Below are 110,278 nucleotides of genomic sequence, written 5' to 3' on the forward strand. Positions count from 1 at the left end.
AGGCCTATGCGGCGCTGGTACGGCTTCTGGACAGCGACCGAGGTTGGGTCAAGCTTTCGGCGCCTTACCTGCGTTCGAAAACCGGCGCGCCGCAGTTCAAAGATGTCGGGCGCGTCGCCAGTGCTCTGATCAGTCACCGCCCGGATCGCATGCTGTGGGGGAGTGACTGGCCGCACCCGACGCTTGCTCAAGACCAGAAGCCCGACGACGGGCTAATCCTTGACTTGCTGATGGACTGGGCGCCGCAGGCGCGCGTGCAGGCTTTGATCCTGCGCGACAACCCGGTGCAGCTCTACGGCTTCTGATCGCCTGGGGGTAAGCTTCGATGCCCCTGATGCCGACGAAAGTGGCTGGGCGCCATGCCTTCGTGCTTGCGAAAGCACCGGGCGAAATAGCTTTCGTCGGAAAATCCGCAGACCGCAGCCACCTGGCCTACAGGCTGGGTGCTACCCAGCAGCAGCGTACGCGCCAACTGCAGGCGCTGCTCGGTCAGGTACAGTGAAAACGACTTGCCGGTCTCCTTGCGCAGCAGTGCCGTGCACGGCGCCGACTGGTCGAAGCCCTTGGCCCAGTCCCATGGGCGGCCAAACTTCTTGGCCGTGGCCTGCAGGTCGCGGCGAGTCAGGTCCAGGCCGACGGCATAGCCGCATACGTGGTCCAGGGCGTCGACAGGGTCGATGTCAACGCCGCCCTTGCCGATAGCTACCACCAGTTCCACTTCATGGTGCAGGTCGAACGTGAGGGATGGGTAAGCAATTGCGGTTGCATCCGCCACCACCGCGTCAGCGGGCTTCATGAAGAAGAAGATGGTGCAGAGCGGTTTGGGCGTCTCGCTGGTCCCCATGGTCGGGCTGTGGCTCGAACAGCAGCACAGCGTGCGGGTAATCGAGTTGGGCGAGTTGCAGTTCCACAGAGAACTGGTGCTGATCGAGCGTCACTCCGTGCGCCAGCGCCCGTTACAGCAGCTGTTTCGCCACTGCCTTATCCGGTAAGGAGGCCTGAAGTTGCAGGCCTCATTCAGCCACGCCGGGCTCAGGAAAGGCTGATCAGGCAATTCACGATGACGCTTTATTCATCGGTATCGCACTGCATGCCCGAGCGCAACACGCCGTAGCGCAATGGCGCGTAGTCGTTAGTCTTAGATCAATGACGGTGCGCTTAGAAATTCCAGTACATACTGGTCTGCCACAAGAAAGCATCACCGCGTTTTGGCACGAGCGTAGGATTGTCCTGGTAAGTAAGGCCGTTGATCCAGTAGATCCCTTTGGTGACACGGAAGGCATGAGAAAGTGATACTGCCGTGATGGTGTCGGCCGGTTCCAATCCCTGTTCGCCCAGCACTTCGCGAAAGTCTTTGCTTATGAACGAACGGGTAAAGCCGAGCGAAGTCATGTCACGTGGTCGCCCAGGGAACAGGCCAATGTCGAACAGCGTCGCCTGGATATCACCGTGGTAGGCGTTGCGGTCCTCCGGCGCCCAGCTCGCCTTGGTGTCCAGGTACAGCCCTTGCGGGGTGCCCGGGGTAGGCGTAGTCAACTGCACGGTGTTGGCCACATAGGCGCCATAGTTACTGTCGGTCGGCTGCTGGCTCTTGAAGTAGGTGTAGTGGGAAGTGTTGTAGATCACACCCGCGCGGAACCACTGCGAGCGGCTGTTTTCACTGGGCTCGACCTTGTAACCGAACTCGTTGACGAAGATCGGGTTGGCGCCATCCACTCGCAACTTCAAACCGGATGGGTTCTTCTGCACATCGGCCAGGAAGCCTTCCGGGGTCATGCTGCGGCTAATGGATGAATGGTTGTACCAGCGCTTGCTGCTGTCGCGGAAGGTGACGTCGAATGCCGGCGTCGGCGCATTCAGGCTGAGGCCTACCTGCACCGGGATTACACTGGTCGGGCCCAGGGCCGCGGATGCCGAGTTGCCGCCCAGGATCATGCCGTAGAACTGCCGAATCAGCGGATAGAAGCCGTATTGCAATTCCAGCTTGCCGTCATTCAACGGCTGGTTCACGGCGAGGATCGCCACGTTGTTCAGGCGCGGGTAACCGTCCTCGTAGTTGGACGTCTGCCATTGCGGGGTGAACGTCAATTGCGCGCCTTTACTGAAACCGATGCGCTCCAGGTCATACGTTATGTTCAGGGCCAGGCTCTGGCTCCAGGTGAAGTTCTGCCCGCCGTATTCTTGCGGGTTGCGGTTCTGGCCCTTGAGGTCGTACATGGCCATCGGGTTCCAGCTCAACTGCATGCCAATACCCTGATCGGCAAGATCGGAACGCAGCCCATCGACATCTCCCAGCATTGACTCGCAGACCGAAGGCGCACGAATGACCGCGGTGGCCCGCGAGCTGAACTGGTCGAAATACTCGCAACTGTTACGTGGCGGGGCCTCGGCGGCCTGGACCGTCGTCTCTGCTTCTTCGCTCGAAACCGCGAAAACAGCACTAGCAAACAGCGATGAACCTAACAGTACGGCAAAGGATGGCAGGCATCTGCCCATTGGACTTTTAAGCACGTCATGACTCCCGAAGTTCTTGTAGTTTTTACGGAGACCTCCGCAACTTGCGGACTTGCGGCACCAGTAGTCCACAGCCTCCGGCAACTTAGAAATCGTTTATGACGAGCACCCGTTATCTTGATTGTTTATGCCTCGCACGCGTCCATCATGTTGATGGATAAGCCGTTATCGATATTTATCATGCCACCCCAGCGCTATTGGCCGCACATACTTCCAGGCTGTTAGCCACTCGCGGAGAATTCCAATAATGCGTAACGCGATGATTGATGTAGATGTGCTGATAGTGGGGAGCGGGCCGGTCGGTGCTACCTGTGCGCGCCTGCTTGTCGATGATGGGCAGTTGAACGTGCTGATGGTCGATGCCGGCCCACTGCTCACCCAGCGCGCCGGCCAGCATGTGCGCAACCTGGCCGAACAGCCGCGCCTCGAGGCCCAGGTCGCCGCCCAAGGTCCAACTGCTTTCCGCTACAGCGTGCCCAGCATGCCCGAACGCGCCAACGCCGCCGTTTCGGGTGACTATCGCCTTGAACACCTGGTGCGGCCCGGCACCCACCTGCCCAACGGCGAACGCTGGGGTGACCTGCCGGCGGCCGCCTGCTCGACCAACGTCGGCGGCATGGGCGCTCACTGGACCTGCGCCTGCCCGCCGCCGGCCGAGGGCGAAGCCATCAGCTTCATTCCCGCTGCCCAGATGCAGGCCGCCCTGGCCAAGGCCAGGGAGCTGCTGCAGGTCACCGCTGCTGCCTATCCGGATACCCCGGTCAGCCAGCGCCTGCGCGAACGCCTGGGCAGCGCCTTTGCCGATGTCACCACGGCCACCCGCGCCGTGCAGCGCATGCCCCTGGCCTGCAGCAGCGACAACACGCAACGCCGCTGGAGCGGCAGCGATACGATTCTCGGCACGCTGGCGGAGCCGTCGGGCCGTCCTGAGCGATTCGAGATCCGCCACGACACGGCCTGCCTCCAGTTGCGCGTGAAGCACGACCGCATCGTCGGCGCGGACCTGCTGGATCGCGCCAGCGGCACCCGCTACCAGGTCGACGCGAAGACCGTGATCGTCGCTGCCGATGCACTGCGCACTCCACAACTGTTGTGGGCCTCGGGCATCCGCCCCGAAGCACTGGGCCGCTACCTCAACGACCAGCCCCAAGTGGTGCATGCCGTGCGCCTGGATGCCGACGAATGTGGCATCAGCCAGTCAGGCGCCGACCCGACCGTGGGCGTGTATTGGGTCCCCTACGACCGCCAGCACCACCCGTTCCACGGCCAGGTGATGCAGATGGAAGCCTGCCCGGTGGCCCTGGCCGACGAGGCCCAGGCGGATGTCGAACACATCGTGGCCATGGGCTGGTTCTGTTGCAAGCAGGACATCCGCGCACAAGACCGCGTGCACTTCAGCGAAACCGAAAAGGACTTCCTCGGCCTGCCGGCCATGACCCTCGACTACAGCCTCACTGACCGCGACCTGGAACAGGTCGGCAAGGCCCGTGACCTGCTGCAACGCGCCGGCAAGGCGTTGGGCACGCCGCTAGGAGAGGCGCCGCTGATGCTGCCACCCGGCAGTTCCCTGCACTATCAGGGCACCACGCGCATGGGTGAAGCGGACGATGGCACCAGCGTTTGCGACGACCATGGCCAGGTGTGGCGTTTCCACAACCTCTACGTCGCCGGTAACGGCGTGATCCCCACGCCGACTGCCTGCAACCCGACGCTGACCAGCGTCGCCCTCGCCGTGCGTACCTGCGAGCGTATCCTCCAGGAGCGGCGTCCATGATCACCCTCAAAGGCCCTTCGCTGTTCGTCGCCCAGTTCATGGGTGACAGCGCCCCTTTCGACACCTTGGACCACCTGGCGGAGTGGGCCGCCGGGCTGGGCTACAAGGCATTGCAGCTGCCGTGTGATCCGCGCCTCTTCGACCTGCAGCAGCTGGCGAGCAGCCAGGCCTACGCCGACGACATTGGTGGTCGCCTGGACCGCCATGGCCTGGTGATCAGTGAGCTGTCCACCCATTTGCAAGGCCAGCTAATCGCCGTGCACCCGGCCTATGACACCCTGTTCGATGCCTTCGCCCCGCGCGCCTTGCGCGGCGACCCCGGCGCCCGTCGCCAATGGGCCACCGAACAGGTGGCCCTGGCGGCGCGTGCGTCCGGCCGCCTGGGGTTGTCGGCCCATGCGACCTTCTCCGGGTCGCTGGCCTGGCCTTATCTGTATCCCTGGCCGCAGCGCCCGCAAGGGCTGGTGGAACTTGCCTTCGAGGAACTGGGCAAGCGCTGGCGCCCGCTGCTCGACGCCTTCGACCGCCACGGCGTGGACGTGTGCTTCGAGCTGCACCCGGGCGAAGACCTGCATGACGGGATCAGCTTCGAGCGTTTTCTCGACGTGGTCGACCAGCACCCGCGGGCAAAACTGCTGTACGACCCGAGCCACCTGCACCTACAGCAGATCGACTACCTGGTCTTCATCGACCATTACCACGCCCGCATCGGTGCCTTCCACGTCAAGGATGCCGAATTCCGCCCCGATGGCCGCCAGGGTGTCTATGGCGGCTACGGCGACTGGATCTCCCGCGCCGGCCGCTTTCGCTCGCTGGGCGACGGGCAGATCGACTTCAAGGCGATTTTCTCGCGCCTGGCCGCCAACGACTATGCCGGCTGGGCCACGCTGGAATGGGAATGCTGCCTCAAGCACCCCGAGGCGGGTGCCCGTGAAGGCGCGCGCTTCATCGATGAGCACATCATCCATGTGGCGCAGCACGCCTTCGACGACTTTGCCCGCAGCGCCGTCGACCAGGCGCAGCTATCACAGATACTGGGCCTTGGAGGTGAGCGATGAGTGCACTGGCACGGCGCCTGCGCCTGGGCATGGTCGGCGGCGGTGACGGGGCCTTCATCGGCGCCGTGCACCGCATGGCCGCCAGGCTCGACGACCGCTTCGAATGGGTAGCGGGCGCCTTCAGCAGAAACCCTGAGCGTGCCGACGCCAGCGCACGGGCGCTGTTCATCCCGCCGCAGCGCAGCTACCACGACTGGCAGGCGATGGCCCGGGCCGAGGCGGCGCGCGGGGATGGCATCGATGCCGTGGTGATCGTCACGCCCAATCACTTGCACATCCCCGTCGCGTCGGCGTTCATCGCCCAGGGCATCGATGTGATCTGCGAGAAGCCGCTTGCCGGTACCTATGCCGAAGCCCTTGCGTTGGCTGAAAGTGTGTCCACGAGCGATCGTATATTCGCCGTGACCCACCCCTACAGCGGCTACCCCATGGTGCGGGAAGCACGTCGGCTAGTGGCGGCCGGCGCCATTGGCGAGGTGCGCGTGGTACAGGTCGAGTACGCCCAGCAATGGCTCACCGAACCGGTGCACAGCCCCCAGGCGAGCTGGCGCGACGACCCTGCCCAGGCCGGACCGGCCGGGGCCTTGGGCGACATCGGCAGCCATGCCTTGCACCTGGTGGAATTCGTCAGTGGTGTGGCGCTGAGCGAGGTCTGCACGGACCTGGCGTCGATGGTGCCGGGCCGGCGCCTGGATGATCAGGTGCAGGCCTTGCTACGCTTCGACAACGGTGCGCGCGGTGGTTTGTGGGCCTGCCAGGTGGCGCCCGGCCAGGACAACGGCCTGCGTCTACGGCTGTTCGGCAGCAAGGGTTCGCTGGTCTTCGATCAGCAGCAACCCGAGACGCTGCTGGTCGCGGAAATCGGCCAGCCAACGCGCGTCCTCACACGTGGGGCGGGCGCGCATGGCCAGCCGCGCGATGCGTTGCTGCGCCTGCCGGCAGGCCATCCGGAGGGGTTCATCGAGGCCTTCGCCCAGCTTTACTGGGACTACGCCGAACGCTGGCTGGCGCGTGCAACAGGGCGCCCTGCCCCGCACGCCAGCACGCTACTGCCGGGCTTCGAGGCTGGCCTGCGCGGGCTCGCCGCCATCGAGGCCATGCTGCGTAGCCACGCCCTGGGCGGGCAGTGGGTGAAGCTGGAACACTGACTGGCCGTCGCCGACCGGCGCCTGCACCAGCTGTGCCACACAGGCGAGCAACTGCTCGCGCAGCCAGGCATGGGCAGGTTCCTGGTCGCGCTGCCGGGGCCATTGCAGCACCTGCCGGCAACGCGGCGCGTGCTGCGCGGCATTGAGCATGCGCAGGTTGGGGTAGCGCTGGCAGAAATGCCGTGCGACGAATTCCGGCAGCCGCACCCGCAGGTTGCTCGCCCCCAGCAGTGCCGGCAGCGCCAGCAGATGGTCGGTGCGCCAGCCTTCGCTGCCTTTGGCTTCAAGGTCCGAGACGATCACCTCGCAGCCATCGTCCGGGTCGACCAGAAAGCTCGGCTCGACCGGGCGCTGGCAGACCAGCGTTGCCAACGGTACGTCGAGCAATACCTGGCTGGCGTAGGCCGGGTCATGATCATCCAGGGGGACGATCAGCAGGTCGGCGCCATGGCGCAGGAAGGCATCCTGCACCGCGCCTTCGCCCAGTTGAGCGATCGACAACACTTCAAGGCGTGCACCAGGCGCCAGCTTGATCAGGCGCTGGTACAGCAGCGGGAGGAGAAACCCGGCATCGAGGTCCGAGCACATCACCTTGAACGACTGCCGGGTACGCGCGGCATCGAAGGCCTGGTTGCCGCGGGCGATTTCGGCGGCCTGGCGCACGGCCTGGCGAACCTTGTCCTGCATCTCCAGCGCGAGCGGCGTGGGGCGCATGCGGCGGCCATCCAATTCCAGCAGCGGGTCTTCGAAATGCTGGCGCAGCCGCGCCAGGCCGGCACTGATCGCCGGCTGGCTCACATACAACTGCTCGGCCGCACGGCTGACGCTGCAGTGCTCCAGCAGCGCATCCAGCACTACCAGCAGGTTGAGGTCTAGAGCCCGATAACGCATGGCAGCGCTCCTGTATGCGGCACCTTCACGCAACTGCGAATCAATTGGCGCAACCAGTCGTGCAGGGGCTCCTGGATGACGCCAACGCGCCAGGACAAACGCTGCACCAGCCTGGCCGCCTCGAAGGGCAGCGGCCAGACCTGCAGCGGTTTTTCCGTGCGGTAGGCGCGGCTCAGGGACGCCGGCACGCAGGCGATCGAGTCACCGCCTTCCAAATAAGTGTCCAAGGCCAGATACCCCGGCACCTGCGCACTGATCTCACGCGCCTCATCGCCCACGAAGCGCTGCCCCGCCACGCGCAGGTGCGACAGGCGGTTGAAGGTTTCCAGGTTCAGGCCGGCCTGCAAGGCCGGGTGATCGGCGCGGGCGATGCAGTGCCACTGTTCCTCGAAAAGCGCCTCGCTGTGGCTGCCGGCATCGCTGGCGATCATGAAATCGACTTGCTGGCGGGCCATCCAGGCATCGAGGTTTTCCGTGCTAGCCCGTGGGGCGGCCAACAGTTGCACATGCAAAGCCGGTGCTTGCCGGCTGATCGCCTGGATGACCTGCGGCAGCAACTGCTGGGCCTGATCGTCGGTACAGGCGATTCGCACGGTAGCGCGACACTGGCCGGGCACGAAGGCCGCGGGCAGTGCCAGCAACCCGCTCACGGCCTGCAGCCACTGCCGGACGATAGGCTTGAGCTCCTGGCTGAGCGCCGTCGGCAGCATGCTGTGGTTACCCTTCACCAGCAGTTCGTCGCTGAAATGTTCGCGCAGGCGGGCCAGCGAGGAGCTCACCGTGGACTGCCCCAGGCCCAGGCGTTGCGCGGCCCGGGACACATTGCATTCCTGCAGCAGGATATCCAGTACCAGCAGCAGATTCAGATCCAGTCCCTTCAATCGCATGGGCAACCCTCTATCGCTTCGCGCTTTTCTTGTTGTAGGTGGCAAGCTGCACGGCTTGCAAATAGAACCATAATTCTGGTTCTATGCCTCATAGTTATTTGCCTTTTCATGCCCGTCAAGTTTTTCCTTGCGGGCCACCGGAAAAAACTCCAAGCTTGCCGCCATGACCACACCAAACGTACGCCCGCCCCTACAAGACCGAAGCCGCCAGTCACTGGAAAAAGTGCTCACAGCCGCGCGCCAGCTGCTGTGCGAGAGCGTGAGCGCGGACCTCACGCTGATCGAGGTGAGCAAGGCCGCCGGCGTGTCGATCGGCTCGATCTACGGCCGCTTCAAGGGCAAGGAAGACTTGCTGCAGGTTGTATTCGAGGATGCCCTGGAGCAGATGGACCTCGAGTGGCAAAGCCTGATGAGCGACCTGGGCGCCCGTCCACTGACCCTGCCCGAGCGGCTGCCGCTGCTGGTCGATACCCTGGCCGAATTCCTTGCCCGGCATGCCGCAATCCTCAAGCCGTTCATGAACCGCGCCGGCAATGCCGACATCGCCCGTTCCGGCAAGCAATCCCATGGCCGCATGGCCGCGAGCTTCATCGCGCAGATCAGCGCCCATCAGGGCGAAATCCGCCATCCGGACCCTGAACGCGCCATCAACTCCTGCTTCCGTATCACCTACTCGTCCCTGGCGCGCTTCCTCGGCCTGGGCTCGGCCGCCGACGCTGCCGGCGAAGGTGACTGGAACCACCTGAAGCAGGACCTGGGCACCATGAGCGTGCTGTTCCTCACCCACTGACACGCCCCCCCTCACCTCGATAATTGAATCGGGGTTGGCGCTTCTCGAATATTAGAATTAGAATTCTTGTTTCACCCAAGATTGGGAGGTTGGCCCATTGAAGGCAATAAACCCGCACGCACGCGCCTTTCTGGTACTGATGGCCGCCGTCAGCGCCCTGGGCGCGCTCGGCATCGACATGGCGCTGCCGGCCAACGGCAGCACCGCCTTGGCCCTGGGGGTCGCGCCGGAAGCCATGGCCTGGTCACTCAGCGTTTTCCTCGCAGGCTTCGCCGCCGCTCCGCTGCTGGCCGGCCCGCTGTGCGACCGTCATGGCCGCAAACCGGTGCTACTGGCCTCGCTGGTGCTGTTCAGCGTGGCCAGCATTGGCTGCGCCCTGTCGAACAACCTGGGCACACTGCTGGCCTGGCGGCTGGTCCAGGGCATCGGCGGCGGCGCTGGCCGGCCGGTGATCCTGGCGATCATGCGCGACTGCTTCCAGGGCAGCGAGGCGCGCAGCAAGCTGTCGTTCATGGCGGCGCTGGGCATGTTGGCCCCGCTGCTGGCGCCGAGCCTGGGCTCGGTGCTGATCGCCTTTGCCAACTGGCAGATACTGTATGTATTCCTGGGCGTCTATGGCGTCGTGATCGGGTTGCTGTTAACCCGGGGGTTCCGGGAAACCCTAGCCACGCCCCTGCCCCAGCTCAGCCCAAGGAGTCTGGTCAGCGGCTATGCGATGACGCTCAAGAAGCCGCTGTTCCTCGCCGGCACCTTGGTCACCTCCGCCTCGTTCGCTTCGATCTTCGCCTATGTCAGTGCCGCCCCCAGCCTGTTCATCGGTGACCTGGGGCTGAGCCCGCAGCAGTTCGGCCTGATCTTCGGCGCCTGCTCGGCCGGCTTGATCGTCGGCGCGATCAGCAATGGGCGCCTGAGCGCCAGGCATGTGGATGCGCACAAGCTGCTGCTTGCCGGCGCCGGCCTGGCCGTTGCAGGCTGTGCGGGGCTGGCCGTTTGCGCAGCAGTCGGCGCCACATCGATCTGGCCCTGGCTGGCCTGCATCCTGCCGCTGACCATGTCCGGCGGGCTGGTCAGCGGCAATGCCACGCAACTGGCGCTGCAGCCGTTCCGCCAGCACGCAGGCACTGCCAGCGCACTGATGAGCAGCCTGCAGATGGCCGGCGCATCGCTGGCCGGCGCGCTGGTCGCAGGTTTGGCGTCATTCGGCAGCGGGCCGTCGATGGTGATCGCCTGCGCCGCCTGCCAGACGCTCATGGTCGGCGGCATCATCTGGCTGCGTGCGCAGGCGCTTTGCCGGCAAACGGCGGGTGTCCCGGCAGAGTCCCGGCACTAGCAACGAAAAAAGGGCCTCCTGAACAGGAGGCCCTTTCGTTTACTGCGTCGCTAACGCTTCACGCCGGGATCTTGCGCAACGCATGCCCATGGCCCGACAGGGTATAGGCAAAAATCGCCGCCCCCAGCACCAGCGCCACGCACCCCAGTACCGAGAACGGCACCATGATGCTACCGTCCGCCTGCACCCGCAGCAGGTTGACGAACAGCGGGCTGACGAACATCCCGGCGAAGAACGCGCTGGACCACGCCCCCATCGCCCGCCCGCGGTGCGCAGGCCCCACCAGTGACGCCACCCAGAAGATCATCGAGCTGACCGCCATGCCGGCACCGACCTGTTGCACCACCGCGCCCACGCCCATGGCCAGGGTACTCTGGGCCAGGCCAATGAGCACCATGCCTACGCCGATCAGTGCCAGCGTGACGGTCAGCACCCGCTCCGGGGTGATGCGGCTGGAGACAAAGCCGAACACCACCGCGCCCAGGGGCACCGCCAGCGAAGCCAGCGACATCATTAACCCGATCCGCTGCGGCGAGGCGCCGTCCAGGGCGTGGAATGCCGTGCCGGCGTTGATGGTGTAGACGTAGTACACGACGGCGATGACGAAGGTGATCGAACAGATCGTCGCGATACGCAGCCAGGGGAACACGGTGTCATCGATCAGCGGCTCGTCATCGTGGCGCTTTTCGGCGTCCGGCTCGAACATCCACACCTTCATCGCCAGGCACAGCGGGAAGGCGATGGCGTAGATCCAGAACGCGCCATTCCAGGCCATGGCCGTCAGGTAGCCGGAACTGGCGATGACGACAGCGGCCAGCGACGGCCCGATGAAGCCCTGCAAGGCCAGCCAGAAGCGCCGACGACGGACGTTGAAATAGTTGATCAGCATGGTGTTGGCCAGGGTCAGCACCACCGCCTCGGCCAGGCCGACGCCCAGGCGGCTGGCGAAGATCACGGCCAGCGACTCGCACCACAGGGGCATGGTGCCGCACAGGCCAAACAGCAAGGTTGAGCCGATCAGCAATCGACGACGCCCCAGCCGGTCCGCCAGCAAGCCGGCAAAGGGTGCTGCGAAGGCGATCATCAGGCCCGGTGCGGTGATCATCGTCGGGATCAGCACCTGCGCGTACGGCACATCGGCGAAGTGCTCGATCAGGGTTGGCACCGCCGGCGCCAGCGAGACAATGGCAAGGATGGGCAAAAAGCCCGTCAGCACCATGATGAGGCCCTGCGCCACACCGGCGCGCTGAGCGGTTTCTGTAGCAGTAAGGGTATTTCCCACGATCTTCTCCTTCGTTGTTCTTGTGGAGATGAAACAGGCTGGGCACGCGGCAAGGCGAATCGGGTCGGCCCGACTCGCCTGCTTTCATTGGCTTATCGAGATCACCGGGTCAGCGCGACATCCGCCTCGCAGGTGGTGGTGGGCACGAACGGCAGGTAGGAAATCCGCAGCTTCTCGGCCAGCTTCAGGCGGTGCGTGCCCGCGGCCAGGCCGCCGGCTTTGAGCACGATCAGCTCAGCCTTTTCGCCGAAGTTCCAGCGGTCGTCGTAGACGCTTTCCAACTCGTCCAGGCTCCAGCTGCGCCCACGCACACTGAAGCGGATGTCGCTGCGCGCGACCGCCTCGCCGTCGACGCTGATGGCGATGTCCTCGATCATCGACAGGCCCAGGCCGCGGTAATACGGCAGGCGCGCGAGGAAGCGGAAGCCGGTGACCTGGCCGCCTTCGACGACGTTGGTGAAGCCTTCCTGGCAAATCATGTGTTTATCGAACATCGGGGCAATCCTCAGGCAGCCAGCGCGGCGGGCAGGTCTTCGTTGAGCAGTTTGCAGAACATGCGGTGTTGCAGGCGAACCTGGTGCAGGCTGTCGACTTCGAAGGCATCTTCGACCCAGCGGTTGCCTTCGTACTCGGAGCAGACGTAGCCGTCATAGCCACCCTTTTGCAGCACACGGAAGATCTCGTCGTACGGGATCGACCACTCTTCCAGCGCCTCGGTCATCTCGTAGAACTTGGCGTGGATGTTGTGGATGCGCGGCATGAAATCAAGCATGCGCTTGGGCTCGAACGCAGCGTTGTGGCGCAGCGTTTCAGCCATGGCGAGCTGCGGGCCCGGGCCCCACTTTTCCATCACATCGAGGATCACGTATTCGCTGAGACGACGGTCTTCATAGCTCTTTTCGATGAACTCAGCGGCGGCGACCGGGCAGCCATTGCGGATGAAGCGCTCTTTCCAGACACGGGGGAAGCGGAACAGAAACATGCCCATGTCCGGCAGGAAGCCCAAGGCCTGGCTGCCGGAACGCTCGTAGGCTTCGGCGTGGCGGATGATCCAGGGGTGGTCGAAGTGCAGCGGCGCGTGCACTTCCAGTAGGATCTTCAGCCCCAGCTCCTCGGCGTAGGGTGCCGCGGCCACCAGCACTTCAGGTTCGACCGAGACCAGCGAACGGATGTACTTCATGCCCAGACGCGAGGCGAATTGAAGGTCGTTGCGCACACTGCGCACCTGCTCGTCAAACGGCATCGGGCGGCCTTTGTAGCGTTTGTAGTCGAGCATGAAGTCGTGACTGACCGGCACCGTACCGTGCTTTTTCATCAGGTGATGCCAGTGCTCGATGGCCGTGTCGGCCACGCCCTGCTCCGGCCAGCCGGCGAAGCTCTGCTCGCCGATGATCTCGATGCCCAGCGCCCCCATGTCGGCGCAGTGGCGGATGCAGTCGGCGAGGTCCATCTTGCCGAGGAAGGTTTCGTTCTGGAAGCTGTACAGGCTGACGCCGCGTTTGATCTTGTTGTTCATGACGGTTTCCTGAGGGGCGGTTACAGGCCGGTGGCGAGGCGCGCGCTGGCCAGCGATTGCAGGGATGGCAAGGTGGGCTTGTATTCGAGGCCGATGGCTTGCCGGTAACCCAGCGCCTTGAGCCGTTGCAGCAGGTCGCTCCAGTCGAGCTGGCCGGTGCCGGGTTCGTTGCGGCCCGGCAGGTCGGCGATCTGCACGTGGCGCACCAGGTGCATGCGCCCGTGCAGCACGTCTTCGAGCGATTCGTCCATCACGCTGGAGTGGTACACATCGAACAGCAGCTTGAGGTTCGGGCTGCCGACCTCCTCGATGATGTCCAGGGTTTCGCGGGTGTCGTGGAGAAACATGCCGGGGTGGTCGATGCGGGTGTTGAGCGGCTCGACCAACAGCTCCACCCCGGCGGCCTCGGCCAGGCCCGCGGCCTCGGCCAACGCCTTCACTGCCGCGGCGCGCTGTTCGACACGGGAGACGCCCTCGCGGGTGAAGCCGGAAGCAACGATCAGCGGCGGCGAGCCAACCTGCTGGCTGGCCGCCAGGCTGTCGCGCACGGCCTCGATGAACTCGGCGTGCTGCGCCGGGTCGACCAGGCTGCGGCGCGGGTCGACGCAGAAGCTGGTGAGGGTCACACCGGTTTCACGCAGGGCTTGCGCCACCTGGTCCATGGGCTTGTCACGCCACAGGTGGAACTCGACATGGCTGAGGCCCGCGGCCTTCGCCGCGCGAATGCGGTCGGCGAACGCCGGGCAGTCATCCTGGAAGAGCCATTCGATACAGGCTGATGGGTACACGTCTTACCTCCTTGTGCGGCGGCCATGCTCCGCCATTATTATTCTGAACAAGTATTCGCGTTCTAATTATTTAGCAGTGAGCCACAGCTTTCGCGCCCCTGCACAATCATTTATTTCGCGCTCGACGTATCGCCGGTGGCGATGCCTTCGGCGAACAGCGAATGCCAGGCGCCCGCCTCGACCCGGCCCCTTTCATCGACGTGGAGCGCCAGTTGAAACCAGCTCTCGCTGCTGGAGGCACCCAGCGTCAGGCGATAAAGCCCAGGGCGCAGGCGCCAGCGCTGTGCCTGGCAATCCCAGCGGGAGAAACTGCGCGCTTCGAGCACCAGGTTGGCCACCGCCCTGCCCGCTGCCGGCACCTCCACGGCCAGGAAGGCTTCCAGGCAATAGCGCGCTTGCTCGCCCTCCTCGGCGGGCGCCTGCAGGTAAAGTTGCGGAACGGCTTTACCTGGGCGCGTCGAGCTGTTGAGCAGCGACAGGCTCACGCTCAGCTGGTCGACCTGCTCGCCGAACAGCTGCGCCACTTCTGGCTCGATCAAGGCATAGCCCAGGCCGTGGCCGAACGGGAATGCCGGTTTCAGCGCGTTCGCGGCGAAGTGGCGATAGCCCACCCACCATTGCTCGCGGTAATGCAGGTTTGCGTTGGCGTCCGGTGCCAGTGACCAGGCCGGGTAGTCCTGCTCTTGCGCGGCAAAGGTCACAGGCAAGCGCCCGCCCGGCTCGCGGTCGCCTGCCAGCACCGAGGCCAGTGCCGGGCCGAAGCCTTGCCCCGGGTACCAGGCGACGATGACCGCGGCGGCTCGTTCGAGGCAGGCGGTGTCGACCGGGTGAGCCACGTTGAGCACCACCACCGTGCGCGGGTTGACCTCGCAGACCGAACGGATCAGCGCCTGCTGCGCGGCACTTAGCTGGGTGGTGTCGCGGTCGACGCTTTCCAGGCCGGCGTCGGCGGTTTCCCCCACCATCAGGACCACGCTGTCCACGTCCCTGGCCAGGGCCACGGCTTGTTCAAGCAGCTCGCCTTGCTCGGGAGCTCGGCAGCCGAACCACAGGCCATGGGCCAGGCTGCAGCGGAGATTCATCGAGAATTCGAGCGAGACCTGCTGGCCCGCCTCCAGCGCGACATCCACCGTGGTGTGCGGGCTCTGCATCAGTTTGCCCATGATGTCGCCAGACAAGGTGACACCATCGAACCTGGCCTGCTCCAGCCCGTCGATGAACAGGCTGACCTCGCCTGTGCCGCCGACGAAGAAGCGATGCACGCCACTGCGCTGCGCCTGCATGACCGTGCACGCGGTGACATTGGCGGTGCCTTCGAGCGCCAGCAGGTCACCCACGCCGGGCATGTGTTTGAACCAGATCAGCGACGAGGCGTGGCGCGCTTCCTGATGCACCTGGCGCCCTTCGCCATCGCGGAAGGTCACGTTCAGGTTCAGCGGCTCCCGGGATGCGCCGCGGCTCAAGGTCAGCGGTGGAATTCGATACTCGGCGACCACGCCCTCGGCATACTGCACGTCGGCAAAGCGCGCTGCGATCGAGGTGACCGGCATCTGCGTCGCAGGGTCGAGGGCCACCTTGGCGAAGGTGCCGCCCTGGAAACAGGGCTGGACCGCGTTGGGCCCGATCACCGCGATGCGCTTGTGCTTGCCTGGCTGCAACGGCAGCAAACCGTCGTTGCGAAGCAGCACCATCCCAGCAGCCGCCGCTTCTTCGAGCACGTGCTTGCGCTCCGACTCGGCAGTGGCGCTGGCATCGTATGGCGCGGGGTTGGCCACCCGCTCGGCCAGCCGTTGCAGGCGCTGAGCAGCATCGACCACGTATTTGCCGATCGCGGCAGCGTCGGGCAGCGCTTCGCCCATATGGCGCGCCGGGCCTGGCATTTCCAGGTCGAGTCCGGCTTTCAGGCTGGCGACGCCATTGTGGGTGCCGAACCAGTCAGACATGATCAGGCCATCCCAGCCCATACCTTGTTTGAGCCAGCCGATTGCCTGGCCCAGCTCGGCGCAGCGCACACCATTGACGCTGTTGTAAGCCGTCAGCATGCCCCAGGCCCCGCGGCTGGCGGTGTACTCGAACGGACGAAAATACACTTCGCGCAGGGTTTGCTCGTCCACCGCCACATTCATGTTGCGCCGGTCGGTTTCCGAGTCGTTGCACACCAGGTGCTTGATCACCGAGGCCACGCCCCGGGACTGCACGCCTGCAGCCCATGCCCCGCCCAAGTGCGAGATCAGCAACGGGTCTTCGCCGAACAGCTCGAAGGCCCGGCCCGCCAGGGGGCTGCGCATCAGGTTGAGGTTGGGCGCAAGAATACCCTGGATGCCCAGGCGCAATGCCTCGTCACCCACTACCTGGCCAACCTTGCGCACCTGCGCCGTATCCCAGCTCGCCGCCAGAGCGAGACCGCAGGGCGTGAGCAGAGCCAGGTCGCGCTCATCCACCCGCCCGCCGGTGATGCCCATGGGGCCATCGGAAAAGCGCATGGACTTGAGCCCGATGGCCGCCAGCGGGTGGGTCGACCACATGTCCTGCCCCGCCGTGAGGTGCGCCACCTGGCGCCAGTCGAACGCTGGGCTACCCATGGCTCACCCTCTGCCCCGAACCCTGGCGCTGTGGCGCCAGCACCAAGGTCTGCTCGGCCAGCATGGCCAGCGACGCGGCTACCTGGGGTTCGGTGCAATGCCCTTGCGCGTCGAACAGCGAGGCGCCGGCGGTATTGAGCGTCACGCCCAGCGGCGTCGGCCATCCACGCAGTGCATGGACGATGGAGCGCAAGGCGCCCAGGGTGGTGTTGCAACCCTGCCAGCCGGCCGCGGTAACGATGCAGCCCACCGCACGGCCATCCAGATAGACGCGGCTGTCCTGGCGCAAATCTTCCAGCAGATCGATGGCGTTTTTCACCAGGCCCGAGACACCGCCGTGGTAGCCGGGCGTGGCGAAAATCACCCCATCTGCGGCACGCACGGCCTCGATCAACGCCACCTCGGCGGGCGTACGCTCAGCCACCTGCGGGTCGAAGCTCGGCAAGGCAGACAGCTCTGCGCCGCCAAACAGCAGGGTGCGCGCGCCCAGCTGTCGCGCACGCTCCAGGGCGCAACGCAACGCTTTCTCGGTACTCGACCCAGGCCGAGTAGTGCCACCGATGCCCACGATCAGCGGTCGGTCGGCATCATGCAAAGCAATGGTACGGTTCATGATTCAAGCCTCCCTCAACGAAATTGCGGCATGACCTGGCGCGAGAACAGGTCCAGCGACTGGTTGGCGAAGCCGATGCGTTGCTCGGTCAGCGGCCCGTTGATGAAACCCATCAGCACGTTGCCGATGCCCAGCTGCTGGTGCTTGTGCAACTCCTCGGCGACCTGCTCCGGCGTGCCGTGCAGGCACCAGGTGTTGATCCATTCCTTGCTGAAGCAATCCGGGTGCGGGTGCAGCGACACGCCGCTGAGCACTTCGGCACGCTTGTTGTAGTGGTACTCGCGGTCAATGGCTTGCTTGTAGGCCTTGAGGATCTGCATCAACTCCTCCTCGGCCTGATCCGCGCTTGGCGCCAGGTGCACGCACTGGTAGGTGTGGGTGGTCCAGGACAGGCAGTGCTCGATCACCTGCGGCGCATGCCCCGCCTCGTGCAGCGCATCGCGGTAGCGGTTGAAGTATTTGGTCAGCTCGGCGAACGGGTCGGCACTGGCCACCACCGGCGGCGTGAACGCCGGGATGAACGCCGGCCAGCCCGAATCCGCAGCGCGCTGCATGCTGGTTTCGCGCAGGGCGACCGGCATGATGCGGTTGAATTTCTTCTGGTAGGCGGTCGGCACGATGCGCTGTACAACGGCGCCTTTGTAATGCGCGGTTTCGAAGGTGATCGGATCATCCTCGATCTCCTTGTCCCAGAGGCGCTGCACCAGGTCGAGGTTCTCTTGCAGCAGGGCCGAGGCATGCTTGTAGTTGACGCCGAAGCCGATCATCTCCTCCGGGGTGGTACCACTGCCCACGCCTACCAGCAGGCGCCCATCGGTCAGCTGATCGAGCAAGTTCACCCGCTCGGCGAAGCGCACCGGGTGGTGCAACGGCACGGTGGTGACCGACATGCCGAAATGCACGCGCTTGAGCTGCGCCGCCAGGTACGCCGCGAACATGAACGGGTCGCTGGACATGGGGGCGTAGCCGGTGAAGTGGTGATCCGGCATGAACACCGCGTCGAAGCCCAGGCGCTCGGCGGCGCGGGCGTGATCGACCAAGGCATCCATGACGAAACGGTCTTGCTCGGGGGCAGTCGAACGACCGACCAGGAAGGCGGAGAAGCGCATCATGTGTGTCCTCTTATTGTCATGATGATTTCCCTGGACGAGGTCTGAGCAGCCTTTGCACGTGCATGCAAGGTGATTGCTAGAATTAGAATTCTCGTTCCAGTTTGTTGAGAATAGGCAGCTATGACCGAGGTCGTCAACATCCCATTCGTGATTTTCAGAGAAGCTCGGTAAGGTGTTTTATCTGCCGGACGGTATTGCCGACGGCGTATGCTCAACCGGCAAAACCACGTCCCAGCGTGAGCCCGGCAACAGGAAACGCTTACTCCAGGATTGCGACGGCTCGGACAAATCCGGCCGAGGCATGGCGGATCTTGTATGGAAAACAACTCACCATGAAGCCGAAATCCGGTAACTGCTCCAGGTTGGCCAGCTTTTCCATCTGCCCATAACCGATATCCCGCCCGGCCTTGTGCCCTTCCCAGATGATCGAGGCATCCCCCGTTTCACTGAAGCGCTCACGGGTGTACTTGAACGGCGCGTCCCAACTCCAGGCATCGGTGCCGACCACCCGCACCCCACGCTCCAGCAGATACAACGTCGCCTCCCGGCCCATCCCCACGCCGGCTTCGAGGTAGCCAGGCTGGCCGAACAGCCTCCCCGCACGGGTGTTCACCAGCACGATGTCCAGTGGCTGCAGTGCATGGCCGATACGCGCAAGTTCGCCCTCGACCTCTGCCGCCGTGACCACGTGGCCATCAGGCAAATGACGAAAATCCAGCTTCACCCCCGGCTGCAGGCACCACTCCAGCGGCAGCTCGTCGATGCCAAACGCCGGCTTGCCGCCGTCGGTGGTGGATGCATAGTGCCAGGGCGCGTCCATGTGCGTGCCGCTGTGGGTGGTGATCTGCAGACGCTCCGCCGCCCAGGACTCATCGCCCGGCAGGTCTTCCTTGCGCAGCCCGGGAAACATCGCGGCCATCTCCGGCCAGCCCTGCTGGTGGTCCATGTAATCGATCTTCGGCAGCAAGGGCGGCGGATCGGTGTAGGGGTTGTTGTCCAAGGTGACGGACAAGTCAAGCAGGCGGCGTTTGCTCAAGCTCATGGGAGGATTCCTTTGCAAGTGGCCTGGCCAGCCCCCTGGACCACGCGCTGGTCGAGGGCACCGAACAGCACCTCGTCACCGGGCCCGCGTGCCTCCATGCGCACCCGGTCGCCAAAGCGCATGAAGGCCGTGCGCGGCGCACCGAATGCAAGGGTTTCGATGGCGCGGCGCTCGGCAATGCATGCCGAGCCTACGCTGCGATCGGCGTTGGAAACGGTGCCGGAGCCAACCAGCGTGCCGGCACTCAAGCGCCGGGTCAGCGCCGCATGGGCGATCAGTTGGTGAAAACCGAAGTGCATGGCGCCGCCATGGGGATGGCCGAACCACTCGCCATTCCACTGCACCTGCAGCGGCAGGTGCACCCGGCCGTCGCGCCAGGCCTCGCCGAGTTCATCGGGAGTGACCGCCACCGGCGCGAAGCTGCTGGCCGGCTTGGCCTGGAGAAAGCCGAAACCGGTCTTCATCTCCCGCGGGGCCAAGGCGCGCAGGCTGACGTCGTTGAGTTGCACCACCAGGCGCACATGCTGCAAGGCCTGCTCCGCTGGGCAGCCCATGGGCACATCATCGAGCAGCACGGCGAATTCGCCCTCGAAATCGATGCCGTGAGCCTCGCTAGGCAAGGGGATGTCCGCATGTGGCCCGAGGAAATCGTCACTGGCGCCCTGGTAGATCAGAGGGGTGTGCTCAACGCCTTCGATCGGGTCCAGGTTGAAGGCCTTCTGCATCAACTCGCCATGGCTGAGGAAGCAGGAACCGTCCAGCCACTGGCTGGCGCGTGGCAAGGGCGCGGCCAGTCGCGCCGGGTCGAGCTCGAAGGCACCTGCGGCCGCGTGGTCATTGAGCCGCTGGTACAACGCCTGCAAGCGGGCTTCGACCTGGGGCCAGTGCTCCAGTGCGACCTGCAAGCTGGGCGCGATGTCGCTGGCATCGACTGCACGCCCAAGGTCACGGGCCACCACCAGCAGGCGGCCATCGCGGCTGCCGTCGTCGAACGTGGCGAGTTTCATGGCTGCAGCTCCTCCCGGTCACAGGCATCGTGGCCAGTGACCACAGGTTTGAATGCAGGAAGCGATTGCATGTTGTCTCCTCGGATAGGGGGAATCAGATCGGCTGCGCGGTGACTTCCAGCATCCGCTTGACCAGGCCAATGCGGTCGAACGAAGGGTCGCACTGGACCTCCTTCTCGCCGGCCAGCAACGACATCGTGCTGATGAGCTTGCAGCGCTCGAATCGCCGGCCCATGAAGTGCTGCAATTGCGCCTCCAGGCTGCCGTCGGTGCTGAGCGCCTCGGCCAGCACCACGGCATCCTCGATGGCCATGCCGGCGCCCTGCCCCAGGTGCGGGGTGGTGGCATGGGCGGCGTCGCCGATCAGCAACACACGGCCGCAGTACCAGGGCTCGTCGACGAACACGGCTTCCAGCGGTTTGTAGACGACCTCGGTGCTGTCATCGATGAGCTCGCGCAACTCGCCGATCAGCCCGCCAAAACCCGCCAGCCGCTGGCGCAGGCCGTCAGCCAGGGTGGCGGGTTCCATCCGGGGGTTGCCGGGCTCGTGCGAGGTGGTGAACAGGTACATCAGGTCGTCGGCCAGCGGCACCAGGCCCGCGCTGCCCGCTGACCCCTGGTAGTTGGCCAGGTGGTCGATACCGGCGGCCCGCGCAAAGTTGCAGCGCCACACCGACTGGCCGGTGAAGCGCGGAAGGTACTGATCGCCGAACAACAAGCCGCGCACCTTCGAGTACAAGCCGTCGGCGCCGACCACCAGCCCGTAGCGGCCATGGCTGGCGTCGCTGAACAGCACGTCGATGCCGCTGGCATCCTGCTCGAAGCTTTGCACCGAGGTGCCCAGGCGCACCTGGGTGCCGAGTTCGATGGCGGTTTCGCTCAGCACCTTGTGCAGGGCGCGGCGCGAGATACCGACGTTGGCCGGGTACTGCGGGCCGGCCAGGCGCTGGCCGGGGATGCGCGCCAGTTGCTGGCCTTCGGTGGTGTAGATGGCCACGTCCTCGAAGGCGTAGGCCGCATCGAGGTAGGCCTCGAGCAGGCCCAGGTGGTGCATCTCGCGCACCACGTTGCTCTGCTGGATGATGCCGACGCCGTAGACGCTCCACTCGCTCTTCAGCTCGACCAGATCGACGGCAATGCCCTTGCGGCGCAAGGCAATGGCCGCGCACAGGCCACCAATCCCGCCACCTACGATGAGTACGTCAGTCACAGTGTTCATTGCATGTCTCGCGTGGCCCATGGCTCAACCCTGCTTCGCCGGTGGGCCGCCCGGTGCCCATTTTTCCCGCGAGCTGAAGAGGAATAGTTGCGAGTTGTCGGCCGACATCGGCGCCTGGCGCGCCGCCCACGCGTCATCGTGTTTGTCCATGTCGGCGTCGTACTCGATGTGGCAGCCCAGCGGGCTGTTGAAGTACCAGAACCAGTTGGAGCCCAGCAGGTGCCGGCCTGGTCCCCAGAAGCTGGCCCAGCCCTTTTGCTGGAAGCGCGTGCCCGCCAGCAGCACTTCGGTGCCGCTCCCCATGTGGAAGGTGAAGTGCTCACAGCCCTGCATATGCGGCGGGGTCTGGATCATGAACAGGCAGTGGTGGTCGTCCATGCCGGCTGTGCGCATGAACGGGCCGACGCCAATGAAGCTGTCGGTGGTGACGAAGCCCAGGCGGTCGCGGTAGAACGCTTCGCCCTTGGCCGCGTCGGGCACGAAATACACCACATGGGACAAGGTGCGTGGCAAGGCCGGCATGTCCGGGGAGATGCCCAGCTGGTTGAGCGAGCGCTGCGGCGCGCTGCCAGGAGCGTTGGTGAGGTCGGCCGGTGCCTCGAAGGCGCGCCGGCAGGTCACCTGGAAGGCGATGGCAAAACCCAGGTCATCGACGGTATGCAGCGCGCCGTCGGCGTCGCGATGCACCGCGCGGTCACGGCCCAGCTCGTCGGCGATCGCCTCCAGGTCCGCCGCAGCGGCCACGCCATAGACGGTTTCGCGCAGCGACGGCGTAGCACCCAGCGCTGGCGGCAAGCGGCTGTCGGCGCCGCGGCGGATGATGACCGCGGTGCCGTCCAGCGCTTCGAAGCGGCCACCGTCGGCGTCCAGTTGCACGGCAGTCAGGCCATAGTCACGCAAACAATCGGCACAGGCCTGGATATCGTCGACGCCGAACACCAGCGCATCGAGACCAAGAATGTTCATGGCTACCACTCCATTGAAATTGTTATTCGGCGATGCAGGCTCACCGGTAGTGGGTCGCGCCGGCCCGCTGGCCGCTCGACTGGAGCGCAGACTGCTCGGTGCTGTGCGGGGTGACCAATCGCGTGTCAGGATGCGAGGCATCGGCAATCGCGATACTTGTGCGTCAGCCCACGGCGCTTGGCGTTGGCCCGCTGGCAGGGCCCGGAGCTCTTGACGTATCGGCAATCCAGCGGGAAGGTATCGCGAAAATAACTACAAGAGCCGAGAGCTATCACATGCGCTTTCACCACCTGGACCTGAATCTGCTGGTTGCCCTGGACATCCTGCTCGAAGAGCAGAACATCACCCGCGCCGCCGAACGCCTGCACATGACCCAATCGGCCACCAGCGGTGTGCTCGGCCGCTTGCGGACCTTCTTCGAGGATGAGCTGCTGGTGCAGGTCGGCCGCAAGATGCAGCCCACGCCCTATGCGTTGGAGCTGGCCAAGCCGGTGCGCGAGGTGCTACTGACCATCCGCTCCTCGATCACCGCCAAACCGGTGTTCGAGCCGGCGAGCAGCAAGCGCCACTTCCGCCTGGTGACCTCGGACTACCTGGTCAGCGTGCTGTTTGCCCAGGTCATCCAGAACATCCACCAGCAGGCGCCGCACATCACCTTCGAGATCATCAGCCCCGGCGACAGCAGTGCCGAGCTGCTGCTGCGTGGCGAGGTCGACATGATGATCGTGCCCGAGCGCTACCGGCTAGACGGCCACCCGGCACAACTGCTGTTCGAAGAGGAGCATGTCTGCGTGGTCTGGCGCGACAACCCCGAGGTCGGCGAGCGATTGCCCCTGGAGCAGTACATGCAGATGGGCCACATCTCGGTGGGTTTCGGCCGCAACCGGCACCTGAGCATCGAGGACTGGTTCATGAGCCAGTACGGCTTCAAACGGCGCCTGGAGGTGATCACCAATGACTTCAACACGTTGCCGCAGTTGCTGGTAGGGACCCCACGGGTCGCCACCATGCACCGTCGCCTGGCCGAGTTGTACGCCGGCTACCTGCCGCTGCGTATCCTGCCGCCTCCGGTCCAGATCCCGGTCATGCGCGAATTCATGCTCTGGCACCGCAGCATGGATGGCGACCCCATGCACCGATGGTTACGCGATCGCATCAGCGAATTCATCCAGCACGCCGGCCAACCACTGCAGGTCGTGCGCGCCAGCGCCTGAGCCGCCACCATCGCCCCGGCCAACGCTTGGCTGCCGGGGCATCGCGTTTGGCGATACCTCGCATCCCCGTTCACGATTGGCCTCGCCCAGTTCCACCTGCGTACCTTGCCTTCAAACAGCGCCCTGCGTGCCTGCCGCAATCCTGGGCGCCGGATTCAACGACCGCAGAAGGACAACACCCATGTTCCGTTACTTCCCCACCAATTACGTCTGGAACCTCTCGGTGGACCTGGCTATCGAGATGGGCGCCCGCATGGGCGAAATCGAGGAAATGTGCGCCCCGCTGCAGGATGCCGCCAAACAACCCGACGCGGCAGGAACCCAGGCCTTCCGAGAAACCTGGTCGTCCATGGCCGACAAGCTCTGTGCCCTGGCCGAGGAAGACCAAGCGGCTGGCCGACGCCTTTCCGCCGGCGAGAAATACAACCGCGCCGCCACCTACTACCTCACCTGCGAACGCCTGCAGGCCCACGATGCGCCAGGCCGTGTGGCACTGTACCAGCGCTTCCTGGCAACGTTCGCCAGGGGCATCGACCTGGCCAGGGAAAACTGCGAGCGGGTGGAGATCCCCTATGAGGGCAAGCACCTCTCGGGGTTGCTGGTACGCGCGCAAGGCGTCAGCGGCCCGGCGCCGCTGCTGGTACAGGTCAACGGCCTGGACTCTACCAAGGAAATGAAATACCGCGTCGGCCTGCCCGTATGGCTGGCCAGGCGCGGCGTGTCATCGCTGATCATCGACCAGCCCGGCACCGGCGAGGCGCTGCGCCTGCACGGCCTGACCGCGCGCTACGACAGCGAGCACTGGGCCAGCCGCGTGGTCGACTGGCTGGAAACCCGTGCCGACGTCGATCCCAAGCGCATCGGTCTGGAGGGCGTCTCCCTGGGCGGCTACTACTGCCCGCGTGCGGTGGCCTTCGAGCCGCGCTTCGCCTGCGGCGTGGTGTGGGGCGCAAACCATGACTGGCGCGACGTGCAGAAGCGCCGCCTGGAGAAAGAAGGCAACTTCCCGGTGCCGCACTACTGGGCGCACGTACGCTGGGTGTGGGGCGCCAAGGACATGGACGAGTTCATGCGCATTGCCGAACAGGTTCACCTGGACGGTGTGCTCGATCGCATTCGCGTGCCCTTCCTGGTCACCCATGGCGAGAAGGACTCGCAGATCCCCCTCAAATGGGCGCATCGCACCTACGAACAACTGGTCAACAGCCCAAAACGCGAGCTGAAGATCTTCACCGACCGCGAAGGTGGCGTGCAGCACTCAAGCTTCGACAACAGCATCAATGCCGGACACTACATTGCTGACTGGGTTGCCGAAACGCTTGGCGGATACACCGCCTGACGCCCTTGCTGCCGGCCATAGCCCCGACGGCGCCGACTGAAGCACGGTGTGCGCCACCTCGGCCGCCGCCATAAATCGCCATTCCCGCTCACGCATCCTGCTGGAGGTATCGAGGGTATTTGGGGGGGTACATCACCGAGGTATCATCCAGCCTCACCCGGCCCGATTGGACTCCCCCCCATGCCCGCATCGCATACCCGCCCCGTCCCCGCGCCCCTGCTACAGCCCGGTGAAACCGTGGTGTTGTTCGATGGTGTGTGCCTGTTGCCGACGCCGGACCATGAACAGCGCTTTTTGAAGGGGTCATCATGAACGCCTTGATACGTATCAACTGGATCGCTCGCGGTGGTCTGGCGTTCATGTTTGCGTACCATGGGCTCGTACCGAAGTTGCTGTGGCTGAGCACGGGCGAGCAGATGATGATCCAGGCCCATGGCATCGATCAGGTGCAACTGTTCGCCACCCTGGCGGGATTTGGGGAGATGGCCCTGGCGCTGTGGATACTGCTTGCACCGCGCAATCCCTGGCCGATCGCAGTGGCTGCGGCAGCGCTGCTGGGGCTACTGGTGGATGTGGCGGTGTTCAGCCCGGGGTTGCTCAAGGAAGCATTCAATCCGGTGTCGCTGAATATGGCGGGATTGGCCTTGTGTGCGGTGGCCTGGAGTGCCAGGCGCTAAACCCTCCAGGCGTCTGCCATTGCCCCAATCAACTGCCACGGGGGCATTTTCGTGACCATGATGAGCACGATCACAAACATCCCCAGAAAGCCGAGTACGCCCATCCAGAACCATTTTCGGTACACCTCGCGGTAACCCTCCTCCAGTGCTGTGTCGGCCTGTGCCGCCGTCGCCGCCATCTGCTGCAGGCGCTTTTGCAGCACCAGCACCGGTAGCCAGAGCGAGCCCACGCACAGGAAGATAACCAGCGAAGTCAGCACCCAGTGCGTGGTCACGCCGAGCCCGGAGAGATTGACCAGCAACAGGCCGGTGATGATCTGGATGACGCCCGCCGGCGTGGTGATCCAGGTATCGAACTGCACCACCATGCGCGCCACATGGGCAATCACGTGCGGGTTGGCCGAGCGGCTCGCGGCGATCAGGTAGAGGTACGACCCCATGCCGAAGCCGAACAGGAAAACTGCCGCGATCACGTGCAGGTATTTCAGACCCAGGTAGAGCATGGGTCAGCCCTGCCCGTCAGAGAAATACACAGCCAGGTTCAGGTTGACCGGGTCGTTGATGGCTGCCATGTATTCATCGACGCTGATTTCGCCGACACACGGGCGGGCACCAGAATCAGGCACGTAGCCCTGGGCCATTTTTGTCGCCAAGGCGACGGCTGCACAGCTGGGAATTTCCGGGCCCTTGTCGTTCAAGGCGGTCAGTTGCACGGCCAGGGACAATGGCTGCCCATCTATGCCAAGGCCATGCACGTCGATGTACATCGCACTTTTGCCATCACCAAAGCGTTCAAACCAGGTGCCCAGGCGATGCAGGCGAGCGGCCCACACGGCGTGATTGCGCACGAGCCCAACGCGCAGCGCCTGAGCCAGCAGGCCATTGGCAACGCCGCCAAGCTTGAGCCCGGCACCCGCCTTGAAACGCAGGGTATGGGCGCCATAACGGCCGGCAAAGATGTCCATGTCGGGCACGTCAACGTTGGCCAGCACCCGCGTGCCAAGCTGGGGCAGCTTGCGCAGCGTGAGGTCCTGCCAGCCCAGCACCGGGTGTACCCTGCCATTTCTGAGTTGCTGGATCGGTTTGCCTGCGTAGGCGAGCACCCCCTCGACGGTCGACAGCCCCGGCATTTTCGCCGAGGAGGAAATGCCATGCTCGATCGTGTCAATGCGCATGAAACGATGGCGGTACTGGTCTATAAGGGCAGACGACAGCGTCGGCACCGAGCTGCAGCCACTCAGAATAGCCACGCCCGCCTGCCTGGCGCTGGCATCCAGCACGCCCACGCCGTTGACGAAGGTTCGGCAGTCAGCCAGGTCACAATAATTCACCGCCGCCTCGATACAGGCTTGGGCGACGGCATAGGATTGCCCCTGAAACGGGCCGCCGGTATGGATCACCAATTCGATGTTCATCGCCTGCAACACACTCGCGAAGCCGGCGCCCATGGCATCGCCACACCAACCTTCGCACGCAATGCCCGACGAGGTGTTCAACTCGTCCACCTTGCCTTGCACCTTATCCGGGTCGCGGCCGGAGACCACCAGCGCAATGTTCGGCGCACCCGCCAAGTGCCGGCAAACGATACTGCCGAAGTTGCCGTAGCCACCGATCACCATCACCTTGAGTGCCATTTCGTTCGTGTCCCTAAACCGTCGATCGTGCGCCGCGCCTGGAGCAGCCTGGCGACTGAGGCGGCTAAAGATACTCGATTTCGCTAGCGGCCTGATGAGTGATCAGCCGGGACTTCAGCTGGTTGGTATCAGATGCCCAGCGAAGCAATCCCCCGGTCCACTGCATCGATGGCGCCCGCCAGGTAGCCTGGGAATTGAAGCGACCATTCGCTACCGACGCCGGTCAGCTGGCCCGCCCAAGGCCCCGATGTTGCAGCCCGTGGCGGAGCAGCAGCATGCTGGGCAGTACCCACCCCGTCAGCCTCGACCGCCGTGAACGGATCCGCAGCCCAGTCCTTGATGAGTTCTGCGGTTGGCAAAGCGGCCATCGGGCCAAACAGGCGCGCCAACTGGGCACGGCACAGGGCGAGCAGCTCCCGCTCGCCTAGCGCCCTGCGCGCAGTCGCCGGAACGCCTATGAACCCGAACAGTGCCGCCTGGCCGTTGGGAATGGATGCGTCGTGGATCTCCGCCATCGGGCCCACCGCGCTGCGCCCGGCACCAGACAAGCCTTGGTCACGCCAGAATGCAGTTTCGTAGGTCGCGAAATACTTGGCGTGGGGCGCCATCCAGGTGGCGGATTGCTGCCAGCTTCGCGACAGCCCGTCCGGCAATGGCGGGGAGAAATCAATCGTGGCCTGGGCCAGCCGAGGTGGCAGTGCCAGCAGCACATGGGTAGCCTGCCATGTCGTTTCGCCGCTTTGATCACCGTACGTGTCGACCTCGACACCCGCCTGCGTGCGGCGCAAACGGCGAACAATCTGCCCGGTCAGTATTCGCTCGCGATCAAGCCTGCGTTGCAGCGCCTCGATCAACGCGCCCATGCCACCGCTGATACGCATGGAGGCTGGCGCACTTCTATAACCGGGCATCCTCATGACCGGCCCCTGATTCGAGCGCTCGACAAGCATATCGCCCGTTTCATGCTGCTCGTAGTAATCGAGCCCAAGCGTTTCGACCAGCTGCCCCAGCTGCTCCTGATACTCCGGCCAGAACCAGGAGGGGCCGAAATCGAAAACGTCAGCCGTGGCAACGTTGCCAGGTTTCAGCGCTGTCATCTGCGCGGATGACAGCGTCAGAACCCGCCCACCGGGTGATGGCCGGGCTTCGAAAATCCGGTAATCGGCAATGCCGATCTGTTCAAGCCTGTAGGCTGCATAAAGGCCGCTCAACCCGGCCCCCACGATGGCTATTTTTGCAGTTCTCATGGTTTGCTGTGCTCAAGCGTGCTGGGCAAGTGCCCGGTTTTGATGAACAGCGTCGCGCCCTCGGCACCACTGGTGATGACCGGGCGCAAGCCTGCGGGAAAACGCATCCAGCTGCCCTGGCTCAGTGATCGGTCGGGAGTGTCTATCTGGCCATCGATTACCAGCAACTCAACGGCGGCATCTGTGTTGCTGAACACGGGCTGCCCCGCCGGCAGGCGTTCGAGCCACACCTGTTCATGGTGGTTTTCAAACAACGGGCAAACAGCTCGTCCATGTTCATACCGCCATGCGTCGGCATTTCGGGTATCGACCCTCACCGACTCTGACTCGTGCGCTTGCATCTGCCATAGCTTGACGAAAATGACTGCGCCCTCATGGCTGGAAGGCTGATGGCTGGAACCCGGCGGATTACGCAGGTAGAACCCGGCCGGATAGTGATTGCCGTCTTCGGAAAAGGTCCCCGAAAGCACGAAAATTTCCTCGCCACCGGGGTGAAGGTGACGCGGAAAACTGGAACGCGGTGCATAGCGCACAATGCTCGTCGCCCTGGCTTTTTCGCCACCGAGCCGATCCAGCATCACCCGTTCCACCCCACTCTGCGGCGAAGCCACCCAGTGGTAGTTGTCGCCGGCAACGGTGGCTGGCTGAGAGAAGTCTGCATTGACGAGCATGGGGCGATCTCCAGGGAAGATGAAATGGGGCCGTGGCGGCCCCATCGGTGTCAGGCTACGGGAAGCTGGGCGTGGGCCTCGAGGACGCGCGCCGAGTACACCAGCGCCGCGCCAGCATTCAAGGCGATGGCAACGCCGAGCGCTTCACTGATCTCTTCCTTCGAAGCGCCCAGTTCGACAGCCTTCTTGGTGTGTACGGTGATGCAACCATCGCAGCGGGTGGTGACCGCCACGGCCAGGGCAATCAGCTCGTGAATCTTCGGTTCCAGGTGGCCTGTCTTTGCCGCAGCACCATCAATGAGGCCCAGGCCCCGGGTAATGTCCGGGCTTTGCCTGGCCAGATCGCCCACACGCTCGAGCAGGTCGGTGCGATAACCATTCCAGTCTTTCATCATTTTCAACTACCTCAAGTGTTTGGCCAATTGCATCGGTGTGGGTCTGGTCAGTTGCGCCCGGCCATCACGCCGCCGTCGACATCCCAGATCGCCCCTGTCACCCAGCTGGATTTACCCGACAGCAGGAAGGCGACGACATCGGCGACTTCTTCGGGCGTGCCAACACGGCCGATGGGGTGGAAGCTGTTGAAACCCTGCAGGGCACCATGAACTTCGGCCTTCGGAATGAACCCCTCATAGATCGGGGTTTGCACGACAGCTGGCGAAACGGCATTGACGCGAATGCCATGCGGCGCCAGCTCCATCGCCAGGTGCTGGGTCAGCGAGTGCAGAGCCGCCTTGGCCATGGAGTACGCCGAAGAAGGTGTTGCGGCGATAGCCTGCTTTGCCCACATGGAGCCGATGTTGACGATGGCGCCGGGACGCTTGCCGGCCACCATGTTTGCAGCCACTTTCTGGGTGATGAAGAAAAACGCCCTGTTGAGCTTCATGTACTGGTCGAAGTCCGCGCCCTGATGTTCGAGAAAGGGCTTGGGGAAAAATACGCCGGCGGCGTTCACCAGAAGGTCGATATCCGCATGTTCCCTGCCGATGGTTTCGATCAGTTGATCCACGCCTTGCGCCTGGGAGAGGTCGGCGATCAGCACGGTCACTGAGCCGAGTTCTGACAGCGCCTGACGGGCCGCTTCTGCTTTTTCCGGGCGGTTACCTACAATGACGGCACTCCCGCCACCGGCCAGCACTTGACGTGCGGCCTCCAGGCCCATTCCGCTGGTGCCACCGACGACCAGCAATTTTTTACCGTTGAACGTGTTGCTCATAGCGCACCTCTTCGCACCTGACAGTTGCAGGTGATGATGGAAAGTTTTTCAATCTACCCAGGCGTGTTGTCCAGCTATTCAACGCTATGCTGTACCTGCCTTGACGCCGATTATTCGCGGCACGCGATGAAGCGACAAACGATATAAAATGTTCACGCGAGAAAGAAAAAGTTTATCGATATGAAGACGCCCATCTACCTCAACGCGCTGCGAGCCTTCGAGGCCAGCGCCCGTCACCAGAGCTTTTCGGCGGCTGCCGCTGAACTCAATGTCACACCGGCAGCCGTGGGCCAACTGGTCAGGTCGCTTGAGGACTGGCTTGGCATTGCGTTGTTTCACAGGGCCAATACCGGTCGCGTCAGACTGGTTGCGACCGAAGCGGCCGAGCGGGCGCTACCGGACATACGGGCAGGGTTCGATCGCCTGACCCTGGGTTTCGAGCGGCTCAAGGAAGGCACCACTGCCGGTGCGCTTACCGTGACAGTGAGCCCGGCGTTCGCCGCGAAGTGGTTGCTGCCACGCATCGAGAGCTTCCATGCCCAGTGGCCAGATATGGACGTACGCCTGGACACCAACTTGCGGGTAGTGGACTTCGTGGCGCAGCGGATCGATATCGGTGTGCGTTACGGCGCCGGTATATGGCAGGGCCTGGTGGCGCAGAAGCTGATGGATGAAGAGGTCTACCCTGTCTGCTCGCCGAGCTTTCTACGCGACGCCTCCCGCCTGCAAACGCCGGAAGACCTCGGCCGCGAGATGCTGATCCACGACCAGTCGATGGATGACCGCTCTGATTTCCCAACCTGGACGGCCTGGGTGCAAAAGGCGGAAATCGGCTGTGTCGCCACTGCCCGGGCGCTGAAAATCAACAACTCCGCCGCGGTCCTGCAAGCGGCCATCGATGGCCAGGGCGTTGCACTGGCGCGTAGCGTCATGGCCCACGATGATGTGGCGGCGGGCAGATTGGTCCGGTTGTTCCCGCACATCAGGTTCCATTCAGCGTTGGCGTACTACGTGGTATACCGCCCCGAGTGTGCAAGCCTGCCGAAAGTCACGGCATTTCGTGACTGGCTTCTGGAGGCGGGTAAGAAGTGACTGCCATGCACCGGTAAGAAGGCTTTGCTCAGCCGGGAAACCTTAACTTTGACGGGCACGAAGAATAACTGGTTTGTTCCGCGCCCCCTCTATGAACGAGCATCTCAGGCCATGTCCTGTTCATTGGTGGAGTATTCATGAGCGAAGTCAGAGTTACCCCTTGGCACGATAACGACCCGGCGCCCGACGCCTTGCTTGCGGCAATGAAGGCGCGGCGACCTGGTGGTGAATTGATTGGAATCGACAGGGTATTGCTGCGCAGCTTTCCTCTGGCCACTGGCTGGAACGAGCTGCTCGGGCGTGTAAGGCGCGAGTTCGAGCTACCATTGGTCCTTAGGGAAATGATCATGCTGCGCGTTGCCGCGCTCAATGCTGCTGAATTCGAGTGGGGGGTGCACTACCCCGCCTATCTGCAAGCAGGCGGCACCGAAGATAAAGCTGCCTGCCTGCGTGACTATGAGATAGCCGGAGTCTTCGATGAGCAAGAGTCGGCGTTACTGCGTCTGACCGATCAATCCACCCGCAACGTCGCGGTGAGCCTGCAGACAATGAACGAGGTGAAGGCGCTGTTCGGTGAGAAACTCACTGTCGAGGCTGTCGCAACTGTGGCGGCGTACAACATGGTGTCGCGCTTTCTCGTAGCGCTGCAAATCTGATTGGTGTTCGGCCTGATCGGGCTAACTGCTGTTTTTTGCAAGGCACTACAGGGTCGGCACGGTAACGGTACCCGCCTCCGCCAGCAGCCATTCGCGAAACACACGTACATGGGTGAGTTCACGATGATCGGGCCGGTAAACGATGTAGTAAGCCTGCTTCAGCGCCCATTCGCTCGGCCCGTCCAGCAGCGGCCTTATCAGGCGCCCGGCGTTGAGGTCGTCCTGCACCATCACGCTTCGCGCCAGCGCCAGGCCTTGGCGCTCGACCGCAGCCTGCAACACCGCCGCGGAGTTGTTGATTCGCAAGCCATGTTCGGCACTCACGCTGCGGTAGCCTGCACGGTCGAGCCAGCTTCGCCACGTGGGGAATGCGGCGTCGTTGGGCATGGACAAGTCATGGATCAGCGTGCATCTGCTCAATGCGTCGGGCGCCAGCTGGCCGTTGCGCAGCAAGGGGTAGTCAGGTGCACAGACCGGAAACAGTGATTCCCCCATGAGTTTTTCGGACGCAAGCCCCGACCATTGCCCGCCGCCATAACGAACACCGATATCAACCCGCTCGAGGGAGAAATCCAGCGAGCGCGAATCGGTGTCGAGCTGCACATCCAGGTCAGGATGCGCCTTCTGAAAGCCTTCAAGCCGAGGGACCAGCCACTTCGACGCGAATGCAGGGCTTACCGTTACGGTCAGCCCGGTATGCGCACTGGCCTCCTTCAATCGCGCCACTCCAATGGCCAGCCGATCGAATGCCGCCCGAATGTCCGGCAAGGCCAACTGCGCATTCGCGGTCGCCTCAAGCTGGCCGGTCCCGCGACCGGCACGAATGAACAACGTCGTACCCAGCCAGGCTTCGAGGTTGCGCACTTGTTGACCCACCGCTGCTGCGGTGACGTTCAGCTCGACGGCGGCGGCGGTGAAGCTTCCATGCCTGGCGGAAGCTTCAAACGCCCTGAGTGCATTGAGGTAGGCTGGAGTGGCCATGTGTGTAATCTATTCCCCTTGAAAATGGGCACAGCGGTCGACAACGTGTCGGGTGACTACGCCGTCCCCTTCAGCCCCAGAACAACGAACCCCATCAGGGCAATCCCCGCTGCCGTCAGGCAATACGGGAGCTGCGTCTTGATGTGGTCCATCATGTCATTGCCAGTGGCCGTCGCGGTCACGATTCCGGTATCGCTGATTGGCGACGCGGTATCGCCGAAGATGGCGCCCGAGATTGCAGCCCCTACTACCAGATACGGGTCTGCACCGGAGGACACGGCCAGCTGGATGCCGATCGGGATCATGATCGAGAAGGTGCCCCAGGATGTCCCCGTGGACAGCGAGATCAACGCCGCCACGACGAACACGAAGGCGGCCACCAGCCCGACCGGCATCAGCACACTGAAGTGAGCCGAGAGGAACTGGCCAATCTGTAGCTGGCTGGACAGATCACCGATCAGAAATGCCAAGGTCAGCACCACGACCAGCGGTACCATCGCTTGATAGCCATCGATCAGGTGGTTGATGTAGTCGCTGATACGCATCACGCGCTTGATCCACACGTAGTGAATACACCCGACGACCTGCCCGAAGATAACGGCCCACAGAATCGCCGTAGACGCCGAGCCATCGGCGATTTCGCCCTTGCCGGTAATGAACAGGCCGACCGGAACAAAAAGAAAAAGCGACAACAGCGGAACCAGCAGATTCGAAACACCGGCCCCTGTCAGCGTTTGCTGTTCACCCACAGCAGCCAATGGCGTGGCCCCCGGGCGAAGCTCTACGCCCATGGCGGCACGCTGTTTGGCCCGACGCATTGCGGGAAAGGCAAACGGCGTGAAGATGCTCAGCAACACCAGTGCAATACTTGCCCAGGCGAACAGGTTGTAGGCAATGGAATGCGCCAGAATATTGAAAGGGTTGCCCGCGATACTGCCGTTCTCGACCTGCACGGCTACGACCCCGAGCATCATTGCGCCCCAGCCATTGAACATCACCGATGACCAGACACTGATACCTGCGTTCTTCAGTACATACGCGACCTGCTCGCGGGCAACGCGGTGCCTGCGCGTCAGCTCGACGGTGGCTGCCCCTGACGTGAGCATGGCCAGGTAGCTGTCGATGAAAATCACCATGGCGAGCAGGCCTGCCAACAGTTGAGTGCTGATCGGGCCGCGGATGATCTTCAGGCGTTCGGAAATCAGGTTGACCAGGCCTTGCATACCCCCGGTAATCCTCGCCAGGTGGATTACGCCGCTGATCATGACGGTAAAAATCAGTGTCCTGACGACGCCGTCAGACTTGAATACATCGATCGCCCCTTGTACCGAACTCTCCAACCCCAGGCCAAGATGGAAATTGGAAAGCACCAGAAACCCGGCTACACATCCCAGCATCAGTGAAAGGATCACCTGGCGGGTGAGTATCGCCAGGCAAATGGTTACCGCCGGGGAGAGTAGCCCCCATGCCCCTACTTCATGCATCGCAAAGACCTCAAGTTTTGTTCTTATTTACAAAAGGAATGCAGCAAGCGGTACTCAGGCATCTACCTGCCTGAGTGACCAGATGTAGCCCAGAAGGCCGAGAACAGGGCCCGGTACCAGGATCCACAGCGCGTCGACACCGACACGTTCGAACAGCCACGTGGTACACGCGATGGACACCACGGTGATGGCAAAGCCGATGCTGTTTTGAATAGCCAGCGCACTGCCTACGGCATCGCGAGGGCAGGCTTTCGCAGCCAGGGCCGAGAACTGTGGCGAGTCGGCCACCACACTGGCTCCCCACAGGGCCAGCAAAGCAAGCAAGCCCCAGGGCTGAAGCTGCGCATGGGTCAGCACAAACAGAAAAGCGCAGGCGCCCGATGTGCCCAGTGCTGCAAGCGCTACCTGGTCACTGCCGATCCGCTGGGATATCAGCCCGCCAAGCAACGACCCTACTGCCCCGAATGCCATGATGCAGAACGACAGGCCTGCCACACCCAACGCGGGATAGGCTTGATCCAGCCCTGAGCGGCTGACGATCAATGGTACGACGGTCCAGAAGGCGTACAACTCCCACATATGCCCGAAGTAACCCAGGGTCGCCGCGCGGAATCGGCTGATCCTGAACGCCCCGAGAATGGCGCCTGCCCGCCTGACGTTGGCCTGGTTATCCGTCTGGCTGGTACGTGCATGGGGGCCATCGCCAAGCAGCGCAATCAACATCGCCCCCGCCAATGCCAGCACGGAAGATGCGGTGATGATGAGTTGCCACGACCAGTCGGCCCCCACCAGTCGCAAAGCGTGGGGCAAGGCCGTGCCCAAGGTCAGCATCGCCACCAGTTGCGCCAGGGCAAGCCCCGTGCGCTCAGGAGCCCAGCCGACAATCAGCTTCATGCCCATGGGATAGATCCCTGCCAGGGTCGCACCGACACAGAAGCGCAGCGCAGCGCCCAACACCAGGCCGTCAGCCAACCAGGCAAACGCCAGGTTGAATACCGCTCCGGCAATGGCGCAGCAGAAGAACAGCGAGCTGGCGCGATAGCGGTCAGCAGCACCACTGAGCGAAAGGCTCAAAGTGCCAATGATGAAACCGAGCTGCACTGCATTTGTAAGCCAACCGATGTCGGCTGCGGACGCTTGCCAGGCGCTCATCAGTGATGCTGCTGCGCCATTGGCGCTGAACCACAGCGAGGTACCGAACAACTGCGCAATGGCAATGACCGCCACTGGACTCAACCACTTCAGCAACATACCGCGAAGCCCCTGGGGGGTTGCGGTGACGATCATGCTCATCTTCAAATCCCCGTCGCGAGGGTGCACAACAGCCGGCCGGCCTGTGACCAGGTCAGCCTGCCTAGGTGCTTCAACGTGTTGTCGAGTGGCTCAGTGCGCGGCCAGGCCGCTCAGCCAGCGGCTATCGCGCGATGAAGGGCGACGGTGCAGACGTTGGTCGAGGAGTGCGCGTGCCTTCTCGGACTCACCCGCACGCATCAGCGAAACCAGCAACGTATCCTGCACGATCTCGCGCTGCGCACCACTGCCGCCGATCCGCACGACCTCGTGAGCGACTGGCTCCAGAATGCGCGCGCAGTCGGTGTAGTGCCCCTCGGCAAATGCCATCACGGCGTGACAAAGCGCAGGCACTACCGGCCCTGCCTTGAGTTTCCCGTCGTTCACCAGTGCGGCCAGTGCGCCAGCGCGTTGCTCCAGCGACCGCTGATCACCTGTCGCAGCTGCCAACAGCGCCATGTGGAAATCGGCGAACGGGAAGCCGGGTTGCTGGAAGTAGTTGGAGGCATATCGCGCCGCGTCTTCCCACAAGCTGGCCGGCACCTGGTGCCCATAAGCCTGCATGCGCCACAGGAACGACGAAGTATCACTGATTACGTTGATCGGCAGGCCGGTGGCGACACTCGGAGCGACGTTTTCGGCGTACATGCCGAGCGCACTCTCCACGTCGTCGCGCTCTAGGGCGATCAACGCACCGTGCCAGGCGATGTGATTATGCAAGGTACCGCTGCGGTCATACCCTGGCAGCCATTCCTTGATGACCTGGCCCGCTTCGTCGTTGGCACCTGCCTCGTACAGCACATGGGCCACGGCATGCACGCAGTTCACATTGTTGCGACGCAACTCGAGCGAGCGCTGGGTGAGTGCACGGCCCAACGCGACATCGCCGTTCTCGCCATGCGCCCAGCCACGGTAATTGAGGAACCACCAGTCGTTCTCGGGGAAATGACGCGCGTGCCGCTCACACAGTTCGACGCGTGCCTTGTCGTGGTCAGCCATGCCGGAGAACGCGAACAGGCCGAACGCCCCCAGTGGCAGCGACATGATCAGAATGTCCAGCGGCCAATGATCCAGGTGCTGCAATGCGTTGGCCAATGCTTTGTCCGGCTCGCCGTTGATCACGAAGGACAGCGTCTGCACGTGGCTGCGCTCGCGTGGGGTACCTTTGAGTTGTACCAGTTCACTGGCCTTGGCGATCTTGGCTTTGGCATCGGTGATTTCGGTGCGCACCGCGTGAAAACGCGCACGCGCGGCGTAGGCCATGGCGAATTCAGGGTCGGCCGCAATGGCCTCGTCCAGGGTTTCCGCCACGCCTGTCCACAGTGAGAGCAACAGATCCACGCCTGTACGGTAGCGCTCGGCAGCCGTCTCGGATGCGGTCGAAAGGGGCATGTTGTAACGGTCGACACAGGCCATGGTTTTTGCAACTCCTCTTATGGGTTGAAGCTAAAGGGCACGAGATGGCCGCTTTTGTGAATAACCCTGTGCGCGGCAGGCGGGCCATCTCGTGACAGCATTAAAACCCATTCAGCGGTGGCAGACTTTCGACTACCTGCCATACGATGTAGAACAAAAGACATCTGCGTGTGCATCATGAGTAAACTTGCACAGCGCATGAAAACGGCTCCGGTTGCTGCTTTTCCCTCTTTGCCATCATGCACGCATCAATCGCACACCACACGAGTTCGACGATGAACTGGGACATAATCGAAGCGCCCCACAACCTGCCACCGCCGGACCCGCTGAAAGTCCGGGCTCAGTCGATCCCTGCGCGGCACAGTTTTCCGGAACACTCACATGAGTGGCACCAGATGGTCTATGCCATCTCCGGTGTGCTGACGGTCACGACCCGGGCAGGCTCGTTCGTGATTTCTCCTGAGCAGGCGGCCTGGCTCCCGACCGGCCTGGATCACAAAGTGGGCTCGATGTTCGGTGCAGAGTTTCGCAGCCTGTGGATCGACCAGCGCATCGCATCGGGCCTGCCAGCCGACCAGCCGACGCTTTTCGCGGTGTCGCCGCTGCTGCGGGCGCTGATCGTGGAAGCCGCTCGTATCGAAAGCGAACACGATGACGACGGTTACGCGGCGCGCATCACGCAGCTGATCCTCGATCAGTTGCAACGCACCACCCCGATCTCGACCGCCTTGCCCTGGCCGACCAGCCCTGCCCTGGTCAGCCTGTGCGAGACGCTCTATGCCGAGCCTGCCGACGCCACCGAGGTGGAGGCGTGGGCGCGCACCCTGGGGATGTCCGAGCGCACCCTGGCCCGGCGCTTTCTCGCCGAAACCGGCATGAGCCTGCGCAGCTGGCGCCGGCGCCTGCGATTGTTCAGGGCGATCGAGATGCTCGGCAGCGGCCTGGATGTGACACGCACTGCACTGGAGCTGGGGTATGGCTCAACGTCCGCCTTCATCTATGCCTTTCGTCAGGAGCTGGGCAGCAGCCCGCAGGCTTACATGAAGGGCGAGCCTGCTAACGGTGGTACCTGAGGGAAAGATTTTCTTGCGGCCCATCACATATTTTCTGCTTTGCGTGCAGGTGATTGCGCTATCGACAATGCCCCGTGCGCGTCTTATCTGAAATATCTGGAAACCGTGATGCCTCTATCTAGATTCAACCCCAATGTCTGGCGGCTGACCATCGCCCAGGCGCTGTCAGGCGCCAACTCCGTGGTGGTGTATGCGACGGGCGCCATCATCGGCAACATGCTCGCCCCTACCCCGTCACTTGCGACGTTGCCGATCTCGGTATTCGTCATCGGCATGGCTTTGGTGACCCTGCCCATCGGCATGGTAGCCCGGCGCTGGGGCCGAACGGTGGCCTTCATGATCGGCAACGCCTGCGGTGCGGTCATGGGGCTGCTGGCTGCGTATGCGCTGACCGTTGGCTCGTTCGCGCTGTTCTGCGCGGCGATGTTGTTCGGCGGCGCCTACGCCGCTGTGGTGCTGACATTCCGCTTCGCCGCAGCCGAATGCGTCGAGCCACAGGAACGTCCCAAGGCGCTGTCGACGGTGCTTGCCGGCGGCGTGGTCGCCGGGGTGCTGGGGCCGCAGCTGGTCAGCGCCACCATGGGGCTCGCCAGCCAGGCGTATGTCGTCACCTACGTTGCCGCGGCGGCGGTTGCGGCGCTGTCTGCCCTGGTGCTCGTTGGCGTACGGTTCAAGCGTGCGCCTGCGCAAGCGGCGGCCCAGCCCGCTGGCAACGTCATGCCCATCGTGGGCCAGCCACGGTTTCTGGTCGCCATGCTGTGTGGCGTGGTCAGCTACATGATGATGAATTTCATGATGACCTCCGCGCCACTGGCCATGGACCTGTGCGGGATCGACAGGACACACACGAACACCGGCATAGAAATGCATGTGGTCGCCATGTACGCGCCGAGCTTTTTCACCGGCCGACTGATCAGCCGCTTCGGCGCGCCCTTGATCATCCAGTGCGGCCTGCTGCTGATCGGTTTGGCGGCCTTGGCCGGCATGTCGGGCATGAGCGTCGGCCATTTCTGGCTGGCCCTGGTGCTGCTCGGCATTGGCTGGAATTTTGGATTCCTCGGTGCCTCAGCACTGGTGCTGACCTGCCACGCGCCTGAAGAAGGCGCCAAGGTTCAAGCCATCAATGACTTCGTGGTGTTCGGCACGATGGTGATGGGGTCGTTTCTCTCCGGCGGGCTGCTCGACGCATTCGGATGGAGCACGGTTTCCGGCCTGATCCTGGTACCCGTTGTGCTGGCGATGGCCAGTTTGTCGTGGCTGCAACACTCACAACGCAACGCGCAGGTGCGCAGCGCGGTGTAAGTCGGTGACAGGAAATGCGCCCATGTGCCGCTCCTATCGCCGAAAAAAAGCGAGGAGAGGGGCGTACCCACCTCCTCGGAACGTGATGACGCCAGAGATACTGCTGAATCAGTGCCTGAGGATCTGGCTCAGGAATGCCCTGGAACGCTCGGACTGCGGGTTACTGAAGAACGCCTTGGGTTCGTTCTGCTCCACGATCTGCCCTTGGTCCATGAAGATCACCCGGTTGGCCACCGCCTGGGCAAAGCCCATTTCATGGGTGACGCAGAGCATGGTCATGCCCTCCTCCGCCAGCTGGATCATGGTATCGAGTACTTCCTTGATCATTTCAGGGTCCAGCGCGGAGGTAGGCTCATCGAACAGCATGACCCGTGGGTTCATGCACAGGGCGCGGGCGATCGCCACACGCTGCTGCTGACCACCCGAGAGTTGCCCCGGGAACTTGTGCGCATGCTCGGGAATGCGCACCTTGGCCAGGTAATGCATGGCCAGCTCCTCGGCCTGCTTGCGTGGCACCTGCCGCACCCAGATCGGCGCCAGCGTGCAGTTCTCCAGGATGGTCAGGTGCGGGAACAGGTTGAAGTGCTGGAACACCATGCCCACTTCCTGGCGCACTTCGTCGATCTTGCGCAGGTCGCTGGTCAGCTCGGTGCCGTCCACGACGATACGCCCCTGCTGGAACTCTTCCAGGCGGTTGATGCAGCGGATCATCGTCGACTTGCCGGAGCCCGAAGGGCCGCAGATCACGATGCGCTCACCACGCACAACCGTCAGGTTGATATCGCGCAAGGCATGGTAGTTGCCATACCACTTGTTCATGCCGCTGATTTGAATCGCGACTTCCTGGGTGGACGCCTGCTTGGCGTCGAGTGGCGCGGTTTTCATTGTTTTGGCTCCTCAACGGTGATCGGTCTTGAGCCTGCGCTCAAGGTGAATCGAGTAACGCGACATGCCGAAGCAGAACAGGAAGAACATGCCGCCAATGAACAGGAACAGCTCCCAGTACACGCCTTGCCATTGGGTACTGGCGCGAATGGCCGTGGACAGGGCAATGGGGTCGAGCAGGCCAATGAACACCACCAGCGTGGTGTCCTTGAACAGGCCAATGAACGTGCTGACGATCATTGGGATCGAGATCTTCAACGCCTGCGGCATGATCACCAGACGCTGCGCCTTCCAGTAGTCCAGGCCAAGCGCCTGGGCCGCCTCCGTCTGGCCCTGTGGCAGTGCTGCCAGCCCGCCTCTGATCACCTCCGCCATGTACGCGGTGGAGAAAATGGTCACCATGATGATGACGCGCAGGATCAGGTCGAAAGAGGTGCCCGGGGGCAAGAAGTAGTTGAGCAACAGCGATGCCGTGAACAGCAAGGTGATCAGCGGCACACCCCTTACGAATTCGATGAAGGTGACGCTCATCACGCGGATCAGCGGCATCGACGAGCGCCGGCCCAAGGCCAGCACGATGCCCAATGGCAGCGACAGGGCAATGCCGCTGACGCCGACCACGAACGACAGCAAGAAACCACCCAGGTCACGGGAGCTGACGGCCTGCAACGACAGGGGTGACAGGTATTCGACGACAGCCACAAGGTATTGCATGCCGTGCAGCCACCATGCGCCTGCAGCGACCAGCGCAGTTGCCAGCGCCACCCCGTTACCCAGCCGCCGCGTCACGGTAAAGGCCAGCCAGGCCACTGCGATGCCTGCGTAGGCGAGGACCGGATGCCACAGCGAGCCACCCCAGATCAGCCAGAACGCCAGGCCCGGATACACCGCGCTGAACCAGAGCACCCTCGACGGCACCCACTTGAACAAGATCGGTCCCAAGGCCGCGAACAGCAATACGAAAGAGGCCAGCGGCCGCCAGTAGGCATCCTGCGGGTAGAAGCCGAACAGCAACTGCGGCCAGCGTTCGCGGATCACGCCCCAGCAGGCACCGGGCTCGCCATTCATCAAGCGGCGGCATTCACTCAGCGAGTCCGCGTGCCACACCGAGTTGGCAAGCCAGGGCAACACTGCACTGACCAGGGCGATCACAGCCAACACGGCCACTGTCGTCAGCACACTGCTGTACCAGCCGTTGAAGAGCCTCGCACGCAGCCAATGGATGACGCCCGTCTGCCCTGCCGGTGGCTCGGCCCGGGGCAGCAAGGTATCGCGGTACCAGGCAATCGAAGGTTGGTCCATGTCAGCGCACCTGCAGTTTGACGTGGTTGTTGTAGAGGTTCATCGCGCCTGAAATGAGCAAGCTCATGACCAGGTAGATGAGCATCATCAGCAGGATGCCCTCCAGTTCTCTACCGGTCTGGTTGATGGTGATGCCACCGAGTGTCGAACGCAGGTCCATGTAGCCCACGGCCAGGCCAAGCGAGGTCTGCTTGGTGATATCGAGGTACTGCGAGGTCAGCGGCGGCACGATCACCCGCAGTGCCTGCGGCAAGACCACCAGGCGCATGGTGCGGCCCGGCCGAAGCCCCAGGGCGTGCGCCGCTTCGGTTTGCCCACGGGTGATGGACTGGATGCCACTGCGCACGATCTCGGCGATGAACGCCCCGGTGTAAAGGCTCAAGCCGATCCACATGGCGATCAGGGCATTGCCCAATTGCAGGCCACCCTGGAAATTGAAGCCACGCAGTTGCGGATAGCCCAGCTGCAAGCCCAGCGCTTCGAGCAGCAGCGCGGTTGGCACCAGCAGGATGATCAAGCGCTTCCACCAAAGGATCGGGCGCTTGCCGGTACTGCTCTGCACCTGGCCGGCACGGCGGCGCAGCAAGCGGTCGGCCCACAGGCTGAGCAGGACTACTGCGAGCACGACCAGGACGTTCAGGCTTGGCTGCACAATGCCCAGGTCCAGCCTGCCCAGGTCATGCTGGAACAGCGGTTCGGGGATGTAGATGCCGCGATTGGTCACGGCAATGGCGGTATCACCCGCATCACGGTAACTACTGGGAGCCGGCATGGATTGCGCCATGACCGCGCCGATGACCAGGATGCACAGCAGCGCCGGGATGTTGCGGAACAACTCGATATAGCCGCCCATCAACCGAGAAACCAGCCAGTTGTTCGACAGCCGAAGCACGCCGACCACCACGCCGATCGCCGTTGCGGTGATGCAGGCCAGAACCGCGAGTACAAGGGTGTTGAGCAACCCAACCAGTGCGGCTCGGCCATGGCTCATCTGGCTGTCATAGGCAATGGGGTGTTGGTTGATGTCGTAACCTGCAGCACTCCACAGGAAGCTGAATGAGAAATCCTTGCCCAGCGCCGCGAGGTTGCGCACGGTGTTGTCCAGTAGCCAGGCGGCAGCCAGCATCAGGCACATCAACGCGATGATCTGGATGGTGTAACTGCGGTAGCGGTTGTCATGCAGCAGCATGCCCAACGAGAAAGCCCGCTCGGTGGCTTTCTTGTCAGTCAGTGTAAGGGTGGACATGGTCAATCTCTCCCGGAGAGGGTGGGCCGGCCCAGGCCGCTTCAACACGGCCGGTCGACCCTTCGCATCAATGGTCTAACACCACGCCAGCTAGCGCGGCGAATCAGCGAAACGGCTCAGCGTAGAGCAGGCCGCCCTGGTTCCATTGGGCGTTAAGGCCTCGTTCGAGACCAATGGGCGTGTTCTTGCCCAGGGAGTTGTCGAAGATTTCCGCGTAGTTGCCGCCGGCCGCGATGGCACGGCTGGCCCATTTGGCGTCCAGCCCCAGTTGCTCACCGTAGTTCCCTTCGGAACCCAGCAGGCGATTGATCTCGGGGTTGTCCGAACCGGTCGTCATTTTTGCAACGTTGCCCGAATCGACGCCCAACTCTTCCGCTGCCACCAACGCATTGAGCGTCCAGCGCACCACGTCCGCCCATTGGTCGTCGCCTTGGCGCACCATGGGGCCAAGCGGTTCCTTGGAGATCAGTTCCTTGAGCACCCTGTGCTCTTCGGGCTTGGCGAAGCTGGCCTTGGAAGCTGCCAGCCCGGAAACGTCGTTGGTGAATACATCGCAGGCGCCTGCCAGATACTTCTGCTCGCCTTCGGCGGTGGAGTCGATGGGCACAGGTTCGTACTTGATGCCGTGGTTGCGGGCGTACTCCGCCAGGTTCAGCTCATGCGTGGAACCTGTCTGTACGCAGATGGACGCGCCATCCAGGTCCTTGACCGAATTGGCGCCCAGGTTCTTGTGCACGAGAAAACCCTGGCCGTCGTAGTAGTTGATGCCTGCGAACGTCAGCTTGAGGTCGACGTCGCGGGTGAAGGTCCAGGAGCTGTTGCGTACCAGCAGGTCGACCTCGCCCGATGCCAGCGCAGTAAAGCGCGTCTGCCCGGTGGTTGGCACGAAGTTGACCTTGTTCGCATCACCCAGCACGGCAGCGGCGACGGCACGGCACAAGGACACATCCAGGCCCTGCCAGGCGCCTTTCGCGTCGGGGGCAGACAAACCGGTATTACCAGTGGAGACGCCGCAATTGAGCTTTCCGCGCGTTTGCACGTCCTTGAGCGTGCCCGCGTACGAGACACCGGAAATCAGCGAGGCAGCGAGGCATACCATCGGGACGATGGGGGACTTTCTCATCATGTTCACCTTGTTGTTGTGATGTTTATTAAGGCGGCAGTTCAGGCAAGTACCAGCGAAGGCTTGCGTGCATGGCGCAAGCCTTTGAGTTTCATATGAGGCAGCTCAGCGTTGTTGCACGGCCCGCGTGATGCGTTGAATGGCTTCATCGACGGTCACTCGGCTGCAACCGAGGTTGGCGCGCATGAAACCGTGGCCTTCCAGCCCAAATTTCTGGCCTTTGTCGAGCCAGACACGGGCCTTGGTCAGCATGAAGCGATCCAGCGTCTGGGCATCCATGCCCAGGCCCCGGCAGTCCATCCAGGTCAGGTACAGCGAGTCGGCAGGGATCACCTTGATTTGCGCGGTGGCGGCGTGAATCGCCTCGGCGAAATGCGCCTGGTTACCGCGCACATAGGTGAGCATCTGCTCCAGCCAAGGTTCGCCGTGGGTATAGGCGGCTTCGGCAGCCACCATGCCGAGGGCATTCACATAGCGGTACAGGTTGCGGTCGTACTGACGCACCAGCTCTTCGCGGATCCGCTTGTTGGGAATGAAGATGTTGGCCGTCTGCAGGCCAGCCATGTTGAAGGTCTTGCTCGGTGCAGTGCAGGTAATGCTGTTCTGGGCGAACGCCTCGCCCAGCGAAGCGAAAGGAATATGCTGCTTGTGTGGGTTGAGAATGAAATCCTGGTGAATTTCATCCGAGAGCACCAGCACGTTGTGACGCGCACAGATTTCACCCATCGCCCGCAGCTCGGCCTCCGACCAGACATTGCCGGTCGGGTTATGCGGATGGCTCAGGATGAACAAGCGAGTATTGGGCTGGATGGCGGCTTCGAACTTGCGCTCGTCGAAGTGATAACGCTCGCCATCGAACGTCAGGGGTGCCAATGCCAGGTGACGGCCATTGATGCGTGCATCGTCATGAAAATGCACATAGACCGGCGGCTGGATCAACACCGAGTCACCCGGGGAGGTGAACGCCTGAATGGCGGTTTTCATGATGGTGATGATGCCCGAGGCCTGGATCAGCCAGTCACGCGACACGTCCCAGCCAAAGCGCTTGCCCTGCCAGCCAATCACGGCATCCACGTAGGACTTGCGCGCCCCACCGGCATAGCCGAATACGCCGAACTGAACGGCTTCGCTCAACGCGTCGATCACGGCCTGCGGGGAGCGGAAATCCATGTCGGCCACCCACATCGGCAACGGGTCGGCCGCCCGCTCCTCGGGGGTGAGGAAGTTGTGGCCATAGTCCCACTTCATGGAATTGGTATGTCGCCGATCGATGACTTCATCGAACAGCGAGGCGTGCTGTTCACGGGTTGCGGGGGCTAGTGCTTGGGTAGTCATTTTTCTTGGTATCCAGCCTGTTCATGAGGTCGGGGCTCAAGCGCCTTGCGGTATTTGTAGCAACATCGGATCATGAACAGAAATGGTATTACTTCATCGAACCATGAACGGAGTACATGAATGATCGACGTTCAGCATTTGTCGATACTGCGCGAAGTCGCCCGCACTGGCAGCGTTACCGCTGCTGCCGAGCGGCTCAACGTCAGTCAGTCAGCCCTGTCCCACGCCATCGCCAAGTTCGAAGAGCGCAGTGGCATCAAGGTGTGGATGAAAGACGGCCGCAGCCTGCGCTTCACGCAGGCTGGCAACTACCTGCTGAGCCTGGCGGAGCGCCTGCTGCCTCAGTTGGAACACGCCCAGCGGGTGCTCTCTGACTTCGCCGATGGGCGGCGCGGCGCCTTGCGCGCCGGCATGGAGTGTCACCCTTGCCAGAAATGGCTGATGGGAGTGACGGGGCCTTATTTGCGGCGTTGGCCGGATGTCGATTTCGAGGTGTGCACAGCGTTTCGCTTCGACGGGGTCGCTGCCCTGCTGGGCCATGAGATCGATCTGTTGATTACACCTGACCCCATCGATCGACCCGAGCTGCTGTTCACCCCAGTTTTCGATTACGAGCTGGTGCTCATCATGCATCAGGACCACCCACTGGTGAGCAAGCCCTGGGCAGAGCCCCAGGACCTGTTGGCTGAAACGCTGGTCACCGTACCGGTCAGCCTGGAGCGCCTGGACATCTACAGCCGCTTCCTGGTGCCCGCCAACTGCCGCCCCCACCACAGGATCACGGCGGAAACCACCGAACTGATGTTGCAGCTCAGCGCCGCCGGGCGTGGCATCAGCGTGCTGCCGGAGTGGCTGCTGCATGAGGAAGGCCAGGACCTGCCCCTGCGGTCACTGCGCATCGGGCCACATGGCCTGCACAAAAGCATTCATCTGGGCGTACGCAAAGATGAACAGCGCATCGACTACATTGCCGGCTTCCTCGAAATTGCCAGCAACCACCAACCGTCTTGAAGCACACGCGGGCGCCGGCCTTCAAGGCTTCATGACATCGCCGTCGTACAGCATTCGATAATGCTGCTGGCCGCCCGCCATGAAGTGGTCGAACCCGTTCTGCAGAAACGCCGAAACCAGGTTTGCCGCCACCAGCGCTACGAATACACCGATGATCAGGCCATGAGCCTTGGGCCTTGCGGCCAGGGAAGATGGCTCGCTTACTTGGGTGTCACGCCGCGCATACAGCACGGCCATGATCAGGCAGAACATGATGGCTGCGGTGAAGACCATGAACGTCCAGGTATACATGTGCAGGCCAAAAATGGCCGAGCCTGTCGGCTTGGTCCAGGCCGGCGCCTTGGCGAACATGAACAGCAGGCTCAACAGGCTGCCGATCAACGCCCCGAACGCACTGAGCACATAATTCCAGGGGTTGATGCCGAAGACCCGGTTGAGCAGCAGCCCTGAGCCCAACAACATCAGGCAAACACGGATGAGGTTGCAGAACGCGCAGGGCAGCTCGCCAAGCACCAGCTGGTAGAAAAATGCATCCAGCAGCAGGAAGCAGATCCCTGCAATCGCAGCCAGCTCGATCTGGCCCAAGCGGTTATCAGTCAGTTGTGCGTTCATTTACCAAGACCCCAGCTGTTTCAGATCGGACATATGATGGGCGCCGTGCCAGGTGGTCCAGACCACCACCAGCACCGCGCACACGATCCACAGGGCACGTGCCAGCGGGAGGTTTCTGAACGATGCCAGGGTCGCTGCGAAAGCGAAAAGCACAGGGATGAATCCTATGAACATGAGGCTGCCTCTTTGGGTAGGTCTTGCTTTGATTGAAGTCGCGGGCCCTAGAAGCTGTACATCTGCCCATCTGCGGGCACCAGTACATGCTGGGGGTCGAGCTGCTTCTGCTGGATGAATTCGGCCAGTTCCTGGCGCGATTGGGTGGCGTGCCCGAGCGCTTCCAGGTGGCTGGCGACGACATAGGCACCTGGGACTGCTTGCGCCGCTCGGTAAAGGTCGTCCTTACCCATGATCACTGCGCCTTCGATGTCCTTGAAACGCACGTAGCCTGCGTTAAGCACGATGACCTGTGGCTTGTAGCGCGCGATGGCCTGCTCGACATGGGTATTCCAGACGGTGTCGCCCGCGACATAAACGGTCTTGAAACCTGGTTTTTGCAGCACCACACCCGAGACGTTGCCCAGTTGCTTGCCCCTTATGGCCAAGGTCGCATCGCTGCCGTGCTGCCCATCGGTGCGTGAAAGCTGTACCCCTTTGAACTCACTGTGCCCAGTGAGCACCCGGACATCTTCGAAACCTGCGGCCTGGATCCTTTGAGCATCCTCAGGGTTCTGCGCAAAGACCGGTATCGCCTTGGGCAGCATCTTCTGCGCAGCGTCATCCCAATGATCGATGTGCAGGTGGGTCACGATGACCGCATCGGCCTTCATCACATCACTTGCCGGTACCGGCAGATCCACCAGCGGATTTCTCAGGTGCTCGTTGAGCGCGCCAGGGGCTGCGGCGTAGGCGCCTTTGGCGCCCAGCATGGGGTCGATCAGAAAAGTGACGTCGCCAAAGCCCAGCTTGATGGTGGCGTTACGCACTCCCTGAAATACCACCTTTTGCGTCATGCCTTCCTGCGCCGCCAGGCCTGCACCTGGCACCACCAGCATTGCAACGTACATCGCGCCCGCGAGTAACTTGAATACCACGTCTGTCCTCCTTGATAGCGAATGGAAACGGCGCCGGTCAGGCGTCATTCATGGTCAGTACCATGCGGAACTGCACCTCGCCGGAGCGCACCCGCTGGTAGGCCTCCCAGGCACGCTCCAACGGCATTGTCTCGATGCGTGCACGAACGTCAGCCATCACGCTGAAGTCCAGCGTTTTTTCCGATTCGTAAGGCGTGCCGGTGATGGTGCCCCTGACGGTGCGCTCCCCCCCTACCAGGGCCCCCGGCATGATGCTCAGCGGCTCACGACCGACGCCGACCACCAGCAACGTGCCCTGCGGTGCCAATGCGCCCATCAACGGGGAAACGGCAGCACTGTCGGTGATGGTGGTCAGGATGACTTGCGCACCGCCCAGGCTTTTCAGACGCGCCACCGGGTCTTGCGCCTGGCTGTCGATATAGCAATGGGCGCCCAGTTCAAGTGCCTGGGCCTCGATGTCCGCGCCGCGGCCGATGGCGGCAACCCGCAAGCCCATCCGCCTGGCATACTGCAACGCCAGGTGCCCCAACCCGCCGATCCCGTGGACCGCCACCAAATCCCCGGCCAGGGCGCCTGACTTACGCAATGCATTGAAGGTGGCAATGCCCGCACACAGCAGCGGCGCGGCGTCCACAGAGCCCAGCACATCGGGGATCGCGACCAGCCCCGTGACGCGGGCGATCATCATCTGCGCATAGCCCCCGTCCTGCGAACTGCCCACCACCGGCTGGTCCTGGCACAGGTTGAAGTGACCCCGCCGGCATTGCTCACAGGCATTGCAATGCCCACCCAGCCGGCCGACGCCGACACGCTGCCCGATCTGCCAGCGTGTGCTGGCAGCCCCCAGCGCGACGATGCGTCCAACCACCTCATGGCCTGGGGTGCGCGGCAATTTCAGCCCGGCCTCCAGGCCCTCGATTGCACCGGCATCCGCGCCACAGATACCGCATGCCTCGACCCGGATCAGCGCTTCATCGATGCCGGGCGTTGGGACCTCCAGCTCCACCAGTTGCAAGTCACCGGGCCGGATGACTTGCATCGCCTTGTAGGTGTTAACCGCCATGTGCAGCATCTCCTCAGCGTCGTAGGGCAGCCCAGGCTGATCCCGGGAATCGTTGATTCTGGTAGCAGAAATGCCCGGGGGCCAAATGAGTAAAACTATTCATCTGGCAAACAAATTCTTTGCCGCGGGGGGCTTTGTGCCTTACCCAGGCTCGCCGCGAACGATTGAAGTTGCCCATGGCTGGCAACCTTTGGCGGTGCTGAAAAGAATTCCTTTCGTACGCACCCATTTTCTTTGCTTGGCCCCCGTCAACCTCTGCGCGCCAAATAGTGCCAACTCGGGAGCGGGCCTCCCGAATAGCTCATTTGGAACGCTGCCTCTGCGGGTTGAACCATGCAAAGAAAAGTAGAAGTGCTGATTATCGGAAGTGGCTTCGGGGGCGCAATCGCTGCGCGCCGCTTAGCAGAAGCTGGGCGTGATGTGTTGATGCTTGAGCGTGGCCCCTGGCGCGACACGCTGCCCAATCGGTCGCTGGGCATCAAGAATCGGGTACCGCTGCCCCAAGGCATCAAGGCATACACCCACGGCTTGCGCTGCATTGGCTCGCACCGCCTGAAAAAAGACATCGTCCTGAACAAGCGGGGCTTTATCGAGGCCTACCACGGTGACGGCATCAACGTCATCTGCTCCTCGGGTGTTGGCGGTGGCAGCCATGTGTATGCTGGGTTCATGGATCGCCCCTTGGTACCCAACTACTGGGACGCTCGGCATCCGGGCCTGTGCAACGCCGACATGGAGCGGTACTACGAAGAGCTCCTGAGCACCTACCAGGCACGCCCGCTGACCCCGCAGGATCAGGTGCCGAACAGCATCGAACACACCAACTATGGTGGAACGCTGAGCTGCCTGGGCCATCCCGCCGTCGCCTTCCTGATGCCCGAGCAACCAGGCCAGCCGCAAAAACGCGTCGATGCCAATGGGCTGGAGCGTTGGGAGTGCGACATGAAGAACAACAGCTTCCTTGGCTCACCCTCCGGAGCCAAGACAACGCTGGATTTCTCTACCCTATGGCCTGCGATGCAGAAGGGCCTGAAGATCGAGGCGCAATGCGAAGTTGTCGGGATTCGGAGGCTCAACGGTGATCCTTCGCAGCGGATGCGCTACGAGGTGAGCTTCAGGAATCACGACACGAACACCCATGAACGTGTTCTGGCGGAACATGTCATCCTTGCCGCCGGTGGCCTTGGCAGCGTGCGCCTGCTGCTCAAGAGCCGGGATGTGAACGGCGGTCTTGCCGGCATGCCGCGCTTGGGCATGCGCTTTGGTGGCAATGGCGACTACTTCGGTTTGTGGAAAGAGAACAGCAGCAAGGACCTGTCCAAAGGGATGCCGATCGGCTCCCCCTTCCGCTTGAAGGACTCGCAGAACCATTCGGTGCTGGTGCTCCGGGCGAGCATTCAGGGAATCGATGCCATCCCGATGCCGCCCCTGCTCAAAGGCTGGTTGCGCAAGCAGTCCGTGATCATCGCCTTCGGCGGGGACAACAACACCGGCACCATGTCGATGCACAACGGGCGGTTCAGGATCGCCTACAAGACGGGCGAGAACGAGATCTACGATCAGATCGCCAACGAGGTGGCGAACATCGAGCGCGCGACGAGTACAAAGGTGTACGCGCCCCGCAACCCGGTGACGGTTCACCCCATAGGCGGCGCTTGCCTCGGCGCCTCGATCGCCGACGGTGTGGTGGGCGCCAATGGCGAAGTGTTCGACAACCCCGGGCTGTACGTGGCCGACGCCTCCGCCCTCCCCGCTTCCCCTGGCGGCGCGCCAAGCCTGACAATCGCTGCGTGGTCTGCGAATGTGGCTGACCGCCTGATCGCCGCCCTGCGCGAGCGCGACGCACATCAGGCTGCGTCTGGCAGCCAGGCTGAGCCAGCGCCAGCACGCCAAGGGGCCTGATGCATGACAGATCCGGTCGAAGTTCTGGTGATCGGCAGTGGGTTTGGCGGTGCGATCGCTGCCAAGCGCCTGGTCGATGCAGGCTGCAACGTGGTCATGCTGGAGCGCGGGCCGTGGCGCGACACGGTACCTAACCGCTCCATTGGCGTGGTCGACCCGGCGCCTTTGCCCCAGGGGGGCAAGGCATTCACCCATGGCTTGCGGTCGATTCGCTCTCACCTCTCGAAACGGCAGGTGCTGTTGAACCGCAAAGGCTTCGTCGAGGCCTACCACGGCGATGGCATCAATGTGGTGTGTTCCTCGAACGTGGGCGGTGGCAGCCATATCTACGCTGGCATGTTGGCCAAACCCGCAAGCCCTACCTATTGGGATGGGCACCATCCCTCGATCAGCCAAGCGCGGATGGACGATTACTACACCCAAGTCATTCAACTGCTCGGGGCAAGAGCCGCAGCGCCAAGCGACCAGGTTCCTAATCGCATCAGCCTGACAGACTACGAGGGCCAACTCTCTACCGAAGGCCTGGCCAATCCGCTGCTTGGCTTTCTACTGCCCGATCAGCCTGGCGTGCCTGCCAAGGTGACGGATGCCAACGGCGTTGACCGCTGGGAATGCGACTACAAAAGCAACAGCGTTTTGGGATCATTTTCAGGTGCCAAGACCACGCTCGATTTCGCCGTGATCTGGCCGGCAATGCAAAAGGGATTGAAGGTGCAGGACCTATGCGAAGCAACTGCCATCTATAAGGTGGGCGCAGCCGACAAGGGCGGTGCGCGCTACGAGGTGCAGTACCTCGACCACCGCAGCAGAACCTCGCACAGCCTCCGGGCCAAGCACGTGATCCTCGCCGCAGGCTGCCTGAATACCGTTTCGCTGCTGTTCAAGGGCCGGGACGAAACCAAAGCGCTTACTGGCATGCCAAGGCTTGGGATGAACTTCGGCACCAACGGCGGCTACTTTGCCCTCTGGCGAGAAAATGCCGCGATGGACCTTAGTCGCGGCCTGCCGCTGAGCGGGCCGTTTCGCAGCAAGGATTCACCCAGCACGTCTGCTCAGGTGTTACGGGCAGCGATCCAAGGTATCGACGACATGCCCTTGCCCCAATGGCTAAAGCGCTGGCTGCGCAAGAATACCTTCATCGTCGCGCTGGGTAAGGATCACAACAACGGCAGCCTCCGCGTGAAGGATGGCAAACTCACTGTTCGCTACGACAAGGCACTGAGCCCGGTCTACCAGGAGATCGACTACGAAGTAAGCACGATCGAGCGTACTACCGGCACGCGCATCCACGCGCCTCGCGCCCCAATCACCGTGCAGCCTTTGGGCGGCGCCTGCCTGGGTGCATCGGTGGAGGATGGTGTGATCGGCGCCAACGGTGAAATCTTCGACAACCCTGGTTTGTATGTGGCCGACGCCGCAGCCTTGCCGACGTCACCCGGTAGGCCGCCGAGCCTGACCATTGCGGCTTGGGCCACGCACGTCGCAGACCATCTGGTGGCGGCCATCCAGCGTGACGACACCGCGCAGGTCGTGGCGGGTGAACAGCGATGAGCGAGCGGCTGTTCATGTTGGGTCAGTACCTGGCGCCCCACCACGCACTGTCGCGCGTGGCGGGCTGGATCGCCAGATGCAAATCACCCTGGTTGAAAAACCGGCTTATCAAAGGGTTCATCAAACGGTACAAGGTCGATATGAGCGCGGCAATCGGCCAGCACGCCGAAGATTACCCGCACTTCAATGCGTTCTTCACCCGCGCATTGAAGCCGGGATTACGGCCTTTGCAGGGAGGCTTCGGAACAGTGACCAGCCCTGCCGATGGATCGATCAGCCAAATTGGACCGACCACCGGCGAGCGCTTGCTACAGGCCAAGGGGCATGACTTCACCCTGACTGAACTGCTAGGCGGCGCTGGACAGGCCGCAAGTTTCCATGATGGGCAGTTTGTCACGATCTACCTTTCCCCGCGTGACTACCATCGTGTCCATATGCCGATTGCTGGCACCCTGCGAGAAATGATCCATGTACCCGGTAAGCTGTTCTCGGTAAATCCCCTGACCGTCTCGAAAGTACCGCGCTTGTTCGCACGTAACGAGCGAGTCATTTGCCTGTTTGAAACGGCGCTTGGCCCCATGGCGGTGGTGCTGGTGGGTGCGATGGTTGTGGCATCGATCAGGACGGCCTGGGCAGGCCTGGTAGACGCTCCGGGCAAAACAGTGACGACATTCGCCTACCCTCTCGCTGGAAACGGCAGTGTTCAGCTGGCGCAGGGTGACGAGATGGGTACGTTTGACGTGGGGTCTACCGTCATCGTCCTGTTTGGACCCAAGGCGGTAGAGTGGATTGATACAGTATCGCCAGGCACTACGGTCCAGGTAGGCCAGATTTTAGGTACCACTGCTCCCCGCCTCAACCAATAGCTGACCCTGTAATCGACAATGTCCATGGAGCTACCCTGAAGATCAGCCGGGGCCACAGCCTCAGCCGTCAGAAATGGCAGTTCTCGTTCGCGAATCCTTTAAGGGTATCAAGGGTATTTTTGCGGGTACATTTTCCATAGTTTGGCTGGAACTACCTGCTCTAGAGGCTCAGATCCAGACGTCGTTCAGCGCCGTCAGCTCTCCTCCTTCATGCCCGGTGTTCAGCACACCCCGCGGCTCAATCATCATCAGCTTCGCCTCCCCCTGCGCCGCCGTGCGGTGCTCCACCCCACGCGGCACCACATACAACTCACCCGGCTGCACATAAACGCAGCCCTCCGGCAGGTCGATCCGCAAGGTACCTTCCAGTACCAGAAACGCTTCGTCGGTTTCCGGATGCGAATGCCAGATAAACTCCCCTTCGATGCGCACGACCTTGAACTGGTAGTCGTTCATTTCCGCGACCACCCTTGGGCTCCACTGTTGCTCAATCAGTGACGCCTTCTGGGCCAGGTTCACAGGTTGCGATGCGCGTTGCTGATACATATCGTTCATGACCGATCCTCTCTAGGTTTGAGCGATCAGCCTATCGAACGAAACGCACACGGCGCTTGTACGATCCTGCAAGTCAGCCAGAGGGGCGTAAGCGCTCCAGCCAGCGCATGGGTGACACGCCGTAGCTGCGAGTGAAGTGGCGCGTCATGTGGCTCTGGTCGTGAAAGCCCGAGGCCAGGGCGGCATCCACCAAGGTGAAGCCATCCAGGATCAGCCGGCGAAAACAGTCCAGGCGCCGCAGCGTGACAAAGCGGTAGGGGCTGGTGCCGTACAGCGCCCGGAAGTCCCGCGACAAGCTCCACTGCTCACGCCCACTGGCCTGTTCGAGCATCTCCAGGGTGATGCCTTGGTGCAGGTGCTCCATGATGAACGCCCGGGCGCGCTCGGCAGAGCGGTAATCCAGGCGTTTGCGACCGCGTGGCTTGCCGCCGACGGAGCGCAGCGCCATGGCCAGGTCGTAAACGGCGTCCTGTTCTTCCAGGGTTTCCAGCGGGTGATCCAGTGCCTGCACAAAGGTTTCGCTGGCACGGTAAAGGCGTGGGTCGCTGGACAGCCCACCCGCGATGAAGGGCAACGGTTCACCGCCAAGCACGTTCTGGATCAGCGAAGGGTCGATGTAAGCCATGCGGTAGCGAAAGCCTGCATCCGTTCCGGCCATGCCGTCATGCACTTCGTCCGGGTGCAACACCAGCGTGTTGCCCGGCACGCCGTGCCGCAATGCGCCTTTGTAGTGAAAGCTCTGCACGCCGGCGAGGGTGCGGCCGATCGAATAGGTGTCGTGGCGGTGCGGATCGTAGCCATGGCTGCCGAACCAGGCTTCGATGCGCTCGACGCCGCCGGGGCGAGCACTGCGGATCACCCAGTCGGTTGGAGATGGCTTTCGTTCCATGAGGTTTTCTCGAAGCTGTTGGTAGGGCTGGGTGCTTTCCCACAGGGCCTCCACAGCCTTGAGGCCGGTGCAGTACCTGTGGGAGCGGGCTTGCCCGCGAAGGGGCCAGGACAGGTGGGGCCGCCACGCCGCCGCCGATCGAAGAAAACATTCCGAGGATACCTCATTCCCGTCTACGCCATGACGCCGGAGCCGTGCGGCAATCGCCGTCACGACGCCTTCGCGCCAGGCGACAAGCTGCAACTCGTCATTGAGCGCGCAGACGGCACCACCGAAAACGTAACCGTAACCAGCCGCCTGGACACACACGAAGACGTGCGCTACTTCCGCCGCGGCGGCACCAGCAAAGGCGTCTTTTTCCTTGAGCAGGATGTTCCTGCGGCCGGCCCGGAGCGCGATGCACTGATGCTCCGTGTAATCGGTAGCCCGGATCCTTACGGCAAGCAGATCGACGGCATGGGCGCTGCCACCTCCAGCTCCAGCAAGGTTGTCATCATCGGCAAGTCGGATCGCGATGATTGCGATGTCGACTACCTGTTCGGTGCCCCGGCAATCGAAAACCCAGTGGTCGACTGGTCCGGCAACTGCGGCAACCTGAGCGCAGCCGTTGGCCCGTTCGCCATTCGCCAAGGGCTGAACGATGCGCCTCGTGACGGCATCGCCACCCTGCGCATCTGGCAGGCAATATTCAGAAACGCATCATCGCCCATGTCCCGATGAAGGATGGCGAGGTCGTTGAAGAAGGTGACTTCGTGCTCGATGGCGTCGCCTTCCCAGCGGCCGAAATCGTCGTGGAGTTCCTTCAGCCCGGCGGCTCAGGCGGCAGCATCCTGCCAACCGGCAATGTCGTGGATGAGCTGGACATTCCCGGCTTTCCAGGCTTGCCGGCAACGCTGCTCAATGCAGGCAACCCGACGATCTTCGTCGACGCCATGCGCGTTGGCCTGACCGGCACCGAGACCCAAGACCAGGTCAATGGCAACGCCGAACTGCTGCAGTCGTTGGAAACCATCCGCGCACACTGCACCGTGGCCATGGGCCTGGCGGCTACCGCCGAAGAGGCAACGCGCCTTCGCCCGCACACCCCGAAGCTGTGCCTGGTCGCACCGCCGCAAACTTACGGGGCTGCCGGTGGCAAGACAGTCGAAGCGGCCGAGATCGATGTGATCGCTCGCATTCTCTCCATGGGCAAATTGCACCACGCGATTACCGGCACAGGCGCTGTCGCCGTTGCCGTGGCAGCCGCCCTGGAGGGCACGCTGGTCAACCGGATCGTCGGTGATATCGGTGAACGCCAGGTGAACATGGGCCATACCGCCGGCACCGTTGCCGTTGGCGCGCAGACCGCCCAGGTCGATGGTAACTGGATCGTGGACAAGACCGTCATGAGCCGCAGCGCCCGCCGCCTGATGGAAGGTTGGGTGCTCGTACCGTCGAAGTACTGATTGCTCATCTACCGCCGACCTCCGAAGGTCGGCGGCACTCATCACAACAAAAACAACGATGAGATTTTGCTATGCGCCCATCACCGTTCTCACCCGCCATTTCTCGACGCACGCTGCTCTCTTCTACTTCCATCGTCGCTGCGGCAACCATTCTGGGCCTCGGCGCGGGAGCGGCAAATGCCAAATCAGAACCCGAGAAGAACACTATGCAGCCTGCCAACTCGAACAAAACCCAATGTGTCTATGTGGGTTCCAGAACCACTCGCGAGCGTAACGCCCGTGGCGCTGGCATCACGGTTTATCGACATGACCCGCAGACAGGTCGCTCCGAACGGGTTCAAACCGTTGGCGATCTGACCAACCCATCCTTCCTGTGCCTCGACCAAACCCAGAGCCTGTTGTTCTGCGTGCATGGCGACCAGTCTACTTTCAGCTCATTTCAAATTGAGCCAGGCAGCGGAACACTCACCAAGGTGAGCTCTGTTAGTTGCGAAGGGCACAACCCCGTCCACCTTACCGTGGACAAGAGCAACACATTCCTCGCAGTGGCCAACTACGCCACCGGCAGCATTGTCATGCTGCCGTTCGATAAGACCGGCCACCTGCAACCCGTCGTCAGCAAATACGACCTTCCGGGCAACCCTGGCCCCCACAAGATCGAGCAGGCGAGCGCCCACCCACACATGATCCCACGCGATCCATCAGGCCGTTACCTGGTGGTGCCGGACAAGGGGCTGGACAAGGTCTTTGTGTTCGATTTGAAACAGGACGGGGCCGCACTGAAGCCTGAACTGGCCCATGAAATCAAATCACGCGAAGGTGCCGGCCCCCGGCATGTAGTGTTCTCTCCCACTGGCTCTTTTGCCTATGTGGTAAACGAGCTGGACAGCACGATCACCAGCTACCGTTACAACCAGAACGACGGCTCCCTGGTTCCATTCCAGATGATTCCAGCCCTCCCCCAGGACTTCGTAGGCGACAGCCGTGCCGCAGCGCTAGTCATGGCACCGGATGGAGCACATTTGTTCTCCTCCAATCGTGGGCATGACAGCGTGACCATTTACTCGGTGGATCAGCCTACCGGCAAGATCAACCCGGTCGGCAACGTGCCCAGCCAAGGCAAGAAGCCCCGCTTCATGACCACCTCCCCCAACGGGCGCTTCCTGTTCGTCGCCAACGAAGACAGCGACAACATCAAGACCTTCGCCATTAGCCCGAAAGGCGAACTGGCGTTACTGGAACATCCGATCGACACCGGCAGCCCGGTCTGCATGATTTTCCGCACCGTCTGAAGCCGTTTTTTCATGATCCTGGAGAAGGTATGAGCCCTATCGCCCAACAGGTACTCAAGGACCTGGCGCCCGAAGGCATTCTGCATGCGGCAATCAACTTCGGTAACCCCGTGCTGGCTCAGCCAGGCGCTGACGGGGAACCGCATGGCGTTTCTGTTGCATTAGCCAAATCGCTGGCCGAAGCGCTGGGCGTAGGGCTCGCATTGCACACATACGATGCAGCCGGGAAAGTATTCGCGGCACTTGAACACAACGCATGGACTCTGGCCTTCCTGGCCATCGAGCCCGTGCGCGCTGCGCAGATCAGCTTCAGCGAACCCTACGTCCTGATCGAAGGGACCTACCTGGTCAGAGCCGATGCCCCCTACGCCACGATCGAGGACCTGGATCAACCCGGGCTTCGACTTGCGGTAGGCAACGGCGCCGCATACGACCTGTACCTGTCACGCACCTTGCAACATGCTGAGCTGCACAGGGCTGACACCTCTGCTGGCGCTGTAGAACTCTTCATCGACCAAGGCCTGGATGCGGCCGCCGGCGTAAGGCAACCGCTGGAGCAAATCGCAGCCAAGCATCCGGATTTTCGGGTAATACAGGGAGCCTTCACCGCTATCCGTCAGGCAGTCGCGGTTCCACGCGGCCGTGATGCGGGAGCAGCCTACGTACGAGATTTCGTCGAGCGACGACTTGCCGAGGGTTTCGTCCGCGGCGCGTTACTCGCCAGCGGACAAACCGACCTCAGCGCACCGCGCTGAGGTCGGTAGCCTGCAGAAGGCCGTGGAACTGCTCGGCAAGGTAGCGGCGCAATGCCTGCAACCGGCAACCCAACAACCCCCTTAAAATTCTATACCTGCGGGTGAACAACCCCAAGGAGCGCGCCGTGCAGGCGCTTACCGAAGTGGGCCTGGCCCATCGCCTGGAGGCATTTCCAGCCACCCTGTCCGGCGGTGAATCTTCTAAATCAGATAGTTGCGATTTTTCCATAGGCGCGAGCTTGCTGACGATGAATTGTCATCGGTAGCGACCTAACAGCCAACAAAATGCGTAAACCATATTTTATATATCACTATAAATGCATATTTTCGATAATTAGAATAGAACCATAAAGTCTTTCAAAATATTTTCTTATAGAGATATGTTCTCTTCAGACCGACCACGGACAGGTGGAGGCAAAGGATCTCCGCTCCTTCGTCCGTATCCGTAGCCGACCATCGGCGTGGTAAATGGCCTTGGCATGCTGGCATCCGACATCACTTCCACTGTTGGTTGTCAGGAACTCGCGGCCATGAACCATTCGCCGAATATCGCGCTCGATCACCCCGCCCTTGCCAGTGCCCTGGCACCCCTTGCACCTCTCGCCCACTTCGCGAATGCAGCCGATAACGAGCGCCTGCCAACGGTCACGGTCACCGCGCTGCTCAGCGTGCGTTACGGCCTCTAGTTCACGTTGAGCCAGCCGCCCGGCTGGCCACCACTTTCGATAAGGAACATTCGATATGGGACTCACCCGTAGGGATCTGATCGGCCACCTGATGGCCGCTGGCGGTTACGGCGCCGCCCTTGGCAGCCTGTCCGCGCTGGGCTTGCTGCCAAGCACGGCAGCCGCCACCAGCTTCGCCCCACTGGGCCTGCCGACCGCAGCCGGCAACGGCAAGCGCGTGCTGATCGTCGGTGCCGGCATCAGTGGCCTGGTCAGTGCCTATGAACTGCGCAAGGCCGGTTTCGAGGTACGCATCCTCGAAGCCCGCGAGCGGATCGGCGGGCGGGCCTGGACGCTGCGCAATGGCGACCGCATCGAACACAACGATGGCACTCGCCAGACGGTGCAGTTCGATGAGGGCCATTACTTCAACGCAGGCCCAGCGCGCCTGCCCAGCCATCACCTGACCATCCTTGGCTACTGCCGCGAACTCGGCGTACCGCTGGAAGTGCTGGTCAACAGCAGCCGCAACGCCCTCGCCCAACCCGACCTCAGCCAGCCGCCATTGCTGTTGCGCCAGGCGGTCAACGATACCCGTGGCCATCTCAGCGAACTGCTGTCGCGCAGTGTCAGCAGCAAGGCACTGGACAAGCAGCTGGACGCCGCCGACCAAAAGGCGCTGCTGGATTTTCTCAAGGTCTACGGCGACCTCAACGAGCAACGCACGTACCAAGGCTCCGTGCGCGCCGGCTACAGCCGCTTCGCAGGCGCAGGTGAGCAGACGCCGATCCAGCGCCAACCGGTTGCCCTCAAACAGCTGCTCAACCCCAACCTGATGTTGCCACTGGTTTTTGACGAGATCCCTGAGTTTTCCGCGACCATGTTCCAGCCGGTGGGCGGCATGGACCAAATTGCCAAGGCGCTGTACGCCAAGGTGCAGGACGCGGTGCAGTTGCACGCCGAAGTGCAGGCGATCCAGACCTCCGACAGCGGGGCCCGCGTCAGCTGGCGTGACCGGCGCAGCGGCAAGACCCAAGTAGAGAGCGCTGACTACGCCATTGTCACGATTCCCTTGCCACTGCTCGCCAAGGTCGAGCACAACTTCGGCAAACCGACGCAAGACGCCATCGAACTGGCCAAGCCGGACCTGGCCAACAAGGTGGCCTGGCAGGCGCCGCGCTTCTGGGAAAGCGAATTCCAGATCTATGGCGGCCTTTCCTACATCAACCACGAAGCGCGCCTGCTCTGGTACCCCAGCGACCACCTCAACAGCGCCCGTGGCGTGCTCATCGGCACCTACAACAACGGCGACGTGGCGCGCAAGTTCGCCAGCCAGTCGCTTGCCCAGCAATTGGCTTCATCGCGCAGTGCGGTGGAGTCGCTGCACCCCGGGCATGGCGGCAAATTGCAAAATGGCGTGGCCGTCAACTGGTCGAAAGTGCCCTTCAGCGAGAGCCCGTGGATCGTGCAAGACGAAGTGGCCGAGCCCGGTTACAGCCAGCTCAACCAGGCCAAGGGGCGCACCTGGCTGGCCAGCGATGCCCTGGCCCACGGTGGCGTCGGCATCTGGCAGAACACCGCCGCCGAGTCCGCGCGCCATGTGGTGAAGCAGATCGCCAACCACGCGCAACAACAGCAACGCGGCGTCGCCGCCTGAACCAGGAACCTGCCCATGAAAACCGCCGCCTTGCTACTTGGAACCCTTATGACCTTGTCTGCACTCAACGCCCAGGCCGACACCATCAAACGTGTCGCCCCACCTGGCTCCAACTTCCCCATTTCGCAACTGGTGACCGTGCCGGCAGGCGCCGCGCTGACCTTCGTGAGCGGCACCCTGCCGGACGTTGCCGACCCCAAGGCTGCACCGCAGACGATTGCGGCGTACGGCAACACCGAAACCCAGGCGTTTTCGGTACTGAGCAAGATCCGCACGGCGCTGCAAAGCCAGGGCCTGGACCTGGGCGATATCGTGCAACTGCGGGTGTTTTTGGTCGGTGACCCGGCCAACGGCGGCAAGCTCGATTTCGCCGGCCTGCAGGCGGCCTACACAAAATTCTTCGCCACCGCCGACCAGCCCAATAAACCCACCCGCACGGCGTTGCAGGTCGTTGCCCTGCCGCTGCCAGGCGCGCTGGTCGAGATCGAAGCAATTGCCGCCAAGGCTCCCTAGCCACCCGTTCATAGAGAAAACGCTACCTCATTGAATTAGCAGGGACCCTGCGGGAGCGGCGATCTCCCACTGCGCACCATTCATTCCTTCTGCCGGGCCAGCCCGGCGGACAGGCTTCGTGCAAGCAAAAATCAATAGCGCCTCAGGAAGAGAGAGCATGCCTTTACATCTGCCAACCGTCCACGTTCGACCCGCCTTGCTGGCACTGGCCGCCGCCGGCACCAGCCTGGGCGCCCCAACCACCTTCGCCGCCAGCAACGACGACCAGGCGACCACCTCGGCGCAACTGGGCACGGTGATCGTCACCGGCAACCGGGGCTCGGAGAAACGCACCGTCACCACCAGCCCGGTACCGATCGACGTGATCAGCGCCAAACAACTACAGGAAACCGGCAAACCCGGCCTGATGGAAGCGCTGAGCGCCACCGTGCCCTCCTTCACCCTGCCGGAAAAAACCGGCTGGGACGCCAGCGGCATGGCCCGCGCGCCAAGCCTGCGTGGCCTCAACGCCGCTCAAGTGCTGGTGCTGGTCAACGGCAAGCGCCGGCATACCAGCGCCACCCTGAACATCAGCGGCATCCATGCCGGCGCCGCCCCCACCGACCTCGACCTGATCCCCATCAGCCTGATCGACCACGTCGAAGTACTGCGTGATGGCGCTGCCGCGCAATATGGCTCGGACGCCATCGCCGGGGTGATCAACGTGATCCTCAAGGCCGACGAGTCCGGCACTTCGGTGACCAACGTCGGCCAGGGATACGACGGCAAGAAGCAGACCGTGCAGCAGAGCCTCAACAAGGGCTTCGAAATCGGTAATGGCGGCATCCTCCAGCTCGCGCTGGATGCGCGCAGCCAGAACGACGACAACAAGGCCAGCGCCAACGGCTATAGCTATGCAGAGGCTTATGAAAAGGCCGGCAAGGCAACCTATGGCGGTTACGGCACGCCGAAGATCAACTTGCTGACCCTGGGCTACAACGCCGAACTGCCAGTCAGCGACGACCTCACCTTGTACTCCTTCACCACCTATTCGCACCGCAAGGCCGAGCAGGGCCAGAACTTCCGCCTGCCGACCATCACCAACACCATCACCACCGGCCCCAATGGCTACCCCGCCGGCTACACGCCAACCTGGTACATCGATGAAGACGACTTCCAGGCGGCCCTTGGCGGGCGTGGCGAGATCGGCGAGTGGGCCTGGGACCTGTCCAGCACCTACGGGCGCAATGCCGCACTGCAAGGCACCACGCACAACCAGAACCCGTCGCTCGGCGAGGCGACGCCCAATCACTTCGAGTCCGGCACCTGGATTGCCACCCAACTGACCAGCAACCTCGACCTCAGCCGCAGCTTTGATATCGGCCTGGAAAAACCACTGGACCTGGCCGTGGGCCTGGAGCACCGCAAGGAAACCTATCAGGTCCGCGACGGTGACTGGGCCTCCTGGGCTAACGGTGGTTACTGCCGTGCCCCCGGTGATTGCGCCGCGTCCGGCGCCCAGGTCACCAACGGTATCTCGCCGGCCGAAGCCACCAGCACAAGCCGCAACAGCGTGGCAAGCTACATAGACGTCGGCTTCAACCCGCTGCCGCAGTGGTACTTGGGTGGCGCGCTGCGCTACGAACACTACAACCAGGGCGTCGGCGCCACCCGCAGCGGCAAGCTGACGACCCGCTACGACTTCACCCCTGAGTTCGCGGTGCGGGCAACCGTCAGCAACGGCTTCCGCGCGCCTTCGCTGGCCAACAGCCTGTTCAGTGCGCGCTCGACCACCTATGGCGTGGTCAATGGGGTTTACCAGTCGATCAACTACGGCGTTCTGCCGGTCGAATCGGGCGCCGCTCAAGCGCTGGGGGCGACGGCGCTGAAACCCGAGCGCTCGACCAACTTCAGCCTCGGCGCCACCTTCCAGCCCAACGAGCGCCTGTCATTCACTGCCGACGCCTACGTGATCAACGTGCGCGACCGCATCACCCTGACCGGTACCCTGCTTGGCCCCGAAGTGACCCAGACCCTGCTTGCCAACGGCATCGACTCAACCACCGGAGGCAGCTACTTCACCAACGGCGCCAACACCCGTACCAAGGGCCTGGACCTGGTCGGCAACTACGACCAGGCCCTGGGCAACTGGGGCAAGGTGAAATGGACGGCGGCCTTCAACTGGAACCAGACCGACATCCTCAGCTACAAGGAAAATGTCAGCATCCAGGGTGCCAACTACGCATTGATGGATCGCCAGGCCCGCAATTTCATCACCGATGTACAACCCAACACCAAGCTGATTCTTGGCGCCAACTGGCAGCTGGACCGCTGGACCAGCAACCTGACCCTGACCCGCTACGGCTCCTGGCGCGAAGTCAACTCCGCCGCTGACCGCAGCCTGGACCGCGAGTACAAGGCACGCTGGATCACGGATGTGGATGTGGGCTACCAGCTGACCAAGGACCTCAACCTGGCCGTGGGTGCGCAGAACCTGTTCGATATCTACCCCGAGCGCCAGAACCCCAGCAGCAAGACCATGACCAAAGGCTACGGCGCCTATTCGCCCTACGGCTTTACCGGTGGTTACTACTTCACTCGGCTGACCTACAACTTCTGATGAAAGGATAACCCCATGACTCAACGCAAACTGCACCTTGGCGCCATTCTCACCGGCGTGGGTACTACCCAGCACGAATGGCTGCACCCAGAGATACCTGGCGATGCCAGCATCGATATCGACTGGTACAAGCAACAGGCGCGCGCCGCCGAAGCGGCCAAGTTCGACTTCGTGTTCATCGTCGACAGCCCGTACATCACCCCCGAGTCGGCGCCGCACTTTCTCAACCGCCTGGAGCCGTTGACCCTTCTGTCGGCGCTGGCGGGCGCCACCGAGCGCATTGGCCTGGTCGCCACCCTGACCACCTCCTATACCGAACCCTTCAACGTCGCTCGCCAGTTCGCCTCGCTGGACCATATCAGCCATGGCCGCGCCGGCTGGAATGTGGTCACCACCGGCCTGGAGGGTGCCGCCGGCAACTTCGGCCGCGAGCAGCATATCGACCACGGCGAGCGCTACCGCCGCGCCCATGAACACGTCGCCGTGGTACAAGGCTTGTGGGACTCCTACGAGGATGACGCCTTCCCCCGCGATAAAGCCAACAAGCGCTTCCTCACAGCCAGCAAGCAGCATCGTCTGGACCACCAGGGCGAGTTTTTCTCGGTCACAGGGCCGTTGAACATTTCCCGCTCGCCCCAGGGGCAGCCGGTGATCTTTCAAGCCGGGGTTTCTGAATCGGGTCGTGGCCTGGCGGCGCAGATCGCCGAAGGCATCTTCGCGGGCGTCGACAACTTCGAAGACGCGGTCGAGTACTACGCCGATATCAAACGGCGCACCGCCGAGGCGGGACGCAACCCCGATCATGTGCTGTTGTTCCCCGGCATCGACCCGATCATTGCCGATACCGACGAGCAGGCTCAGGCCATCGAACGCGAACGCAAGGGTGAGCTGGACCTCAACAAGGCGCTGGTGCAACTGGGCCGCCCCTTCAACTATCACGACTTCAGCCAGTACGACCTTGACGCGCCCTTCCCGCAACTGGGCGACCTGGGCAGCAACGGCTACCGTGGCCACGCCGAGCGCATCAAGCGCGTGGCCGCCGAACAGAACCTGACCCTGCGCCAGGCGGCCCTGCGCTTCGGCCAGCCCTACTCTAAGTTCGTCGGCTCACCGCTGACCGTGGCCAACGAGATCGAACGCTGGTTCCGCGAGAGTGCCGTGGACGGCTTCAACATTCATGTGGGCGCACCGAGCGACTTCGCCCGTTTCACCAACGAGGTGCTGCCGATCCTGCGCGAGCGCGGGCTGTTCCGTAGCGAGTATGAGGCCCGTACGTTGCGCGGGCACCTTGGGCTGGCAGTACCGCAGAACCGCCATGCATCATCGCCTCAGCACGCCACCGAGCGCGTCGAGGAAACGGTGTGAGCCCTTGAGAGTCCACCCGCCGCCCTGGCGCCGCGCTGCAATGCGTGAGTGCCCAAAAATGCGATACGCGAACACCGGCGCTTGACATACACCACAACCCTGGGCTGCCGATCAAGCGCCCATCTCCAGGCCAGCGCCGCCCCGGTAGGAGCGAGCACAGCTCGCGATGGGGCGCGCAGCGGCCCCAGGGTTTCAGCCTCGCGGCTCATAGTGCTGGGGCTGCTTTGCAGCCCATCGCGAGCTGCGCTCGCTCCTACCGGGTCCTGTGGGAGCGGGCTTGTTCGCGAAGCAGGCGACGCTGTGGATGGCACCGGCTACGCCGGTGTTCGCGGGCAAGCCCGCTCCCACAGACCCTGCCCTCTTCATCCGATCAATCGCTTGCGCATGGGCGTGCATGCCAGTTCAAGCCCCGAAGGCGAGGTATAGATGCCGCTTTCCTCCCCGTGAAACCCACACCGATGGTAGAACGCAGTAGCATTTGGGGTCGCATCCAGATGTATTTCGGCAAGCCCGGCCTCACGCGCCAGCCGCTCCAGGTAATGGATCATGGACTTGCCAATTCCCTGCCCCATGAACCCCGGCAGGACAAATACAGCACCCAGCTCACCCGACTGGAAATCAATAAACCCCGTGGCCACCGCTGCTTCGCCCCACCATGCAATGTGGTACTGGCGCTCGACACTGGCCCGGTACCGGTCCGTCAACGGCACCTGCGTCCAGGCTTGAACCTGTTCTGGCGTGTAGACGGTAATACACTGGTGCCGTATAGCCTGAAGCCGGATATCGAAAGCGACTTCGGCGTCGCTGTACCTGGCTGGGCGGATCGCCAACATGCTCATACTCCTTATCATGTGTGCTCATGATCGGAGCATGAAAAAGCCCCGACCATTGTGGGCGGGGCTTAGGGGATGCGTGGAATTTACGCGCGCAACGCCCTATGGCCCGCCGAAGGGGGACATCATGGGGCGCATCAAGGTTACGCAGTTGTAGTTCGTCATGAGGGCAACATCTCATGCTGCAGAAAAGCGTGTCAAATTTCGGGGCACAGGGGCACACGATAATGGCCTGCGGCCAACTAAGCGTGGACGTGAATGAATGGCCGCTTGCGACCCATTGCGGACGTGAATGCTCGGTGATTGCTTCGGCGCTTTTCAATGAGCATCATCGGGGTTCGACAAGGAGACGTCTCTATGCCCCAACCAATGCTGCATCTTATTTCAGGAAAGATTGCATCCGGTAAGTCAACGCTAGCCAAAAGCTTGGCAGCTGAAGGATCTACGATTCTGCTGAGTGAGGATAATTGGCTCTCACGGCTATACCCTGATCAGATCAAGTCAGTAACCGACTATGTGCGTCTTGCGCGCCAGATTCGGGAGGTGCTGGGCCCGCTCGTCATCGATGTTCTTCGGGCTGGAGTGCCTGTCGTTTTGGATTTTCCTGCAAACACTCCTCAGGATCGACAATGGCTGCGCGACCTGGCTGACGCAGCCAAGGTTCCACATCGCGTCCACTACATCGAGGTCGACGATGATACCTGTCGAGACAGGTTGCATCTTCGCAACCACAGAGGTGAACATGAGTTTGCGGCGACTGACGCAGAGTTCGATCTGATCACTAGCTATTTTCGAGCACCACATGAAGATGAGGGGCTCCAGATTGAAGTTCACCGAAATTGACGAGCAGCCCCCGTGAGATTGAGTTATCTCCCAGGAATAATTGGCCCGAAATAGACGTAGGAGCGAGCACGGCTCGCGATGCGCCGCGCGGGCGGCGCTCGATCTCATGGGCGCAAACGCTGTCAGGGTCAGCGCCCATCTCACGCTCAGAAGTCGTACCGCACATCCATCATCACATGACGCGGCGCGCCATACTGGCCCCAGCTCCCGGCAATGCCGGAATAGTATTTCTCGTCGAACAGGTTGTTCAGGTTGACCGTGCTCGACAGGTGCTCGTTGAAGCGATAACGCGCCATCAGGTTCACCACGCTGTAGTCCTTCTGGGTAACACGCGCACCGTACCGGCTGAAGTACACCGAATGGCTGGAGTTCCAGTTGACCCCGCCCCCCACGGTCAGGTGCTGCAGGTCGCCGGGGAGCTGGTAGGTGCTCCACAGGCGCACGGTGTCCATCGGCAACTGCGTGGTCAGGCGTGCGCCGTCAGCATCCTCGGTCCGTGAATGGCTGTAGCCAGCCTGAACGTTCCAACCCTGGCTCAGTTCACCGCCCAGTTCCAGGTCGACACCCTTGGTCTCGGCGCCGCTCACACCGCGGTAGTAGTCCTCGGTTTGATTGGCAGTGCCCGGGATCACGCGAGAGCCTGCGAACTCCGCCACGTTGTCACGCTTGATCAAATAGGCCGCGACGCTGGCGTTGAGGCGTCCCTCATAAAACTCACCCTTCCAGCCGCCCTCGTAGTTCTTGCCTACCACCGGATCGAGAACCTGGCCGTTCGCATCGCGGGCATCCTGCGGTTTGAAGATGTCGGTATAACTGACATACAGCGACTGCTCCGGCGTCAGGTCGTAGACCAGGCCGGCATAGGGGGTGACCACGCCGCGCTCTTTCATGCTGTACGCGGACGGGGTGCCGTTGGGCAATACCTGCAGGAAGTAGTTGTAGCGGTAGTTGCTGGCACGTGCGCCGAGGATCAGGTGCAGGCTGTCGCTCAAGTTGAAGCGGCTGGCAACGAAATAACCGCTCTGGCGGGTGCTGACATCGTAGTCCATCACTGGGCTGTAACCGGCCTTGTCAGGCTTGGGCAGTTCATGATCCCAGTTGTGGAAATCGAGCGAGGTATCGCCGAATTCATCGGAATGGTGATGGTTGACGTAATCAAGGTAGTTGGCGCCGAAAATCAGCTCGTGGCTGCGCCCGAACAGCTCGAACGGGCCCTGCAGGGTAGCGTCGACGGCGCGTTGACGTTGGGTGACATCGGCCTTGCTCTGGTCGATCAGCGCTGTGCCGTCGGGGCTGATGTTGGAGAAGTTCGACCGGCTGTAGTAAGCCGCGGCGTCCACGTCACGGTCCACGTCCATGTAGGTGGTGCCAACTTTCAACTGCCAGTCGCCGGCCAATTGCTGCTCGATGCCGATGTTGTAGTTGGTGGTTTCGATACGGTCGACGCTCCAGCGTGAGCCGGAACTGGTGGAGCGTGAGAAGTCGGTCGGAGTGCCGTCGTTGTAGATCAGCGGCACGCCCTGGGCACCCGTGGGGCGGTAGCGTTGGTGCTCGATGCTGAGCCGCAACACGGTGCTGTCGCTGAGGTCGGTTTCCAGTGCGCCGTAGGTGATGTCCTTGTCCTGCTGGTACCAGTCCATGAAGGTGTGGTTGAGCTGCTTGGCTGCCACCAGCCGACCCCGCACATTGCCGGTAGCGGTCAACGGGCCAGAAATGTCGGCCTCCAGGCGCCGGTAGTCCCATGAGCCCACGCCCCCTTGCACGTAGGCCTTGAAGTCGCGGGTCGGGCGCTTGCGCACCACGTTGACCACGCCGCTGGGGTCGCCAGCACCGGTCATCAGGCCGGTGGCGCCACGCACCACCTCGACCCGGTCGTAGATCGCCATGTCCAGCAAGGTGCTGGGCATGGTCCGGGTCTGGTTTTCCTGGTAGGTGGTCACGCCATCGAACTGGTAGGTGTTCAGGGCGCTGCCGCGCGAGTAAATGTTGAAGCGCTCGCCGCCGTCCTGGGACATGGTGACGCCGGGCGTTTCCTTGAGCACGTCGGCCATGGTGGTGAGGTGCTGGTCATCCATGCGCTGGCGCGTGATCACGCTGATCGACTGCGGGGTTTCACGCATCGACAGGTTCATCTTGGTGGCAGTGCTGGTCACCGCGGTGGTGTACGAGCCGGTACCTTCGGTGGTCTCACCCAGGCCGTCGGCGTTAATGCTGGTGGCGCCCAGCTCCAGCGCACCACTGGTGGTACTCTGGGCAATCAGCCGGTAGCGGTCGCGCGCCACCTGCACGGGCTGCAGGCCGGTGCCGGCCAACAGCAACGACAGGCCCTGGGCGACACCATGGTCACCGCGCAGGCCCGGGCTGCGCAGGCCGTTGGACAGCTTGGCGTCCACCGCCACCATGACCCCGGCTTGCTGGCCAAACTGCGCCAGGGCGCTGTCGAGGCTGCCGGGGGCAATGTCGAAACGGCGGCTGCCGGCTTGCTCGGTAGCCGCCAAGACGGCCTGAACAGGTAGCTGGAAGGTGGCCACGGCCAGGCCGATGACCAGCGGGCGCAGGCGGGTAGCGAGCGGGGTGAGACGAGACTGCATTGAGGCGATCCTTGGCAGACAGTGGGCGAATCAGAGGGGTTTGCCTGTCTTGATGCGCGAGAATCGGAAATCTGCCCGCCGATGGCGTTTTTTTTCGATAACGCTTCTGGGCCTTTCATGCACCGGCTCAAGCCGGCAGCACATTCACCCAATACCCCAGCACCCGCTGCACCCGCACAGGCAGTACCTGGCTCAGCAAGTCCAGGCTGGCATCGGGTTCATCGAGCGAGAATGTACCGGTCAATTGCAGCCCGGCAACGCGCGGGTCCCAGCGCAGCACGCCCTTGCGGTAGCGGTCCAGTTCCGTCAGCAGTTGCTCCAGCGGCATGCGCTCGGCGACCAGCTGGCCGTGGGTCCAGGCGTCGGCGCCCAGCGCCAGTGGCACAGGCGCATCAGCGCGGGAGGCACCGAAGGCCTGCTGCCAACCCGCAACCAGCTCGCTACGTGCGCCCTGGGCATATTCCACCAGCGCCTCGCCCTTGAGTAACTGCACCAGGGTCGAACGTGGCTGCTGATGCACGATCAGCCGCGTTGCGCCGCCTGGCAGCACCCGGGCCTGGGCGGTGCGCAGGCTGACCTGAGCGCCCTGCTCCACCTCGAGCAGCACCCGCCCACGGTTGAGCGTGAGCACGCGCATGCCTGCCACCAGGTCGCTGTCCAGCGCGCTGCCTGCGTCGAGCTGCAGGGAAAGACCGGCGTCCAGTTGCCAACGGTGGCGTTCCCCGGTGGCCGTGGTGAGGTCACTGAACAGCCCTGGCAACAGGCTGCGCTGGTGCACGCTGTAACCACCGGCCAATAGCACACCGGCGCCCGCAAGGCCGGTTAGCACTGCCCTGCGCGTGACCTGCGCTCGGGCGTGCAACAGCGTGCGGGCATTCGCCGCGCCAAGCCCATTGGTCCCTTCCCGCAGGCCCTGGCCCAACCCCGCCAGGCGCTGCCAGGCCAGTTCGTGCTCAGGGGATTGCTGGCGCCACTGCGCACAGGCCTTTTCTTCGCCCGCGCTGCACGCCCCAGACTGCAAGCGAACCATCCACAGCATCGCCTGCTCCAGTACGTGCGGGTCGAGGCGCGGGGGCGCCACCGGGCCGCCGCTCACTGGCCGTACACCGCGGCGTAGCAATGGCGGTAGGCCTTGAGCATGTCCTTTTGCACCATGTTCACCGTCAACCCCAACTGTTCGGCGATCTCGGCATAGGCCATGCCATCGAGTTGGGACAGCAGGAACACCTCACGTACCCGCCTGCCCAGCCCATCGAGAATCTGCCCCACGGCGTCCAATGCCTCCAGCACCAGCAGCCGGGTTTCCTCCGACGGCTGAAGCAGCGGGTCGAGCCGGGCCAGGCTGTCGAGGTAGGCCCGTTCGAGCGCCTGGCGGCGGAAATGCTGCAGGCACAGGCGCCCCGCCACCGTTGCCAGGTACGCGCGTGGCTCGCGCAGGTGCGCCGGCAGTTCGCTGCGCAACAGCCGCACGAACGTGTCCTGGGCGAGGTCGAGCGCCTGCTCGCGGTCGCCCAGCTTGTTGCGCAACAGGTTGACCACCCAGCTGTGGTGCCGCAGGTACAGGTCGCCAATGGCCTGGCGGTCGACGGGGGGCATGGCGCGAGCCTCCGGAAGTCAAATGAAGAAAAGTCGTGCATGATAATACTTATCATTAATGCGATTCCAGACGTTCTCTGCCGCGCTACCAGTTGGACGATCACTGGAACGTTCAGCTCAACGCCAACAACATCTTCGACCGCTACTACTACGAAGATCAGGGCGGCCGCCGCTATGGCACCCCGCGTAACTACACGGTGACCGTGCGCGGCAGCTTCTGACGTTCACCGCTGGGCAGCGGCCTGCACCTTCAGAACCTGTACTTGAGGCTCATCATCACGTTCCTGGGCATGCCATAGATGCTTTCGCCGCGTACCGGGCTGTCGCCGATGCTGGCGTAGTAACGGCGGTCGAACACGTTATTGAAGTTGACCTGGGTTTCTATATGCTCGGTCGGGTTGTAGCCGAGCATCAGGTCCACCAGGCTGTAGCCGGACTGTTCGATGGTGTAACCGGTGCCCTTGTTGTAAACCCGGCTCTGGGTGTAGAGCGTCCCGCCCACGCGCCACCGATCAAGCAGCCCAGGCAGTGTGTAGGTGGTGGTGAGCTTGAACAGGTGGCGCGGCAGGTCGGTATCGAAGTTCTTGCCTTCGTTGGCGGCGTTGCTGTCGCGCACGGTCTTGACCGCGTTGAAGGTATAGCCACCGCCCACCTGCCAGCGAGGCGTCAGTGCGCCTTGCAGCTCAAGGTCGATGCCCTGGCTGCGCACCTTGCCCGAGGCGCCGTAGCAGGCGACCCCGGTGTTGCCGCATAGGGCATCGCTGAGCTGGAAGGCACGGTTGACCTGGTTCATGCGGTACACCGCCAGGGTGCCGTTGAGCAAACCCTCGAACCACGCCCCCTTGAGCCCTACTTCGTAGTTCTTGCCCACCACCGGTTCAATCAGGCTGCTGTCAGCGGCGCGGTAGTTCTGTGGTTTGAAGATATCGGTGTAGCTGGCGTACACCGAATACTGCTCGTTCAAGTCGTAGACAAGCCCTGCGTATTTGGTGACGTTGCGGGTCACCTTGTAACTGGCGTGCCCCGGCGTGCCGTTGCTCCAGTAGTAGTCGGTGGAGTAGTCGTACCAGTCCAGTCGGCCACCGAGAATCAGCGTCAACGGGTCGGCCAGTTTGAAGCGCACCGTGCTGTACAAACCTTTCTGGTTGATATCGATCGCCTGGCGGTCGCTGTCACGCGGGGACCGGGTCTTGGCAATGCTCGACGGGTCCCAGCTGTTCAGGTCGATGCCGTTGGCCAGGATGCGGTAGCTGGCACCGTTGTACAGGTACTTCTCCTGGTAGCGGCTGGTGCCCACCACCAGTTGATGCTCACGCCCGAACAACTGGAACGGCCCACTGGCGAACAGGTCGTAGCTGCTCTGGCGGTCGTGGTACATCGCGTCGGCCAGTTGCAGGTTGAAGACGTTGTTCAGGTTGGGATCGATCACCTTGGTGGCGGCAAGGTCGAGGGTGCTCCAGGTTTTGTTGATGTTGAACTGCAGCTTCCAATCGCGGGCCAGGCGCTGTTCAAGGCTGAGGAACGCCATTTCGCTGGTCTTGTCCCAGAAGTCCGAGTCGGTGCCCAGGTAGGTCGACCGCGACAGGTGCAGGTCGCTGCCGTTCGCAGCCATCGGCAGGCCACCCCAGGTCGTGTTCTGGTTGTCTTTCTGGCGCGAGGCGCCAACGGTGAGGGTGGTGGCATCGCTGAGGTCCGCTGCCAGTACGCCGTAGAACAGGCCCCGCTCGGTCTGGGCGTGGTCCTGGAAGCTGTGGTAGTCCTGATAGGCGCCCACCATTCGCCCGCGCAGGCTCCCCTGTTCATTCAACGGGCCGGATACGTCGACTTCACCACGGTAGCGGTCCCAACTGCCGCCGCTCACCTGGACACTGGCCTGGGGCGTGGCAGTGGGCTGCTTGCGGACCATGTTGATCGATGCCGATGGGTTGCCGGCGCCCTGCATCAAGCCGGTGGAGCCGCGCACCACCTCGACACGGTCGAACATGGCCATGTCGGCGGCGTCCACGGCGTCCGAGCCGCCACCGCCGATGGTGGTGGGCACGCCGTCGTACATCAGGTTGTCGATCAACGTCCCGCGGGCGTAGTAACGCTGGCGGTCGGCGCCGAGCATCTGCACGGTCAGCCCTGGGGTGGTCTTGACCACATCGTTGAGCGAGTTGAGCTTTTGATCGTCAATGCGCTGGCGGGTGATGACCGTTGCCGATTGCGGGGTTTCTTTCAGGGTCAACGGCAGCTTGGTCGCACCGCGCAGGGGGCCGGTGGTATACGAGCCGCTGCCTTCGCTGGTTTCGCCCAGGCCACTGCTGTTCACCGTGGTGGCATCCAGTTCCAGGCTATCGCCGGCAGGGGCTGCGATCAGCCACACCGCACCTTGGGTATCCAGGCTCAGGCCACTGCCCATCAGCACCATGCGCACCGCCGATTCGGTGTCGTAGCGCCCTTTGAGCGCTGGCGCGGATTTTCCAGCGACGGTTCGCTCGTCGAAGGCCAGGCTCACTCCGGCCTGCAAGCCAATCTGGCGCAGGGACTGGGACAGAGGCTGGGCAGGCAAGTCGAAGTCGAAGCTCGCGGCAACGGCCGGAATGCTCAGAACCAGGGCCGAGCCTACGACCAGGCTTCGGGAGGCGTTGTACAGCATGGGGCATCTCTCGTTGATGGGATGGATACTCCCTGACGCAGGAGCGCCGCATTTCCCTGATGTCCGCTGCAAAAAAATTAACGAGGCAATAGCCAGGTGGCGTCTTCACGCGTTTGCAGGGTGGCGTTGGCCAAGGCTGGCAGGGTCTGGACGAACGTTTCGATATCCCCCAGTTGCACCACCGCCGATAGCCGTCGCGGTGACTGGCCGAAGACCTTCAGGGGGCGCCGCAGGTAGCGTGACAGCACCGCAGCCACCTCTTGCAGGCTGGCGTCCTCGAAGCTGAGGTTGCCGTCAGCGAAGCTGAATGCCGCCGCGGCCGAACGGTGCAGGCGGGTGAGCTGCCCAGCGGCGTCGCAGCGCACTACCTGGCCGGCTTCGAGCAAGGCCTGCTCGGTGTCACTGTCGACCTGCACGCGCCCGTGCTCAACGCTGACTTGCACCTGCTCAGGCAGGCGCTCGACCACAAAACGTGTGCCCAATACCCGCACCCGGGCCAAGCCGGCCTCGACCAGAAACGGCCGTTGGCTATCGCGTTGCACACCGAAGATGGCCCGCCCGTGCAACAGCACCAGGTGCCGCTCCTGGCGGGTATAGCGCACCAGCAAGCGTGTGTCGGCGTCCAGGGTCAGCTGGCTGCCGTCCTCCAGTTCGACCGCCAACTGCTCGGCGATACCGGTGGCGTAACGCAGCTCGCGCCCGACCAGGCGCGACCATGCCAACCAGCCCCCAAGGCCCGATATCGCCAGCAGCCCAAACAAACTGCCACCGAGCAACCTGCGGCGCTTTACGCCCTCCATCGCCCCCGCCAACGCTTGAGTCTGCGAGGTATGGGCAAAACCCTCCCACAGGTCGGTGAACGCCTGGTACTCCTCGGCGTGCCGTGGGTCGGCCGCCAGCCATTGGGCAAAGCGGGCACGCTCAGGGTGGTCGCTGGGTAATTCGAGCAGGCGAGCAAACCAGCGTGCGGCCTGATGGCGGGCATCCGTCACGACAACAACGCCCGGGCCGCACGCAGGTCGAGCATTGCGCGAATCAGGTGACGCTCCACCGCCGACAACGAAATCCCCAGCAGCGTGGCGATTTCCGGCTGCCGCCGGCCTTCGATGCGGGCCAGCCAGAACACCTCTCGGCACCGCGGTGGCAGGCAATCGAGAATGCGTTGCAGCGCGTCCAGGCGTTGGGCCAGGTCCGCCAGGTGTTCAGCCGACGGAGCAACAGCGCCTTGGCCGGAGACGGTCATCAATGGCTCAAGCGTGCCTTCGCCCTCGGGCAGCCCGACATAGCGCCGTGCCTCACGGAAATGGTCGATCAGCACCGAGTGGGCGATGCGCCGCAGGTAGGCATTGGGCTGCTCGATGGGCCGCCGCTGAGACGCCAGCACGTAGCGCACGAAGGCATCGTGGAGCACGTCGCACGCGCGTTGCATGCACTGGGTGTGCCGCCCAATCCCCAGCAGCAGGTCGGAATATGCCCACTGCAAGTTAATGCCTTTCCACTCCATTGCACGGCCCCCACCCTCAGCAAGAGCGCGGATCATAGGCCGCTGCAACCCTCAGGGCAAATGGGAATCATTCTTTACAGCGAGTTTATGGCTAGCCGCGCCATGATCTCCCCTGTTGATCGAGCGGATATCAACATGCGAAATGCAGTCATTGAGGTTGCTCTTGGCTTGAGGGACAATCCGGCGCCCTTCGTGTTTGCCGCCAAGGATTGGACATGGCATTGACCAGCAAAATCACTTCCTACGACTCAGCATGGCCCTTGCGTTTTCTGGCCGACAAGCCGCGCATTGCCTCGGCGTTCGGCGAAGAACTCTATGCCATCCACCACGTAGGTAGCACAGCTGTTCCTGGGTTGGCGGCAAAGCCCGAGATCGATGTACTCATTGAAGTTGAAGCGCATCGGGATGCGCCGGCGCGCGATAGCGTATTGCTGGGGTTGAGGTATGTGCGCGGGAGTGATCTATCGGACGGACATCATTTCTACCGGCGCAATGTGGATGGGGTTCGCACGCACAAACTCCATGTTTGCACGCGGAACCACCTTGCGGTCATCAACATGTTGAAGTTCAGGGATCTACTGAGGCGCAATGGCTCGATCCGTCAGCAGTATGAAGTGCTGAAGTATCAGTTGGAGTCGAGCAATACGGGTGGGATGGCTGAGTATCTAGAAAAAAAGGCGCCATTCATTCGGACGGCGCTGTCCGGTATGCCGCTTGCTCTGGATCAACGCACGTTCGACGACAGCGACAGAGCATTCATGAATCAAGCGCTAGCCCATGGTAGGCGTGCCCTGCCGGCGTGCCTGCCGAACCCACCGGTGGGCTGTGTGATTGTTCGCAGAGGGCGCGTCGTGAGCTTCGGCTTCACTCAGCCGCCTGGAGATCATCACGCGGAAGCGATGGCGCTTTCGCTTCTGGAAAGTGGTCTTGGCGAGTTGACCGCTTACGTGACTCTGGAACCGTGTTCGTTCGCAGGCCGCACACCTTCATGTGCGTTGGCCTTGGTGAGCGCTGGCGTTTCGCGGGTACATGTCGCAATGCTCGATCCCGACCCACGAAATGCTGGAGCAGGAATCGAAATCCTTCGGCAGGCAGGGATCGAGGTGACGGTTGGTCTGCTAGGTGATAAGGCTCGATGCGACCTGCAACACTACCTATTTGAAAGTCCATGAGTGTCCGCAATGGTTCGATAGCGGTCATTAGCGAATGGCTGAGACCGACCCATTGTGGACGATCCATACCTTGGGGTTAGCGCGGTGTTCGGATGTGTTCGCCGTGAATTTTTCAGCGCCTATGAGATCGAGCGCCGCCCGCGCGGCGCATCGCGAGCTGTGCTCGCTCCTACGTCTATTTCGGGCCAATTATTCCTGTGAGGTTAGTGCACGAAGGCTTTGGCACATGACGCGATTGGCACAGGCGTCACTGGCTCGAAACAAACGTAGGAGCGGGCGGCGCTCGATCTCATAGGCGCAGACGATGTCACGGTGAACGGCCGCAATGGGTCGATAGCAGCCATTCCGAGTGACCGCTAACGACTCGAAGCCGCCGTTGAGCCCAACAGCAATAATTGTGGGAGATAGCCTAGCCCTGCGGGCTGCGCTGTCGCACAGGGAACTGAGCCTTTGTGGGAGCGGGTTTAGCCGCAAAGAAGAAACCACGGTGCATGGCACGGGCTTCGCCCGTGTTCGCGGGCAAGCCCGCTCCCACAGGGATTCACGCCAGCTTTTAGAAAGCCAAGTTAATAGCTAGCCGTCCCATGATCTTTCAACAAACCGCGCATCAGCAGCTCCAGTGCCGTGGTCGCTTGAGCAAGGCGCGTAGGCCCGTCTTCTGCCTCAGCTATCCATACGGCCGCTTCTGCCAAGCTGCCATAAATCAACGAGGCCAGCGCCTGCGCGGGGACATCAGCTACCACGCCCTGCTCGATCAGGTTTTCTATCAGGTGTTGCATCGACTCCACGCAATGCTGTTGGGCATCCGGTGAGCCACCGCCCAACACGGCCCTTGCATCACGCAGCACGATCCTCTGGATGGGCGGTTCCAGCGCCATTTCGAGGTAGGCGCGGCAGCGCCGATGAAAGCCGTCCCAGGCATCATCGGCGGTGTCGGTAATGGCGCGCAGCCGCTCATCCATCTCGGCATCTAGCTGATCGACAACCGCCTTGAGCAAGCCCTGCTTGTCACCAAAGTGATGGTACAGCGCCCCCCGCGTCAGGCCCGCCTGCGCGGTCAGGTCATCCATCGAGGTATCGGCATATCCCCGCTCAGTGAATACCTGGCGTGCCGTTTCCAACAACAAGGCGCGGGTTTGTTCCATTGCGGCACGGGTACGGCGAACCATCCAGCGGCTCCAGTTGATAACGCGGCTCAAGGGGATGCTGATCTACCGATACAGCCTGCGTGCATTGTCATGATCGTCAGGTGCGCTGGCAAGCATACCCAGGCCCAGGTAACGCTACGTGGAGGATTGGGCACGGCTGTCCGCCTGCCGTTTGCCATTGCCAACGCCGATGACACAAGCCAGCAGCAATGCCAGCCCGGCCAGGGCGCTGGCGAACCACAGATTGGTCGCCAGACCGAGCCTGTCGACGGCTTGCCCACCGCCCCACGAGCCAAGTGCAATGCCCACATTGAACACCCCGACATACAACGCGGTAGCGACCTCCACTGCCCCTGGTGCGGCTTTCATCATCCAGGTCATCAGGCTCACCGACACCCCACCATAGGCCAGCCCCCAAGCCACCAACAGCACCCCACTGCCAACAGGCGAGCCCCCCAGAGCAAGCAATAATATCGGTGTCAGGAGCAGCCCGACGGCAATCGCCATGAGCGTACGCAAGGTAGAATGCGCAGCGCCGAGGCCGGCGAGAAAGTTGCCGATAATGCCGGCAATGCCGTAGGCGAACAGAAGCACGCTAATCCACTGCACGCCAACCCCCGACACTGAGAGCAACAAGGGGCGGACGAAGGTGAAGGCCATGAAGTGCCCTGCCACCAACAGCAAGGTCAAGGCAAGCCCGGCGAGCAATGTACGGTTGCCCAACAGCGCGGCGAACTGGCTCGGCCTTACCGAGCTGTTCACTGGCAAGCGCGGGAGGACGGCTAGGTGAATCAGTAGCACGAGTGCGCAGAGCATAGCCATGCTGCCGAACGCCCAACGCCACCCAGCCAGGTCGCCGATCAGCGCCCCCACTGGCACGCCCAACACCGACGCCGCCGCCACTCCGCCAAAGATGATCGCGGTGGCCAAACCTATCGAGCGGCCTGGCACCAGCCGCGCAGCAAGGCCACCGGCAATCGCCCAGATCCCGCCCATGCACAGCCCCACCAGAACCCGAGCAGCGAGCATCCAAGGCATAGTAGGTGCCAATGCCGACACAACGTTGGCGATCACCAACAGCCCCAGCAGGCTGCACAAGATCCATCGGCGGTCCAGGCGCCCGGCCGCAATCACTACCAGCGGCGCGAACAGCGCTGCCAACAGCGCAGGCAAGGTGATCATCAGCCCGGCTGCGCCCGTCGAGATCTCCAGGGATTCGGCTATCGCCGTCAGCAAACCGACGGGAAGCATTTCGGTGGTAACCACAGAGAAGGTTGCCAAGCCTACGGCAGTGACCGCCAGCCAGGGGTGACAGGCCGTCGACTTGGCGCCGGCCGATGCAGTGGTACTCATGATTGCAGGCTCCATTCGATTTCAGCGAATGCTAAAGATCCGTCAAAGCCCATAGGACACCTGCTCAGATCGATCGCGCATGCTGAAATAGCCCCACAAAGCTGCCAGCAAGACCGCCAAGCCAGCGCAGAGCGCAACGTTGAAACCTGCCTTGGCGCCCAGCAGATCGACCACCTGGCCCGAGGCCGCGGCCCCAGCGGCAACGCCGACATTGAGGCCAGCAAGCAGCCAGGTCATGCCTTCGGTCAATTTGCGTTCTGGCACAACACGCTCCACCAGCGACATCGCCACGATCATGGTCGGGGCAAAGAACAGGCCGGCGACCAGCACTGCGGCGGCCAGCTCGAAAATGTTCCCCGCCAGCAGCAACGGCAACGTGGTCAGCGCGGTGGCTGCGCCACCCAACAGGAGCAGCTTGCGCAAGGGCGTCTGCCATTTCGTGGCCCCAAACGCCAGCCCCGCCACGCAGGAACCCATGGCATAGCAGGACAGCACCACGCTGGCTGCAGCCGGTGTGCCCCTGTGTTCGGCAAAGGCCACGCTGACGATATCGACAGTCCCGACGATCACACCCATGGCAACCATCAGCAGGGTCAGCAGCCGCACATCGGCGAGGCGAATCACCGACACGCTGTCCCGGCCGCGGGTCGCGGTGGCCTCTACCGGCGGCTCGGTACTCACCTGCACTACCAGGGCAGCGACACCCATGGCCAGCAATACCGCAGCAGCCAGAGGCCCGGCCTGGGGTAACACGGCCACGCTCAATCCCACTGAAATCGGTGGGCCGGCAATGAAGGTCACCTCATCGAGCACAGTTTCAAGGGAAAAGGCCGTCTGCAACTGCGGCTTGCCGCGGTAGATGGCAGTCCAGCGTGCGCGCACCATCGCCGACATACTGGGCATGAAGCCGGCCAGCGCAGCACCAACGAACAGCGTCCAATCGGCGCTCTGCAGGTCACTGCAGGCCAGTAGCAGCAGGATACCCAGCACGCTTACCGCGGCAGCAGCCGGCAATACCCGGCGCTGACCGTAGCGGTCGACCAGACGCGAGATCTGTGGCGAGACCAGGGCATAGGTCATCACGAAGGTCGCCGAAACGGCCCCTGCCAGGCCGTAGCTGCCACGGACCTGCGACAGCAGGGTGATGATTCCGATACCGGTCATCGGTAATGGGATCCTGGCCAATAGCCCGGCCAGGACGAACCCCTTCGCGCCTTTTGCCTGGAACAACCCACGGTAGGTACTGAACATGGTCGACGCTCCTTATCGATGGCCAGCCGAACTGATTCAGCTGCATACATACGCTTCGTATGATTAAAAACCTTATTATCATACGAACTGAATGTAAAGCAGTGAGCAGCCCGGCGCCGCCTTGGTAGGAGCGAGCGCAGCTCGCGATGGGGCGCGCAGCGGCCCCAGGTCTTCAGCTTCGCAATTCATCACGCTGGGGCTGCTTTGCAGCCCATCGCGAGCTGCGCTCGCTCCTACCGGGTCCTGTGGGAGCGGGCTTGTCGAGGCGGCGAGTGGGGAATCAGCGTGCCCCCTCCAGGGCATGGCTGCCCGCCACGGCAATCGGGTCGTCGTGCGCCCCCACCGCCGTGCTAACCCCCACCGCACCGATCACCTTGCCCTCCACCAGAATCGGCTGGCCGCCGGCCAAGGTGGTAACGTCCAGTGCCAACAGCGCCGGGTGGCCATCGTTCACGCGGTTTTCGAAGTTCACGCTGGGCGCGCCGAACAGCGCCGAGGCCTTGGCCTTGCGCATGGCCAGCTCAGCGCTGATCGCGGTGGCACCGTCCATGCGGCGAACGACAATGGGGTAACCGGCGTTGTCGACCACGGCGATCGAACCTACCCAGCCCTGTTGCTTGGCGTACTGGTCAGCAGCCTGGGCGATGCGCTCGGCAGCCGCCAGGTCCAGTTGCTTGGTCGAAGGCAACGCGACCGGGCCGCCAGCCTGGGCGCCAGCACAGACGCCCAGGGCCAGCGTGGCGGACAACAGCAATCGTACGAACATGAAATTCTCCTGATGACATTGAAAACGCGCCCGGCCAGCCGGGCACGTGAGGAAAGCGCCTCAGCGCAGCTCGGCCACCTGCGCGGCGGTAACGGCCACCTCGGAGTTGCCGAACTGCTTGAACAGGAAGGTGCTCAGGGTCGCAAGCTGGGCATCGCTGAGGTTGGCAAAGCCCGGCATGAACACCTCCTGGCCGTCGACCTTGCGATGCACGCCGTGCAGCAGCACCGACACCAGGTTGGTGGGCTCGGCGGCGCCCAGCACGCTGTTGCCGAATAGCCGTGGGTATTCGCCCACACCCTTGCCGGTGACCGCGTGGCAGGTGGCGCAGTTGGCGTTGAACATCACCTCGCCGCCCAATGCGTCGCTGCCCGGGTCGTACTGCGGGTGGCTGGCGCGCAGCGCGGTGGTGCCGGTGTAGGCCTGGCCCTGGCCGGTACGCGCAGGCGCGCTGCCCGGGGCGCCGCTAGCCGGCAGGTCGCGCAGGTAGGCGACCATGGCGTGCAGGTCGGCATCGGGCAAGTGGTTCAGGCTGTTTTCCACCGCCTCGGCCATTGGGCCTGCAGCGTTGGCCTTGCCATGCACGGCGCCGGTCTTGAGGTAGGTGAACAGCTCGTCATCGCTCCAGGAGCCGACACCGCTTTGCCCGCCGGTGATGTCGTAGGCCTTCCAGGCCCCCAGGTTGCCACCGCCCAGGTCCGGGTGGCCAAGGCCTTGGATGAAGTTGCGCGGGGTATGGCATTCACCGCAGTGCTCCAGGCTTTGCACCAGGTAGGCCCCCCGGTTCCACTGCGGGCTCTTGCCCGCCACCGGCAACTGGCGCCCGGACTGGAAGTTCATCACGTTCCAGAAGGCCATGGCCCAACGCTGGTTGAACGGGAAGCCCATGGTGTTTTCCGGCGGCTTGCTGTCGATTGGCTTGAGCGTGCGCAGGTAGGCCACCAGCGCCAGGGCATCGTCGTCGGACATGCCGGTGTACGAGGTGTATGGCATGGCCGGGTACAGGCGCCTGCCGTGCTGGGAGATGCCATTGCGCACCGAGCCGACGATCTCGGCGTCAGTGAAGCTGCCGATGCCGTTGACCGGGTCCTGGGTGATGTTGGTCGAATAGAGCCTGCCAAACGGTGTGTCGAAGGCCATGCCACCGGCATAGGGCTTGCGCGCATCGACGGTGTGGCAAGCCACGCAATCCGAGGCCAACGCCACGGCTCGGCCACGCTCGATCAATGCTGCGCTGTCCTGCCCGGGCCTGGCGGTGGGCATTTCGATCTGCGATTGCTTCCAGATCACGCCACCTGCTCCGATGCCTGCGGCCACCGCCACGGCGACACCGGTCAATGCCAGCACCCGCCAGCGGGCGCGGCGTTTTGTCGATCCTGTTTTCATCAGCATGCGCCGCTCCTCACACCGAAGCCTTGATGATGCTGTCGGCGGCCAGCAGCGACAGCGCCACCCCGGTCAGCGTCGAGTTGACCAGCGCTGCGGTCGGCATCACGCCGGTGCCCCCGAAGTACAGGTTGTCGTGGTCGTGGGCCTGGGCCAGCTTGTTGCACACCGAGGTGTGCGGGTCGCTGCCCATGCTCAGGGTGCCGGTGATGTGCTGGCTGTTGGTGTACTGGCCGCGCTCGGAGAACTTCACCTCGGTGCCACCGGATGCGCTCACGCAGTCGGCGAAGTGCTCGCGGCAGACGTCGTAGCCACGGTGCACGTACTCGGGGAAGCGGTAGTGGATTTCCATTTTCGGAATGCCCCAGGCGTCTTTCTGGTCGCTCAGGACGATGCGGTTTTCCGGGTCTGGGAGCATCTCGAACATCGACTTGAGCAGCACGAAGCGTTCGCCATCGCGCTTGATCTTCTCGTTCAGTTCCTTGCCGTAGTAACCCTGGGCCACGTATTTCTCGGTCAGGTAGCGGGTCGGGTTGTCGTTGTGCACATCGATGCGCAAGGCCGAGCGCTCGCTGCGGAAAGCGCCGTCGCGGGTGTTGTTGATGCTGCCTGGGCACATTGGGCCACGGCCGATGTACAGGGGTTCGTCGGCAAGGTACTCGACGGCGCTCGCCGGGTGGTCCATCAAGCGGCGGCCAACCTGGTCGGTGGCGTTGGCCACGCCGTTGGGGTTGCGCTCATCCTTGGACATCAGCAGGATCTTCACGCTTTCCATGGCATTGGCGGTGAGCAGGAAATGCTTGCCGGTAACCCGGTGTACCGCTTTGTTCTGGTCGATGAAATGGGCCGCGACGATACGGTTGCCCTCCCCGGTTTCAAGCTTGAACACCACCGCGTTGCTGATCAGGTTCAGGCCCAGCCCCTGGGCGCGGCGCACCGACATGCTGCCGTTGTACTGGGCGCCGATTGGGCAAATGGGCATGCAGTTGTTGTTGCCGCAGCACGCCGGGCGATCGTCGTAGGCCGCGCTGTTGCGCGCTTGCGGGCCAGGCAGCAGCTCCAGGCCTACCGCTTCGTAGCGTTGGCGCAGGCGCTCGAAGCCGTAGGGCAACGGCAGCACGTCCATCGGGTAAGGCATCGAGCGCGGCGAGCCGTAGTCACCGGCCAGCGTGCCGCCACCGGAGACGCCCATCTCGATCTCCGCTTCGCAGTAATAGGGTTCGAGGTCGTCGTAGCTGATGGGCCAGTCGACCGACTGGCCGTACAGGCTCTGCATGCGAAAGTCGTTGGGGATCAGGCGCCAGGCCTGCCCTGCCCAATGCCAGGTGGTGCCGCCCACACCGCGAATGAATTGCGCGGTATACGGGGCCGGGCCCTTCTGGATCAGGTAGCCGTTGTCGTGCGGGACGAAGTTCGGGTGCGGCGCCCAGGGCATCATCGGGTACGGCGCCATGTGGTTGTTCTTGTATGCGCCATTGCGATAGTTGGACACCAGCATGGCCTGGTCCAACGGTGCGCCGGCTTCCAGCATCAGCACCGACAGGCCCTTGCGCAGCAACTTGACGGCCGCAGCGCCACCGGCGGCGCCGGCACCGATGATGACCACATCGGCCGACAGGGGGGTGGAATTCGAATCAGGCATGGCGTTCGCTATCTTTTTGCAGGGCGTAGGCAGGGGGGTTGACCCAGAAATTCGGGCTTGAGGTGCAGTAGCTTGGGGGCTGGACGAAATCGGACACTGCCTGGTAGGCCGCCACGCTTTCGAAGGCGACACATTCGCGCACCCCGTCACCGTCCTCGACGGTGCCCAGGTACAGCGCAGTGTTCAGGCGCAGGAACAGGCTTTTCAGGTCCGGGTTCAGGCTGGCCAGCGTTTGCAGGCGCTCGGCCGGGGTCGGGAGGGCGGACAGTTCAGGAAGCGTGGCCAGCAGTTGCTCGACCAATTGGTCAAGGCCGGGCAGCGTTGGCTGAAGCTTCTGGTGCACCAGGTCGATCAGCTCGCGATCGACACCGATCTGGCCGGAAAGCTGGTCTGCAAGTGAGATGAACGGGGCCGGGGCAGCAGGGACTTCAAGGGCGCCGCCGGCCGCCAGGGCCTTGGGCAGAAGTTTGGGTGCGCCCAGCGTCAGCAGCATCATGCCAGCGCCGCTGGAGACAAAGAACTCTCGTCTACTAAGCATGGGAATTACCAATGAATGGGAAGCTGCCCAAGAGGGATAGGCATAGGCTCCCCTTTTTGGGCGGCGGCACCGTATCACATGTTACTAAATGTGTAGTTAACTTTTTAAAACGCTGAAAAGCCTGTTTTAGAAGGCTTTGTCGTCTTATTGCTAGACTTAAGGCGAGTAGTTTTGCGCATTGAAATAATGCTAGCCCGAGGTCATTCCAACACAACTACTGTTGAGTGAAACGCTCTCTGTTCGGACTTTTGTGCATGCAGGCGCATTGAGTGATTTCAACGCGAAGTGTCGAGTCGTCCTCAGTATTTTCGGGGTCGGAATGCCCTACCCGCCCTGCAAGTACCCCGTGCAATTGCCCACTGGAGCCCGGTGGCCGAAATAGGAACAGACAGGCTCTGTTCCAGGCGGGCGATAGCGGCCAAGCGCACGGGTGCTTTCAGTAGGTAGCCTTTTCAACGGCTTGATACCAAAGGAAATTTTTCACTGGAGCGTTCGATAACCGCCCACTTTAATCTCGCCATGGCCAAAGCCATCGTTGTAGGAGCGAGCGCAGCTCGCGATGGGCTGCAAAGCAGCCCCGGCGTTCCAAGCCGCGAAGCTGAAACCCTGGGGCCGCTGCGCGCCCCATCGCGAGCTACGCTCGCTCCTACCGGGGCGGCGCCGGCCTGGGCCTGAATTGCAGGCAACGCAACCGTCAGATCAAGCCTTCCGCTTCCAGGGTCTTGTGCACCGCCGGGCGGCTGGCAACGCGCTTCTGGAACGCGACCACGGCCGGCCAGGGGGATAGGTCGACCTTCAACATCGGTGCCCAGTTGACGATGGTGAACAGGTAGGCATCCGCCACGCTGAAATGCTGGCCACTCAGGTAGTCCTTGCCTTGCAAGGCCTTGTCCACTACCCCCAGGCGCTTGCCGAAGGTTTCCACGGTCTTGCTTCTGGCCTCCGGGGTGATGCTCGGGTTGAATAGCGCGGCAAGGGTCTTGTGCAACTCGGTGCCGATGAAGTTCAGCCATTCCTGCACCCGCGCCCGCTCCAGCGACCCCGCTTGCGGCAGCAAGCCAGCCTGGGGCTTCTGGTCGGCCAGGTACTGGATGATGGCCGGGCCTTCGGTGAGCACCTCACCGTTGTCCAGTTGCAAGGCTGGCACGTAGCCCTTGGCGTTGATGGCGTAGAAATCTGCGCCGCTGGCCGTGGTGTGCTGCTTGAGGTCGACCTTTTCGGCGGTGTAGGGCAAGCCCAGTTCGTTGAGCACGATGTGCGGCGAGAGTGAGCAGGCACCTGGCGTGTAGAACAGTTTCATCGTTTTCTCCCGTGAGGTAAGGCCAGCCGTAAGGCGGCTGGCGCGGCGAAATACTCTGCAACCCAGCCGATATGACACCAAAAGCCGAGCGCCCACAAGGTGTGGCCACCGATCACAGGCACTTGAGCGATTGCGCCAGGTCGGCGAACCGGTACGACTCGGTGATCAGCCCATCGACCTTGAGCGCATCGCGATTGCGCTCGGCCTGCGCGCGCAGGGCCTCGCTGACGTTGACGTTCAGCGCTATCTGGCGCGGCATGAAATCGGCATCCGTTTCCTTCACCGGCACCGCCGTTTTTTCCAGCTGGGCGATGCTCTGCTCGGAAAGCTGGGCCGGGTGGATCACCCGCTGCACATCCCGCTCGCTGCGCCGGTTGTTGCTGCGGATGGTGAAGTCCGGCGCGGCAACCCGGCCACTTGGGCTGTACATCACCGCCGTTACCAGCCGGTCCAGTGCGCAGTCTTCTTCCTTGCGCCGGTGGGTGATGTCGCGCACCGGGCGCTCCGGCAACGCCAGGCGGGTAATGCCGAAGTCGTTCAAGGCGCCCAGCACCTCGCGTGGGTCATCCGCCACCTGGATCTCGCGCCGGGGCGGCCAGAAGTCGAAGTTGCCGTGCCCTCCCCACCAGCCCCCCACGTGAATGGCGAACATCTCCGGGTAGACCTTGCGCTCGGTGCGGCGAACTGGCTTGGAATCGTAAAAGCACATGCACGCCAGCTGGATCAGGTGGGTGGCGCCAAGCGCGGCCAGCGGCTCGTAAATCAATACGCCCAGGCGGTCGTGGGCGTTCCAGTTGGCGAACACATCACCGCTGCTGGCGGGCGTGCCGTTCAACTCGACTTCGTAGAAATCGGTTCTCAAAGCGTCGATCACATGCATAAGCGTTCCTCGCGGATGGATGTTCGGTTCAGGCCGGAATGATGCACTGCACTTCGCCGGCCTCAACGCGCACGGCGTAGGTTTTCAGGCCGCACTCGGCAGGCCCCTCCAGCACCGCCCCGCTCTGGATATCGAAGCGCGCGCCGTGCAGCGGGCATTCGATTTCGGTGCCCTCCAGCCAGCCGTCCGACAGCAGCGCATAGGCATGCGGGCACACATTTTCGGTGGCGTAGTAACGCTCTTCGACCTGGTAGACGGCAATCATCTTGCCATCGACTTCACAGGCGAACGGCGAATCCGGCAACACCTGCTGCGCTTCGCAGACTTTGGTCCAGACAGCTTCCATCAGACAACCCTCCGTGCCGGGGTGCGTTCCCCTGTTGTGCGTTGCGCCGAAACCAGGGCCGAAGCGTACAGCTCGGCAAGGGGCTCGTTGCGCTTGATTGCGCGCCGGATCGCCGAGATATCGCGGTTGCGATTCGCGGCAATGGCGCACACCAGACGATCTTCATCATCCCACCCCAGTGCCAGCCACTGCCCAGCGTGCACATCACCCAGGTAGGCGTACTTGCCTGCCAACTGCGGCAGGCCCAGGCATTGCAGGGTGCTGCTGTACTGGTCGGACCACAGCCATGGCATCTCACCATAGGCTGCCGCCGCATCGCCTGCGGCAGCGCGGCCAGCCACGCTGCCCTGCTCCCCGGCGGCCGTCCAGGACTCCGAGCGGGTGCGCACGCCCAGGTGGGTGACCGGGTAGCAGGTAACCTCCCCCGCTGCGAAAATGGCCGGGTCGCGGGTCGCGCAGGCCCTGTCGACAACGATGCCATCGGCCACGTCCAGGCCACAGGCCTGGGCCAGTTCCGCATTCGCTTGCACGCCAATGCCCACCACCACCACATCGGCCAACACAGGCCCGGCCGAGGTTTGCACCCGGGCCTTGCCCAATGGGCCAGGCTCGATGGCCGCCACCTGCGCCTGCAACTGAACCTCCACCCCGTTTTCCACATGCAGCGCCTGGGCCCAATGGCTCAGCGCCGCGCACCCGGTGCGCGCCAGCAAGTGTGCCTGCGCCTCGATCACCGTCACCCGGCAGCCGCGCTGGCGGGCAGCAGCGGCCACTTCCAGGCCGATGAAACCACCCCCGATGATCACCACGCGGGCCTCGCTGACCAGTTGGCTGCGCAGCGCCAGCGCATCCTCGAAGGTTCGCAGGTAATGCACCGGCGCCCGGGCCACTTCACTGGGAAGCCTGCGCGCACGAGAGCCGGTGGCAATTATCAGCTTGTCGTAGGCCAGTGCTGCGCCGCTTCCCAGGTGCACCCGTGCATTATCGCGGTCGATCTCGCCCACCGATGCCCCGCCCAGCCACTCCACGCGCGGCTCGCCGTACAGTTCGTGCCCGCCGAGCATGGCCGGCGACAGGCTGTCACCAGTCAGAAAACCCTTGGAAAGATGAGGCCTGTCATAAGGCAACTGCGGCTCCTGGCTCACCATCGCAAGGCGCGCCTGGGGTTTGGCTTGTAGCAGGCTTCTTGCCGCCTGGTGGGCGGCCGCGCCGCCGCCGATGATCACGAACTGTTCCATGGGACCCTCCCAGCGTTACCGGTTGAGAGGACTGTAGCGAGCCACCACCTGTACTACAATGCACACATTTTCGTGATTTCAAGTAGTACAGATTGGAGACTCCATGCAGCGTTTCAGAGCCATTGCCGAGCTGCTGCGCAAACGCATCGACGCCGGCCTGATCGCCCCAGGCGCCAAGCTGCCGTCCCTGCGCCGCTTGGCCAGCGAAACCGGCTGCAGTGTCGTCACCGCCTACCGCGCCTACGAATTGCTGGAATCCCAAGGCCTGTGCCAGTCCCGCGACCGCTCCGGTTTCTACCTGTGCAGCCCCGGCAAAACCAGCGTTCATCGCTTTGCCAAAGACATGCCGGTGATGCCCGCCGACACCGTGCGGGCATTGGACGAATCCCTGGCGCGCCCGCACTTTCATGCCCTGGCTTCGGCGGCCACGCTGCCAGATGCCGAACTGGTCGACAGCGAAGGGTTGAACAAAACCTTGCGCCGCGCCTTGCTGCATACTCACCCGCGCCCGGAACAAGCGCCGGACGGCCACCCGCATCTGATTACAGCCCTGCTGCAACGGGCCGGGCGCAGGGAGCTGTTCTGCGAGCCGCACCAGGTCATCGTCACCCGCTCGGCCATGGAGGCGTTCAACCTCTGCCTCGACAGCCTGGCGCAAGGCGCAAGCCCGGTGCTGGTGGAAAGCCCGTCGTTCCACCCGGTGCTGGAAAGCCTGCGCCACCGGGGTATCAAGGCGCTGGAGATCTATTCGCACCCGCAACTGGGCATCGACCCCGAGCAGTTCGAGCACATCCTCAACAGCACAGGCGTAAAGCTGTGCGTGCTGATGGGCTGCAACCGCTTCCCCACCGGCGTGACCTACAGCCGGGCGACCCTGGAACGGCTGGTGGCCGCCGCCCGGCGTCACGGTGCCGTGATCATCGAGAACGACATGGCGGCAGAGCTCGGCCATGGAGCGCTGCGCAGCGCCTCGCTGGCGGAGTTCGACAGCGGCGCCACGGTGGTGCAGTTCGGTGGCACGGCATCGTACCTTTCCTCTGCTTTCGAAATCGGTTGGGTCATGGCGGGCCAATACGCGGCGCAGATGAGCGCCAACCGCCACCTGGGCGCCACCTACCTCCCCCACCCGGCGCTGCAGGCGGCGCTGGCCGAATACCTGGCGGGGCGCAAGGCCGAGCGTGACCTGCGCGCCACGTGCCTGAAACTGGGCCAGCGCATGCAGCAAGGCATGGGCCTGCTCAAGGCGGCCTCGGCTGGCAAGGTGACTGTCTCCGCCCCCCACGGTGGCTACATGTGCTGGGTCAGGGGGCCGCGCGGCTTCGATTCGATGAAGCTCGCCCAGACCGCCACCAGCGACACCTTTGCCTTCATACCCGGGCCGTTCTTCTCGCCTGCGGGAGCCTTCGCGAACTTCATGGCGCTCAACTTCTCGGCCCCCTGGACAACGCAGCGTTGCGAGCAATTGCGCCAGCTGGTCGAGGCCATGTACAGCCAGGCATGAACAAGGCCCGAAGCGCATGGCGCGTCGGGCCCGGTTCAATTCCCCCAACCGTTAGGCCGTTTGCAAGTGCGTGTAGGTGGCCAGGAATTTTCCGTACTTGTAGTTACCGCAGGTGTAGGGCTGATACTTGGCCGGGTTGCTTGGCGACACGCAGGTCGGCACAGGCTCGACCACGGCGTCGTAATCCATGTCGATGAAAAACGGAATCGAGTAGCGCGCCTTGCCGGTGGTATTGATCACCCGGTGGAACGTGGCCGGGTAACGGTCATTGGTCAATGTTTGCACCAGGTCGCCGATGTTGACGACGAAGGTGTCGTCCACCGGAGGCGCGCTCACCCAATCGCCATCACGGTTCTGCACTTGCAGGCCACCGATGTTGTCCTGGTGCAGGATGGTCAGGAAGCCATAGTCAGTGTGCGCGCCTGTGCCCAGCTCACCCAGGGACAGTGGCCCGTTCTGCGGCGGGTAGTAGTTCAGGCGGTGAATGGTGATCGGTTTGCGCTGCAACTTTTCGAAGTAATCCGGCGGCAGGTCGAGGCTCAGGGCAATGGCACTGATCAGTTTGCGGGCCAGGCGCATCATGTGCTCGTGGTACAGCTCGAACACTTCGCGAAAGCCGGCGATGGTGGGCGGAATCGGGTTGGGGCCGAAGAAGCGCGACACTTCATCGTAGTGTTTACCCAAATCGTAGGCTTCCTTGCGGTCCCGGGTGTTCTGCGGGTCGGCGTTCTCCGTGTACATCGGAATGTAGCCGCGGAACACTTCACCGTGGTGGACGATGCTGAGTTTTTCCTTCTCCTCGGCGGGCAGCGCGAACAGCTCGGCGGTAAGCCGGTAGGCGTCTTCGATCAGGCTTTTCGGAACACCGTGGTTCTTGATGTAGAGAAAGCCGATGTTTTCGCAGATATGGCCAATTTCCCTGGCCACCTTCTGGCAGTCCGTGCCGTCCAGCAGCGTGGTCAAGTCAACCACCGGGATCTCGTGGAACGACGTGGTCTTGCTGTTCAAGCTCCGATTAACACTACTGCGCATAGCACTGCCCTCTTGTTGTTGGATATGGCTGACCAATGGCTTGGTGGTGGTTCTGATGCCTGTTCGCTGGCTGGTCGCTGCGTGTTTCAGCACGCCTCGACGAGCCAAGATTGGTACCACTAGACACTAGTGTCAAGTAACAAGAACACATGTGTACTGGTGATTTCGATAATCCACTGATTTGCCGAAGAAAATAGTTGCGCCGCCCGGCGCGGGCTGCAGCCGGTGTATGCTCAGGGCAATCTTGAGTCTGCGGGCGTCTCCTGCGCGGCATTGCTCCTGCCAATGCCCCACCGAGATCAACGCTTCAGTTGAGGTACAGATGGCACATCCAAACAAGCAGAACGACCTTGAGAACCCGGCCCGGGGAACCGCTGATGCATGGCTGGAAGGGGCTTTCGAGCTGTTTCTGGAATCGGGTATCGATTCGGTGCGAATCCTTCCGCTGGCCAAGAAACTGGGCCAGTCGCGCACCAGCTTCTACTGGTTTTTCCAGGACCGCGAAGCGTTGCTCGACGCATTGGTGGGGCGTTGGCGGGAGAAGAACACCGGCAGCATCGTCCGCCAGGCAGGTGCCTATGCCGACAGCCTTCAGGAAGCGGTGCTCAACGTGACCGACTGCTGGTTCGACCAGGCCATCTTCGATGCCCGCCTGGAGTTCGCGATGCGCAGTTGGGCATTACAGTCGGCGCCCATCGCCGCCGAGATCGAAACCGCAGATGCCCAGCGGATCGCGGCCATTGCCGACATGTTCAGGCGTTTTGGCGTAATAGACCTGACCGCAGATGTGTGCTCGCGCGGGCTTTACCTGATCCAGATCGGCTACATTTCCATGCAAATCAGCGAAGACACCGGCACCCGCATGAAGCGCCTCCCGGAGTACGTGAGGCTGCTGACCCAGCACCCGCCCCTGCAGAAAGAAATGGACAGGTTCCATGCCCGTCATGGCTACGTGCCTGGCTGACATCTGGCGAACACGGGGCTGGACATTGCCGGTAATGAGAGTCATTATCTCTATCTAAATGTAACTTTATATCATTCCATAGGACGATGACATGAAACCCGGCATCCACCCCGACTACCGCCCGGTCCTGTTCCACGACGTGTCTGCCAATGCGTTCTGGTTGATCGGCTCGACCATCGACACGGACAAGACCTTCGAGCACAGTGATGGCAAGACGTACCCCTACGTCACCCTCGACGTTTCCAGCGCCTCGCACCCGGTGTATACCGGCCAGGAACGCAAGGCCAAGACCGAGGGCCGCGTGGCAGGGTTCAACAAGCGCTTCGCGGCATTCACCAGCAAGTAGGCAGGCTCGGCCCTTCGCGAGCTGCGCTCGCTCCTACCAGGCCAATGCAGTCCCCGGTAGGCGCGAGCACAGCTCGCGGCGCGCGTTAGTCAGGGCTGCTGCAACATCCCCGCGACTTTCTCCAACAGCAGCGCTATCTCGAATGGCTTGGTGATCAACGCCGTGCCCGGGGTCAGGAACCCACCCTTGAGCACCGAGGCCTCGGCAAACCCCGTGACGAACAGCACGCGCAACTCAGGCCGTTCCAGGCGCGCCGCATCGGCCACCTGGCGGCCGTTGAACCCACCCGGCAGGCCAACGTCCGTCACCAGCAGGTCGAACGGGCGCGGGCTGCGCAGCAGGTGCAAGGCACCCGCGCCCTCCTCGGCTTCCTCGACCTCATAGCCCGCCTCGCGCAGCGTATCGACCATCGACATGCGCACCACCGGCTCGTCGTCCACCACCAGGATGCGCCCAACCTTGTCACCCGGAACCGACCGCTCCCCCACCTCCTCGGTTACCTGGGCATGCAACTGCCCGTCGAACCTGGGCAGGATCAGGCGCATGGTGGTGCCCACGCCTTCCTTGGAGTGCACGTCCACCTGCCCACCGGACTGGCGCACGAACCCGTGCACCATCGACAAGCCCAGCCCGGTGCCCTGCCCCAGCGGCTTGGTGGTGAAGAACGGGTCGAAGATACGCTTGAGATTCTCCGCCGAAATGCCAGTACCGGTGTCAGCCACCGAAATCACGATGTACTCCCCCGCCGGCAGGTCCACCTGCACCGCAGCCTCCCCCTGGAATTCGACCACGTGCGTGGAGATCGAGATGGCACCGTTGCCATCGGGCATGGCGTCACGCGAATTGATGGCCAGGTTCAGCAGCGAACTTTCCAGTTGCGCAGGGTCGATGCGCGCAAGCCCGGTGTCCGGCTCCAGGTGCGTGATCACCGTGATGGCCGGCCCCACCGAGCGGTTGATCAGGTCCACCAGCTCAGCAATCAGCACGTTGATATCGGTGGGGCGCGGGTCGAGCGTCTGGCGACGCGAGAACGCCAGCAGGCGCTGGGTCAGCGAGGCGGCGCGCTTGGCGCTGACCTGGATGCCGTTGAGCAGGCGCTCGCTGGAGTCGGCCTTGCCCTGCTTCAAACGCCGGGACAGCAAGTCGGCGCTGCCCAGTATGCCAGCCAGAATATTGTTGAAGTCGTGGGCAATGCCCCCGGTGAGCTGGCCGAGCGCTTCCATTTTCTGCGCCTGGCGCAGCGCCTCGTTGGCCTGGTAAAGCTCCTCGGTGCGCTGCGCCACCCGCTCTTCTAGCGTGGCCTTGGCCTGCTGGACCTGGCGGTACAGCTGGGCATTGTCGATCGCCACCGCCGCCTGCGCGGCAAGCGACACGATCAACTGCTCATGCTGCTCGGTAAAGCGGTTTGGTTCCGGGTGGCCGAAGAACAGCCCGCCCAGCACATCGCCGGTTCTGGACACCACGGAAATCGCCAGGTAACTGCGCACCGGCAGGTGGCCCTTGGGCATGCCATGGTGGGGCTTGAACTGGCCATAACGGGGGTCGGTCAGGATATCCAGGGACCGCACCACGCCCTCATTGCGAAAGGTTGGCGCAAACACCGGCGTGGCGCGCGGGTGGCCCAGTTTCTCGAACGCCGCGCGGTCTGCCCCGGACAACGTGTAGAGCTTCAGGTGGGCGCCGGTTTCATCGACCTCGTTGGCGAAGTACGAGCCAAAGGCCGCGCCAGTCAGTGCCATGGCGGCGTCCGTCAGGTTCTGGACAATGCGCTCCAGGTTCAGGTCACTGGCGAATGCTGCGTTGATGTCACGCAAAATCCCCAGGATCCGGCTCTCTTCCCTCAAGGCCTGCTCGGTTTCCACCCGGTCGGTGACGTCGAAGCCCTCGCAGAAAATGCCGCTGACCACGCCGTTGTCGTCGAACACCGGTTCATAGACGAAATCAAGAAAGCGCGTGGCCTTGCCTTTGTCGCCCCAGTACAGGGAAATCGCTGTCCCGTTGGCAACGAAGCGTTCACCGGTGGCGTACACGTTGTCCAGCCAGGCGTAATAACCCTGCCCTTCCAGGTCGGGGAACACCTCGCGCACCGACCGGTTGAGGTAGCCGCGCTCACCGAAACTCCGCCGGAAGGCTTCGTTGACGAATTCGAACACGTGGTCCGGGCCTCGCAGAATGGTGATGAACCCAGGCGCCTGGTCGAACATCCTGCGGTCACGGCCCAGGGTGATGTGCGACGGCACCGGCTCGATCGCCGCCGCGCGTACCTCCTGGCCTTGCACCAGCACCCCGGCCACCTGCCCGTCCGCGCCGCGCAGCGGGCTCAGGCTGAACGCCCACGGCTTTTCCCGGTCCAGCCGCACGGGGAACTCGGAGTCCGACAGCAGCAGCAACGCCCCGCTCTCGATCACCGCATCGAGCTGCGGCGCCACACGCGGCCACACGGCTGTCCACACATCGTGCGCCGGCCGGCCCAGGGCGGTAGGATGGCGATGGCCCATGGCTGGCACCCAGGCGTCGTTGTACAGCACCGCCCGCTCGCCCGACCACAGGATGGCCGACGGCAAATCCGAGCTCAGCAGGAACGAGAAGGCATGCTTCAACGCCTCCGGCCACTGCTCCCTGCTGCCAAAAGGCGTTGCCGCCCACTCGACAAGGCCAAGCCGTGCGGCCACCTCACCACGTCGAGGGCAAATGGGGTGCAGGAGCGGTTGTTGATCGCCAGAGTCCATATCGGTAAACGTCGCAGGAGCAGGGCCTTCAATTTAAACCATCGGCGACCCTTGGGCCTTAACTATTACCGCAGGCCTTTCATCCGCTAAAGGTTTGCCCCGAGGTACTTGAAGCGCCTCGTCTGAAAAAGCGAAAAAGTTTGCAGCGCCCGGCACTTTTCCAACGGTCACAACTGAACACAGACCTTCCTGTGTTTGACTTGAGGTAAGCGATCATGGCGAACAATCAAGACAAAGGTGCGCACCAAGGCGGCACCACCAAGCCCGACATGGGCAAGACTGGCCAACAAGGCGGCCATGGCGCGGGGGGCGATATGGGCGGCAAGCACCAAGGCGGTCAGAAATCCGGGCAAATGCCGGACGACAAGATGAACAAGGATTGGGACGCAACCAAGGACACCGGCCGTCAAGGCGGCCAGTCAGCCACCCACGACCGCGACACGAAAACCGCTGACAAGGCTGGCGCCATGGGTGGCCAGCATGCCCGCGACGATCAACAACGCAAAGATAAAGACCGCTGATCGCGCCCTGGCACCAAGGCGGCCCAGCCGCCCTGGTGCGGGAAAGGTGAAACCCAAGGGCCTGTCAAGGTGCCGAGTTGACGTGCCCTGTTTGCCCCTCAAGCCGCTGGGCCTGGCCCGATGAGGGGCGTTTGAGGTGAAAGAGGAAGTACAGCAACCCCGCCAGAACCAGCCCCGCTATCCAGCTGACATCGGCGCCAATCCACTTGGCCAGGTAGCCCTCGAAGAACGACAACTTCATGAACGGCACCGTGCCGATGATCGAGGCGCCATAGACAATCATGGTCTTGCGATTCCAGCGGCCATAGCGCCCCTGGGCATCGTACAGGTCGTCGATGCTGTAGCTGCCACGCCGGACCACGTAGTAATCCACCAGGTTGATCGCACTCCACGGAATCAGCAGGTACAGCTGCCCAATCAGAATATCGGCGAAGAAGGTGTCGAACTGGTATTGCGTGTGCACGGCAATGGCACATGCCAGTATCGACAGCAGCGCCATCAGCCCTGCCTTGGCGCCACGCCGCACCTGCAGCACCTTGGCGAAGCCGCTGAAAATCGTGGTGGTGGACATGTAGGCGCTGTACAGGCACAGCACGTTGTACTGAATCACCCCCAGCGCCACCACCAGCAGCGCCGCCTTGGCCCAAGGGCCGAACAGGTTGGCAACGGCCGTGCCGGGGTCGGCGCCGAGCGCGGAAGGCACCACGGCGGCCAGGGTCGCCCCCAGCGCCATCATGCCCAGCGAACCCAGTGCGCAGCCGAAGTAGGTGGTCCAGAACGTGTCCCGGGTGCGCACATCGGCCGGCAGGTAGCGCGAGTAGTCGGCCACGTAAGGGCCGTAGCCCAAGGTCCAGGAGGCCGCCTGGGCGATCACCAGGTTGAACACCGGCATGGAAAAACCACCGGTATCCACGTGCAGCGCGTCGGGCGCACTCGCCTGCAACAGGATCAACACCAGCGCAGCACCGAATACCACGGACGACAGCAAGCTCATCCAGGCACCCAGGCGGTGAATCAGCTCATAACCGACGACACCGATCAGGAACGTGAGGGCGCCAACAATCAGGATGGCTTGGTTGTCGCTGACCGCCAGCAGCGCCTTGAGCGGGTCGCGCATCAGCACGCCGCTGGCGGCCATGAACAACACCGCGGCCGTCACCATCACCAGCAGCGGAATGGCCGCACCGAACACGCCGAACTGGGCACGGCTCTGAATCATCTGCGGCACCCCCAGGTGCGGCCCTTGGGCCGAATGGGCGGCCATGAAGATGGTGCCCAGCAGGCAGCCCACCAGTAGCCCCACCAGCGTCCACGCAAGGCTCAAGCCCGCCGCCACGCCCAAGGTGCCGACCATCAGCGCGGTTACCTGCAGGTTTGAACTGAACCACACCGTGAACAGCCGTCGCGGCCTGCCGTAGCGCTCGTTGTGGGGGACGAACTCGATACTTCGCTGCTCGATTTTCATTGTTATTGTCCTTGTTATCAGGCGAGAGTTTCCCCGAACGGGGTGCCGGCGCTAGCGACGAATGCCGATCACCCGCCCGCAGTAGCCGGGGCGCGGTAGGGTTCGATGGGTTTGCAACAGCGCGCTGATGTTCGCCTCCACACCGGTGGCGAACTTCGCCGCACGCCCGGCCAGGCTGGCAATGTTCATCAGCATCTGTTCACTGGCCGCCAACAGCTCGCCATCGGCAGGCCGGTACAGGTGATGGACGATATGCAGGCGCTTGCTGTCGTGGTCGATCAGCTGGGTAAACACCTGCACCTGCTCACCCAGCCGGGTTTCGCCCAGGTAGTTGATATGGGCTTCGAGGGTGTACAGGGTGTGGCCATGAATCGCCCGGCCGTCGGCATCAAGGCCGATGCGGTCCATCAGGGCATCGGTGGCGTGGCTGAACAGCAGGAAGTAGAAGGCATCGCGCAGATGCCCGTTGTAGTCGATCCAGTCTTCGACAATGGTGGCTTGATGGGTCAGCAGCAGTTCGTTCACGCACATACTCCTTGCACACGTCTTAGGGCGCGTTTTCAAAGGTCGAGCACAAGGCAGGGTGACAGCGACCGGGAAACGCAGATCATCATCACGTCGTTGTTCTTGCGCTCGGCAGCCGTCAGCACGCTGTCGCGGTGATCCGGCGTACCGCCCAGCACGCAGGTTTCGCACGAGGCGCAGGTGCCCTCCCGGCAGGAGCTTTCGACGCGCAGGCCGTTGGCCTCCAGCACCTGGAGAATGCTTTTGTCCGCTGGCACTTCGAGCGAAGTGCCGCTCCTGGCCAACTGCACCGTGAAGGCGTTGGCCACGCCAGGGCGTTGCGGCGCCTTGGGCGTGAACCACTCGAAATGCACCTGCGCCTCGGGAAAACCGCGCGCGGCGGCTTCAACGGCTAGCATCAGGGGCGTGGGCCCGCAGGTGTAGAAATGAACATTGCCAGGTTGCCGGCCCACAGCCGCGGCGATATCGAACAGGCCGCCCGCCTCATCGTCGGCATGCAAGGTCACCTGGTCGGCATACCGCCCAAGTTCCTCAAGAAAGGCTGCACGCTGGCGGTTGCGCACCAGGTAGAACAGGTGCCAGGGGCGCTTGTTGGCTTGGCACCACTGGATCATCGACCACACCGGGGTAATGCCGATACCGCCCGCAAAGAACACGAACGCCGGCGCGTCTTCTTCCAGGGGGAAGTGGTTGCGCGGCGGGGTCACCGTCAGCCTGTCGCCCACGCGCAGCGCTTGATGCACGTGGCGGGAGCCGCCCCGGCTGGTGGCAGACAGACCAACCCCCACGCAATAGCGGTGTTGCTCCCGGGCGTCATTGCACAGGGAATACTGGCGCACGGTATCGCCAGGCAAATGCAGTTCGATGTGGGCGCCGGGCTTGAACGGCGGCAGCGCCTGGCCCGGTTCAGCGCGCAACTCAACGACCATGACGCCCTTGGCTTCGGCAGTCAGGTCGGTTATCTGCAGGGTCAACTTCTCTTCAGGCATGGCACACCTCACGCAAGGGCAGACCGGCCCGGGGCCACTTGCACCCCGGGCCCGAACTCAAGGGCGGCGCAGTGGCGCGCTGGCCTTGAGCAGCTGGGTAATCAGCTCATCGCGCTGGGCCGCCAGCGATGCCCAGCGGGTGCCACCGGCTTGCTGATCCACGCCTGCCACCAGCAGGGCGGCCGTTTCGCTGTCCAGGCGTGGGTCGCCCAGGTCATCCCACCAGCCGTTGAAGCTGTCGGCGTATTTCTGGCAGAAGGCCGCGAGGCCATCCGGCCCGCCCCCCAGGTGGAACAGCAGGCTCGGCCCCATTGCCGCCCAACGCAGGCCAGGCCCCGCCCACACCGCCTTGTCGACATCTTCCACACTGGCGACGCCGCTCTTGACCAGGTGAATGGCTTCACGCCACAGCGCCGCCTGCAGGCGGTTGGCCACATGGCCTTTCACCTCGCGATTGACCCGGATCGTCACCTTGCCCACCAACCCATAGAACCGCTCGGCCTGCTCCACCACACCCGCTGCCGTCTTGTCGTTGCCCATTACCTCCACCAAGGGAATCAGGTGCGGCGGGTTGAACGGATGGCCCAGGATGAAATGCGAAGGGTTGCGCCACCCTGCCTGCATCTCGCCCAGGCGCAGGCCGGACGCGGACGATGCCACGATGGCGCCCGGCTTGAGCGCCGCTTCCAGCCGGGCGAACAGCTCATGCTTGATAGCGATCCGCTCCGGCACGCTTTCCTGCACGAAGTCGGCGCCCTGCACGGCACTGGCGACATCGCTGTGAAAGCTCAGCTGGCCGGGTTCGGCCTGTACCAGGCCCAGCTCGCGCAGGGTGGGCCAGGCATTGTCGATGTAGCTGCGCACATCGGCTTGCACCGTCGGCGAAGGGTCGTAAACGGCAACGTCACGCCCCGATGCCAGAAACAGCGCCGCCCAGCTGGCGCCGATCACCCCTGCGCCAACCACTGCCACCTGTTGAAATTCACTCATCGGATAAACCTCGGTCGTTGGAAAACATCGAAGGCGCGCCGTTTCAGAGCGGCGCCCTGCTGATCAGCCGTGTGCATACATGACGTGGCGAACGCTGGTGTAGGCGTCGAGGGCGAACACCGACATGTCGCAGCCATGGCCTGAACCTTTCATGGCGGCCCAGGGCATTTCCGGCGTGGCAACGCCGTGGGTATTGACCCAGGTGAAGCCGTAGCGCAGGCGGCTGCTGGCCGCCATGGCGCGGCCGCTGTCACGGGTCCAGATCGACGAAGCCAGGCCATAGCGGCTGGCGTTGGCAATCGCCACCGGGTCCTGGTCGGGGGTGAAGCGCGACACTGAAACCACCGGGCCGAACACTTCCTGGGTGGCGATTTCAGCGTGGTGGTCAACGTCGGCAATCACGGTCGGGCTGTAGAAGAAGCCCCCGCCCGGCAGCACCGCGCCGCCACTGACCACTTCGGCGCAGGCGCGGGCACGCTCGACGAACCCTGCCACCCGCTGGCGGTGCTGTGCGCTCACCAGGGGGCCCATCTCGGTGCCGCTTGCCCGCGGCGGGCCAACCTTGATCGAACGGGCAGCCTCGGCCAAGGCCGCGACGACGCGCTCATACACCTTGCTGGCCACCAGCAGCCGACACGGCTGGGCACAGTCCTGGCCGGCATTGAAGAACGCTGTGGCGCGCAGGGTGGCGACCAGTTTGTCGATATCAGCGTCCTCGTAGACGATCACTGGCGCCTTGCCGCCCAGTTCCACATGCACCTGGCGCATCTGCTGCGCCGCAGCGCGCATGGCCGCACTGCCCGTGGCGGGCGAGCCAGTGATGCTCACGGCCTCGATGCCGTCGGCGTTGATGAGCCGAGCCCCAAGCGAAGGGCCCTCCCCGTGCACGATGTTGACCAGCCCCTTGGGCACCACCTCGGCCAACAATTGCCCCAGGTGCAAGGTCGACAGCGGGGTCAGCTCCGAAGGCTTGAGCACCACGCTGCAACCGGCGGCCAGCGGCGCCGCCAGCTTCCAGGCCGCCATCATCAGCGGGTAGTTCCACGGCGCGATGGCCGCCACCGGGCCGATCGGGTCGCGGCGAATCAGGCTGGTATGCCCGGCCACGTATTCACCTGCCGCCACCCCGGCCAGGGTGCGTGCGGCGCCGGCGAAGAACCGCAAGGTGTCGAGGGTCAGCGGCATTTCATCGTCAAGGGCCGAGGGCCAGGGCTTGCCAACGTTCTGGCTTTCCAACGCCGCCAGCGCCTGGGCGTGCTGGCCGACCACCTCGGCGATGTCTTGCAAAAGCCCCGCGCGTTGCGCCGGGGTGGTGCTGGCATGGCGCTCGAAGGCTTCCCGTGCACCGCGCACGGCGGCATCGAGCTGCGCCTCGTCGGCCTGGCCAACGCGGGTGATCGCCTCCCCGGTGGACGGGTCGATGACCGCCAGTGGCGCAGCAGCGCCTTCGACGAGCTCGCCGTTGATCAACATTCTGCTAGGCATGGTGTATCCCCGATCACGCATCACAAGGTGATTTTGTCGCGGCCCTTGAGGCCAAGGCGGGCCCGGGCTTCTTCCGGCGTTGCCACCTTCAGCCCAAGCTGCTCGACGATCGAGCGGATCTTCAGCACCTGCTCGGCATTGCTTCTGGCCTTCTCGCCGGCGCCGATGAACAGGCTGTCTTCCAGGCCAACCCGCACGTTGCCGCCCAGCATCGCCGCCTGGGTGGCAAAGGCCATCTGGTGCTTGCCCGCCGCCAGCACCGACCATTCGTAGTCCTTGCCGAACAGCTTTTGCGCCACGCTGTGCATGTGCATCAGGTTGTCCAGGTCCGCACCCACGCCACCGAGCACGCCGAACACGATCTGGATCAGGAACGGCGGCTTGACCCAGCCCTGGTCGATCACCCACGCCAGGTTGTACAGGTGGCCCAGGTCGTAGCATTCAAACTCGAAGCGGGTGCCGTGGCCGTCGCCCAGTTCCTTGACGATGTATTCGATGTCGGCAAAGGTGTTGCGGAAAATGAAGTCGCGGGTGCTGTCGAGGAACGCCGGCTCCCAGTCGTGCTTCCAGTTCGAATACTTGGCTTTCATGGGGAAGATGCCGAAGTTCATCGAACCCACGTTCAGCGATGCCATTTCCGGGCTGACCGCCAGGGCCGCGTGCAGGCGTTCTTCACGGGTCATGCCCAGGCCTCCGCCGGTGGATACGTTCAGCACCGCATCGCTCTGGCGGTGGATCTGCCCCATGAAGTCCTGAAACAGCTCGGGGCGCGGGTCGGGCTTGCCGGTTTCGGGGTTGCGGGCATGCAAGTGAATGATCGACGCACCGGCGCTGGCCGCCTCGATGGAGGAATCGGCAATTTCCTGCGGGGTGATCGGCAGGTACTCGGACATGGTCGGGGTGTGCACGCCACCGGTAGTGGCGCAGGTGATGATGACGGACTTTGGCATGGGGGCTCACCGTTTCATGGGTTGGGCTGGGGCGGTCTGGCCGATACGGCTCATGGCTTGACGCTGCGGGCGTAGGCGTCCAGCACCAGGCCGTGGAAGTGGTGCAAGGCGTGCTCGGACTTGCCCGAGCCGTTGGGGTCGGTAACGATGCGCCCCTGGTCGAAGGCTGGGGTCTGCATGCCGCGCTGCACGTTCTCCACCAGCGAGATGTCCTCCACCTGCAGCACTTCGTCCAGGTAGCGGATGGCCTCTTTCTCCATGGCATCCGGCTCGGGGGTTTCGAGGAAGAAGTCATAGGTTTCGAAGGTGCGGTCCGGGCCCAGGGGCACGATGTTGAGCACGATCATCGAGCTGCGCCCCGGGTAGCGCATCAGGCAGGTGTTGGGCCACAGCCACCACACGGCGTGGGTCCGCACGCTGGCCTTGGACACGTCGTAGGCCGAGTTCTGGCCCTTGCCGGCTTCGGCCATGTGGCTTGAGTAGATGCCGTGGGTCTGCACCTTGTAGGTGTCCATGTCGACCAGGGTGCAGAAGTCCTTGTGCGCGGTCGGGCAGTGGTAGCACTCAAGGAAGTTGTCGACCACATTCTTCCAGTTCGACTTGATCTCGTAGGTCAGGCGGTGGCCGAAGGTGAGCTTGTCGATGTCTGGCGCCCAGTGCAGGATCTCCTTGGCCAGGTCGCCGGATTGCTGATGCAGGGGCGCGGCCAGCGGGTCCAGGTTGACGTAGACGAACCCGCAGAATTCCTCGACCTGAACCGGGGTGAGGTGGATCTCTTCCTTGTTGAAGTCTTTCAGGCCGCCGACATGGGGCGCCGCCACCAGGTTGCCGTTGAGCCCATAGCACCAGGAGTGGTAGGGGCAAACGATGCGGCGGGTCTTGCCTTCACCTTGCAGCACCGGGTGAGCACGGTGCTTGCAGACGTTGTAGAACGCCCGCAGGCTGCCGTCCTGGTCGCGCACCACGGCAACCGGGTGGCCGGCGATATCCACGGTGGTGTAGCTGCCCGGTTCGCGAACCTTTTCCCCGTGGCACACCCACTGCCAGGTTTTTGCCAGGATCGCCTGCTGGTCGAGGCGGAACCACTCGGGGTCGACGTAGGCCTCGGCGCGCAGCGATTGGGACAGCAAAGGATCCGGGTCGTAGCCCTGTTTGATCGATTCGAATTGGCGAGGATGCAGCAACTCAGACATATCAACGGCCCTTTTATTGTTCCGGGCAAGGGGTTTTTGCCCGTTCCGTGGGGTCGATGATGGTCTGGGGCCGAGGGGTTAAATGTGCAAGATCCGCCGTTTTTTATCCTGTTTCGGCCATTGTCGTTTTTGGGTAAGTGGCGCCTGGAAACGACCCTCAACGGGGCGCCACACCCCGCTGGTGCATGGGCCAGGCGCGGTAGTCGAACGGCACCCTGCCCTCCTGGCGGTCCTGGCGCGGGGTGAGGCCGAAGCGTTCGCGGTAGGCGCGGCAGAAATGCGACTGGTTGGGAAAGCCTGAGGCGACGCCGACCTTGGTCAGGGCCAGATCGGTCTGGGTGACCAGGCCACGTGCCCGGTCCAGGCGAATGTCGCGGTAGTACAGCGCCGGGCTCTTGTGCACCACCTGGCGGAACAGGCGGTCGAGCTGGCGCTGGGAAATGCCCACCTGTTCGCACAGCGCCGCAATGCCAATCACCTCTTCCAGGTGCCGCTCCATCAGCTTGATCGCCTGGCGCACCGGCACCGGGATGGTGTGCCCCAACGGCTGCTGGGCTTCGGGGTTCTGCTGCGCGCTGCCTGGGCGGAACTGCTGGTGGAACACGTAGCGGGCCGCCTCGTTGGCCAGGGTTTCGCCGTGCAGGTTGCGAATCAGCTGCAAGGCGGTGTCGGTGGCCGCAGCGCCGCCGCAGCAGGTGATGCGCTGCTGGTCGAACACGTACAGGTCCTCGACGATGGTCACATCGGGGTAAAGCTCCAGCAGGGCATCGATATGTTCATAGTGCGCCGTGGCTCGCCGCCCCTTGAGCAACCTCGCCTCGGCCAGCAGGAAGGTGCCGGTGTCCAGGCCGCCGAGCAGGCAGCCCTTGCTCGCCCAGGTTCTCAGCGCCCCCTGCAGGTAGCTGCCGTGGTGCTGCTCCGGCGCCCAGCTGCACGAGAGCATCACCAGGTCCCAGGGCTGGTCACGCAGGCTGGCGAGCGGTTGGGTGAGCAGGTCCATGCCGTTGGAGGCACGCACCGCGCCGCCCTCTACCGAAGCAAAGGCCCAATGGAAGCGGCTTTCGCCGCTGAGGTAGTTGGCCGCCCGGAACGGATCGACGAACGCGGTGCTTGCAGCAGCGTTGAAGTCAGGGAACACGATGACCAGAAAGTTGAACACGGCGGCCTCGCTCAGCGGTAAAAGCCCCATTGTAGGAGCGGGCTTGCCCCGCGAACACCGGCGCAGCCGGTGCCATCCACCGCGTCGCCTGCTTCGCGGGGCAAGCCCGCTCCTATGGAACAAATCGTAACCATCTGATTTAACGGTGAATCCTGTAGGAGCGAGCGCAGCTCGCGATGGGCTGCAAAGCAGTCCCAGTACTATGAGCCGCGAGGCTGAAGCCCTGGGGCCGCTGCGCGCCCCATCGCGAGCTGCGCTCGCTCCTACCGGGGGCGGCGCTGGCCTGGAGATGGGCGCTTGATCGGCAGCCCAGGGTTGTGGTGTAGGTCAAGCGCCGGTGTTCGCGTATCGCATTTTTGGGCACCCACGCATTGCGGCACGACTGCTGGCACTGTTCCCTGCGCGACAGCGCAGCCCGCAGGGCTGGGTTATCTCCTACAGGGGGGTCATACGCCCCCCCGCAGGGTGGGTTATCTCCTAAGGCGGGTGCTTGCCGGCCAGGTTGAGGGGGCTGATACTAACCGTCCCCTTGATTCAGCCCCTACCCCATGCGCTATTCACCTGAAGCCCTCGTCGCCTTTGTCGAAGCCGCCGCGCTCGGCTCCTTCTCCGCCGCCGCCCGCAAGCTGCGCAAGAGCCAGTCGACCATCAGCATCGCCATCGCCAACTTCGAGGCCGACATCGGATGCCCGTTGTTCGACCGTGCCGGCCGCCACCCCACGTTGAACAGCGCCGGGCGCCAGGTGCTCAAGCAGGTGGAAGCGATCCTCGATGCCAGTGCCCGCCTCGACGCCCTGGCCGTGCGCCTGGCCGGGCAGGTGGAACCACTGGTGTCGGTGGTGATGTCCGACAGCTACAGCGTCACCTTCCAGGGCGCGGCGATGGCGCGCTTCGCCGAACGCTACCCGCACACCGAACTGCGCTGCGGCCCCTCCGAAGATGCCGATGTGATCGACCTGGTGCAACAGGGCATCGTGCACCTTGGCATCTTGGCCGCCCAGGACCGCTACCCGGCGGATGTCAGCGTGGCGCGCCTGCCCGAGCAGGCCGAATTCTGCCTGTATGTCAGCCGCGAGCACCCGCTGGCAACCCTGCCGGCCTTGCAGCCGGAACACCTTGAACAGCAACGCCAGCTGTACATCAAGACCTACGCCCCCAGCCTGCCCCATGGCCACGGCCAGGCCTGGTCGGCGCCGGACTACCTGACCCTGCTGGAATTCGCCGTGCGCGGGTTTGGCTGGGCCGAACTGCCCAAGGCGCTGGTGGCGCGCTTCGGCAGCGGCTTGGTGGAACTGCCCATGGCCGGCTACCCGCGCCGCGTGGCCATGGACGTGGCCTGGTCGCGCCAGCAGGCGCTGGGGCCTGCCGGGCAATGGCTGGTGGGGCAGTTGCTGGGGCACTAGGCGAGCCTGCTCTGCCCGGCTCCTATGAAACAAATCGTAACTATCTGATTCAACTGGTATTTATGTAGGAGAGGGCTTGTCCCGCGAAGCAGGCACCGCGGTGTATGGCACCGGCTGCGCCGGTGTTCGCGGGGCAAGTCGGGTCGCCGCACCGCCGCTCCTACAGGGCATTGCGGCGCGGCTGCTGGCACTGTTCCCTGCGCGACAGCGCAGCCCGCAGGGTTGGGTGATCTCCTATGGAACAAATAGTAACTATATGATTTAACGGCAAATTCTGTGAAAGCGGTCGTCGAACATGGCCAAAGTTTCGGTCAGCGCTACACCACCCGCGTGGGCGGCTACCCCACCACTTGGCGCGCCACCGTGCAGAACCTCTTCGACACGGCGTACTGGTCGGGTGTCGCCTCCTACGGGGCGTTCTCCCAAGGCGCCCCGCGTTCGCTGCTGCTGTCCGCCACGGTCGATTTCTGAGCCGCCACGGGCCAACTCAGGCACACGCGGCAACCACGGCGTGCGGCCTCATCGCTGAACCCCACCTGCGCCGTGCCGCCACTGCGCTGCACCAGGGTCTGCACGATCGACAAGCCCAGCCCCGCTCCCTCGCCACCCTGGGGCGCCACGCGGTAGAACGGGTCGAACACCCGTGACCAGGCGTGCGGGGGAATGCCGGGGCCATCGTCACACACGCACAGGGTAACCCGGCCGCCACCCTGCCCGGCCTGCAACACGATCTGCCCGCCCACGGGTGCGTGGCGGATGGCGTTTTCGACCAGGTTACGAATCACGTTATGCAGGTGCATGTCCGCCAGCGGCACACGCACATCGTCCCCCTCCACCGCAACGTCCAGCTGCTTGTGCTCCAGCAGCGGCATCAGCGCTTCCAGCACCGAACGAAAGGCCCCGTGCACGGAGGCGTCCGCCGCCGCCGGCTCGCCCAGCTGGGCGCTCGCCGAGGCTAGCAACTGTTCGATCAGCTTACGGCTGCGGGCAATGCCCAGGCGCAACTGCGCCACCTGGGCCTGGGCACGCGCGGGCAGCGCCTGGTCTTCCAACCCCTGGGCCTGCAGGGACAACGCCGTCAGCGGCGTGCGCAGTTCATGGGCGGCATCGGCGACAAAGCGCTTTTGCCCCTCGACACCGCGGGCAACCCGCGCCAGCAGGCGGTTGATTGCCTGGACGAAGGGCCGGATCTCGCTGGCCAGCAGGCGCTCGTCGACCGGGCGCAGGTCCTGTTCGTCACGGGTGTCGAGCGTCGCAGCCAAGCTGGCAACGGGCTTGAACAGCTCACGAATCAGGTTGGCGACCACCAGCAGCAGGATGGGGAACAAGATGGCAAAGGGCAGCAATGCTCGCCACGCGCTGGCCCGGGCATCACGGTTACGGCTGTCGATCTCCTGGGCCACCGCAAAGCGCCGGCCGGACGCTTCCTGGCCAACCAGCACGCGAAACGGCTCGCCGCCGACCACCACGGTCGACCAGCCATCGGCCACCGAAGCCGCAATGGGCAACGGCAGCTGGCTATCATCGCCGTGGCTGACCACGGCGCCATCGGCGACATACTGGATGACGATGCGTGTTTCCTCATCGTCCCCTGTGCTTTGCAATGGGGCGCTCGGGTAGTGAAATTGCAGGCCCTGGCGCGTGTACAGTGCCGCCACCTGGCGCAGGCTGTTGTCCTGCAGCGCCAGCGCCTCATCATAGGCCGTGAGGTAACTGAACAGGGCGCTCAGCGAAGCCACCAGCAAGATCGCCAGCGACAACGCCAGCGACAGGCGCAACTGCAGCGACTGGCTCAGGCGTCTTTTGAAACCATCCATCCCAGCCCCCTGATATTGCCGATCACATCCTTGCCCAGCTTGCGGCGCAGCGCGTGAATGATGAATTCCACTGCATTGCTTTCCACCTCGTTGCCCCAGCCGTAGAGCCGGTCTTCCAGTTCGCTGCGCGACAGGATCGCCCCTGGGCGCACCAGCAACGCCTGGAGCAAGGCGAACTCACGGCTGGAAAGCTGCACGGGCGGCTGGCCTGGTACGCTGGCGCATTTGCTCGCCGGGTCCAGGGTGACCCGGCCGTTGCTCAATTGCGGCGCTGCCCGCCCGCCTTTGCGGCGCATCACGGCGCGCATCCTGGCCAGTAGCTCGGCCATCTCGAAGGGTTTCTGCAGGAAGTCGTCGGCGCCGCCGTCCAGGCCGCGCACGCGGTCATCGAGCCCATCACGGGCGGTGATGATCAACAACGGCACCGGGTTGTCGCCGGCACGCAATGCTTGCAGCAACTGCAGGCCGTCCTGGCCGGGCAAGCCCAGGTCGAGCAGTACCTGGTCGTAGGCTTGCGCGCGCAGGGCCGCTTCGGCGGCCAGCCCATCGGCAACCCAATCAACGGCATAACCGGCCAAGGCCAGCGCATCCTGCAGCGCCTGCGCAATCATGCTGTCGTCTTCGACCAGCAATACCCTCATGGCCCTCTCCTCGGCGAACCGGCAGGGCAACGATAGCCGCCCTGCGCCGTCCGCGAAAGCCCGTGTATCAGCCTTGGCGCGGGCCCTGCAGGGTGTCGAAGGTGCCCAGCAGCTCAACCATGGCCGCCTTGCACGCCGCCTGTTGCGGCGAGCTGGCCCGCAGCGCGTCCAGGGCGCGGTCGATGGCCTTGTCCAGCAGATGCCAGTCACTCGCGGCGCGCGGTTTGATGCCGGCTTCGGCGTCATCCCAGCTTTTTTCAAGGTCCTTGATGCGCGCCTTGGCGCCTGGCAGGTCCTGGGCATCGACCTTGCTTGCGACATCCTGGGCGATGGCACGGAAGGCGCTCAGGTCGCCCAATTTGCTGGGCGCATGCACCCCCGAGGCTGACGCTGGCGGCTCATCGTGCTTCGAACAGCCTTGGGTGAAGGCCAGCACGCTGGCCAGGCAGGCGATGGCCAGTGTGGTGATGAACAGTGGTTTTGCAGGCATGGTGTGTACCCTCGTTATCAGGGGTGGGGGTTATCAACGGGCAATTCGCTTGGCTTGGTTGGCACTGAACTGGGCAACGCTGACCAGCATGAAAATCACGCACAGGAAGATCGCGCTGGTCCAGGTTGCGCCCATGCCCAGGCCGCCGTATTCGCGGGCCTGGGTCAACAGGTCGCCCAGGGAGGCGCCGAGCGGGCGGGTGAGGATGTAGGCCAACCAGAACACCAGCACGGTGTTCACGCCCAGGCGCCAGGCGACCAGGCAGGCGGCGATCAGCACGGTGAAGATCAGCGAGCCGACACCAAAGCCCAGGCCTAGGGCCTCGGTGGCCAGATCGCCGCCGGCAGTGCCCAGGGCGAAGGTGCACAGCACGGTTGCCCAGTAGAAGCCTTCACGCCTGGGGGTGACGATCTCGCGGATGGACAGGTTGCGCTCACTGGCGTACCAGACAGCGAAGTTGACGGCGAGCAGGCCTGCAAAGAAGGCACTGCTGGCGTACAGGCTGACGTTCAGTTCGTCGGTGAGGATGTCGGTAATCTGCGTGCCCAGAATGCTTACCAGCACCACATTGAGCCAGTAGATCCACGGCTCGCAATGGCGCTTGCGCAGTTGCATCGTCAGCGCCGCCGCCAATAACAGCGCCATTACCGCGCTGGTGATGCCCAGCCCCCAGCCGACATCGACGGCGAGAAAATCGGCGAATGTCTCCCCTACCGTGGTGGACATGACCTTGATGATCCAGAAGGACAATGTCACTTCCGGGACCTTGTTGAGCCATTCGCTATTCGTTGCGTTCATCGGGTAAACCTCCTCGGTGCCCGTCTTGGTGTCTGGGCAGGAGGTTACGCATGAAGACTTAGCTGAGCCTGAGGGCCAGCCTGCTGAAAACCATGATGTTTTTTTAACGAATTTTTGCCAGATGCTTGCTTAGGGTAGCGGCCTGATCACACAGGTAGCCCACCGATGTCCCCACCCCTTCCCGACCCTGAGGATGACGCCCTGCTGACCCAGGCTGCCGATTGGTGCCTGCGCCTGCATGACGGCAGTTGCACCGCTGCAGAGCGCGCCGCGTTCGAACGGTGGGTCCAGGCCGACGCCAGGCATGCCCTGGAGTACGCGAAGATGCTGGAAATCTGGGACCTGTGCGACGAGCTGCCCAGGCACGAAAGCACGCTGGACACGCTGCTGACGGTAACCTCACCGCGCATCAAGGGTGTGCTCGACAGCTAGCCTGATATAAACCCCAGCTGTCGCAGCGCGCCACGCTCCCCCCGTAGGAGCGAGCACAGCTCGCGATGGGCTGCAAAGCAGCCCCAGCATTACGAGCCACGAAACTGAAACCCTAGGGCCGCTACGCGCCCCATCGCGAGCTACGCTCGCTCCTACCGGGGCGTGAACTGCGCCCCAGATGTTGGACACCCGTCCATCACCTGGGGTTTTTCATGAGCAAGTATCCAACACCTTTCAAGCGGTCAGCCATCCAAGCCTTCCTCGATCGAGGCTATGGCTTCCGCCATGTT

The 110,278-nt window shown here is 63.2% G+C and carries 102 protein-coding genes and 1 pseudogene (1 of these 103 running past the window's edge); 36 read left to right on the top strand and 67 right to left on the bottom strand.

Going from position 1 to position 110,278, the window contains the following annotated elements; translation table 11 throughout:
- Positions 1–305, top strand: the 3' end of a protein-coding gene (locus F3J45_RS03775; protein WP_167057553.1) for an amidohydrolase family protein. The gene continues 613 nt to the left of window position 1, outside the view; only the last 305 of its 918 coding nucleotides appear in the window; its start codon lies off the left edge, out of view; it ends in the stop codon at positions 303–305.
- On the opposite strand, the gene F3J45_RS03780 is transcribed toward F3J45_RS03775, so the two are convergent.
- Positions 293–844 (bottom strand): fumarylacetoacetate hydrolase family protein, encoded by a 552-nt coding sequence (locus F3J45_RS03780; RefSeq protein WP_167057556.1) that lies wholly within the window; start codon positions 842–844, stop codon positions 293–295. The genes F3J45_RS03775 and F3J45_RS03780 overlap by 13 nt on opposite strands.
- On the opposite strand from F3J45_RS03780, the gene F3J45_RS03785 reads away from it, so the two are divergent.
- The gene (locus F3J45_RS03785) at positions 795–992 is read left to right on the top strand and encodes a hypothetical protein (protein ID WP_167056866.1); all 198 of its coding nucleotides are present in this window, start codon (positions 795–797) and stop codon (positions 990–992) included. The genes F3J45_RS03780 and F3J45_RS03785 overlap by 50 nt on opposite strands.
- 166 nt (positions 993–1,158) lie before the next feature.
- Here the strand turns inward: F3J45_RS03785 and F3J45_RS03790 are convergent, their stop codons facing one another.
- Complete coding sequence (locus F3J45_RS03790) at positions 1,159–2,511, bottom strand: carbohydrate porin (protein WP_370526224.1); 1,353 nt, start codon at positions 2,509–2,511, stop codon at positions 1,159–1,161.
- Positions 2,512–2,773: 262 nt separating this feature from the next.
- On the opposite strand from F3J45_RS03790, the gene F3J45_RS03795 reads away from it, so the two are divergent.
- From F3J45_RS03795 to F3J45_RS03805, 3 genes are read left to right on the top strand one after another with little or no spacing between them, the layout of a single operon-like run.
- Positions 2,774–4,288 carry a GMC oxidoreductase gene (locus tag F3J45_RS03795; RefSeq protein WP_205300383.1) on the top strand — a complete coding sequence of 505 codons (1,515 nt, stop codon included), beginning with the start codon at positions 2,774–2,776 and terminating at the stop codon, positions 4,286–4,288.
- Positions 4,285–5,346 carry a sugar phosphate isomerase/epimerase gene (locus tag F3J45_RS03800; protein ID WP_167057564.1) on the top strand — a complete coding sequence of 354 codons (1,062 nt, stop codon included), beginning with the start codon at positions 4,285–4,287 and terminating at the stop codon, positions 5,344–5,346. Before F3J45_RS03795 ends, F3J45_RS03800 begins: the two co-directional genes overlap by 4 nt.
- Positions 5,343–6,494, top strand: a complete 1,152-nt coding sequence (locus F3J45_RS03805; RefSeq protein ID WP_167057567.1) for a Gfo/Idh/MocA family protein — start codon at positions 5,343–5,345, stop codon at positions 6,492–6,494. The genes F3J45_RS03800 and F3J45_RS03805 overlap by 4 nt, the downstream gene beginning before the upstream one ends.
- Here the strand turns inward: F3J45_RS03805 and F3J45_RS03810 are convergent.
- Positions 6,393–7,385 (bottom strand): LysR family transcriptional regulator, encoded by a 993-nt coding sequence (locus F3J45_RS03810; protein ID WP_167057570.1) that lies wholly within the window; start codon positions 7,383–7,385, stop codon positions 6,393–6,395. The two genes, F3J45_RS03805 and F3J45_RS03810, sit on opposite strands and share 102 nt — an antisense overlap.
- Positions 7,367–8,272, bottom strand: a complete 906-nt coding sequence (locus tag F3J45_RS03815; protein ID WP_167057573.1) for a LysR family transcriptional regulator — start codon at positions 8,270–8,272, stop codon at positions 7,367–7,369. The genes F3J45_RS03810 and F3J45_RS03815 overlap by 19 nt, the downstream gene beginning before the upstream one ends.
- A gap of 163 nt (positions 8,273–8,435) precedes the next feature.
- On the opposite strand from F3J45_RS03815, the gene F3J45_RS03820 reads away from it, so the two are divergent.
- Positions 8,436–9,062, top strand: a complete 627-nt coding sequence (locus F3J45_RS03820) for a TetR/AcrR family transcriptional regulator (RefSeq protein WP_167057576.1) — start codon at positions 8,436–8,438, stop codon at positions 9,060–9,062.
- Positions 9,063–9,159: 97 nt separating this feature from the next.
- A complete protein-coding gene (locus F3J45_RS03825; RefSeq protein WP_167057579.1) occupies positions 9,160–10,392 on the top strand; it encodes a multidrug effflux MFS transporter in 1,233 nt (410 codons plus the stop codon).
- A gap of 58 nt (positions 10,393–10,450) precedes the next feature.
- Here F3J45_RS03825 and F3J45_RS03830 read toward each other — a convergent pair whose 3' ends face one another.
- The 11 genes from F3J45_RS03830 to F3J45_RS03880 all read right to left on the bottom strand — a co-directional run bounded on the left by F3J45_RS03830 (position 10,451) and on the right by F3J45_RS03880 (position 22,519).
- Positions 10,451–11,674, bottom strand: coding sequence for an MFS transporter (locus F3J45_RS03830; RefSeq protein WP_370526225.1), 1,224 nt, complete (start codon positions 11,672–11,674; stop codon positions 10,451–10,453).
- A gap of 101 nt (positions 11,675–11,775) precedes the next feature.
- Positions 11,776–12,168 (bottom strand): DUF6379 domain-containing protein, encoded by a 393-nt coding sequence (locus F3J45_RS03835; RefSeq protein WP_167057582.1) that lies wholly within the window; start codon positions 12,166–12,168, stop codon positions 11,776–11,778.
- Positions 12,169–12,179: 11 nt separating this feature from the next.
- The gene (locus F3J45_RS03840) at positions 12,180–13,190 is read right to left on the bottom strand and encodes a sugar phosphate isomerase/epimerase (RefSeq protein ID WP_167057585.1); all 1,011 of its coding nucleotides are present in this window, start codon (positions 13,188–13,190) and stop codon (positions 12,180–12,182) included.
- Between the two features lie 20 nt (positions 13,191–13,210).
- On the bottom strand, positions 13,211–13,978 hold the full coding sequence (locus tag F3J45_RS03845; protein ID WP_167057588.1) for a TIM barrel protein: 768 nt from the start codon (positions 13,976–13,978) through the stop codon (positions 13,211–13,213).
- A 110-nt stretch (positions 13,979–14,088) separates the two neighbouring features.
- Positions 14,089–16,560: a beta-glucosidase gene (locus F3J45_RS03850; RefSeq protein ID WP_167057591.1), complete on the bottom strand. Its 2,472-nt coding sequence runs from the start codon at positions 16,558–16,560 to the stop codon at positions 14,089–14,091.
- Entirely contained in the window at positions 16,553–17,173 is a 621-nt protein-coding gene (locus F3J45_RS03855; protein WP_167057594.1) for an NADPH-dependent FMN reductase, read from the bottom strand. Before F3J45_RS03855 ends, F3J45_RS03850 begins: the two co-directional genes overlap by 8 nt.
- 14 nt (positions 17,174–17,187) lie before the next feature.
- Complete coding sequence (locus F3J45_RS03860; protein WP_240164520.1) at positions 17,188–18,285, bottom strand: LLM class flavin-dependent oxidoreductase; 1,098 nt, start codon at positions 18,283–18,285, stop codon at positions 17,188–17,190.
- Positions 18,286–18,544: 259 nt separating this feature from the next.
- Positions 18,545–19,327: a cyclase family protein gene (locus F3J45_RS03865; protein ID WP_167057597.1), complete on the bottom strand. Its 783-nt coding sequence runs from the start codon at positions 19,325–19,327 to the stop codon at positions 18,545–18,547.
- Positions 19,324–20,334 carry a fumarylacetoacetate hydrolase family protein gene (locus tag F3J45_RS03870; protein WP_167057602.1) on the bottom strand — a complete coding sequence of 337 codons (1,011 nt, stop codon included), beginning with the start codon at positions 20,332–20,334 and terminating at the stop codon, positions 19,324–19,326. The genes F3J45_RS03865 and F3J45_RS03870 overlap by 4 nt, the downstream gene beginning before the upstream one ends.
- Before the next feature lie 94 nt (positions 20,335–20,428).
- Positions 20,429–21,553 carry an FAD-dependent oxidoreductase gene (locus F3J45_RS03875; protein WP_167057605.1) on the bottom strand — a complete coding sequence of 375 codons (1,125 nt, stop codon included), beginning with the start codon at positions 21,551–21,553 and terminating at the stop codon, positions 20,429–20,431.
- Between the two features lie 24 nt (positions 21,554–21,577).
- Entirely contained in the window at positions 21,578–22,519 is a 942-nt protein-coding gene (locus F3J45_RS03880) for a VOC family protein (protein ID WP_167057608.1), read from the bottom strand.
- A 275-nt stretch (positions 22,520–22,794) separates the two neighbouring features.
- Between F3J45_RS03880 and F3J45_RS03885 the strand changes: the two genes are divergently transcribed.
- The 3 genes from F3J45_RS03885 to F3J45_RS03895 all read left to right on the top strand — a co-directional run bounded on the left by F3J45_RS03885 (position 22,795) and on the right by F3J45_RS03895 (position 25,749).
- Entirely contained in the window at positions 22,795–23,733 is a 939-nt protein-coding gene (locus F3J45_RS03885) for a LysR family transcriptional regulator (RefSeq protein ID WP_167057610.1), read from the top strand.
- A 181-nt stretch (positions 23,734–23,914) separates the two neighbouring features.
- A complete protein-coding gene (locus F3J45_RS03890; RefSeq protein ID WP_167057613.1) occupies positions 23,915–25,072 on the top strand; it encodes a S9 family peptidase in 1,158 nt (385 codons plus the stop codon).
- Between the two features lie 308 nt (positions 25,073–25,380).
- Positions 25,381–25,749, top strand: coding sequence for a DoxX-like family protein (locus F3J45_RS03895; protein WP_167057616.1), 369 nt, complete (start codon positions 25,381–25,383; stop codon positions 25,747–25,749).
- On the opposite strand, the gene F3J45_RS03900 is transcribed toward F3J45_RS03895, so the two are convergent.
- The 6 genes from F3J45_RS03900 to F3J45_RS03925 form a co-directional block, all read right to left on the bottom strand.
- A complete protein-coding gene (locus tag F3J45_RS03900) occupies positions 25,746–26,252 on the bottom strand; it encodes a DUF2269 domain-containing protein (protein ID WP_167057619.1) in 507 nt (168 codons plus the stop codon). The genes F3J45_RS03895 and F3J45_RS03900 overlap by 4 nt on opposite strands.
- A gap of 3 nt (positions 26,253–26,255) precedes the next feature.
- Entirely contained in the window at positions 26,256–27,383 is a 1,128-nt protein-coding gene (locus F3J45_RS03905) for a saccharopine dehydrogenase family protein (RefSeq protein ID WP_167057622.1), read from the bottom strand.
- 128 nt (positions 27,384–27,511) lie between these two features.
- Entirely contained in the window at positions 27,512–28,630 is a 1,119-nt protein-coding gene (locus F3J45_RS03910) for an FAD-dependent oxidoreductase (RefSeq protein ID WP_167057625.1), read from the bottom strand.
- Positions 28,627–29,301: a cupin domain-containing protein gene (locus tag F3J45_RS03915; protein WP_167057628.1), complete on the bottom strand. Its 675-nt coding sequence runs from the start codon at positions 29,299–29,301 to the stop codon at positions 28,627–28,629. Before F3J45_RS03915 ends, F3J45_RS03910 begins: the two co-directional genes overlap by 4 nt.
- A 50-nt stretch (positions 29,302–29,351) precedes the next feature.
- The gene (locus F3J45_RS03920; protein WP_205300396.1) at positions 29,352–29,693 is read right to left on the bottom strand and encodes a carboxymuconolactone decarboxylase family protein; all 342 of its coding nucleotides are present in this window, start codon (positions 29,691–29,693) and stop codon (positions 29,352–29,354) included.
- A gap of 50 nt (positions 29,694–29,743) precedes the next feature.
- On the bottom strand, positions 29,744–30,517 hold the full coding sequence (locus F3J45_RS03925) for an SDR family NAD(P)-dependent oxidoreductase (RefSeq protein WP_167057634.1): 774 nt from the start codon (positions 30,515–30,517) through the stop codon (positions 29,744–29,746).
- Between the two features lie 180 nt (positions 30,518–30,697).
- On the opposite strand from F3J45_RS03925, the gene gcvA reads away from it, so the two are divergent.
- Together gcvA and F3J45_RS03935 are read left to right on the top strand one after the other, a co-directional pair.
- Positions 30,698–31,609 carry a transcriptional regulator GcvA gene (gene gcvA / locus F3J45_RS03930; protein WP_167057637.1) on the top strand — a complete coding sequence of 304 codons (912 nt, stop codon included), beginning with the start codon at positions 30,698–30,700 and terminating at the stop codon, positions 31,607–31,609.
- 137 nt (positions 31,610–31,746) lie between these two features.
- The gene (locus F3J45_RS03935) at positions 31,747–32,265 is read left to right on the top strand and encodes a carboxymuconolactone decarboxylase family protein (RefSeq protein ID WP_167057640.1); all 519 of its coding nucleotides are present in this window, start codon (positions 31,747–31,749) and stop codon (positions 32,263–32,265) included.
- Positions 32,266–32,310: 45 nt separating this feature from the next.
- On the opposite strand, the gene F3J45_RS03940 is transcribed toward F3J45_RS03935, so the two are convergent.
- From F3J45_RS03940 to F3J45_RS03955, 4 genes are all read right to left on the bottom strand, one after another.
- Positions 32,311–33,246: a LysR substrate-binding domain-containing protein gene (locus tag F3J45_RS03940; RefSeq protein WP_167057644.1), complete on the bottom strand. Its 936-nt coding sequence runs from the start codon at positions 33,244–33,246 to the stop codon at positions 32,311–32,313.
- Positions 33,247–33,302: 56 nt separating this feature from the next.
- The gene (locus F3J45_RS03945; protein WP_167057647.1) at positions 33,303–34,730 is read right to left on the bottom strand and encodes a Na+/H+ antiporter NhaC family protein; all 1,428 of its coding nucleotides are present in this window, start codon (positions 34,728–34,730) and stop codon (positions 33,303–33,305) included.
- Positions 34,731–34,784: 54 nt separating this feature from the next.
- Complete coding sequence (locus F3J45_RS03950; protein ID WP_167057650.1) at positions 34,785–36,023, bottom strand: MFS transporter; 1,239 nt, start codon at positions 36,021–36,023, stop codon at positions 34,785–34,787.
- A 90-nt stretch (positions 36,024–36,113) separates the two neighbouring features.
- Positions 36,114–37,436, bottom strand: a complete 1,323-nt coding sequence (locus F3J45_RS03955) for a tetratricopeptide repeat protein (protein ID WP_167057653.1) — start codon at positions 37,434–37,436, stop codon at positions 36,114–36,116.
- 275 nt (positions 37,437–37,711) lie between these two features.
- Between F3J45_RS03955 and F3J45_RS03960 the strand changes: the two genes are divergently transcribed.
- Both F3J45_RS03960 and F3J45_RS03965 read left to right on the top strand, forming a co-directional pair.
- Positions 37,712–38,509, top strand: coding sequence for a helix-turn-helix domain-containing protein (locus tag F3J45_RS03960; protein ID WP_167057656.1), 798 nt, complete (start codon positions 37,712–37,714; stop codon positions 38,507–38,509).
- 108 nt (positions 38,510–38,617) lie between these two features.
- Entirely contained in the window at positions 38,618–39,811 is a 1,194-nt protein-coding gene (locus F3J45_RS03965; RefSeq protein WP_167057872.1) for an MFS transporter, read from the top strand.
- A gap of 108 nt (positions 39,812–39,919) precedes the next feature.
- On the opposite strand, the gene F3J45_RS03970 is transcribed toward F3J45_RS03965, so the two are convergent.
- The 5 genes from F3J45_RS03970 to F3J45_RS03990 form a co-directional block, all read right to left on the bottom strand.
- On the bottom strand, positions 39,920–40,630 hold the full coding sequence (locus F3J45_RS03970) for an amino acid ABC transporter ATP-binding protein (protein WP_240158371.1): 711 nt from the start codon (positions 40,628–40,630) through the stop codon (positions 39,920–39,922).
- A 78-nt stretch (positions 40,631–40,708) separates the two neighbouring features.
- Positions 40,709–41,998: an amino acid ABC transporter permease gene (locus tag F3J45_RS03975; protein ID WP_167057662.1), complete on the bottom strand. Its 1,290-nt coding sequence runs from the start codon at positions 41,996–41,998 to the stop codon at positions 40,709–40,711.
- 1 nt (position 41,999) lies between these two features.
- Positions 42,000–43,244, bottom strand: a complete 1,245-nt coding sequence (locus F3J45_RS03980; RefSeq protein WP_167057664.1) for an amino acid ABC transporter permease — start codon at positions 43,242–43,244, stop codon at positions 42,000–42,002.
- A 103-nt stretch (positions 43,245–43,347) separates the two neighbouring features.
- On the bottom strand, positions 43,348–44,367 hold the full coding sequence (locus F3J45_RS03985; RefSeq protein ID WP_167057668.1) for an amino acid ABC transporter substrate-binding protein: 1,020 nt from the start codon (positions 44,365–44,367) through the stop codon (positions 43,348–43,350).
- Between the two features lie 105 nt (positions 44,368–44,472).
- The gene (locus F3J45_RS03990) at positions 44,473–45,702 is read right to left on the bottom strand and encodes a MalY/PatB family protein (RefSeq protein WP_167057671.1); all 1,230 of its coding nucleotides are present in this window, start codon (positions 45,700–45,702) and stop codon (positions 44,473–44,475) included.
- Positions 45,703–45,822: 120 nt separating this feature from the next.
- On the opposite strand from F3J45_RS03990, the gene F3J45_RS03995 reads away from it, so the two are divergent.
- Positions 45,823–46,713 (top strand): LysR family transcriptional regulator, encoded by an 891-nt coding sequence (locus tag F3J45_RS03995; protein ID WP_167057674.1) that lies wholly within the window; start codon positions 45,823–45,825, stop codon positions 46,711–46,713.
- A gap of 21 nt (positions 46,714–46,734) precedes the next feature.
- Here the strand turns inward: F3J45_RS03995 and F3J45_RS04000 are convergent, their stop codons facing one another.
- From F3J45_RS04000 to F3J45_RS04010, 3 genes are all read right to left on the bottom strand, one after another.
- Positions 46,735–47,325: a disulfide bond formation protein B gene (locus F3J45_RS04000; RefSeq protein WP_167057677.1), complete on the bottom strand. Its 591-nt coding sequence runs from the start codon at positions 47,323–47,325 to the stop codon at positions 46,735–46,737.
- A 221-nt stretch (positions 47,326–47,546) separates the two neighbouring features.
- The gene (locus F3J45_RS04005) at positions 47,547–48,464 is read right to left on the bottom strand and encodes an MBL fold metallo-hydrolase (protein WP_240164521.1); all 918 of its coding nucleotides are present in this window, start codon (positions 48,462–48,464) and stop codon (positions 47,547–47,549) included.
- On the bottom strand, positions 48,454–49,479 hold the full coding sequence (locus F3J45_RS04010; RefSeq protein WP_167057680.1) for an alcohol dehydrogenase: 1,026 nt from the start codon (positions 49,477–49,479) through the stop codon (positions 48,454–48,456). The genes F3J45_RS04005 and F3J45_RS04010 overlap by 11 nt, the downstream gene beginning before the upstream one ends.
- A gap of 333 nt (positions 49,480–49,812) precedes the next feature.
- On the opposite strand from F3J45_RS04010, the gene F3J45_RS04015 reads away from it, so the two are divergent.
- The 3 genes from F3J45_RS04015 to asd are packed head-to-tail and all read left to right on the top strand — an operon-like array spanning position 49,813 to position 53,798.
- The gene (locus F3J45_RS04015; protein WP_167057683.1) at positions 49,813–51,381 is read left to right on the top strand and encodes a GMC oxidoreductase; all 1,569 of its coding nucleotides are present in this window, start codon (positions 49,813–49,815) and stop codon (positions 51,379–51,381) included.
- Positions 51,382–51,384: 3 nt separating this feature from the next.
- Entirely contained in the window at positions 51,385–52,932 is a 1,548-nt protein-coding gene (locus F3J45_RS04020; RefSeq protein ID WP_167057687.1) for a GMC oxidoreductase, read from the top strand.
- Positions 52,929–53,798 (top strand): archaetidylserine decarboxylase, encoded by an 870-nt coding sequence (gene asd / locus F3J45_RS04025; protein ID WP_167057690.1) that lies wholly within the window; start codon positions 52,929–52,931, stop codon positions 53,796–53,798. Before F3J45_RS04020 ends, asd begins: the two co-directional genes overlap by 4 nt.
- A gap of 168 nt (positions 53,799–53,966) precedes the next feature.
- Here asd and F3J45_RS04030 read toward each other — a convergent pair whose 3' ends face one another.
- Together F3J45_RS04030 and F3J45_RS04035 are read right to left on the bottom strand one after the other, a co-directional pair.
- Positions 53,967–54,344, bottom strand: coding sequence for a cupin domain-containing protein (locus tag F3J45_RS04030; RefSeq protein WP_205300399.1), 378 nt, complete (start codon positions 54,342–54,344; stop codon positions 53,967–53,969).
- Between the two features lie 82 nt (positions 54,345–54,426).
- On the bottom strand, positions 54,427–55,242 hold the full coding sequence (locus tag F3J45_RS04035; protein ID WP_167057696.1) for an AraC family transcriptional regulator: 816 nt from the start codon (positions 55,240–55,242) through the stop codon (positions 54,427–54,429).
- 180 nt (positions 55,243–55,422) lie between these two features.
- Between F3J45_RS04035 and prpF the strand changes: the two are divergent.
- The 8 genes and pseudogenes from prpF to F3J45_RS04080 all read left to right on the top strand — a co-directional run bounded on the left by prpF (position 55,423) and on the right by F3J45_RS04080 (position 65,533).
- Positions 55,423–56,687 (top strand): annotated as a pseudogene (gene prpF, locus F3J45_RS29990) (2-methylaconitate cis-trans isomerase PrpF).
- Between the two features lie 71 nt (positions 56,688–56,758).
- Positions 56,759–57,979, top strand: coding sequence for a lactonase family protein (locus tag F3J45_RS04045; protein WP_205300386.1), 1,221 nt, complete (start codon positions 56,759–56,761; stop codon positions 57,977–57,979).
- Between the two features lie 29 nt (positions 57,980–58,008).
- Positions 58,009–58,734, top strand: coding sequence for a transporter substrate-binding domain-containing protein (locus tag F3J45_RS04050; protein ID WP_167057699.1), 726 nt, complete (start codon positions 58,009–58,011; stop codon positions 58,732–58,734).
- Between the two features lie 479 nt (positions 58,735–59,213).
- A complete protein-coding gene (locus F3J45_RS04060) occupies positions 59,214–59,420 on the top strand; it encodes a hypothetical protein (RefSeq protein ID WP_167057702.1) in 207 nt (68 codons plus the stop codon).
- Positions 59,421–59,475: 55 nt separating this feature from the next.
- Positions 59,476–61,056 carry an FAD-dependent oxidoreductase gene (locus F3J45_RS04065; RefSeq protein ID WP_167057705.1) on the top strand — a complete coding sequence of 527 codons (1,581 nt, stop codon included), beginning with the start codon at positions 59,476–59,478 and terminating at the stop codon, positions 61,054–61,056.
- 15 nt (positions 61,057–61,071) lie between these two features.
- Positions 61,072–61,569, top strand: coding sequence for a RidA family protein (locus tag F3J45_RS04070; protein ID WP_167057708.1), 498 nt, complete (start codon positions 61,072–61,074; stop codon positions 61,567–61,569).
- Between the two features lie 157 nt (positions 61,570–61,726).
- A complete protein-coding gene (locus F3J45_RS04075) occupies positions 61,727–64,168 on the top strand; it encodes a TonB-dependent siderophore receptor (RefSeq protein ID WP_167057711.1) in 2,442 nt (813 codons plus the stop codon).
- Between the two features lie 15 nt (positions 64,169–64,183).
- A complete protein-coding gene (locus tag F3J45_RS04080; RefSeq protein WP_167057714.1) occupies positions 64,184–65,533 on the top strand; it encodes an LLM class flavin-dependent oxidoreductase in 1,350 nt (449 codons plus the stop codon).
- A gap of 362 nt (positions 65,534–65,895) precedes the next feature.
- Here the strand turns inward: F3J45_RS04080 and F3J45_RS04085 are convergent, their stop codons facing one another.
- Entirely contained in the window at positions 65,896–66,366 is a 471-nt protein-coding gene (locus tag F3J45_RS04085) for a GNAT family N-acetyltransferase (RefSeq protein WP_167057717.1), read from the bottom strand.
- 357 nt (positions 66,367–66,723) lie between these two features.
- Between F3J45_RS04085 and F3J45_RS04090 the strand changes: the two genes are divergently transcribed.
- The gene (locus F3J45_RS04090) at positions 66,724–67,209 is read left to right on the top strand and encodes an ATP-binding protein (RefSeq protein WP_167057721.1); all 486 of its coding nucleotides are present in this window, start codon (positions 66,724–66,726) and stop codon (positions 67,207–67,209) included.
- 146 nt (positions 67,210–67,355) lie between these two features.
- Here F3J45_RS04090 and F3J45_RS04095 read toward each other — a convergent pair whose 3' ends face one another.
- The 3 genes from F3J45_RS04095 to F3J45_RS04105 form a co-directional block, all read right to left on the bottom strand.
- Positions 67,356–69,800, bottom strand: coding sequence for a TonB-dependent siderophore receptor (locus tag F3J45_RS04095; RefSeq protein WP_167057724.1), 2,445 nt, complete (start codon positions 69,798–69,800; stop codon positions 67,356–67,358).
- A gap of 127 nt (positions 69,801–69,927) precedes the next feature.
- A complete protein-coding gene (locus F3J45_RS04100) occupies positions 69,928–70,839 on the bottom strand; it encodes a DUF4880 domain-containing protein (protein WP_167057727.1) in 912 nt (303 codons plus the stop codon).
- Positions 70,840–70,892: 53 nt separating this feature from the next.
- Positions 70,893–71,396, bottom strand: a complete 504-nt coding sequence (locus tag F3J45_RS04105) for a sigma-70 family RNA polymerase sigma factor (RefSeq protein ID WP_167057730.1) — start codon at positions 71,394–71,396, stop codon at positions 70,893–70,895.
- A gap of 92 nt (positions 71,397–71,488) precedes the next feature.
- Between F3J45_RS04105 and F3J45_RS04110 the strand changes: the two genes are divergently transcribed.
- On the top strand, positions 71,489–71,617 hold the full coding sequence (locus tag F3J45_RS04110) for a TonB-dependent receptor (protein WP_167057733.1): 129 nt from the start codon (positions 71,489–71,491) through the stop codon (positions 71,615–71,617).
- Between the two features lie 29 nt (positions 71,618–71,646).
- Here F3J45_RS04110 and F3J45_RS04115 read toward each other — a convergent pair whose 3' ends face one another.
- The 3 genes from F3J45_RS04115 to F3J45_RS04125 form a co-directional block, all read right to left on the bottom strand.
- On the bottom strand, positions 71,647–74,034 hold the full coding sequence (locus tag F3J45_RS04115; protein WP_167057736.1) for a TonB-dependent siderophore receptor: 2,388 nt from the start codon (positions 74,032–74,034) through the stop codon (positions 71,647–71,649).
- A gap of 77 nt (positions 74,035–74,111) precedes the next feature.
- A complete protein-coding gene (locus tag F3J45_RS04120; RefSeq protein WP_167057739.1) occupies positions 74,112–75,026 on the bottom strand; it encodes a FecR domain-containing protein in 915 nt (304 codons plus the stop codon).
- Positions 75,023–75,517 (bottom strand): RNA polymerase sigma factor, encoded by a 495-nt coding sequence (locus F3J45_RS04125; RefSeq protein WP_205300387.1) that lies wholly within the window; start codon positions 75,515–75,517, stop codon positions 75,023–75,025. Before F3J45_RS04125 ends, F3J45_RS04120 begins: the two co-directional genes overlap by 4 nt.
- Positions 75,518–75,753: 236 nt before the next feature.
- On the opposite strand from F3J45_RS04125, the gene F3J45_RS29820 reads away from it, so the two are divergent.
- Positions 75,754–76,710: a GrpB family protein gene (locus F3J45_RS29820; protein ID WP_205300388.1), complete on the top strand. Its 957-nt coding sequence runs from the start codon at positions 75,754–75,756 to the stop codon at positions 76,708–76,710.
- Between the two features lie 566 nt (positions 76,711–77,276).
- On the opposite strand, the gene F3J45_RS04140 is transcribed toward F3J45_RS29820, so the two are convergent.
- The 11 genes from F3J45_RS04140 to F3J45_RS04190 all read right to left on the bottom strand — a co-directional run bounded on the left by F3J45_RS04140 (position 77,277) and on the right by F3J45_RS04190 (position 88,558).
- The gene (locus F3J45_RS04140) at positions 77,277–77,879 is read right to left on the bottom strand and encodes a TetR/AcrR family transcriptional regulator (RefSeq protein ID WP_167057745.1); all 603 of its coding nucleotides are present in this window, start codon (positions 77,877–77,879) and stop codon (positions 77,277–77,279) included.
- A 114-nt stretch (positions 77,880–77,993) separates the two neighbouring features.
- Positions 77,994–79,211, bottom strand: a complete 1,218-nt coding sequence (locus F3J45_RS04145) for an MFS transporter (RefSeq protein WP_167057885.1) — start codon at positions 79,209–79,211, stop codon at positions 77,994–77,996.
- Between the two features lie 42 nt (positions 79,212–79,253).
- Positions 79,254–80,462 carry an MFS transporter gene (locus F3J45_RS04150; protein WP_167057748.1) on the bottom strand — a complete coding sequence of 403 codons (1,209 nt, stop codon included), beginning with the start codon at positions 80,460–80,462 and terminating at the stop codon, positions 79,254–79,256.
- Positions 80,463–80,742: 280 nt separating this feature from the next.
- Complete coding sequence (locus F3J45_RS04155) at positions 80,743–81,228, bottom strand: heme-binding protein (protein WP_167057749.1); 486 nt, start codon at positions 81,226–81,228, stop codon at positions 80,743–80,745.
- Positions 81,229–81,288: 60 nt separating this feature from the next.
- The gene (locus tag F3J45_RS04160) at positions 81,289–82,620 is read right to left on the bottom strand and encodes a cytochrome c (protein WP_167057750.1); all 1,332 of its coding nucleotides are present in this window, start codon (positions 82,618–82,620) and stop codon (positions 81,289–81,291) included.
- A 10-nt stretch (positions 82,621–82,630) separates the two neighbouring features.
- Positions 82,631–84,256: a GMC family oxidoreductase gene (locus F3J45_RS04165; RefSeq protein ID WP_167057751.1), complete on the bottom strand. Its 1,626-nt coding sequence runs from the start codon at positions 84,254–84,256 to the stop codon at positions 82,631–82,633.
- A complete protein-coding gene (locus F3J45_RS04170) occupies positions 84,249–84,794 on the bottom strand; it encodes a sugar dehydrogenase complex small subunit (RefSeq protein WP_167057752.1) in 546 nt (181 codons plus the stop codon). Before F3J45_RS04170 ends, F3J45_RS04165 begins: the two co-directional genes overlap by 8 nt.
- A gap of 694 nt (positions 84,795–85,488) precedes the next feature.
- Complete coding sequence (gene gstA, locus F3J45_RS04175; RefSeq protein WP_167057753.1) at positions 85,489–86,094, bottom strand: glutathione transferase GstA; 606 nt, start codon at positions 86,092–86,094, stop codon at positions 85,489–85,491.
- A gap of 112 nt (positions 86,095–86,206) precedes the next feature.
- Entirely contained in the window at positions 86,207–86,974 is a 768-nt protein-coding gene (locus F3J45_RS04180; protein ID WP_167057754.1) for a hypothetical protein, read from the bottom strand.
- 28 nt (positions 86,975–87,002) lie between these two features.
- Positions 87,003–87,320 (bottom strand): non-heme iron oxygenase ferredoxin subunit, encoded by a 318-nt coding sequence (locus F3J45_RS04185; protein WP_167057755.1) that lies wholly within the window; start codon positions 87,318–87,320, stop codon positions 87,003–87,005.
- Positions 87,320–88,558: an NAD(P)/FAD-dependent oxidoreductase gene (locus tag F3J45_RS04190; RefSeq protein ID WP_167057756.1), complete on the bottom strand. Its 1,239-nt coding sequence runs from the start codon at positions 88,556–88,558 to the stop codon at positions 87,320–87,322. Before F3J45_RS04190 ends, F3J45_RS04185 begins: the two co-directional genes overlap by 1 nt.
- Positions 88,559–88,661: 103 nt before the next feature.
- Here F3J45_RS04190 and F3J45_RS04195 point away from each other — a divergent pair, with 103 nt between their 5' ends.
- Positions 88,662–90,059, top strand: a complete 1,398-nt coding sequence (locus tag F3J45_RS04195; protein WP_167057758.1) for a PLP-dependent aminotransferase family protein — start codon at positions 88,662–88,664, stop codon at positions 90,057–90,059.
- A gap of 51 nt (positions 90,060–90,110) precedes the next feature.
- Here F3J45_RS04195 and F3J45_RS04200 read toward each other — a convergent pair whose 3' ends face one another.
- Positions 90,111–91,067: an isopenicillin N synthase family oxygenase gene (locus F3J45_RS04200; protein WP_205300048.1), complete on the bottom strand. Its 957-nt coding sequence runs from the start codon at positions 91,065–91,067 to the stop codon at positions 90,111–90,113.
- 346 nt (positions 91,068–91,413) lie between these two features.
- Between F3J45_RS04200 and F3J45_RS04205 the strand changes: the two genes are divergently transcribed.
- Together F3J45_RS04205 and F3J45_RS04210 are read left to right on the top strand one after the other, a co-directional pair.
- A complete protein-coding gene (locus F3J45_RS04205; protein WP_167057761.1) occupies positions 91,414–92,055 on the top strand; it encodes a TetR/AcrR family transcriptional regulator in 642 nt (213 codons plus the stop codon).
- A 91-nt stretch (positions 92,056–92,146) separates the two neighbouring features.
- Positions 92,147–92,401, top strand: coding sequence for a type B 50S ribosomal protein L31 (locus F3J45_RS04210; protein ID WP_167057763.1), 255 nt, complete (start codon positions 92,147–92,149; stop codon positions 92,399–92,401).
- Positions 92,402–92,490: 89 nt separating this feature from the next.
- On the opposite strand, the gene F3J45_RS04215 is transcribed toward F3J45_RS04210, so the two are convergent.
- Complete coding sequence (locus F3J45_RS04215; RefSeq protein WP_167057765.1) at positions 92,491–95,001, bottom strand: ATP-binding protein; 2,511 nt, start codon at positions 94,999–95,001, stop codon at positions 92,491–92,493.
- A 344-nt stretch (positions 95,002–95,345) separates the two neighbouring features.
- Here F3J45_RS04215 and F3J45_RS04220 point away from each other — a divergent pair, with 344 nt between their 5' ends.
- Positions 95,346–95,651: a hypothetical protein gene (locus F3J45_RS04220; protein WP_167057767.1), complete on the top strand. Its 306-nt coding sequence runs from the start codon at positions 95,346–95,348 to the stop codon at positions 95,649–95,651.
- Positions 95,652–95,715: 64 nt separating this feature from the next.
- Here the strand turns inward: F3J45_RS04220 and F3J45_RS04225 are convergent, their stop codons facing one another.
- The 8 genes from F3J45_RS04225 to F3J45_RS04260 all read right to left on the bottom strand — a co-directional run bounded on the left by F3J45_RS04225 (position 95,716) and on the right by F3J45_RS04260 (position 104,407).
- Positions 95,716–97,116: a cytosine permease gene (locus F3J45_RS04225; protein WP_167057769.1), complete on the bottom strand. Its 1,401-nt coding sequence runs from the start codon at positions 97,114–97,116 to the stop codon at positions 95,716–95,718.
- 51 nt (positions 97,117–97,167) lie between these two features.
- Positions 97,168–97,641 (bottom strand): thioesterase family protein, encoded by a 474-nt coding sequence (locus tag F3J45_RS04230; RefSeq protein ID WP_205300049.1) that lies wholly within the window; start codon positions 97,639–97,641, stop codon positions 97,168–97,170.
- Positions 97,642–97,676: 35 nt separating this feature from the next.
- The gene (locus F3J45_RS04235; RefSeq protein ID WP_167057772.1) at positions 97,677–98,630 is read right to left on the bottom strand and encodes a PDR/VanB family oxidoreductase; all 954 of its coding nucleotides are present in this window, start codon (positions 98,628–98,630) and stop codon (positions 97,677–97,679) included.
- A 57-nt stretch (positions 98,631–98,687) separates the two neighbouring features.
- Positions 98,688–99,620: a 3-hydroxyacyl-CoA dehydrogenase NAD-binding domain-containing protein gene (locus F3J45_RS04240; RefSeq protein ID WP_167057773.1), complete on the bottom strand. Its 933-nt coding sequence runs from the start codon at positions 99,618–99,620 to the stop codon at positions 98,688–98,690.
- A 63-nt stretch (positions 99,621–99,683) separates the two neighbouring features.
- Entirely contained in the window at positions 99,684–101,105 is a 1,422-nt protein-coding gene (locus F3J45_RS04245) for an aminobutyraldehyde dehydrogenase (protein ID WP_167057774.1), read from the bottom strand.
- A 20-nt stretch (positions 101,106–101,125) separates the two neighbouring features.
- Positions 101,126–102,055, bottom strand: coding sequence for a 3-keto-5-aminohexanoate cleavage protein (locus F3J45_RS04250; RefSeq protein WP_167057775.1), 930 nt, complete (start codon positions 102,053–102,055; stop codon positions 101,126–101,128).
- A gap of 50 nt (positions 102,056–102,105) precedes the next feature.
- Positions 102,106–103,248 carry an SRPBCC family protein gene (locus tag F3J45_RS04255; RefSeq protein WP_167057776.1) on the bottom strand — a complete coding sequence of 381 codons (1,143 nt, stop codon included), beginning with the start codon at positions 103,246–103,248 and terminating at the stop codon, positions 102,106–102,108.
- A 157-nt stretch (positions 103,249–103,405) separates the two neighbouring features.
- Positions 103,406–104,407 carry a GlxA family transcriptional regulator gene (locus F3J45_RS04260; protein ID WP_205300389.1) on the bottom strand — a complete coding sequence of 334 codons (1,002 nt, stop codon included), beginning with the start codon at positions 104,405–104,407 and terminating at the stop codon, positions 103,406–103,408.
- A 548-nt stretch (positions 104,408–104,955) separates the two neighbouring features.
- Between F3J45_RS04260 and F3J45_RS04265 the strand changes: the two genes are divergently transcribed.
- Together F3J45_RS04265 and F3J45_RS04270 are read left to right on the top strand one after the other, a co-directional pair.
- A complete protein-coding gene (locus F3J45_RS04265; RefSeq protein WP_167057780.1) occupies positions 104,956–105,810 on the top strand; it encodes a LysR family transcriptional regulator in 855 nt (284 codons plus the stop codon).
- A 276-nt stretch (positions 105,811–106,086) separates the two neighbouring features.
- Positions 106,087–106,281, top strand: coding sequence for a TonB-dependent receptor (locus tag F3J45_RS04270; RefSeq protein ID WP_205300390.1), 195 nt, complete (start codon positions 106,087–106,089; stop codon positions 106,279–106,281).
- On the opposite strand, the gene F3J45_RS04275 is transcribed toward F3J45_RS04270, so the two are convergent.
- From F3J45_RS04275 to F3J45_RS04290, 4 genes are all read right to left on the bottom strand, one after another.
- The gene (locus tag F3J45_RS04275) at positions 106,218–107,627 is read right to left on the bottom strand and encodes an ATP-binding protein (protein WP_167057782.1); all 1,410 of its coding nucleotides are present in this window, start codon (positions 107,625–107,627) and stop codon (positions 106,218–106,220) included. The two genes, F3J45_RS04270 and F3J45_RS04275, sit on opposite strands and share 64 nt — an antisense overlap.
- Positions 107,603–108,268 (bottom strand): response regulator transcription factor, encoded by a 666-nt coding sequence (locus F3J45_RS04280; RefSeq protein ID WP_167057785.1) that lies wholly within the window; start codon positions 108,266–108,268, stop codon positions 107,603–107,605. Before F3J45_RS04280 ends, F3J45_RS04275 begins: the two co-directional genes overlap by 25 nt.
- Positions 108,269–108,335: 67 nt before the next feature.
- Positions 108,336–108,758, bottom strand: a complete 423-nt coding sequence (locus F3J45_RS04285; protein ID WP_167057788.1) for a hypothetical protein — start codon at positions 108,756–108,758, stop codon at positions 108,336–108,338.
- A 33-nt stretch (positions 108,759–108,791) separates the two neighbouring features.
- Positions 108,792–109,556, bottom strand: coding sequence for a hypothetical protein (locus F3J45_RS04290; RefSeq protein WP_167057791.1), 765 nt, complete (start codon positions 109,554–109,556; stop codon positions 108,792–108,794).
- Between the two features lie 165 nt (positions 109,557–109,721).
- On the opposite strand from F3J45_RS04290, the gene F3J45_RS04295 reads away from it, so the two are divergent.
- Entirely contained in the window at positions 109,722–109,988 is a 267-nt protein-coding gene (locus F3J45_RS04295) for a DUF4880 domain-containing protein (RefSeq protein ID WP_167057794.1), read from the top strand.
- Positions 109,989–110,278 lie beyond the last annotated feature (290 nt).

Source organism: Pantoea sp. Ap-967, assembly GCF_011752565.1.
In the GTDB taxonomy this organism is placed as follows: domain Bacteria; phylum Pseudomonadota; class Gammaproteobacteria; order Pseudomonadales; family Pseudomonadaceae; genus Aquipseudomonas.

Excerpts from the sequence above, each read along its gene's own strand:
- F3J45_RS04235 (WP_167057772.1), bottom strand. The coding sequence starts at position 98,630 with ATGCCTGAAGAGAAGTTGACCCTGCAGATAACCGACCTGACTGCCGAA.
- F3J45_RS03900 (WP_167057619.1), bottom strand. The coding sequence starts at position 26,252 with ATGCTCTACCTGGGTCTGAAATACCTGCACGTGATCGCGGCAGTTTTC.
- F3J45_RS03905 (WP_167057622.1), bottom strand. The coding sequence starts at position 27,383 with ATGGCACTCAAGGTGATGGTGATCGGTGGCTACGGCAACTTCGGCAGT.
- F3J45_RS04075 (WP_167057711.1), top strand. The coding sequence starts at position 61,727 with ATGCCTTTACATCTGCCAACCGTCCACGTTCGACCCGCCTTGCTGGCA.
- F3J45_RS03785 (WP_167056866.1), top strand. The coding sequence starts at position 795 with ATGAAGAAGAAGATGGTGCAGAGCGGTTTGGGCGTCTCGCTGGTCCCC.
- F3J45_RS03800 (WP_167057564.1), top strand. The coding sequence starts at position 4,285 with ATGATCACCCTCAAAGGCCCTTCGCTGTTCGTCGCCCAGTTCATGGGT.
- F3J45_RS04245 (WP_167057774.1), bottom strand. The coding sequence starts at position 101,105 with ATGCCTAGCAGAATGTTGATCAACGGCGAGCTCGTCGAAGGCGCTGCT.
- F3J45_RS04150 (WP_167057748.1), bottom strand. The coding sequence starts at position 80,462 with ATGTTCAGTACCTACCGTGGGTTGTTCCAGGCAAAAGGCGCGAAGGGG.
- F3J45_RS04185 (WP_167057755.1), bottom strand. The coding sequence starts at position 87,320 with ATGGAAGCTGTCTGGACCAAAGTCTGCGAAGCGCAGCAGGTGTTGCCG.
- F3J45_RS04220 (WP_167057767.1), top strand. The coding sequence starts at position 95,346 with ATGGCGAACAATCAAGACAAAGGTGCGCACCAAGGCGGCACCACCAAG.
- F3J45_RS03820 (WP_167057576.1), top strand. The coding sequence starts at position 8,436 with ATGACCACACCAAACGTACGCCCGCCCCTACAAGACCGAAGCCGCCAG.
- F3J45_RS03925 (WP_167057634.1), bottom strand. The coding sequence starts at position 30,517 with ATGAGCAACACGTTCAACGGTAAAAAATTGCTGGTCGTCGGTGGCACC.
- F3J45_RS03960 (WP_167057656.1), top strand. The coding sequence starts at position 37,712 with ATGAACTGGGACATAATCGAAGCGCCCCACAACCTGCCACCGCCGGAC.
- F3J45_RS04035 (WP_167057696.1), bottom strand. The coding sequence starts at position 55,242 with ATGGAACGAAAGCCATCTCCAACCGACTGGGTGATCCGCAGTGCTCGC.
- F3J45_RS03945 (WP_167057647.1), bottom strand. The coding sequence starts at position 34,730 with ATGCATGAAGTAGGGGCATGGGGGCTACTCTCCCCGGCGGTAACCATT.
- F3J45_RS04045 (WP_205300386.1), top strand. The coding sequence starts at position 56,759 with ATGCGCCCATCACCGTTCTCACCCGCCATTTCTCGACGCACGCTGCTC.
- F3J45_RS04170 (WP_167057752.1), bottom strand. The coding sequence starts at position 84,794 with ATGCTTAGTAGACGAGAGTTCTTTGTCTCCAGCGGCGCTGGCATGATG.
- F3J45_RS04050 (WP_167057699.1), top strand. The coding sequence starts at position 58,009 with ATGAGCCCTATCGCCCAACAGGTACTCAAGGACCTGGCGCCCGAAGGC.
- F3J45_RS04275 (WP_167057782.1), bottom strand. The coding sequence starts at position 107,627 with ATGGATGGTTTCAAAAGACGCCTGAGCCAGTCGCTGCAGTTGCGCCTG.
- F3J45_RS04295 (WP_167057794.1), top strand. The coding sequence starts at position 109,722 with ATGTCCCCACCCCTTCCCGACCCTGAGGATGACGCCCTGCTGACCCAG.
- F3J45_RS03855 (WP_167057594.1), bottom strand. The coding sequence starts at position 17,173 with ATGAACCGTACCATTGCTTTGCATGATGCCGACCGACCGCTGATCGTG.
- F3J45_RS04010 (WP_167057680.1), bottom strand. The coding sequence starts at position 49,479 with ATGGCGGTTAACACCTACAAGGCGATGCAAGTCATCCGGCCCGGTGAC.
- F3J45_RS04105 (WP_167057730.1), bottom strand. The coding sequence starts at position 71,396 with ATGCCCCCCGTCGACCGCCAGGCCATTGGCGACCTGTACCTGCGGCAC.
- F3J45_RS03835 (WP_167057582.1), bottom strand. The coding sequence starts at position 12,168 with ATGTTCGATAAACACATGATTTGCCAGGAAGGCTTCACCAACGTCGTC.
- F3J45_RS04180 (WP_167057754.1), bottom strand. The coding sequence starts at position 86,974 with ATGCATGTGATCGACGCTTTGAGAACCGATTTCTACGAAGTCGAGTTG.
- F3J45_RS04020 (WP_167057687.1), top strand. The coding sequence starts at position 51,385 with ATGACAGATCCGGTCGAAGTTCTGGTGATCGGCAGTGGGTTTGGCGGT.
- F3J45_RS04095 (WP_167057724.1), bottom strand. The coding sequence starts at position 69,800 with ATGCAGTCTCGTCTCACCCCGCTCGCTACCCGCCTGCGCCCGCTGGTC.
- F3J45_RS04115 (WP_167057736.1), bottom strand. The coding sequence starts at position 74,034 with ATGCTGTACAACGCCTCCCGAAGCCTGGTCGTAGGCTCGGCCCTGGTT.
- F3J45_RS03990 (WP_167057671.1), bottom strand. The coding sequence starts at position 45,702 with ATGACTACCCAAGCACTAGCCCCCGCAACCCGTGAACAGCACGCCTCG.
- F3J45_RS03920 (WP_205300396.1), bottom strand. The coding sequence starts at position 29,693 with ATGAAAGACTGGAATGGTTATCGCACCGACCTGCTCGAGCGTGTGGGC.
- F3J45_RS03865 (WP_167057597.1), bottom strand. The coding sequence starts at position 19,327 with ATGAGCTTGAGCAAACGCCGCCTGCTTGACTTGTCCGTCACCTTGGAC.
- F3J45_RS03795 (WP_205300383.1), top strand. The coding sequence starts at position 2,774 with ATGATTGATGTAGATGTGCTGATAGTGGGGAGCGGGCCGGTCGGTGCT.
- F3J45_RS03995 (WP_167057674.1), top strand. The coding sequence starts at position 45,823 with ATGATCGACGTTCAGCATTTGTCGATACTGCGCGAAGTCGCCCGCACT.
- F3J45_RS04290 (WP_167057791.1), bottom strand. The coding sequence starts at position 109,556 with ATGAACGCAACGAATAGCGAATGGCTCAACAAGGTCCCGGAAGTGACA.
- F3J45_RS03860 (WP_240164520.1), bottom strand. The coding sequence starts at position 18,285 with ATGATGCGCTTCTCCGCCTTCCTGGTCGGTCGTTCGACTGCCCCCGAG.
- F3J45_RS04070 (WP_167057708.1), top strand. The coding sequence starts at position 61,072 with ATGAAAACCGCCGCCTTGCTACTTGGAACCCTTATGACCTTGTCTGCA.
- F3J45_RS04005 (WP_240164521.1), bottom strand. The coding sequence starts at position 48,464 with ATGACGCCTGACCGGCGCCGTTTCCATTCGCTATCAAGGAGGACAGAC.
- F3J45_RS04060 (WP_167057702.1), top strand. The coding sequence starts at position 59,214 with ATGCTGGCATCCGACATCACTTCCACTGTTGGTTGTCAGGAACTCGCG.
- F3J45_RS04285 (WP_167057788.1), bottom strand. The coding sequence starts at position 108,758 with ATGCCTGCAAAACCACTGTTCATCACCACACTGGCCATCGCCTGCCTG.
- F3J45_RS04000 (WP_167057677.1), bottom strand. The coding sequence starts at position 47,325 with ATGAACGCACAACTGACTGATAACCGCTTGGGCCAGATCGAGCTGGCT.
- F3J45_RS03940 (WP_167057644.1), bottom strand. The coding sequence starts at position 33,246 with ATGGCCACTCCAGCCTACCTCAATGCACTCAGGGCGTTTGAAGCTTCC.
- F3J45_RS04160 (WP_167057750.1), bottom strand. The coding sequence starts at position 82,620 with ATGCTGATGAAAACAGGATCGACAAAACGCCGCGCCCGCTGGCGGGTG.
- asd (WP_167057690.1), top strand. The coding sequence starts at position 52,929 with ATGAGCGAGCGGCTGTTCATGTTGGGTCAGTACCTGGCGCCCCACCAC.
- F3J45_RS03875 (WP_167057605.1), bottom strand. The coding sequence starts at position 21,553 with ATGAACACTGTGACTGACGTACTCATCGTAGGTGGCGGGATTGGTGGC.
- F3J45_RS03815 (WP_167057573.1), bottom strand. The coding sequence starts at position 8,272 with ATGCGATTGAAGGGACTGGATCTGAATCTGCTGCTGGTACTGGATATC.
- F3J45_RS03810 (WP_167057570.1), bottom strand. The coding sequence starts at position 7,385 with ATGCGTTATCGGGCTCTAGACCTCAACCTGCTGGTAGTGCTGGATGCG.
- F3J45_RS04280 (WP_167057785.1), bottom strand. The coding sequence starts at position 108,268 with ATGAGGGTATTGCTGGTCGAAGACGACAGCATGATTGCGCAGGCGCTG.
- F3J45_RS04195 (WP_167057758.1), top strand. The coding sequence starts at position 88,662 with ATGCAGCGTTTCAGAGCCATTGCCGAGCTGCTGCGCAAACGCATCGAC.
- F3J45_RS03870 (WP_167057602.1), bottom strand. The coding sequence starts at position 20,334 with ATGAAACTCGCCACGTTCGACGACGGCAGCCGCGATGGCCGCCTGCTG.
- F3J45_RS04265 (WP_167057780.1), top strand. The coding sequence starts at position 104,956 with ATGCGCTATTCACCTGAAGCCCTCGTCGCCTTTGTCGAAGCCGCCGCG.
- F3J45_RS03935 (WP_167057640.1), top strand. The coding sequence starts at position 31,747 with ATGAGCGAAGTCAGAGTTACCCCTTGGCACGATAACGACCCGGCGCCC.
- F3J45_RS04015 (WP_167057683.1), top strand. The coding sequence starts at position 49,813 with ATGCAAAGAAAAGTAGAAGTGCTGATTATCGGAAGTGGCTTCGGGGGC.
- F3J45_RS03780 (WP_167057556.1), bottom strand. The coding sequence starts at position 844 with ATGGGGACCAGCGAGACGCCCAAACCGCTCTGCACCATCTTCTTCTTC.
- F3J45_RS04065 (WP_167057705.1), top strand. The coding sequence starts at position 59,476 with ATGGGACTCACCCGTAGGGATCTGATCGGCCACCTGATGGCCGCTGGC.
- F3J45_RS03885 (WP_167057610.1), top strand. The coding sequence starts at position 22,795 with ATGCGCTTTCACCACCTGGACCTGAATCTGCTGGTTGCCCTGGACATC.
- F3J45_RS04250 (WP_167057775.1), bottom strand. The coding sequence starts at position 102,055 with ATGCCAAAGTCCGTCATCATCACCTGCGCCACTACCGGTGGCGTGCAC.
- F3J45_RS04085 (WP_167057717.1), bottom strand. The coding sequence starts at position 66,366 with ATGTTGGCGATCCGCCCAGCCAGGTACAGCGACGCCGAAGTCGCTTTC.
- F3J45_RS04205 (WP_167057761.1), top strand. The coding sequence starts at position 91,414 with ATGGCACATCCAAACAAGCAGAACGACCTTGAGAACCCGGCCCGGGGA.
- F3J45_RS04210 (WP_167057763.1), top strand. The coding sequence starts at position 92,147 with ATGAAACCCGGCATCCACCCCGACTACCGCCCGGTCCTGTTCCACGAC.
- F3J45_RS04140 (WP_167057745.1), bottom strand. The coding sequence starts at position 77,879 with ATGGTTCGCCGTACCCGTGCCGCAATGGAACAAACCCGCGCCTTGTTG.
- F3J45_RS03985 (WP_167057668.1), bottom strand. The coding sequence starts at position 44,367 with ATGAGAAAGTCCCCCATCGTCCCGATGGTATGCCTCGCTGCCTCGCTG.
- F3J45_RS03970 (WP_240158371.1), bottom strand. The coding sequence starts at position 40,630 with ATGAACAAGTGGTATGGCAACTACCATGCCTTGCGCGATATCAACCTG.
- gstA (WP_167057753.1), bottom strand. The coding sequence starts at position 86,094 with ATGAAACTGTTCTACACGCCAGGTGCCTGCTCACTCTCGCCGCACATC.
- F3J45_RS04190 (WP_167057756.1), bottom strand. The coding sequence starts at position 88,558 with ATGGAACAGTTCGTGATCATCGGCGGCGGCGCGGCCGCCCACCAGGCG.
- F3J45_RS04225 (WP_167057769.1), bottom strand. The coding sequence starts at position 97,116 with ATGAAAATCGAGCAGCGAAGTATCGAGTTCGTCCCCCACAACGAGCGC.
- F3J45_RS04165 (WP_167057751.1), bottom strand. The coding sequence starts at position 84,256 with ATGCCTGATTCGAATTCCACCCCCCTGTCGGCCGATGTGGTCATCATC.
- F3J45_RS04080 (WP_167057714.1), top strand. The coding sequence starts at position 64,184 with ATGACTCAACGCAAACTGCACCTTGGCGCCATTCTCACCGGCGTGGGT.
- F3J45_RS04090 (WP_167057721.1), top strand. The coding sequence starts at position 66,724 with ATGCCCCAACCAATGCTGCATCTTATTTCAGGAAAGATTGCATCCGGT.
- F3J45_RS04155 (WP_167057749.1), bottom strand. The coding sequence starts at position 81,228 with ATGTTCGTACGATTGCTGTTGTCCGCCACGCTGGCCCTGGGCGTCTGT.
- F3J45_RS03980 (WP_167057664.1), bottom strand. The coding sequence starts at position 43,244 with ATGTCCACCCTTACACTGACTGACAAGAAAGCCACCGAGCGGGCTTTC.
- F3J45_RS29820 (WP_205300388.1), top strand. The coding sequence starts at position 75,754 with ATGGCATTGACCAGCAAAATCACTTCCTACGACTCAGCATGGCCCTTG.
- F3J45_RS04030 (WP_205300399.1), bottom strand. The coding sequence starts at position 54,344 with ATGTATCAGCAACGCGCATCGCAACCTGTGAACCTGGCCCAGAAGGCG.
- F3J45_RS04145 (WP_167057885.1), bottom strand. The coding sequence starts at position 79,211 with ATGAGTACCACTGCATCGGCCGGCGCCAAGTCGACGGCCTGTCACCCC.
- F3J45_RS03910 (WP_167057625.1), bottom strand. The coding sequence starts at position 28,630 with ATGAGAACTGCAAAAATAGCCATCGTGGGGGCCGGGTTGAGCGGCCTT.
- gcvA (WP_167057637.1), top strand. The coding sequence starts at position 30,698 with ATGAAGACGCCCATCTACCTCAACGCGCTGCGAGCCTTCGAGGCCAGC.
- F3J45_RS04240 (WP_167057773.1), bottom strand. The coding sequence starts at position 99,620 with ATGAGTGAATTTCAACAGGTGGCAGTGGTTGGCGCAGGGGTGATCGGC.
- F3J45_RS03915 (WP_167057628.1), bottom strand. The coding sequence starts at position 29,301 with ATGCTCGTCAATGCAGACTTCTCTCAGCCAGCCACCGTTGCCGGCGAC.
- F3J45_RS04255 (WP_167057776.1), bottom strand. The coding sequence starts at position 103,248 with ATGTCTGAGTTGCTGCATCCTCGCCAATTCGAATCGATCAAACAGGGC.
- F3J45_RS03975 (WP_167057662.1), bottom strand. The coding sequence starts at position 41,998 with ATGGACCAACCTTCGATTGCCTGGTACCGCGATACCTTGCTGCCCCGG.
- F3J45_RS03840 (WP_167057585.1), bottom strand. The coding sequence starts at position 13,190 with ATGAACAACAAGATCAAACGCGGCGTCAGCCTGTACAGCTTCCAGAAC.
- F3J45_RS03880 (WP_167057608.1), bottom strand. The coding sequence starts at position 22,519 with ATGAACATTCTTGGTCTCGATGCGCTGGTGTTCGGCGTCGACGATATC.
- F3J45_RS03850 (WP_167057591.1), bottom strand. The coding sequence starts at position 16,560 with ATGGGTAGCCCAGCGTTCGACTGGCGCCAGGTGGCGCACCTCACGGCG.
- F3J45_RS03965 (WP_167057872.1), top strand. The coding sequence starts at position 38,618 with ATGCCTCTATCTAGATTCAACCCCAATGTCTGGCGGCTGACCATCGCC.
- F3J45_RS03890 (WP_167057613.1), top strand. The coding sequence starts at position 23,915 with ATGTTCCGTTACTTCCCCACCAATTACGTCTGGAACCTCTCGGTGGAC.
- F3J45_RS03950 (WP_167057650.1), bottom strand. The coding sequence starts at position 36,023 with ATGAGCATGATCGTCACCGCAACCCCCCAGGGGCTTCGCGGTATGTTG.
- F3J45_RS04100 (WP_167057727.1), bottom strand. The coding sequence starts at position 70,839 with ATGCTGTGGATGGTTCGCTTGCAGTCTGGGGCGTGCAGCGCGGGCGAA.
- F3J45_RS03955 (WP_167057653.1), bottom strand. The coding sequence starts at position 37,436 with ATGGCCTGTGTCGACCGTTACAACATGCCCCTTTCGACCGCATCCGAG.
- F3J45_RS03805 (WP_167057567.1), top strand. The coding sequence starts at position 5,343 with ATGAGTGCACTGGCACGGCGCCTGCGCCTGGGCATGGTCGGCGGCGGT.
- F3J45_RS03895 (WP_167057616.1), top strand. The coding sequence starts at position 25,381 with ATGAACGCCTTGATACGTATCAACTGGATCGCTCGCGGTGGTCTGGCG.